This is a genomic window from Pseudomonas sp. IT-P253, from assembly GCF_949768125.1.
In the GTDB taxonomy this organism is placed as follows: domain Bacteria; phylum Pseudomonadota; class Gammaproteobacteria; order Pseudomonadales; family Pseudomonadaceae; genus Aquipseudomonas.
In genome coordinates this window covers 115,343-226,947 of sequence record NZ_CATKPT010000011.1, presented here as the reverse complement: position 1 = coordinate 226,947, position 111,605 = coordinate 115,343, and the positions used below count along the sequence as shown (strand labels likewise).

Below are 111,605 nucleotides of genomic sequence, written 5' to 3'. Positions count from 1 at the left end.
CTGGGCTGGTTGCCATGGCCGGTTTCGGCGTTGGCGCTGGTGTTGCTGGCGTGGCGTTCGGCGGGCCTGACGCTGGCGCTGACCAGTAGCGCAGCCTTGTTGTACATCGGCCTGTTCGGCTTTTGGGAGAGGACTATTGCCACGCTGGCGCTGGTCGGCTCGTCGGTATTGATTGCCCTGGCCATCGGTGTACCTGCCGGCATTCTGTTGGCGAAGCGCCCGCTCGTACGGCGCCTTATCACACCCTTGCTGGATGTCATGCAAACCCTGCCGACGTTCGTGTACCTGATTCCTGCGGTGGCGTTCTTCTCTGTCGGCAAGACTCCCGCGGTGATCGCGACCGTGATCTTCGCCCTGGCGCCGATGATTCGCCTGACGTCGCTGGGTATCCAGGAAGTCCCGAAGGATGCCGTCGAAGCGGCGGTCGCCCACGGGGCCAGCCCTTGGCAAACCCTGATCAAGGTGCAACTGCCCCTGGCTCGCCGCTCGCTGTTGCTGGGAATCAATCAAACCATCGTCATGAGCCTGTCGATGGTCGTCGTGGCCGCCCTGATCGGTGCTGGCGGCCTGGGTTATGACGTCATGACGGCGTTGCGCAACATCAAGGGGGGTGAGGGTGTTCTGGCCGGTGTGACGATCGTCCTGTGTGCGCTCATCCCTGATCGAATCATTCAATCGAGCTTGCGCAAGCAAGATCATCTGCACAACTGAACAGTGAGACTTATTGTGAAGACACACGTATTGCGCACCCTGGGCGCCGCCGCACTGCTGACCTCCCTGATCCTTCCCGCCACTGTCTGGGCCAAGGACAAAATAGTCATTGGCGAGCAGAACTGGACGGGGGCTATCGCCATCCAGCACATCCTCGGCGAAGTGATCAAAAGTCGCCTGGATGGCGATGTGTCGTATCTGGCAGGGGATGTCCCGGTACTGTTCAGTGCCGCGGCGAAAGGCGATGGCTCAGTAGATGTGCTGACCGACATCTGGTTGCCCAATCAATCGGCCGCTTGGGCCAAGTACGTCACTGGCGGCACCCGGTCATTGGTGCCGAACACGCATCCGTATGCGGGCGAACAAGGGTTTTACATCCCCGGCTATTTGCAGGACAAGTACGGGGTCAAATCCATCTATGACCTGAAAAAACCGGAAGTGGCCAAGCTCTTCGAACCTCTGGGCGGCGGCAAGGCTGAGTTGCTGGTGGGACCAGCGGGCTGGGAGTCGACTTACATCGGCCAGATCAAGGCCAAGGATTACGGGTTTGCCGATAAGTTCGAGTCGGTGTCCACGGAAGCCTCGGTGACCTACGCCAAACTGGCCTCGGCTTACAAGGCGCAACGTGGCGTGGTGTTCTATGCCTACACCCCGGACTGGATCTTCTCGGCCTTCGACTTGCGCCGCCTGGAAGAGCCGGCATTCGACGGCTACGCCCAGGACAACAAAAAGGATGACCCGCTGTATAAGGCCGATGGCTGCTGGAAATTCATCAGCCCGACGGTCGACCCGGACTGGCTGAACAAGAGCCAGATTACCTGCGCCTTCCCGGATGCCAAGGTTCATGTCCTGGCCTCCGCTGCCTTGCAGAAACGCGCACCGAAAATTGCCGAGTTCTTGCGCAATGTCGCTATCGATCCGGCGCAACTCAATGAGCTGATCCTGAAGATCGAAAAGGAAAAACAGCCGACGGACGTCGCGGCCAAAGCATGGGTACAGGCGAACAGCGCCACGGTTGATCAATGGCTGACAGCGTCGGCGCCAAAAGTGAGTTCGGCCCAATGAGTCAGGCTTCCTTGCGTTTGCTCGATGGCGGTATGGGGCGCGAGTTGCAGCGTATAGGCGCACCGTTTCGTCAGCCGGAATGGTCAGCGCTTGCGCTGATCGAGGCGCCTGAGTTTGTGCTTCAGGCGCATAAAGCGTTCGTTGCTGCTGGCGCGCGGATCGTCACGACCAACAGCTACGCGGTGGTGCCTTTTCACATTGGTGATGAGCGCTTTGCCAAACTGGGGCGAACGCTGGCCGAGCGCGCTGGGCGGCTCGCGCACCAGGCGGCGTCCGAGAGCACTGAGCCGGTCACGGTGGCGGGTTCTTTGCCTCCGGCTCTGGGGTCATATCGACCGGACCTGTTTGATCATCAACGCTCGGTGGCGATTCATCGGGAACTGATCGCCGGACTGCAGGCCCACGTCGATGTCTGGTTGGCGGAAACCCAGAGTTCCATCGCTGAAGTTCGGGCGGTAGCCGAGGCGCTGGGTGCACAACCCAAGCCGCTTTGGCTGTCGTTTACGCTTCTGGATGAAGTTGGGCAGGCGTCGCGATTGCGTTCATCCGAGCCCGTCGCCGATGCGGTGCGCGTGGCGGCGGAGTTGGGCGCGACAGTGGTGCTCTTCAATTGCAGCCAGCCGGAAGTGATGGCAGCGGCATTGGCCGAGGCCCGGGATGTTATCCAGAGCCTCGGCCAAGCCATTGAACTGGGGGTTTACGCCAACGCCTTCCCGCCCGTCAGCGCACAGGCCGAGGCCAATAGCACGTTGTTGGAGATTCGTCGCGATCTGGGCCCCGAGTCCTACCTTTACTGGTCGAGGTCGTGGGTTGCCGCCGGCGCCAGCATCGTCGGCGGATGTTGTGGCATCGGTCCTGAACATATTGCGCAGTTGCACCTGCATCTGCTGCCCTACAAAGAGGTTGTCAGCGCATGACTGATTTTCAGCGAGAAGCCCAGGTTGAGCAGGCAACGTTTGGCGCCGGCTGTTTTTGGGGCGCAGAAGCGTCATTCAGGGAGTTGCCGGGCGTACTCGACAGTAGGGTCGGTTTTGCACTGTCGGCCAGAGGGGAGGCGACACTGATCGAAGTGGTGCAGGTCGACTTCGATGCGCGGGTGATTACTTATAGCCGCCTGATCGAGCACTTCTGGACGCTGCATGATCCGACGTCCATCGACCGCCAGGGCGCGGATGTCGGGGAGAAATACCGTTCAGCATTGTTTTTCAGCTCCGCTCAACAGGCCCAGTTGGCGCTGGTCGCCAAACAGCGGCTGGACGCTTCCGGTCAGCTGAAAAGACCGGTGGCGACGGTCATTCTTCCCTTGGGTGAATTCCAAAGGGCGGATGAAACTCAGCAGCGATACCTTGAAAAGCACGGTGGCAGTGCCTGCTCTCTTTGAACAGGTAACAGCGTTTTCGGGTTGAACAATACAAGCGCCACTGACTCGATTCTGTGGCGTTTTTTTTCCGTCAGTTTTTTCGAACAAGGGGCTTTGCCCTCAGCGGTGATCCACCCCGTTTAATGACTTTATTTACAGGAACCACGATGTCCGATCCAAAACCTCTTTTGTTTGCCCTCTATGAGCAAGCCAGTGTGGGCTGTGGCGGTGCGCCAAGCCTTTGGACGCACCCGGCTGACGAACGACTGGCCATCAATTCTCTGGGCTATTGGTCAAATCTGGCGCGCATTGCCGACCAGGCTCATCTCGACATGCTTTTTTTTGGTGATGTCCTGGGTTTCTACGACGTATTTGGCGGCAGCGCCGATGCGGCGATGAAATGGGCCGTGGAAGCACCCGCCAATGATCCGCTTATGATCATTCCTGCATTGGCGGCCGTGACGGAAAACCTGGCCTTTGGCGTAACCGTGACCACCAGCTACGAACATCCTTTTACCCATGCCCGACGCTTCAGCACGCTGGATCACCTCACCAATGGCCGGGTGGGCTGGAATATCGTCACCTCATACCTGTCCAGTGCCGCCCGCAACTTCGGCCTGGAACAGATGATCAAGCACGATGATCGCTACGAGCGCGCTGAAGAGTTCCTCGATGTGGTCTACAAACTCTGGGAAGGCAGTTGGGCCGGCGACGCCGTGGTCGCGGACAAGGCTCGCCAGCTCTACGCGAGGGGTGATCGTGTGCGGCCAATCAACCACGTGGGTGAGCATTACCGGGTGGCCGGGCCGCACTTGACCTCACCGTCGCCCCAGCGCACACCTTTACTGATCCAGGCCGGCTGGTCAGGGCGTGGCCGGGAGTTCGCGGCCAAGCACGCTGAACTTATCTTCATCGCCAAATACAACCCACTGGAAATTCGTCAGGGGCTGGAAGAAATCTGGGCCCAGGCTCAGGCTCGTGGCCGTCAGCCCGAGGATGTGAAGTCTTTAACGGTGCTGCGTATCGTCACGGCCAAGACCGAGATCGAAGCTCAGCGCAAATATGATGAGCTGCAAAGCAACTACCACTTGCAGGCGCAATTGGTGAGCTACGCCGGCGACACCGGCATCGATATCAGCCGCTACGCCGACAGCGACGCGCTTTCAACCCACACGGAAGGCATGACTTCCTATGTGATGCGTCCCGATGGCAGTGGCAAACCGTTGACCGCGGGCGACGTCAAACAGCGCTTTGCCAACGTTACCCGAGGGAGCGATCTGATCCTTGTAGGTACACCGCAACAGGTGGCCGAGCGCATCGAAGAGCACGCACGCATTTCAGGCACCAGCGGCTACATGCTCAATCCGTTGATCAGCCCCGGCAGTCTTGAAGACTTCGTCGAGTTGGTCATCCCTGAACTGCAAAAACGTGGCCTATACCGCACCCAACCGCAAAGCGGTACCTTTCGCTCGCGGTTACGGGGTGACGGTTCGAGCCATTTGCCAGCGTCAGCTTATGGCGCGTCGTTCCGTTTCGACAGTGACCTCTAGGGCGGCAGAACTACGGCTTATGGGTCCGATGACCATCCAGTCGGGAAGGCATAATTGATCTCCGTGCACAAACGGTCGTTCTAACGGCCGCTTGTGGATTTGAACACACCGCTGAGGACGAAGGCGTAGCGTTCAGGTCGGATGAAAAACGTCGTGCGGTCACAGCATTGGCCGTCAGCGAAGTACGATGTGCGTTCCATGACCAACAGCGCCGCGCCGCGTTTGATGTGCAAGGCACTGGCCAGGCTTTTGTCCGCTTCTTGCGCGCGGATCGCCAGATCGGCACGGGTGACCGCCATGCCGGTGATCGACTCCAGAATGGAGTAGATCGGTTGGTGCTCGACATCAGTCCACACCACGCTGGCCAACTCCGCCGGCAAATAGCTGCGCCCGAGTGCGATGGGTTCGTCATCGACAAAGTGCAGTCGCTCCAGCAACAGGCAATCGTCCGCTGCTTCAAACAATCCACGCAAGGCTTCCGGGACTGGCTGCAGTGCATGGCTGATGACCCGCATGCTCGGTTTTAGCCCTTGCAGCAACAAGGCTTCGTGAAAGCTGCGCAATGCATCCAGGCCGTGGCGAACCTGCTTGGCCGCCACGAAGGTGCCTTTGCCTTGCTTGCGCTCCACCACGCCGTCATCGCTGAGCTTGCCCACCGCCAGGCGCACCGTGACGCGGCTTACCCCAAAGCGCTCGCCCAGTTCAGCTTCTGACGGCAGTTTGCCGGTGGGTTCAAAGTCGCCGCGCTGAATCTCTTCCAGCAATCGATGGGCAATCTGTTCGTAAAGCGAGGTGCTGCTGTCGCGAAGAATGGACGTGGACACGGTCGGTTTCCATGGTCCTTGGAGTGGGGCGGTGCGCCCTCACTTCTAAGGTTATAAAAATAGGTTATTGGGATAGCCTGTATTAATACGTATTATGTCAGGCATTCCCATTGTAAACGACCTGACGACACTTGCCATGCTCAAAACCACTGCCTACCTGCAGCAGCAAGCCGACGCGCTGACGGTCGATGACATCAGCTTCAGCTACCCCAACGGGCATCGGGTGTTTTCTGCTTTCAGCCTGAACGCCCGGCCTGGCGAATTCGTTGCGATTCTGGGGCCGTCGGGATGCGGGAAAACCACGTTGTTGAACTTGTTATCCGGTTTTCAGCAACCCCAGAGCGGTCAGATCAGCATCAACCAGACAGCGGTGAAGCCGGAGCGTTCTGAGCTGGGTTATGTGTTTCAGGCGCCGCAGTTGTTTCCCTGGTTGAGCGCGCTGGAAAACGTCCGCTTTGGTTTGCGGATGACGGCGCAACTCAGCGAATCGCAGCAGCGTGCCCAAGCGCTGCAGTACCTGCGCCTGGTCGGTCTGGAGGATGCGGCCCATCGATTGCCGCATCAGCTCTCGGGTGGAATGCTGCAACGCATTTCCCTGGCCAGGACTCTGGCCCTTGAGCCCAGCGTGCTGCTGATGGATGAACCCTTCGCCGCGCTGGATGCCATCAGCCGCAACAGCATGAATGAAGAAACCTTGCGTATCTGGGCCGAGCTGGGTCAGACGGTGTTGTTCATTACCCACGACATCGATGAAGCGGTGTTTCTGGCAGATAGGGTGATCGTGCTCAACATCGCTCCGGGCGGTATCCATAGTGAGCTGAAGATCAATCTGCCGCGCCCTCGCTCCAACCTGAACACCCGCCGCTTGCCGGCCTTTCTCGATTACCGCAATCAGCTGATGGAGCGCATTTCCCATGTCATGGAAGTGTCCGCAGCCACTCCCCATACCACCCGACAACCCGAGTTAACCGCATGATCAAACGTTCGCTGCTTGCCCTTTCATTGTCTGTTGCCGCACTGGCAAGCAGCCCGTTGGTCATGGCTATCGAGGAGAAACCCCTGCATGTGGGGTACGTGTTTGCCATGGCCAATGCCCCGGCGTTGATCGCCGACAAACAGGGTTATTACCGTGAGCAAGGCTTGAATGTCGATCTCAAGGCATTGGGCGATGGCCCGGTCATCCAGCAGGCGTTGGCTGCCGGTGAACTGGACGTGGCCTATGTCGGCACGCCGCCGGTGTACCAATGGTTTTCCCGAGGCCTGCAAAGCCGGATTCTGGCCAAGGTCAATTATGGACAAGCCGCGGTGATTGTCGACGCCAAGAGCCCGGTTACCAGCCTGGATCAACTAAAGGGCAAACGGCTGGCCGGGGTCAAGAAAGGCAGCGGCATGGATGTGCTGCTGCGCGGTTATGTGCTCAAAGAAAAGGCCGGGCTCAATCCGGACAAGGACCTGGACATCATCGACATGCCGCCCGGCAACATGAACGCGGCGCTGGAGCGCGGCATGGTCGATGCGGCGTTTTCCTGGGAGCCCTTTGTCAGCCAGTCGTTGCTGCGCGGGTCGAGCCGGATTCTGTTTGACGTCAACCAGGCATTGCCTCAATACCCTTGGTACGTGGTGATCGCGCTGCCCAAAACCTTGCAGGAACGCCCGGACGACGTGGTGAAGTTGCTGCGTGCACACCGAAAGGCCATTGCCTTTCTCAACGAACACCCCGACGAGTCGAATCGCATCATCGCCGAGGCGTTCAAGCTTGAAGCGGTGCAAGGCGCTGACGGCAAGACCATCGCGCCAGAAACCATCGTCGCCCAGGCGCGGACCCGACTGGGTTGGTCGGCGGACTTGCAGGCTACGGACATTCAATTCATCCAACGCTTGATGAATTACTCCCACGACCTCGGCTTTATCGACACCACGCTCAAGACCGAGCAGATCGTGGATACCTCCTACCTGGAAAAAGCCTCGCGCTGAGTCAGTCATGTCCTTGCCAAAACCGAATTGGGGATGGGCTTCGCTGCCATTTCTGTTGTTGATATGGATCGCCCTGGCCAGCCGCTTTCCCACTTACATCCTGCCGCAGCCATGGGATGTGGCGCGCGAAGCGCTGCGCTGGCTGGGCGATAGTTCGCTGTGGCAGCACCTCAGGGCCAGCATTTTTGAGGAGATAGGCGGTTTCTGTTCGGCGGTGATTGTCGCGATTGTGCTGGGCACGGCCGGTGGCCTGTCGTCGCGCTTTCGCGATTTCATCTCGCCGCTCAATAGTCTGTTCATGGCGATCCCGCCGATCGCCTGGGCGCCGCTGATCATGATCATTTTCGGCTTGGGCTACGTCTCGATTGTGCTGGTGATTTTCATCGCGGCGGTGTTCCCCATGACGGTGACGATCCAGGAGGGCGTGCAGAGCATTCGCGGTGGCGAAGTTCGCGCCGCACGAACCTTGGGCACCAATGTCTGGCAATTGCTGGCACATGTCTATTTGCCGGCGTCATTACCTTTCGTGACGGCGGCCTTACGCATCGGTTTCAGCCAGGGCTGGCGGGCATTGGTCGCGGCGGAAATGATCGGTGCGTCCCAAGGCATTGGCTGGATGGTGTCCACGGGCGGACAGATCGGTAACAGCAGTCAGGTGTTGCTCGGCATCGTGCTGATCGGCCTGATTGCGTGGCTGATGGAGAGTTTCGTGTTCCGGCGCATCGAGCGTCACTACCAGAAATGGCGCGTGCAGTAAGCATCGCCATGTGTCTTCAAACCTTCAGTGGACCACTGCACGAGGTGTCATGTGAGTAACGTTTTCGATCCCCGCGAAGCCGGGCATTACATTGCCCCGCAAGGCCTCTACGAACGCAACAAGAAACGACCGTTTCTGGGCAGCATCCACTGTGACCGTGACACGCTGATTGCCGGTCAGTGGGATGAAATCACGTTGGTCTACGAGGTGGGTGGAAGTGGTCTGGCCGACGGCGCCTGGTTGAAACTGGCCTTCAAGTTCTACTCTGACTGGGCCTTGTTCCAGACCTCGAACCCTGCCGGGCCCAACTACGTCAGCGCCGAATATCAGCCCGGCGAGCTGGTTCCCGGTCAGAGCCAGGCCACGGTGCAACACTTGAAAGTGCGCTTCGACCAGAAGGGCCATGAGCGGCCGTTTCAGAAAGCGATCATCATCGACATCGTCGATGGTTACCTGAATCCCGGGGACAAAATCACCATGCGCCTGGGCGATCGTCGTCAGGGCGGCGCGGGGACACGGGTACAGAGTTTCGTTGAGAAGGACTTCCGTTTCCGGATGTTCATCGACCCGTTGGGCAGCTCGAAATTTGCCGAAGTGCCGGGCGATCCCTTGCTGAACATCGTGCCGGGAGCGGCGCAGAGCGTGCAGTTGATTGTTCCTCGACTGGTCAGCGCCGGTGAGGCGTTCGACGTTCTGCTCAGGGTGGATGACGCCTGGGGCAACACCTGCCGCAACTTGCCGCTCAAGGGGGTCCTGACCCTCGTTGATCCTGAAGGGGGCGAGCGGCAACAACCCTTCACTTTGGCAGCTGAAGGTTGGGCCACAGCCCGGCTCGAAGGTTTTGATCTCGGTGCGGTAGGCGAGTGGCGATTGTCGGCGCAAGTGGAGGGGCCTTTCGTCCGTGGCGCCCAGGCTTTCGTCAGCGTCGACCCGACAGGAACGACATTGCGTCCGCTCTACGCGGACCTGCATGTGCACTCGGATGACACCGTGGGCACCAACGACACGTTGTACAACCTCAGCTACGGCCGCGATGTCGCCGGCCTCGATGTCCTCGGTTACACCGCCAATGATTTCAATATCATCGAGCAACGCTGGGATCAGGCGGTCAATCTGATTCACGAACTCAACGAGCCGGGCCGTTTTGTGTGTTATCCCGGCACCGAATGGTGCGGTAACTCCTGTGCCGGTGGCGACCGCAATGTGGTGTTCCTGCACGATCGAAAGCCCGAGTTTCCTTTCGACAATCAAGGGCGGCTGGTGCGCTCTTTTGAGTGGAATGAGTTCACCGCCGGCACCATCAAGCCAGGCGCCTGGCCGGTGGACGAGTTGTATGCCGCGTATGCCAAGGATCCCGAAGGCCACCTGATGATGCCCCATGTCGGTGGGCGCCGTTGCAACCTCGACTGGCATCACCCGGAGCTGGAACGGTTGATCGAAGTCGGCTCGGCCTGGGGGCAATTCCATTGGGTCTACGCCGAGGCGCTTCAGCGCGGTTATCGGGTCGGTGCCGCAGCCAACAGCGATGAGCATCAGGGCCGTTGCGGCGGCGGGGTGCCGGCCACGGCGGTGTTCGGCTCGCGCGGCGGACTGACCGGTGTGGTCGCTGAGGCGTTCGACCGCGCCAGTGTCGGCAAGGCACTTCGCGCCCGTCGCACCTTTGCCACCACCTGTGAACGTTCATTCGCCAGCCTGCGCCAGGGCCAGCACTTTATGGGGGAAGTCTTCAGCGCCGATTCGAATGCCGCGCTGGATTATCGACTGCTGGGGGAGGCGGGCTGGGAGCAGGTTGATCTGTTCGATGGCGACAAGCTGATCTGGTCGCGCAACCTGCACCAGGAATTAGGCTTTTCCGCTCAGCGCATTCGTCTGCGCCTCGGTGGCGCGCGGATCAAGGACCGCTATCGCGGCGCCTACTGGACCGGCGAAATTCGCGTGACCGGGGCGGTGATCAATGGCTTTCGCGCCTTGGGTCTGGATCACCCCGAGCAAACGGTCTGGCGCAAGGATGCAACGGTCCTGGCCTTTCGCACCGACACCAACGGCGACACCGACAGTATCGAAATCGACCTGTCGCAATTGGCCGGCGCGACATTGCAGATCCAAAGCCGTATCGACAATTACATCAAGGTTGGCGACCCGTCTGAACCGCAACCCTACGTACACGCGCCGACTGTGCTGATGGAGCTGTCTGGTGAAGAACTGCTGGCGCAATCCCAAGTGATCGAAGAGTTGCCGGGCGCTGAGCTGAAAGTCTCCCTGGAAAGGATCACCGCCGCACCGCTGCCTCGCGAGCTGCAAGGGAAGATCGAACTGGCGCAACTCAATCTGCAACCGGGTCGGGAGCATCCGTTGTTCATCTGTGCGCGCCAGCGGGATCAGTCACGTGTCTGGACGTCGGCGTTGTTCCTGACGCTTGCCTAAGCTCGTAGTCGAGGAAAATACCGTCGTTGGATGCTGCGGTGGCCGATATTCGTCGGTTGTGAGTTGACTGGTGAGTGGGGAGGTTGGGACGTTGGGACGTCTTTTCGCTGGGGACTCATCTTCTGTTGAGCCTGCGCAATTGCCACCGCCAGCTTGCTGATTGTTAGTTCGATTGGCTACGGGTAGAACCGGGTCGGACGCCAGATGCGATTTTCGTTTCCCGCTCCAAATATTGCTCTTATGGAGTTTGACTGAATTCCAGGAGGAACGAAAAAAAACCCGGGATGTTTTCGTCTACGCGGTGCCCCACTGTGTTCCAGTCGTATCATTGGAAGCCCAATGAGGGTACACATAGAGGTAGAGAAATTTTCGAACTTAAAAATTTCCTTTATTTTCAGCGACAAAGAGAATGGTTCGATTCCGGCTTCGGCACCATATATCTCAAAGGCTTACGCTTAGCGGCGTGGGCCTTTTTTGTTGGGTGGATGGTTTTCGTGTCTATACGGTGTCTGTTAGACACAAGGGCTTGCAGCTATGCAGGCCCTTGTCGTTTCGGGTCGGGCTACTCATGAGTTACCCCCCGTACCAATGGCCGCCGCACCCGTATCATTGAATGCAGGATTCAGTCCGGCCATTTCCGATCAGTCGGGACTTGTTGACTGATTGCTGAGAAGTGAGGTGTTACGCCAGGAACGGATGGTGTGAGTTGTGCCTGCTCAGTTCTCTGGAGCGGTATTCTTCACCGGGCAAATTCCCGAATCAGAAACTGCCCCGTCCGCGGATCGAACTGGCGCACAAAGTGAACGTGCCTGGAACCGAAGGGCTGATCGCTGACCCCGGGCCCTCTGATCACCTCGAAGCTGTTCATCCGGTGGATCGGTATGAAGTGCCGGTTATCAATTGGTGCGAAATGCCGGTTGTCCATCGGTACGAAATGCTGGTTGTTCATCGGTACGAAATGCTGGCTGTTCATTGGTACGAAATGCCGGTTGTTCATCGGTACGAAATGCCGGTTGTTCATTGACACGAAATGCCGGTTTTCCATATGAAGCGAGCCCCTGTGGAAATGGTGGGATTGCCCGCATTGCTGTGGCTGCCCACTGACCAGAACGGCCGGGTGAGGATTTTGACCGAAGCCGCCACTGCTGATTGCCTCAAGAGAGAGGCTGCTTGCCAGAAGCCCCGCGACCAGGAGCAGCTTGAAGATACGCATAGCGTCACCTCCGACGGTCCCCCTACACCAAATTATAGTACGCCATGGACCCCGGCCTGGTCTTGGCGCTGAAGGTTTGACAGGGCCAACAGCGGGGCGCGAAAACAGCTGATGGGGATTGGGCGAATTTCCGTATAACACGCAGACCTAAGCCGAGGTGCCAACTTCATGGGTCTGTCAACTTACCGCGCACTTGCAGTAAGTTATTCGGACTTTCCGAAGGCTTCATTCTGTCCTGCTAGTCACCGCAATGACCAATCCAGTAGACACTATTGCAAGTCCCAGCCATTGCAGCGCGGTCGGTATTTCGCCAACCAGGGGGATGCCGATGAGGATTGCGGCGGCAGGCGCCAACGCCGGGAAGATCGCTGATCTCGCGGCACCCAAAGTACGGACTGCGATTGAGTATGCGAACAGGGCTAGCACCCCGGACAACACACCCTGGACCACCACTTGCTCAATCAGCATGGCCGGGCTGACCTTGCCCATGAATGCCAGGCCCTGAGTCAGTAGATAGAACGGAGAATACAGCAGAGCCGATAGCACCGAAACGACGGCGGTTGCCGCGACCGGAGCAACATGCCAACGCCTTGCCAGCACCGAAAACAACGCCCACATCGATCCTGCCAAAATGAACAGCATATCTCCTATCGGTGCCTGGGATCCGCCTGTCAGAAGGTCGGGACCAGCGATCACCGATAACCCGGCGACCACAATGGCCAATCCAACCAGTTGGCGCCGCTTGCTGCGTTCGTTTAACAACCATGAAGCCAGTACAAAGCTCATCAATGTCAACGCGCCAGGCTGCAGAACGGCGCCGTGGGCGAGGGGCGCGAACGCATAACCGCTGGCACCAATCATCACAAAAGGTGGACCCGCCAATGCCGCGAGTATAAGTCCACGGCGCAGGCCGACACCGGCGAGGGTCAGGGGCGAATGACGCAAGTACCAAGGCAGCATTAGCAGGCCTGCTGTGGTGAAACGCAGAAAGGTCAAGTCGGTGGCCGTTAAGCCTGACGTGATACCGGCCCGGGAGACGGCCAGAAAGGCCCCCCAGACCAGCGCGGCGAACAAACCGCACATCAACCCAAACTTGTGCGTTGACGTGTTCGATGGAGTAAAACGGTCAACAATGGCAACGGACATGACTTGACGCCTCAATTGAAGTCAGTGCTGAGCGACAATGCCTCCCACTGCTGGATTTCCGCTAGATGAAGATCCAGCTTGGCGGTGACAAATCTGACTGCATCGCTACCGAGCAACAGATGGACGGGGGGCGTTGCCGAGTCGACGACGGCTATCATCGCGGCGGCGGCTTTGGCAGGGGCACCGATCTGCTGCCCACTGTGTTTGGCTCGTGTTTCACGTATTACGTCGAAGAGTTCGTTGTAGTCAGCAATGCTGCGTGGCGCGCGGACCATGGAGCGACCGGCCCAGTCGGTTCGAAAGGCGCCGGGTTCGATGGCGGTCACGAAGATGCCAAACGGTTTGACCTCCTTGCCCAGTGCTTCGGAAATACCTTCCAGGGCAAACTTGCTACCGTGGTAATAACCCAGTCCCGGGAACGTCGTGATACCGCCCATGGATGTGACGTTAAGAATGTTGCCGCTGCGGCGCTTGCGCATGAACGGCAGTACCGCCTTGATCACCGCAACGGCACCAAAGACGTTGACTTCAAACTGTTGGCGCAACTCCTCGAGGGACGACTCCTCGACAAGCCCTTCGTGCCCGTAGCCGGCGTTATTGACCAATACATCTATCGCTCCGACGCTGCGTTCAATGTCGGCAACGACGCCATCGATGGCTTCATAATCTGTTACATCCAACAGGCGGCCGAAGGAGTAGCCGGGCTTGAGCTGGTCAAATGCAGCGCGAGCTGTTTCGTTTCGCAGTGTGCCAACGACCCGTTGGCCTCCTTCGAGCAGGGCGTGCGCAAGAGCCTGGCCAAAGCCTGAGCTGACGCCAGTAATAAACCAGGTTTTCTGTGAGGACTGAGTCATTTTCTGCATCCGATAGTTAAGTGGCATCACTTCTACGCGTGGCGTAGCGGTACAAACAATCCCCATAATCCTTGCAAGGCTATGAAGCCCATCTTCATAAAGGTGAATGCTATAAAGAAGGCACTATTTATTGGGCAGCAGTGAAGGTGGGCGAGCGTCATGCGTCAGGATCAACTCGATGGCCTGGTCACCTTTGTCTACGTGGCCCAACTCTCTAGCTTTTCAGCGGCTGCGTCGCGCTTGGGCGTCAGCCCTTCGGCGGTGAGCCAGGTCATTCGCGGATTGGAGCAGCGGCTGGGGGTTGCGCTGTTCAATCGCACGACGCGCAGCGTGAGCCTGAGTGAAGCGGGCGCCCGGTATCTCGAGCGAGTCGAGCCCGCGGTACGTGAGCTGTTGACCGCCGCCGACGAGCTGAACGACAGCATCGGTGAACCTTCAGGGTTACTGCGGCTGAATGTTCCCCGGGCCGCTTACATGACAACGTTGCAACCCATTCTGGCGAATTTTCTCGACGCGTATCCGCAGATCGATCTGGAAATCACGCTGGAAAACGCCTTGGTCGACATTGTGCGACTGGGCTACGACGCCGGCATACGTTTCGGCGAGTTCGTCGAACACGACATGGTGGCGGTCAAGATTGGTCCTGAACTGTTTGTCAACGTCGTGGCATCTCCTGACTATCTCGCGCGGCACGGTACACCTACTCACCCCCGCGAGTTAATCGACCACAATTGCATTGGATTCAGGCATTCCAGTAGCGGGATCGTGGAGCGTTGGGAATTTGAGAGGAGTGACGAGCAAATCCAACTGGTGCTGGCGGGTCGACTGATTCTTAATGATTCAGCCGCGCTGGTGCAGTCGGCTCTCGACGGGCTCGGCATTGCCTATATGATCAACGGCTACATCGATCCATTCATAAACAATGGCAGCCTGGTCAGGCTGTTAGAGGATTGGAGTTTCGGATTGCCTGGGTACACCCTCTATTACCCGGATCGGCGACGTGTCACCCGCAAGTTACGAGCGCTGATCGATTTTCTGCGGTGTACCGACTGGTCGATCCCGTCGCAGAAGAGTGTGTTGTTCGTGGTCCCGCCGCCGAAGGTGTTATGACAGGCTCAATGTTGTTTTTATGTTAAGCGTTATTTGTTTTTTATGTCGTCCGCGCCAGCAATAATTGAGCTTCTCGTGTAGGTGCCGGGTCTGTATTGAACCAATGTATAGGTTGCTGGGCACCAAAGTGTTAAAGGCTGAGCACTGATGTATAGCTATTGAATTGCCGGGAAGCGTAGTAACTTAACTCAATCGCAATAATCTTGTTCCAGTTAGATAACCGTTTACTTACTCAAGGATTTCAGCATGTTTATCGTTAACTTGACCTACCTGAAACCACTTCCAGATGTTGAAAAACACATCGAAGCCCACCGTCAATTCCTGGATGAGCATTATGCAAGCAACGTGTTTTTGGCGTCAGGGCCCAAAACGCCTCGTGACGGTGGCCTGATCCTGGTGAGCGGTATTGTTACGCGGGGCGAGCTGGAGGTGCTGCTGACACAGGATCCGTTCTTCAAATATGAGATTGCCAGTTACAACGTAACGGAGTTTACACCTACCAAATTCCATCCGGCATTGACCGATATTAAGTGACGGCTGGGTTTTTGATTACCAACACAACATGGCGGCCGTCGTCAGCCTGATGGCCAAGGATAAAGGCACTCCAGCGATCAAATACCAAGTGCTGCTGTGGCCGGTGACCGATGTTACTTTCGATACTGGGTCCTACAGCCAGTTTGCCGAGGGTCATTTCCTCACCCGCAACATGATGCAGTGGTTCTGGGACAACTACACCACCGATCCGAAGCAACGCGCCGAGATCTATGCCTCTCCGCTGCGTGCATCACTGGATCAATTGAAGGGGCTGCCGCCCGCGCTGGTACAAACCACCAGTGCCGACGTACTGCGTGACGAAGGTGAAGCCTACGCTCGCAAGCTGGATCAGGCGGGTGTTCCGGTCACTGCGGTTCGCTACAACGGCATGATTCACGACTTTGGTCTGCTGAACGTAGTCAGCCAGGTACCTGAAGTGCGGTCTGCGATGTTGCAGGCTTCGCAAGAGCTCAAGGTACATTTGAAGTAACCACGATTTATTGCCAAGAGATGAACGTCATGAACTGGTAATTACAGACCACCGCCCATGAAAAGCCCGATCATTGAGTCGGGCTTTTTCGTAGTGCGCCAGGCCTGGCGCGTTGCGCGTAAGCGCCATCACGTGCCGACTCGTCGCCCGAATCAAACCAGATTGGGCCGCAACTCGTGCACCAGATCAATCAGTGCGCGCAATCGCGCCGGCACGAAGCGATGACCCGAGTAATAAAGCCTCAACCCGCCAAACGACGGGCACCACGGCATCAGCACCGGCACCAGGGCGCCGCTTGCCAGTTCTTCCTGGATGAACCACTCGGAAATGAAACCGATGCCAAGGCCCAACAACACGGCCTGTTTGATGGCCAGCAACTCGTTGAACGCGAAGCGTACCGGCAGATCCATCTGCAACTTCTGGCCGTCGCGCTCCAGTTCCCAATGGTAGAGGCCACCGTGGGCCATGCGCATGCCGATGCTCTGGTGGGTGAGCAGGTCTCGCGGGTGCTCGGGCACGCCATGGCGTTCGAGATACTCGGGCGTTGCCACCACGAGCATCCGGATGTCACCTGACAGCACCACGGCAATCATGTCTTGCGGTACGGACTCTGCCAGGCGAATCCCGGCGTCGAAGCCCCCGGCGACGATGTCGACCATGCTTGATTCGCTGACGATGTCGATGCACACCTCGGGATAGCGCTGAGCGTACAGCTTGAACAGCGGTTCCAGCAGCAGGTAGGCCGCGCCATGCGGTGCATTGATGCGCAGTGTGCCACTGGGTTCGTCGGGGCCGACGCGGGCCTCTTCGTCGGCACTTTTGATCTGCGCCAGTGCAGGGGCAATGCGCTCCACATAGTGTTGCCCGATGTCGGTAAGGGCAACGCTACGCGTGGAGCGATTGAACAGGCGCACCTTCAGGCGCGCTTCCAGGCCGGCCACCGCGCTGCTCACGGCGGTGGTGGACATGCCCAATTCCTGTGCCGCGCCACGAAAACTGCTGCGGCGCGCAACGGCCAGAACCACTTCCAGCTCGGTCATTCCTGTTCTGTGCATGGACTGTCCTGAAAATGCGGATGCTTCATACGCCAAAGGATAGCTTATCGGAACAATGAACCCTTCTTAGACTTCGCTTCACCGAGGCTCGATTCAGGCGAGTCATTTTGAACGAGGAGTTGCCATGCAGCGCATTGAACACATCTACATCAACGGCGAGTTCGTCATTCCACACGGTCAGGAATGGTTCGATCTTCATAACCCGAGCACCGAGGAAGTCATCGGTCAGGTTCGACTGGGCGATGCACTGGACGCACAGCGTGCCATCGCGGCCGCCAAGGCTGCGTTCCCGGCCTGGTCTCGTACCCGTCGGGAGGAGCGCATTGCGGCGCTGCAACGCATGCACCGGGCCGTGGCGGCAAGGGAGGAAGAGCTGCTGGAAGCCATCCTCGTGGAATACGGCGCGCCTGCGGTTCGCGGGCGCTGGATGGCGACTTATCCGGCGGATGTAATTGCGCAAGCGATCGACGCACTGGAGACGTTCGATTTCGAGGAGCAGGTCGGCATGGCCAGGGTCATTCTGACGCCCGTGGGCGTTACCGGTCTGATCACGCCCTGGAACAGCAATGCGGGCTTCATCTGCAACAAGTTGGCCACCGCGCTGGCGGCAGGCTGCACCGCCGTTATCAAACCCAGCGAGATGAGCGCGTTGCAGACGCAGGTCGTGATCAGGGCGTTGCACGAAGCGGGGCTGCCACCGGGTGTATTCAATATCGTCAACGGACGGGGCGATGTGGTTGGCGAGGAAATCGCCCGCCATCCCGACGTCGCCAAGATCTCGTTCACGGGTTCGTCCGCTGTCGGTCAGCACCTGGTAAGAACCGGTGCCGACACCATGAAGCGCGTGACGCTCGAACTCGGCGGCAAGTCGCCCACCGTGGTGCTCGACGATGCGGATTTCCAGGCGGTCATGCCGTTGGTGCTGCAAGCCGGATTTCTCAACAGCGGCCAGGCTTGCATCGCGGGCACTCGCATCCTTGTGCCGCGCAGACGGTTGGCAGAGTTCGAGAGGGTGGCGAAGGAGGGCGTCTCACAGATTCAATCGGGCGATCCGCGCAACGCCGATACCGACATCGGCCCGATGGTGAGCCAGAAACAATGGGAACGGGTGCAGCGCTACATCCGTATCGGCCAGGACGAAGGCGCGAGGTTGCTGGCAGGTGGCGAAGGTCGCCCGGAAGGCTTGCACGCCGGATGGTTCGTGAAGCCCACGATCTTCACTGATGCCAACAACCGGATGTGCATCGCGCGTGAGGAAATCTTCGGCCCCGTGCTGACGATCATCCCCTACGAGGATGACGCTGATGCGATCAGCATTGCCAACGATACGGACTATGGGCTGAGCGCCCTGGTGCTGGGAAAGAGCCCCGAACGTTGTGTGAATATCGCCCGTCAGATCGATTCGGGACGTGTGCTCATCAACACCCTGGCCCACGAACCGCGAGCCCCCTTCGGTGGATTCAAGCATTCAGGCCTTGGGCGCGAAATGGGCAGGTGGGGGATGAGCGCGTATCTGGAGCCGAAGACATTGGTCTCGTGTGACCCGTTTAAATGACCGGGTCGGGTGCCTGTCAGGGAGCACTGGATGGATGTCGCTGATTTAGGTAATTCGCGCTCCGCCCGCTGATTCCACAGGCAACCCTCGCCCCACCGTTCGTCCGCCAGGTTCGGTAACCCTTATTGACAGAAAAATGCATCAGGAGAATACTCGCCTCAATATTCATATATATGACTAAATAACAAGGTGAATAAAGTCGATGAATTCCCTGTCCAGTGATGCCCGGCTACCGCTTTATCAACGCCTGCGTGATCAGTTGGCTGAACAGATTGCTAACAATCGCTGGCGTCCGGGGGAGGCCATTCCCACTGAAGCTGCGTTATCAGCAGAGTACAATCTGTCCACTGGCACTGTGCGCAAAGCGGTCGACGCGCTGGTCAGTGAGGGCGTTCTGGAGCGTCAGCAAGGTCGAGGCACCTTCGTTCGTCGGCCCCGGTTTCAATCTTCGCTTTTCCGATTCTTCCGCTTCCAGACCGCTGCGGGAGAACGCCAGGTCCCGGAGAGTCGCATCCTGTCTATTGAACCGGTGGCCGCACCCTCAGCGGTGGCCCATGCATTAGGGCTGCCAATCGACGCGCCGGTTATTCGCATTGTCCGCGTTCGTCTTCTGGATGTTCAGCCGGTACTTGCCGAAGAAATATGGCTGCCTCGCAGCCGGTTTCAGCCGCTACTAGAGATCGACCTGAATCGAAAAGGGCCCTTGCTTTATCCGATTTACGAAGAGGTCTGCGGTCAGGTCGTCGCCTCTGCCCAAGAAACACTCACCGCCGAGTCTGTAAATGACGTGCATGCGCGTTTATTGAACGTACCGATCAACAGTCCAGTGGTGGTGATCGAGCGTCTGGCGCGTGACTACGCCGGTACGCCTCTGGAGTGGCGGCGCTCCCGTGGGCATGCCGAGCATTTCCGTTACAGCGTGGACATTCGCTAGCGCATTGCCTGAATAGCGGATCGCTCACCGACGAATCGATCGCTGACGAACTCATCGTTTTGTTTGCCATGACTGGCCTCGTAGCGGCGCGGTTCGCTCTCGGCTGCCTCATGTTCCACTTATAAGGATAAGAAATCATGTTCAGCTGGTATCGCCAAGTCACTCCTCGGGAGCGCAAAACGTTTTGGGCCTGCTTCGGTGGATGGTCGCTGGATGCACTGGAAGTACAAATGTTCGGCCTGGCAATTCCGGCATTAATTGCTGCCTTCGCCATGACCAAGGGCGATGCCGGGCTGATTAGCGGCGTCACACTAGTCACTTCGGCTATCGGCGGTTGGGTAGGGGGGACGTTGTCCGACCGCTACGGCCGGGTGCGTACGTTGCAGTGGATGATTTTGTGGTTCTCCTGCTTCACCTTTCTGTCCGCCTTCGTCACCGGGTTCCAGCAGTTGCTGATAGTCAAGGCGCTGCAAGGCTTCGGCATTGGCGGTGAGTGGGCCGCCGGCGCGGTACTGATGGCCGAAACCATCAACCCGAAATACCGCGGCAAAGTGATGGGCACCGTACAAAGTGCCTGGGCCGTAGGATGGGGCGTGGCGGTCGGGGTTTTTGCGTTGATTTATTCTTTCGTACCGCAAGACATGGCCTGGCGTGTGATGTTCATCGTTGGCTTGTTGCCGTCGCTCCTGATCATCTGGGTACGGCGCAATGTCGAGGAGCCCGACAGCTTTCAGCGTCTGCAAAAAGAACAAACCGTCCCGCAAAGTTTTTTCAAATCCTTGGCCGGTATTTTCCGTCCTGAACTGATCCGCGTGACACTGTTCGGCGGGCTGTTGGGCCTGGGCGCACACGGCGGGTACCACGCCGTGATGACGTGGTTGCCGACATTCCTCAAGACCGAACGCAACCTGTCGGTGCTGAACTCTGGCGGCTACCTTGCCGTGATCATCTTTGCCTTCTGGTGTGGCTGCGTCGTCAGCGGATTCTTGATCGACCGAATTGGCCGCCGCAAAAATATCGTGCTGTTCGCCCTGTGCTGCGTCGTTACCGTGCAGTGCTACGTGTTCCTGCCCCTGACCAATACCCAAATGCTATTCCTCGGTTTTCCGCTCGGCTTCTTCGCGGCGGGCATTCCCGCCAGCCTAGGCGCGCTGTTCAACGAGCTGTACCCGGCGGACGTGCGCGGCGCCGGCGTGGGGTTTTGCTACAACTTCGGCCGAGTGCTCTCAGCGGTATTCCCGTTTCTGGTCGGCCATATGAGTGATTCCATGTCACTGGGCTCGGCCATTGGCATCGACGCCGGGATCGCTTACGGCGTGGCAGTTATCGCCGCCCTTTGCCTGCCGGAAACACGTGGTCGTAGTCTCGAAGCTGCGATCCCATCCGTCTCGGTGCAAGGCAGCGAGAGCGCTCGAGCGTGATGATCATTACTTGCGATAGATAAAACCCATGCCTGATACCTGTTCAACATCGATCACTGGCATCGATTCCCACGCTCATGTCTTTAGTCGGGGGCTGAAGCTGGCCGCTACACGGCGCTACGCCCCTGACTACGATGCCACGCTTGCGGAGTATCTGAATCACCTGGGTGCCCATGGTTTGAGTCATGGCGTATTGGTGCAGCCGAGCTTTCTGGGCGTCGACAATAGTTACCTGCTGGCGGCACTGAGGCAAGTGCCGGAGCAGTTGCGAGGAGTGGTCGTGCTAGAGCCAGGCGTTAGTCGTGCCATGTTGAATGACATGGCTCACATCGGCGTGGTCGGCGTTCGCTTGAACCTGATGGGCAAGGCGTTACCTGATTTTCGCAATCGCGCCTGGAGAGGATTTTTCAGCCACATCGCTGATCTTGACTGGCATGTCGAATTGCATCGGGAGGTAAAGGATCTGCCGGCACTGATCCGCCAATTGACGCCGTTCGGTTTGAAGCTGGCTATTGACCACTTTGGGCGGCCGGATGCCCGTTTGGGAGTTGATCAGCCAGGGTTTTGCGAGCTACTGGAATTGGGATCGAGAGGGTCGATCTGGATGAAGGTATCGGGAATTTATCGATTGGGCGGTACGCCGCAACAAAACATCAATTTCGCCCGATCGGCATTACCGCTGTTGGAGCAAAGTTTCGGCCTTCACCAGCTTGTATGGGGCAGCGACTGGCCACACACGCAGCATGAGGAAAACATCGGTTTCGGCACAGTAATCGATCAGCGGCAAGCCCTGGAGTGTTCGATGCAGCTTAGCCATTCGCTGCTCGTGCAAGCACCTCGAAAGCTATTCGGTTTTGCAAAACGCGAATGCTGAAACTCACCCACGAGCGGCCTATTACAACTACAAGAGAGCGGTTTCCATGAACAAGCGATCCAATACTGAAATTGAAAAATCGACCATGCGCAAGTTAGGGATTCGCCTGATACCCTTTCTCGTACTCTGTTATTTCATCGCCTACATTGACCGAGTCAATATCGGCTTCGCTGCACTGACCATGAACCAGGACATCGGCCTGACGGCCAGCGCCTTCGGATTCGGTGCCACGCTGTTTTTCGTCGCTTATGTACTTTGCGAAATGCCCAGTAACATGGCCATGGAGCGTTTCGGTGCTCGCCGATGGATCGCGCGCATCATGATCACCTGGGGCATCGTCGGTTTCTGTTCGGCATTTGCGGTCGGGCCGATATCCTACTCGATTTCCCGATTTCTCTTGGGTGCCGCCGAAGCCGGCTTCTTTCCCGGAGTCATTCTTTACCTCACGCAATGCATCCCCAAAGCGTACATGGCCCGAATAGTTGCGCTATTCATGGTGGCGATACCACTCTCCAACTTTCTCGGCTCACCGGTGTCGGCACTGCTGTTGCAATTAGACGGTCTGGCAGGATTCAAGGGATGGCAGTGGTTGCTTATGCTTGAAGCAATTCCCGCCATCACTCTGGGATTGCTCGCGCTGAAAGTGTTGCCCAGTCGGCCAAGCGAAGCGAAATGGTTGACTCAGCAGGAACAGGATTGGCTAGGCGAGCAACTGACTAACGATAAGGCCGCGCGCGAAAGTGGTACTCCTCAGCACGCTCACAGCATAAGCGGCACCTTCAAGGCCGTGTTCACCAACAAATATGTATGGGTGCTTTCGATTATCTACATGGGCAGTTCGGCAACCAGCAACACGCTGTCGCTGTGGATGCCGCAGATCCTGAAGTCCTTCCATCTGACCAATATGCAAACGGGTCTGCTGAACATGATTCCGTTCGGCATGGCCGCAGCTTTCATGATTTTCTGGGGACTGCGTGCAGACAAGAGCGGGGAGCGGATCAAGAACACTGCTATACCGCTAGCCATTACTGCGGTGAGCTTCGCTGCCACGCTGTTCACGGACTCCCTGACCATTACGCTGGTACTGCTGACGCTCGTATTGATGGGTAACTATGCGATCAAGGGGCCGTTCTGGGCACTTTGCTCCGAATCCCTGCCGCTGGCGACTTTGGCCACAGGGATTGCAGCGATCAATACCTTTGCCCACTTGGGTACGGGCGCCATGAGTTCGGTGATCGGTGTGCTGCGTGATCAGACCGGGAGTTTTCCAATTGCACTGATGCCGCTCTGCGCATTGACCGCGATAGGTTCGCTATTGGTGTTTCTGATTGGCAAACAGAATGATCGTGAGAAGCAAATCGCTACGGTCAACAGCTGATCCATTCCTTCTGATGAGGCTCGAAATCGGCGAGCCTCCTCGTTGCACGCAAATTGCGCATCATCTGGAAAGGGTGGAGGAGCTTGCGCCTTTCTGGCGGGCAACAAAAAGCCCGCGCACGGCGGGCCCTCTGCATGGGGTCAAATCCTTTTGTCTGCTCAATTTGCGCTGCATTCTGTGAGAACTTCGTGAAAAGCATGTCATTGAAACGAAAAAGCATCCGGTCGAAGCCAATAAACTATTTTTGTTGATGCAGGTATTTCTGTATTGCATCAATTTCAAGTTTGCTTGGAATTGCACCGTTGTCAGATCTGAAACCGGTGCCAGCCCAATGCGGCATGGGCGCTTTCAAAGGCTTCCCATGATCGTCGATACCGCTAAGCACGGCTCGCTCAAATACTTTTGCTTTCCACTCACTGGCATCTCCGGCCAGCTTGGGTGCTGATCCTCCCATGCCTCGAGGCCCATGGCAGGCACTGCAATTATCTTGAAAAAGTGCTTCTCCATCGGGAGTTGATGCCATGGTCGATGAGCAAGAGAGTAGGGTCATGATTGCAAGAAATGCGCATTTCATTGTTGGCTCCTTGGCGCCCCGGCAGCGACGCGGGCTGCTTTGGCGAACGCTGCGTGAGTGAGAGCGTAGCAGCAGGCGCATGACGAGGGGGCGAGAGGACTGCAGATAATTAAAAGCCCGGCGCGGGGCCGGTCTTCTATGCCAAAAATCCTAATGAACGGCTTACCGGTGCAGATCATGGTTCACTTGACGCAGGAGTGTTCAGTAAGCCCGCTTTGAGGGGGCTCGGCGTTGAGCCGTTCACATTCTGCATTAGCCTCTATTCGGTTTGGATAGCAGCCTTGCAGCCTGCACTTATCGTCATTGTCATAAATGTTGAATTCGACAGAGTCGGTCGTGCAGTAGAGGCGTGATCCGTTGCGCGTTGAACCGGTTTCCTTCGGTACCGCGGGGACAACGACGAATCTCGAAATCATGTTTTTCCCCTCTAGCGATAATGCTTCAGTGAACTTAAGGGATAGCGGCTACTGGCCACTAGATCAAGTGAGTGCCTTGAAAATCCGATAAACAGTCCGCCGAGACCAAAACGCAATTCGTCTGCTGGGGGATCTCGTTACTCTTTATAGATCGTCGCTACCAGCGGCATAGCGGGAAACCAAAGCCAATCACCGTCCTGGACTGGAGCGTCAAAATGTCGGTTCACCTCGAACAAATGGTTACAGTCGGTCCCGTCCGGATAGGACAGCTCAATACTATGGATAGATTGCCAGCCTTCAAACCCTACCGTTTGCAGGCCAAGCCATCCGGCTCGCTGCACAATCCCGCCAGTGATATCGGCCCCCCTGTGAAGCGATCGTCCGCCCGGGCTGAAGTGAAATGGAACGCTGGGTAGTCGAACCACATCGCCATTCACTGCATAAGCCATGATTTCCGCTTTCTTGTATTTCATAGGCCTTACCCTGATTTCACTTGGCTCACCAATACCGGCAATCAGCCACTATTTCAATAGCTGCCAACGCGAGGCACCAAAATTTCAAGGATCCCCTATGGCGCTGACAGCAAAACAGCAGCTTGCCGACTATCTGCAGCCTCGAGGCTTGTTCGCTGTTCGGCGTAAAATAACGGCGCTACCTCATCAATAGGAGCCGCATATGCAATCCGACCAAGTGAGCACTCAGGCCGCTGAGAATAGAGCCGTCTGGGATCGATACTTTTGTGCTGCATTGATTGCGGAAAGCAATCTGACGGCACCGGTTATCGGAGGCCCAAATTCGAGTCACGAGGACAGGCAAAATCTGTTGGTCGAAAGGGCTACAGTACTCGCTGACAAGATGATGGAACATAGAAGATAAACAAAGCCCAGCCATCGCGCTGGGCTTTTCACATGTGGAGCCACATGGCCTCCTGCGACGAAATGGCCGTGATCGCCTGGAGATGATCACAGCGTTCGGCCAGCCCATGACCAGCGGTGCAATAACCGTCGGCGAGTACGACCCGGGCCGCGGTAGCGTAAAACCGTCTACTGAGTGTAACGGTTTTATATAGTTTGGATGGCTGCACGCTGAATCCCGCGGGCGCTATTGGTCTTATAGTAAAAAAATATATTGTTGGTTTTTGGATTTGCCCAGGATTAGAGCTAATGTTTCCTGTAGGGCTTTGCTATAAAAGGTGAAGGTGGTGAAATAAATTAATTACTCCAGTTGTTATTGTATTGTTCATGGCTGGTTGCTCTCTTCCGGCCACTAAGCTGCAACCGACGCCCACGCTGCTGCGCCGCCGCCAAGCCGCTGAGCGGCAGCGAAACAAGCTCGATGGTGATGGGGCGGAAGCTGGACTATTACCGATGATGTAATGTGTGTTGCGTATTAAAAGTACGATAAAAATGCAATAAAGTTTGCAGTGAAGGCGTTTCGATCTGGTGTGTGGGTAGTGTGAAAATTACAACTAATAACAAGTTTCTCTTAAGTAGTAACTGTTGGCGAGTTGTTGAGTGCTGGCTGTCTGACGCAGGCGAATAGCTCTATTTTGGTGCGCCAAAAATTTTTCGTCGATCTTGCTACCAAACTCCGGCGACGGCTTGGCAGACATAGGGTGCGCGAAACCAGTGCACCAACGCTGCTGCGCACCACCATTCGTCGCATATGAAATGGTGCGCCAAATATACGACTATTCATGGCTTGAGGATTGCAGAGGACGGCCTTGGCGGCGCCAGGTCGACGTAATTCTGACGCGGCAACAATCACACCAGGCTTAAGAATGCCAGCGATGCGCTGGGTCAGTTACCGGAGGATGCAACGTGTCAACTCTCAATGAAATCGCAGCGAATCACGCGAAAATGGCTAAAGCATCGGCAGGAGAGTCGACCGAATTATCCGAGCGACAAACCCAAAGGGTGGGTGGTTTTGAAGTTCCATCCATCGAGACGCAACAACACGTTCCACTGCATCTCATCGCCGGTGCTCAAGACAAACACCCAGCACCCGTAATCGGCTACTTGTAATGGCTGCGCGGGATCGGGTGAAGTAAATATTCCTTTGGTGGCGCCGATACTTGCGTATCCCTCTATCAACGGAGTAACAACGCTGCGCTGGCGTTCGGCTCTGGTGAATAAGGGTTGGCACGCGACGGCTGATGCAAACCCTTAATTCTTTCACTACGCCATTTTCGCGGGGCAGCGGCTATTGATCTGGATCAGCCCCGCGTCGATCTTTTCCGGAAGGGTTGCCGATATCGACAAGCCTTCTCTCTAGCAGGACATTTTGAAGCGCCTGCCGGGCTTCAGGGTCCAGTTGATGCTCCCTCTCCTTGAGCTCAAGCAAGATTGGGCTGGACCAAGCGCGATAGGTTTGTTCGGCAGTACGAATGGGTGCCATCGATCTCCTCCTGATTAGACGCCAGCCAACAAAGGCGCTGCTGTTATACGCGTTAGAAACCCTAGTCGATGAACCTGTTAGCCGCCATCAAATAACAGGCTTCTTCGCACCCGATTGAGCCACCGAAGCTCTCAGCTATACGAATGGTTGACCGGTAAATCCACGAGGCAATCTTTGCAGTCCGGGCATCGCCGTCAGCCGCTGCACCCAGGCTGCGCGCCAATCGTTGGCGGTGTGGGTGACTTTGGCTTTGCGTGCGGCTCGGCGTGCCGCGTTGCGGTCGTTGCGGCGTGCCTCTTTGAACGCGTCGGTGTTTCGGCAGCTTCTGCATTTGACGCGAGTCAGTTCGGTGGTTGAGGTGAGTTTGCTGCCTTTGTGACCGCAGGCCAGGTGGCCGCCAACTTTGTAATGAGTGACCATCAGATGTCTCCTTCATGACATGTGATCGTTTGACCTACGGGCGGCGACGTTCGTTGCGTGTGCAACAGGCAAAAAAAAAGCCCAGCGTGGAGCCGGGTTGGGTTGTTTCAGGAGACGATCAGGCAGGGAGGCACTCGGTGACGGGACGTCGCCGTTCATGCGTCCTGAATCAGGCCCTGTACTCGTGTTGCGTGTCCGGATCGAATCATCTGAACCTTGGCAGAGGCGGGTCTACAGGTTTGAGTGAAGACAGCGTATTGCGAATCAGTGGTGCGTCCTTCTCGATGTCGTTCAGGCGATCACGAATTCTCAGGGCAGTCGGGTGTCCACCTTGATGATCAACCCAGTCGGCGATTTCCTTGCACGCCGCTGCCAAGCGAGCCTGGCGAGAGTCAAGCAAGGTGAGCAGGGTGGTGATGGACTCTTTTTCGGACATGACAAACACCTCCGTTCAAGAAACCTGGCAAATTGCAACAAAAAGCCCGCTGGGAGCGAGCTTTCTGCCGATGGGGTCGCTGATCCTTCAGCTGTTTTCAGTATAGACCGGAAAAGACAGGTGATTTCTCAGCCTTGCCGGGCCTTCACGTTTGACCTTGCGTTCAGCCGTCGACATTCTATTTGGGCGTCTTCTTCAAGATCGAAGCCGTCACCGATAAAGCCGCAAGTGCGTGTATCGGCGATGCGGTACCAAACGGCGGCGTCAGGTGGCGGATGACTGGCGTCACCGGCTCGGCGGCCGTGGATGATGATCTTGTTGCAACGCTTCACGACAAAAATGTCTTCCATGGCTCACCGCAGCAGATTCGTTCAGATCAACTATAGAAGCCATTTGCAATCGTGCAAAAAACAGACAGGTCAGTTCGTCGGTTCAGCCCTTTCGAGCATCTTCTCCAGGTACATCGTGTAGTCCTTGGCCTGCAATCAGTGACTGTGACGTGCCAGCGGATTTACGCCAGCACCGCCACCCCCTTGATTTGCGCCCAGAGTTGCTGGCCGGGGTGCACGCCCATTTGGTCTCGGGAGTAGCGAGTGATCCGCGCCAGCAGCGGTGTGCCGTCAGCCTCCAGGCGAATCAGCACGTGAGCGTCGTTGTCCGCGCCCATTTCACTGATCACGGTGACTGGGAGGCGATTGAGGATGCTGCTGTGCTCGACGCTTTGCAGGCTCAGGCTGACATCCCGCGCTTGAACCTTGCAGCGCAGCGCCTGACCCGCAGTCATCGGTGAATGAGTGACGCGAATGTTCAGGTGCGTGCCGGGCAGTTGCAGGGTCAGCAATTGGTAGTCAGTGTCATAGGCACTGACGCGTCCCTCGATCACCACGCCGGCGTCGTCGCCCAGCGCCAAGGGCAGATCAAGGCGCGCCAGGGTTTCGCCAATCGGGCCGCTGGCCAGGGCCTTGCCATTGCTGAGCAGGACGAGGTGATCGGCCAGTCGCGCGACTTCATCCTGTGAGTGGCTGACGTACAGCACCGGGATGTCCAGCTCATCATGCAGTCGTTGCAGGTATGGCAGGATTTCGCTTTTGCGTTGGGCGTCCAATGCCGCCAGCGGTTCGTCCAACAGCAACAGTTTCGGGCTGGTGAGCAAGGCACGGGCGATGCCGACGCGTTGACGCTCACCGCCCGAAAGGTGTTGCGGATGGCGACCCAGCAAGTGGCCGATACCGAGCAATTGAGTCGCATGTGCCATATCGACGCGGCGCTGTTGTTTCGGGATTCGCTTGAGGCCGAACTCCAGGTTGGCCAGTACCGACAGATGAGGGAACAGGCTGGCTTCCTGGAAAACGTAACCCAGCGCGCGTTTGTGCGGCGGTATGAAAATCTTTTTGTCGCTGTCCTGCCAGACTTCATCGTTGATCTGGATGAAGCCCTGATCAGCCCTTTCCAGGCCGGCGATACAGCGCAGGCAGGTGGTCTTGCCCGAGCCCGAATGACCGTACAGTGCGGTGACGCCGCGGCCGGGCAGTTGCAGATCCACCTCCAGGGAGAATCCCGAATAACGCAGTTTCAGCTGTGTTCGAATCATTAATCAGCTCCAGCCTGCTTTGGTTTTACGGCTGGAGTAAAGCGCCAGCAATATCGCAAAGGAGAAAACAAGCATTGCCCCGGCCAGCCAGTGGGCCTGAGCGTATTCCATGGCTTCGACGTGATCGTAGATCTGCACCGAGACCACGCGGGTCTTGTCGGGGATATTGCCACCGATCATCAGCACCACGCCGAATTCACCGACAGTATGGGCGAAGCCGAGAATGGCCGCCGTGATAAAGCCCGGTCGGGCCAGCGGCAGGATCACGCTGAAAAACGTATCCCAAGGATTCGCGCGCAAGGTTGCGGCCACTTCCAGAGGGCGCGTGCCGATGGCGCAAAAGGCGTTTTGCAGCGGCTGGACTACGAACGGCATCGAGTAGAGCACCGAACCGATCACCAGACCGGCAAAACTGAACGTCAGGGTGCCGAGCCCCAGTGACTGGGTGAAGTAGCCGACAAAGCCGTTAGGGCCGAGCGCCAACAATAGATAAAAGCCAATCACGGTGGGTGGCAGCACCAGGGGCAGGGCGACGATCGCCCCGACCGGGCCGCGCAACCAGGATTGGGTGCGTGAGAGCCATAATGCAATCGGTGTGCCGATAATCAGCAGGATGACGGTCGTCAGGGACGCCAGTTTCAGGGTCAGCCAAATGGCGGGAAAATCGGCACTCGAGAGCGTCATTTAGAGTTGGTAGCCATAAGATTTGATGATCGCGGCCGCTTTTGGACCTTTGAGGTATTCGACCAGCGCCGTGGCGGCCGGATTGTCCTTGCCTTTGTTGAGGATCACCGCGTCTTGCTTGATGGGGTCGTGCATGGCCGCCGGAACAATCCATGCCGAACCGCCGGTGACTTTGCCGTCCTTGTAGATTTGCGACAAGGCTACAAAGCCGATTTCGGCGTTGCCGGTAGACACGAACTGGTAGGCCTGGGTGATGTTCTGGCCTTCAACAATCTTGTCCTTGAGTTTGTCCGTCAGGCCCAGTTTGGCCAACACCTGAGTTGCGGCCAGGCCATATGGCGCGGTTTTCGGGTTGGCGATGGACAGGTGCTGATACTGATTGTCGCTCAGCACTTTGCCCTTGGCATCGACGTAACCTTCCTTGGCCGACCAAAGTGCCAGGGTGCCGATGGCGTAGGTGAAGCGTGAACCTTTGAGGGTATCGCCTTCGCTTTCAAGTTTTTGCGGGGTGGTGTCGTCAGCCGAGAGGAACACTTCGAACGGCGCGCCATTCTTGATCTGGGTGTAGAACTGGCCGGTTGCGCCAAAGGACGTGATCAGTTTGTGCCCGGTGTCTTTCTCGAAGTCAGCAGCGATGGCCTGGATCGGGGCGCTGAAGTTGGCGGCAACTGCGACCTGAACTTCAGCTGCCCGGGCGGGCCCGAAGGCAAATACGGCGATCAGGCCCGCAAGACAAGTGGGGGCAAAACGTGAGGCACGAAGGGGCATGAAACGGCTCCAAGGTCAGGCAAGTGCTACGAGGGGTGAAAACGTTATATAGCAGAATATATAGCGAATTGCCTGCAAACGGAATGTGCTGGGGCACACTTGCCCTTGTTGGATGTAGGAGCGAGCTTGCTCGCGATGGACTTGAGAGCAACGCGTTTATTCAGGAAGAACGCGTTATCGTTAACGTCCATCGCGAGCAAGCTCGCTCCTACATTGAACAGCGGCAACAACGGGTTAATCAGGCATGGGTAAGCTTCGCCAACCCTTGCTCCGCCAGGCGCCGAGTCAGCTCGGCCGTGGTCATTTCGACGCCCAGGGTGAACGCCTGCCCGGCCCAGAGATTGCTGAAATCGGCTTCCCCCTTGGCCCGCAGCGGCATCAGCGCGCCACCGGCCAGCGGGAAGGCCGGGGCTTTGTCAGACATCGGCCCGAGTTCACGCATCACTCGATTGAGAATCCCGCGCGCCGGGCGTCCGGTGAAAATATTGGTGACAGCGGTCTCGCTTTCCTTAGCCGTACGCAGCGCCTTGTGATGAGACGCGCTGACCTTGGCCTCTGGCGTGAACAAATACGCGGTACCGACTTGCACTGCCGATGCACCCAACAGAAACGCGGCTGCAACACCGCGTGCATCAGCAATGCCGCCCGCCGCAATCACCGGCACTTTCACCGCGTCGACAATCTGCGGCACCAAGGCAAAAAGGCCCACCTGGCTGCTCAAGTCGTCGCTCAGGAACATCCCGCGATGACCGCCTGCTTCGTAGCCCATCGCGATGATTGCGTCACAGCCATGTTGCTCAAGCCAGATGGCTTCTTCCACTGTGGTGGCTGAGGACAGCACTTTTGCCCCGGCCGCCTTGACACGATCCAGCAAGGATTTTTCTGGCAGCCCGAAGTGAAAACTCACGACTTCGGGGCGAAACTCCTCGATCACCTCGCAGGTCGCGTTCTCGAACGGTGCGCGATTGGATACCGGCGTCGGCGCGTCGAAGTCGACACCCAATTCCCGGTAATACGGTTCCAGCAGATTTTTCCAGTCCCGGGCGCGTTGCTCATCGGCGGCGGGAGGCTGGTGGCAAAAGAAGTTGACGTTTATCGGGCGTTGGCTGTGTTGGCGAATCGTCCTCAACTCTTCACGCAACTGTTCGGTGCTCAACATGGCGGCCGGCATGGAACCCAACCCGCCCGCGTTGCTCGCGGCTATCACCATGGCCGAACCGGTGGCGCCGGCCATGGGCGCCTGGATGATCGGCAGTTCAATTCCGAGCAGGTCAAGAATGCGGGTGTCTGGCCATTGGTTCATTTGAAAGGTTCTCCGGCATGAAAACTGGGCAGGGACGGTAGAGCCGGTTTTGTATCATGACTGGCGCAAGGCCGGCCGAGTTTTCAGAGCCGCCGACGGGATAAAAGCCCGGTTTGGCTTAAAGTCGAGTACGGCAAAATGTTGCGTTGTGCTATTTCATCTACTCGACAAGCCAAGCGATTCCTTTTGGGAGGCAGCAATGTTCAAAGGTATTTTGATCGACAAAGACGACAGCGGTTACCGGGCCACACTGCAAGAGATCAATGACGATCAGCTTCCGGAGGGTGATGTGACGGTGCGCGTTGCGTACAGCACGTTGAACTTCAAGGATGCCCTGGCAATCACTGGCAGCAGCCCGGTGGTGCGAAAATTCCCGATGGTGCCGGGCATCGATCTGGCAGGTACTGTCGAAGTCAGTGGGCATCCGGACTACAAGGTCGGCGACCGGGTGCTGCTCAATGGCTGGGGCGTTGGCGAAGGGCATTGGGGTGGATTGGCACAGAAGGCCCGCCTGAACGGCGACTGGCTGATCCCGTTGCCGTCGCAATTCAGTGCCGCCCAGGCGATGGCTATTGGCACGGCCGGGTACACGGCGATGCTCAGTATCCTGGCGCTGGAACATAACGGCGTAACACCGGAACAGGGTGACATCCTGGTCACGGGCGCCAATGGCGGTGTAGGCAGTTTCGCCATCGCGCTGCTCAGCAGGCTCGGCTACCGGGTGGTCGCGTCCACTGGCCGCACCTCCGAACATGACTACCTCAAACAATTGGGCGCCAGCGAAATCATTGATCGCGCCACGCTATCCGAACCGGGTAAGCCCTTGGCCAAGGAGCGTTGGGCGGCGGTGATTGACTCGGTCGGCAGCCACACGCTGGCCAACGCCTGTGCCAGCACGAAGGCCAACGGCACTGTCGCTGCGTGTGGGCTGGCTCAGGGGATGGACTTTCCAGCCTCCGTTGCGCCCTTTATTTTGCGCGGCGTGACGCTCGCTGGCATTAACAGCGTGACCCAGCCGAAGGCCAGGCGAGTACTGGCCTGGAATCGACTGGCCAAGGATCTGGACTTTGCCTTGTTGCCGCTGATCAGTCACGAAATCGGTCTGAGCGAAGCGATCGATGCCGCACCTCGATTACTCGCGGGTCAGTTGCGGGGAAGGGTTGTTGTCGACGTCAATCGCTGACAAGGTAGGCGCCGCTGCGGCTCGTCAGGGCCGCAAATCTCAATAACAGGGAGTGGCGCAGCAATGGAATTCAAACAGGTCTATGTAGCACCGTTCAGCGTTTCGGGACTGAGGGTACGAACCCTCAACAGCGCGGAACAAAAGGCTGAAACGGCAAAGATTGGCCCTATGTGGGGGCGTTTCCATAGCGAAGGGTTGATTGAGCGGATTGCGCCGCAACAACCCGCTTCACCGGCCTATGGCGTGTACTCCGGGTACGAATCGGATGCATTGGGGGCGTTCGATGTGACGGCCGGGATTGCTGTTCAGGCACCGGCGCAAGGTTACGAGACAATCCGCATCGAAGACGGCCAATACCTGGTGTTCGAAGGCAAGGGGCCGATGCCGGGTGCCGTCATCGACGCCTGGCAACGAATTTGGGCCTATTTCGCAGCAAACCAGCAGATCAGGCGCCGGTTCGCGACCGACTTTGAAGCATATACAAGCCCGGATTCCGTGGCGGTGTACATCGGCATCGTCTAAGGCAGTGCTTCTCGCTCCAACAACAGGCGTTTGCGTTCCACGCCCCAGCGATAGCCGGAAAGATCGCCATTGCTGCGCACCACGCGATGGCACGGAATGGCCACCGCGAGGCTGTTCGCGCCGCAGGCCTGGGCCACGGCGCGGAAGGCTTTTGGCGCGCCGATGCGCTGGGCGATTTCGGCGTAGCTGGCCGTGCTACCGACGGGGATCTCTCGCAGCGCTTGCCAGACCCGTTCCTGAAACGCAGTTCCGCGAACATCCAGGGGCAGGTCCAGGCCAATGGCCGGCGCTTCGATAAAACCGACCACCTTGGCGATCAGTTGCTCGAATGAGTGATCGGCACCGATCAGGTTGGCCTGTCGAAACTTGTCCTGCAGATCGCACACCAATTGGTGTGGATCGTCCCCGAGCAGGATCGCGCAAACCCCGCGTTCACTTTGCGCGACCAGAATGGCGCCAAGGGAACACTGGCCCACGGCAAAGCGAATGTCGTTGTTCTGGCCTTCGGCGCGATAGTCGCCGGGTTTCATGCCCAACAGCTGATCCGCGGCCTCATAGAAGCGGCTGTTGGAGTTGAAGCCGGCGTCATACAGCGCATCGGTCACCGAGCCGCCGTTCGCCAACCGTTCACGTACTCTGCGCGAGCGATGGGCCGTGGCGTAACCCTTGGGGGTCAGGCCGGTGACGGCTTTGAACACCCGATGGAAGTGAAAGCTGCTGAGGCCTGCGGCATCAGCCAGTTCGTTCAGGGCCGGCAGATGTTCGGCGGTTTCAATCTGACGGCACGCGGCGGCCACGATCACCGCATGGTGTGCGGCGACGTCGCTCTGATCCTTTGTCGCCCGTTTGCTCGGGCGATAACCCGCCGCCTGGGCCTGCTCGGCGGTATCAAAAAATTCAACGTTCTGCGGTTTCGGCAAACGCGCCAGGCTGCTGGGGCGACAGTAGATGCCGGTGGTTTTCACTGCGTACACAAACTGTCCATCTGCCCGGGAATCACGCGCAACGACGGCGGCCCAGCGAGGATCGTTTTCGGTGGCGATTGTTGTCGTGTGGATTGTCATGGCTTCATCTCCGTTGACCCGTTTCATTCAGAGTAACCAGCCGGCAGGCTCTGAACACTCCGGGTCTTGCGGTCGAATTCGAGGGCTTCATCCCGCGTTGCGGAAGGTGAAGTTGATCCGTTGTTCGCCCATGCTGGGGTGTTGGCCTTCCTTGATGGGCAGCACGCCGTGATAGCGCAACCGATCCACCCCACCCCAGACCACGATGTCTCCATGTAACAGGGGCACGCGTTGGCTTTTTTCGCGGCGTTCAAAACCGCCGAACAGGAACATCGCCGGCAATCCGAGGGAGACGGACACAATCGGCGCCGCGTAGGACTTTTCGTCCTTGTCCTGATGCAATGACATCTTTGCGCCGGGGATATAACGATTGATCAGGCAGGAATCAGGCACGAAATCGGCAAACCCTGCTGCTCGTGCGGCCGCTTGCGCCAATTCGAAAAACACCTCGGGCATGGTGGGCCAGGGCTGGCCGGTCTGCGGGTCGTGGTGGGTGTAGCGATAACCGCAGCGGTCGGTGGTCCAGCCCAGCGTGCCGCAACTGCTCAAGGCCACCGACATGGTGAAACCACCCGGGGTGATCATCTGTCGAAACGGCGCCGCCGCCAGCACCGCTTGCAGTGCGGGCAGCAAACGTTCCAGCCACGGCAGGGCGAAGCCTCTCAATACGTAGGATTGTTCGCCTATCCGGTCGCGTCTGGGCCACTGCTCAAGTTCCGCATCGGCAAACAGATCCAGGGTGCTCGGGTTCATGGGGTCATAACGCATCGTGAAAGATGATTCCAAGGGTATGCCGTTTTCCGCTGTGCAGGCGACTGACGCCATGGCGCAGGGTGACGCGGTAATAGCCGCGAACGCCTTTGACCGGGCGCTGGTTGACGGCAAAGACCAGTGCGTCGCCTTTCTTCAGACTGATGACTTGAGGGCGTGACTGCATCCGGGGGCGTTGTTCGGTCAGGACGAATTCGCCACCGGTAAAATCCTCGTCCGGCTCCGACAGAAGAATCGCAACTTGCAGCGGGAAGACGTGTTCGCCGTACAGATCCTGATGCAAGCAGTTGTAGTCCTGCGGGCCGTATTGCAGCAACAACGGCGTCGGACGATCCTGACCGGCGGCATGACAGCGCTCTAAAAACGCCTCATGCGTCTCGGGGAATCGGGTCGCAAGGCCCATCTGTTCGTACCACCGATTGGCAATCGGCACCAGTCGAGGGTAGAGCGCGCTGCGTAAACGGGCTACCGGGGCGGGCAGTGGGTAGCTGAAGTATTTGTACTCGCCGCGACCAAAACCATGGCGGGCCATGATGACGTGAGAGCGGAAAGGCTCGCGCTGGCTGTAGAGGGCGCTGATGTCGTCGCACGTCTGGTGGCTTAAAAGCGACTTGATGGTCGCGCAGCCATCCTGATCGAGTTGTCGTTCCAGCGCGTCCCGGTCGCCTGCAACGAGTTGATGCTCGCTAAACACGGTCTGACTCCTTAACCCAACGTTGAGGTGGTCAGTCTAGGGGGCGCTGCTTTCGATATCACTCCGGTGCTTGCGGTCGAACTTCACCGCGTGGAGCAGACGTCCTTGTTGTCGCTCCGGATCGCTTTACAGCGCTTTGCTGACACTAATGTCGCTGATCACGTCTACGCTCTGGCCATGAATGGCGTCCAGCGCGGCCTTGGCCTCTGCTTCGGTGCCCTTTTCAAGCTGGGCAAATTCAAAGCGGCGCTCACCGTTGAGCTTGTACTTGATGACGTATTTGGTTGTTTGAGCCACGGTCATACCTGCCTGTTCTCTTGGTGGGGCGTCACTCAGCTCAGTTTCGAGCTGGAGCGGCGGATAATCTTGATCGAGTGAGTCAGGGTCGGTTTGCGGGTTACGCTAATTGCCTTGCGGCTGACCATGTCGATGGTTATGTTCCAGAATCCGGTACTCGGTGCAGTAATCCGGGCCGGGAAAGTGTCGAATGCACCGCCATGGTAAGTGTGCCGGCCGCCATTTTTGAAGCTGCGGAAATTGGCGTCGTTCATCAAGCGGATGTTGCAGGTTTGGGAGCACTGGATGACGACGATGTCGTCTTCGTTGAGGTGCTCGCGCTGGTGGATAAATTTCATGAGGCGCCTCCAGAAGGGCTTTTTCTACAAAATCAAAACGATAGCGTTGGGCGATTGGCGCAGTTTATCAGCCCGAACGGGTTATTATCCGACCGTCGAGGTCCGGTTTGACAATTAAAAACAGTTATTCGCAATTCTATGCGCGATAACAGCAGTGAGCCTCGGAGAAAAACGGCATTTGTGCTGTCGGAGAGGCTTTATCGGAGGATTTGTATGAAGTGGGGTGTAGTGTTACTGCCGTTGGCGTTGGCAATGACTGGTTGTGCGACAGTCTCGGAAATCAACGAGTCGCTGCCCACCATGAGCGTGATCTCAGGCAAGAAGCCCCTTGAGTACGCGCATTGCCTGAGCGAGAAGCTGGCCGATAGCCGAGGCGCTCTGCAAATCGAGCCACAGAAGGACGGTGTGCGAGTCATCGTTGCGCAGAAATATTCGTCGGGGCCGGCCGCTGTATTCGATATTGAAAACCGCGCCAGCGGCAGCAGCATCAAGTTGCATGAGCGCATCTCCAACGTGCCTATTCGCCCACATGATGTACGCAACGCCGCCACCGAGTGCATTTCCGGCTGATAGACTGTCGACTGTCAGCACCAATGCCGTCCAAGCGTCGCTTTGACGGCATTGTCATTTCTGGAGTCGAGCATGAAGCGAGAGCAGGTACGGGAGCGTCATGCAGAGGGTCATATCTCTGCCACTCACGTGATTCAGAACCCGGCAAATTCGGGAGAATGGATCGTATTTTTCAAGAAAAGCGCCGGGCGCAGTTATTTCCTGGTGGATGAAAACGATGAAGTCGAATCGTTCAGTCGCCTGGACGACTTGATCGAGACCGTGCGCGGGCTTGGGATCAAATTCGCCGAGATTCACATATAGGGCAGGGCGCCTTACTTGCAGACCACCACGACGGTACGGGTCTTATAGTTGCCGACGTCGACGCCAAGGGTCTTGTCGCTATCCTTGGTCGAAGGTGTTCCGTCGGTACCGACGATTCGATAGCCGGTGCCGGCGCAAGAGGCATCGGCTTTTTCGTAGCAAGTGCCCCACGAGTTGGCTTCTCCGGAGCAGTCGATGCTCAGGCCTTGTTCGCCGTTGTTCAGATACATCTTTTCGGAAGTCGCACAACCGCTCAGGGCCAGCAATGCAATCAGTGGCAGAAATCTAGTCATGTCATTGTCGTCGTCAGGATGATGGGGCTAAGCCTGTGACAGCGCCGGGATCAAAAGGTTATAGCGATGGCCATTTCGTTGCAGACCATCATAAAAAAGCCCTGCGCTGCGACAGGGCTCCAGTCGAGTCAGGCGCGTCTCAGGACTTGTCCTTGCCGCGTCGTTTCGGCGCTGCCGGTTGATCCTGCAACACCGATGCCACCTCAATCGCCAACGCTTCGGTAGGGAACGGCCCGGCGATATTCTCGCCGTCTACGCTGTCTACCCACCACTGGCCGTCTTTTGCCTGATTGATCAGGTACCCGTTGACACTCTTTGCTACCGACATCTATCTGCCTCGTTGACTGGTTCTATCGCGCAATGATACCGCCAAATGCACTCAACAGGTGCTGATGGGTGTAGGGTGGTGCGATTGTGTGGTCGTGCATACATGACGGTCTGTGCTATCAATAAAGGCGCCGAAGCGATCCGGGGAACTATCCGCGAGAATATTTCTCTATGATGGCATCGGTTAGCCAGCGCGGGGCATTGTAAGGTGCACGCCGCCTGATTAGACTGCGACCGAAACTCGTACACACAGCCCTATCAAGGACTTATATGATCAAGAAATGCTTGTTCCCAGCAGCCGGTTACGGTACTCGCTTCCTGCCAGCGACTAAAGCCATGCCCAAAGAAATGCTGCCGGTGGTAAACAAGCCACTGATCCAGTACGGCGTCGAAGAAGCACTGGACGCCGGGTTGACCGAAATCTCCATCGTGACCGGTCGTGGCAAGCGTGCCCTGGAAGACCACTTCGACATCAGCTACGAGCTGGAAAACCAGATCAAGGGCACCGACAAGGAAAAGTACCTGGTCGGCATCCGCAAGCTGCTCGACAACTGCTCGTTCTCCTACACCCGCCAGACCGAAATGAAAGGCCTGGGCCACGCGATCCTGACTGGCCGTCCGCTGATTGGCGACGAACCGTTCGCCGTGGTACTGGCGGATGACTTGTGCGTCAACCTCGAAGGCGACGGCGTCCTGACCCAGATGGTCAAGCTGTACAAACAGTACCGCTGCTCGATCATTGCGATCCAGGAAGTCGATCCGCTGGAAACCAACAAGTACGGCGTTATCGCCGGCGACCTGATCGGTGATGACCTCTATCGCGTTCGCAACATGGTCGAGAAACCAGCCCCGGAAGACGCACCGTCGAACCTGGCGATCATCGGTCGTTACATCCTGACACCGGACATCTTCGACCTGATCAAGCAAACCGAGCCTGGCAAGGGCGGCGAGATCCAGATCACCGACGCCTTGATGAAACAGGCGCAAAACGGTTGCGTGATTGCCTACAAATTCAAGGGCAAGCGTTTCGACTGCGGTGGCGCTGAAGGCTACATCGAAGCCACCAACTTCTGCTTCGAAAACTTCTACAAGACTGGCAAGGCCTACTGATAGGGTTTGACCTGCTTGTACTGAAAAGCCACCTTAGGGTGGCTTTTTCATTTTCCGCCCTCATATCGTCTGCAGCGCTTGCCCAACGGATGTCTGCAGGTATGCTGGTTGCCTGCCGAGGAGATTGAAGATGGCCTACGATTTTGACCTTTATGTGATTGGTGCCGGTTCTGGCGGTGTGCGGGCTGCGCGATTTGCTGCCGGGTTTGGTGCGAAAGTGGCTGTGGCCGAGAGTCGTTACCTGGGCGGTACGTGTGTGAACGTCGGTTGTGTGCCGAAAAAACTGCTGGTTTACGGTGCGCACTTCGCTGAAGACTTCGAGCAATCTTCCGGGTTTGGCTGGACACCGGGCGAGGCGACGTTCGACTGGGCGACGCTGATTGCCAACAAGGACCGCGAGATCAATCGCCTGAATGGTATTTATCGCAACCTGCTGGTCAACAGCGGTGTGACCTTGCATGAAGGCCACGCCAAAATCGTCGATCCGAATACCGTCGAGATCAATGGCGAGCGTCATACCGCCAAGAGCATCCTGATTGCGACCGGCGGCTGGCCGCAGATTCCGCAGATTCCGGGGCATGAGCACGCGATCAGTTCCAATCAGGCGTTCTTCCTGAAAGATCTGCCCAAGCGCGTTCTGGTGGTAGGTGGTGGGTACATCGCCGTCGAATTCGCCGGGATCTTCCACGGCCTGGGGGCCGCGACCACGTTGCTGTATCGCGGTGAGTTGTTCCTGCGCGGCTTCGACGGTGCCGTGCGTAAGCATTTGCAGGAAGAATTGACCAAGCGCGGTATGGACCTGCAATTCAACGCCGACATTGAGCGCATCGACAAACAGGCTGACGGCAGTTTGAAAGTCACGCTCAAAGACGGTCGCGAGCTGGAGGCGGATTGTGTGTTTTACGCCACTGGCCGGCGTCCGATGCTGGACAATCTCGGGCTGGAAAACACCCGCGTCAAACTCGACAAGAAAGGCTTTGTCGAGGTCGACGAGCTGTATCAAACCGCCGAGCCGTCGATTCTGGCCCTTGGCGACGTGATCGGTCGTGTGCAACTCACTCCGGTCGCGCTGGCCGAAGGCATGGCTGTTGCGCGGCGTTTGTTCAAACCTGAGCAATATCGTCCGGTGGACTACAAGATGATCCCGACGGCTGTATTCAGCCTGCCGAACATCGGTACCGTAGGCCTCACCGAAGAAGAGGCTCGCGATGCAGGTTATGAGGTGGTGATCTACGAAAGCCGTTTCCGCCCGATGAAGCTGACCCTGACCGAATGCCAGGAGCGCACGCTGATGAAGCTGGTGGTGGACGGCAAGACCGACAAGGTTCTTGGCTGCCACATGGTTGGGCCGGACGCCGGCGAGATCGTCCAGGGCCTGGCGATTGCCTTGAAGGCCGGCGCCACCAAGCGCGACTTCGACGAAACCATCGGTGTGCATCCGACGGCTGCCGAAGAGTTCGTCACCATGCGGACGCCGGTCGCGGGTTAATCGCCCTTCGTCGGCTCTGATGCGTCTGGCGCTGTCGCAATGACAGTCGCCCGACGCACGCACTCATCGAGGCTCGCCTGAGTCTTGAGGCATTCAATTTCCAGCGCTTTGTTGATCTGCGACTGCTCATCGACGCTCTGCTTCAGCGACTGGCTTTCCAGCAGAGCTGTGCGCAAGCGTTCCTGGAGGAGGGTGCGCTCGTTGTCGATACGATTGACCTGTTCAAGCAGCTGATCCTGGCGAGTGTGAGTCTGCTTGAGCTGTTCCTGCAACAGGCTCAACTCCCGCAGCGTGCCACGGTTTTCGGTCAGCAGACGCTCATTGTCGCGGTGCAGTTGGGTGATTTCATCCTGGCGCACTAAAGCGCTTTGCTGGGCCTGGCGCAACTCCATCTGAATCTGTTGCACCTGGCCTTCGTGGCGGCGTTGCTCCTGCTCACGCTGGTCTTTGACGGCGTTGCGATAGTGCTCCAGCGCATCGCGCGCATGCAGGTGTTTTTCTTCAAGTGAGCGAATCTGCTCGTCCTTGTCTTGCAAGCGTAACTCGAAATCAGCCAGTGCCTGGTTCAGTCCGGCGTTACGGGTTTGCTCGGTCTGCAAAATGGACAGCGTGTTGTGCAGGGTGTCGGATTCCTGCGTGAGCGCGAGGGTTTGAATCTCGTATTGCTGCTGCAGTTCAGTATTGGCCTCTTGCGCGACGGCCAGTTGGCGGTCCAGCTCTTTTCGTTGCTGATCGAACTGCGCGCGCGCCTGATCGATAGGTTCCTGCGCCTGTTCTTTGAGGCGCTGTGCGAGGCGCGAGACCAGCCCCGCCAGCTCGTCATCGATGGGTTCGCCGGCCGTATCGGCGGGCTCGACGCCGTCATCCAGCTCCTTCAAATACCGGTGAATGGTGGTTTTCGAGCCGGTATTGCCCATCTCGATCCGTACCGCGTCGATGCTTGGGTTTTCGCCGCGGGCGAGGATTGCCAGGCGTGCCGTTTGAACCACTGCTTTGTTGATGCCGCCACGGGCCATGAGCTCTCCTACGATTTCGTACTGTGGTATGTACGCACATAATACACGATGTGCTACACCAGTATAAAAGTTAAAATACAACAGGTATTCACACGGGATATACTGGTATTACCCCGTGTGATAGCAGTTCTGAAGTGTTTATCGCTCTATATCCGTACGCAATCCCCTTGTAGGAGCGAGCTCGCTCGCGAAAAACCCAAGAGCGCCACTGGGTATCTGGCTTTACGCATTATCGTTAACCACCATCGCGAGCAAGCTCGCTCCTACACAGGCAGAGTCATTCCCATGAGCGAGCTGGATCGCTACCTGCAAGCCGCCACGCGCGATAACACCCGTCGCAGCTACAGGGCGGCCATCGAGCATTTCGAAGTCAGTTGGGGCGGTTTTTTGCCGGCCACCGCCGACAGCGTCGCGCGCTATCTGGTGGCCTATGCGGGGGAGTTATCGATCAATACGCTGAAGTTGCGCTTGTCGGCATTGGCTCAGTGGCACAACAGCCAGGGGTTTGCCGATCCCACCAAGGCGCCGGTAGTGCGCAAGGTCTTCAAGGGCATTCGCGCACTGCACCCGATGCGGGAGAAGCAGGCCGAGCCATTGCAGCTACAGCATCTGGAGCAAGTCGTTGACTGGCTGGAGCAGGAAGCGTGCGCGGCAAAGGCTGAACATGACCGACCGACGCTGCTGCGGGCACGGCGCGACACCGCACTGATCCTGCTCGGCTTCTGGCGCGGCTTTCGTAGCGACGAGTTGTGCCGCGTACAGGTCGAGCACGTACAAGCGGTTGCCGGCTCTGGTATCAGTCTTTATCTGCCGCGCAGCAAGAGCGACCGCGAAAACCTTGGCAAAACCTACCAGACCCCGGCGTTACAGCGTCTCTGCCCGGTTCAGGCGTACATCGCCTGGATCACCGAAGCGGCACTGGTACGAGGGCCGGTTTTTCGTGGCATCGACCGTTGGGGTCATCTGAGCGAAGAGGGCCTGCACGCCAACAGCGTCATTCCTCTATTACGCCAGGCGCTGGAGCGCGCGGGCATCCCCGCCGAGCATTACACCAGCCACTCCTTGCGGCGCGGTTTTGCTACCTGGGCGCACCAAAGCGGTTGGGATTTGAAGTCGTTGATGAGTTACGTGGGCTGGAAAGATATGAAGTCCGCCATGCGCTATGTCGAAGCCAGCCCGTTTCTTGGCATGACGCTCCGCTCTGAAAAGGCCTTGGCGCCATAGCTCAGATGCAATGCAATCCGTAGCAGCTGGCGGAGCCTGCGTTCGGCCGCGCAGCGGTCGTAAATTCTAAATCCGCGGTGTATCAGGTAGACCTTGCAAGCCGGTTTACGACCGCTGCGCGGCCGAACGCAGGCTCCGCCAGCTGCTACACAAATCCTAGATACCGATTTCTTCTATTAATACTGCCGACTAATAGCCAAAACAAATCAGCAGCATGAGGTTTGCCAATGAGCCTTCCGTCCGTCGAGTGTTTAGAGTTCTCTCCATCAACTTCTTAACCCCTGACGGAGAGTCAACGATGCCTATCATCAACAGCCAAGTTAAACCGTTCAAAGCGACCGCCTACAAAAATGGCGACTTCGTACAAGTGTCGGACGCGGACCTGAAAGGCAAGTGGTCTGTCGTTTTCTTCTACCCAGCCGACTTCACCTTTGTTTGCCCGACCGAACTGGAAGACCTGGCTGACAACTACGACGCGTTCCAGAAACTGGGCGTCGAGGTCTACAGCGTTTCCACCGATACCCACTTTGCCCACGCTGCCTGGCACAACACTTCGCCAGCCATCGGCAAAATCCAGTACACCATGATCGGCGACCCGACTCACGCCATCTCCCGCAACTTCGACGTGCTGATCGAAGAAGCCGGTCTGGCTGACCGTGGCACCTTCGTGATCAACCCTGAAGGCCAGATCAAAATCGTCGAGCTGAACGACGGCGGTGTGGGGCGTGATGCTTCTGAATTGCTGCGCAAAATCAAGGCCGCTCAGTACGTAGCTGCTCACCCAGGCCAGGTTTGCCCAGCCAAGTGGAAAGAAGGCGAAGCCACTCTGGCCCCGTCCCTGGACCTGGTCGGCAAGATCTAAGTCTATGAGTCGTGCTGCATCAGGGCGCAACTGCGTACCTACTCAGTAAGCTGCACCGCCCTATAAAACGCCCGGGCGAGATTCGCTCGGGCGTTTTTTTATGTCTGCTCTCCATGAAACAGAAGAAAGGAAATCGCCCGTATGTTGGACGCCAATCTTAAAACCCAGTTGAAGTCATACCTGGAACGGGTCACCCAGCCGATCGAGATCGTTGCATCCCTCGACGACGGTGCGAAATCCCGGGAAATGCTCGACCTCCTGAAAGACGTTGCCAGTCTTTCCAGCCAAATTACCTTGCTCGACAACGGTGACGATGCGCGCAAACCATCGTTCTCGATCAATCGCCCGAGTGCCGATATCAGCCTGCGTTTCGCCGGCATCCCAATGGGCCACGAATTTACTTCGCTGGTGCTGGCCTTGCTGCAAGTCGGCGGTCACCCATCGAAAGCCAGTGTTGAAGTGATCGAACAAATCCGCTCGCTCAAAGGCGAGTTCAGCTTCGAGACGTACTTTTCGCTGTCTTGCCAGAACTGCCCGGACGTCGTCCAGGCGCTGAACCTGATGGCGGTGCTGAACCCGAACATCCGCCACGTCGCCATCGACGGCGCGTTGTTCCAGGCTGAAGTCGACCAGCGTCAGATCATGGCGGTGCCAAGTGTCTATCTGAACGGCGTTAACTTCGGTCAGGGCCGTATGGGCCTGGAAGAAATCCTCGCCAAAATCGACACCAGCGGCATCGAGCGTCAGGCCGAGAAGATCAGCGCCAAAGCAGCCTTTGACGTGCTGGTGGTCGGCGGTGGCCCGGCCGGTGCATCGGCAGCGATCTACGCGGCGCGTAAAGGCATTCGCACCGGCGTGGCCGCTGAACGTTTTGGTGGGCAGGTGCTGGATACCATGGCCATCGAGAACTTCATCTCCGTGCAGGAAACCGAAGGGCCGAAACTGGCCGTAGCACTGGAAGAACACGTCAAACAGTACGATGTCGACATCATGAACCTGCAACGCGCCGACAAACTGGTGCCGGGCAAGCAGGGTGAGCTGCACGAAGTTCACTTCGCCAGTGGTGCGAAGCTCAAAGCCAGGACCGTGATCCTGGCGACCGGTGCAAGATGGCGTGAAATGAACGTGCCGGGTGAGCAGCAATACCGCAACAAAGGCGTGGCGTATTGCCCGCACTGTGATGGTCCGCTGTTCAAAGGCAAGCGTGTGGCCGTGATCGGCGGCGGTAACTCCGGCGTGGAAGCGGCCATCGACCTGGCCGGTATCGTGTCCCACGTCACGCTGCTGGAGTTTGACGTACAGCTGCGCGCCGATGCGGTTCTGCAGCGCAAATTGCACAGCCTGCCGAATGTCACGGTGATCACCCATGCGCAAACCACTGAAGTGACCGGCGACGGGCAGAAGGTCAACGGCTTGCGTTACAAGGATCGTCAGTCGGACGAGTTGCGTCATGTCGAGCTGGAAGGGATCTTCGTGCAGATCGGTCTGCTTCCCAATACCGATTGGCTCAAAGGCACTGTCGAGCTGTCGCCTCGCGGCGAGATCATCGTCGATGCCCGCGGTGCAACGTCGCTGCCTGGTGTGTTCGCGGCCGGTGATGTGACCACCGTACCGTACAAGCAGATTGTGATTGCAGTGGGCGAGGGCGCCAAAGCGTCGCTGAGCGCATTCGATCACTTGATCCGGACGTCGGCCCCGGCATAAAACCCGGACGCTGAAAACACAAAACCCCATGCAGGGTCATGGGTTTTTTTGTGTGCTGCTCATTCCAGACTGTGGGACTGATTTTTGTGGGAGCGAGCTTGCTCGCGATAGCGGCGGTACATTCAATAATGAGGTGACTGACACTCCGCTATCGCGAGCAAGCTCGCTCCCACAGGGGATTTATGGTGGGGCTTACAGCGGGGCGGGCTGGATGATCTCGACCCAGTAGGCATCCGGGTCTTTGATGAAGGCCAGGCTCTTCATGCGCCCGTCATTCAGGCGTTTCTGGAAATCGCAGCCCAGCGCTTCAAAGCGCTCGCACGCGGCGACGATGTCCGGCACCGAAATGCAGATGTGGCCAAAACCGCGCGGCTCGGTGTTGCCGTTGTGGTAGGCGAAATCCGCGTCATTCTCGGTGCCATGGTTGTGGGTCAGTTCGAGAATGCCCGGGATCGACTTCATCCATTGCGTGCGCGTAGCGGCGTCGGCCGGGATCTGGTTTTTATCGACCAGTGCCAGGAAGTACAGGCTGAATTCGGCTTCCGGGAAGTCGCGTTTTTCCACCAGCGAGAAACCGAGGATGCGCGTGTAAAAGTCCAGGGACTTGGTGATGTCCTTGACCCGCAACATGGTGTGGTTGAAGACGAACTTCTGGGTGGCGGTGTCCGGTTGGGCGGTGACGCCCGGGAAGGTGTTCAAATCGTGCAGGCTCATGGGCCCTCCGGAGGTAATGGGGCTAACGAATGGCAACAATGATACGCAAGGGCTCTGACATCACCAAACCGAAAGCGACGGCTATTGCCTGACGGGCGGGCGAGGCTCAGACTTTACGGCTTAATCCGTGAGTGTTCATTGCAATGATTCGATTGTCCAAATCGCTGTTCGCCCTGATGTGCGTGCTGTCAGGTATCAACAGTGCTCACGCAGACGCGCCCATCGTGACATGGCCAGAGGGCTGGGTGGTCGAAGCGGTCGCGCCCGATGACGCCAAGCCAGAAGTATCCCGTCAACGCGCCGTGAAAACCGATCAGGGTGGTACGCCGGTAATGGTGATGGAGTTGACCATGACCCAGGTGGAGAGTGGACATCAAGTGAACCTGCAAGGCGTCTTGCTGGAGATGCGCAAGTCGGTGCAAAAGGGCTTTTTTCAAGGCGGCTATCAAAGTGTCTGTAACAAAATTCACGAGACTACCCTGAGCCGCTTATCGGCGCTGGAAACTACCTGCACGATCACTCAAAACGGAAGGCATGTGCTCTCGCAAACATTGGTCGCTGCGGTGGATGCCGATAAGGCCTATGTTCTTTCGTACGCGGGGCAGGCCGAGGTTTATAAGGCAAGTCAGGACGAAATTGAGGCAGCACGTAACAGCTTGAAACTTTAGTTAAAGATTTTTCGTGGTCGTGATTTTTCTGCGGGTTCTGTAGTTTTTAGATAGCCAAAAGGATTAAGTACAAAGTTAGCCAGCAAGTAGCGAGTTGATCGGCAATCTTCGTTGAATTTAGAGGGTTTCCATGAAAAAGCCCTGCATTGGCAGGGCTTTTTGGGGGGGCGCGATTGCTTAGCCACGCAGCCAGGAGTCAACGGTAGCTGCACCGTATTGTTCCTTCCAGGCTTTCAGGCCGCGATGGTTGCCACCTTTGGTTTCAATCAGTTCACCGGTGTGCGGGTTCTGATAAACCTTGACCACGCGAGCGCGTCGGGTTTTAGGCGCAGTAGCGTGTTGCAGACCGGATTTTGCCGGGTTCGGATCGAGAATGGCGATGATGTCGCGCAGGCTTTTGCCGTAGGTTTTCATCAGCCCCTGGAGCTTTTCTTCGAATTCGATTTCTTTCTTGAGCCCGGCGTCGTTCTTCAGCGATTCCAGCTGCTTGAGCTGTTCTTGAAGGGCCTTTTCAGCGGCACGAAATTCAGCGAGTCTGGACAATATCTTTACTCCAATAGTGTGTTTGGCTGATACCAACCGCAAACAAAGCTATAAGCCAAGAGCCTTGAAGCGACCCGGTGATAATGGCTCACCTGCCAATCTAGCGCAGGCATGAAAAATTGTAGTAGTTAATTGGAAAAGAGTAAATCCTGACCTTTTCTGCATGTAACGGTAGTAGTGTTTTGATTCAAATGGGTGCGCCGTTTCGTTGTCTTGTCGCTTAAGGCGCTAGTTAATGGTGGCTTAATGCTGTAATGAATTCTGCGCCACGCATTGGACGGCCAAAGAGATAACCTTGCAGGAAGTTCACCCCGTGAGCGGTCAGGTAATCACTCTGCTCTTGGGTTTCCACGCCCTCGGCGACAATACCCAGATCGAGTTTGGCGCAGAGTTCGATAATGGTGTCCAGAATGTGCCGGGAGAGGGCGTCGGCACCAATCATGGCGACAAAACTCTGATCGACTTTCAGATAATCCACGTTGAACTGACGCAGATAACCCAGGCTCGAGTGTCCCGTGCCGAAGTCATCGATGGCGATCATCACGCCGAGCTCATGCAGCTGCTCGAACAATTGGTGGCTGATAGCGGTGGGCACGATGAGTTCGCGTTCGGTCAACTCCAATACCAAGTGAATGGAGCCTGGTGCGAAGGCACTCAGGAACTCGCGGCAATCTTCGACCAGTTCAAGGTCTTTGCAGTGACTGGCGGTGATATTGATACCGATATGAAACGGCCCGTCGAACGACGTAGAGAGCGGCCCTAGCAAGGCTGCGGTTTGTCGCATCAATGAGCGGGTCATCGGCACGATCAGCCCCGAGTGTTCGGCAAACGGGATGAACAGGTCCGGGCGCACCAGGCCTTCCTTCGGGTGATTCCAGCGCATCAGGACTTCGGTCCCGGACCATTTTTTGCTGTCGCCATGGACCACCGGTTGAAAATACGGAACGAACTCGGCGGCTTCCAGCGCACGCATCAGTTCATGGCTCGGCGACGACGAGCGCTTCTGCAGAAAATGCCCGATAAAGCCGGAAATCACGCCGAAAAAAATCAGCAGGCTGAACAGCGGCGGGTACTCACTGCTCATGTAGCGCCAGGTTTCACCAGCGGGAAATCCTGCGGCCACGTTGAAGGCATAACGTGAGGATGTCCGTGAGCTTGGCGCCACCGGGAAGGCGGGCAGGGCGCCTTCGTGGAACGTTGTGTCGGCTGACAGCGAATGGGGGCCGACTTGCAGCACCAGCAATGTGTTGCGGCCAATGAGGCGCAGGACGTTACTCAGGTGATAACCGTCCAGCGTACTCAGCGCCGCCTGTTTTCCTTCACTGAGCCGGTACACCAGCAACGCGGTATCAGGCGTCACCAGGTTGCCCTTCATCAACAACAACCCGCCTTGGGTGTAGTCGCCGGCACTGATTTTTTCCTGGTAATCACCAAACAAAGAACTGCAGTAGATGGTGTTGTCCCACACCAGGCTGGTCGACCGCACAAACGGACGGCGGGTGACTTGTTCGCGCAACGCAAGCTGTACGTCGTTGCAGTTCTGGCCGGCCAGGGGCAGCAATTCGCGCGCAGCCTGGGCGTTGTTGTCGAGCATCAGTTCGAACTGGCGGATGGCGGCTTCGGCAGTCTGCTCGCTACTGTGTTGGAGCGTGCGTTCTGCTTGCAGGTAGAGAATGGCAAACCCCAGCAGCACCGGGAGCAATCCGCTCAACAGTGTCACCGCGCTCCTGATCCTGCGTTTGCGGCTGGTGTTGACGCTCAGTGGCATTGACGAAACCTGTCACGATGAAAGAGGGCTCTCAAATGCTGGCAGGGCGAGTCGCCTCCCAAAAGAGTTCAGGTACGGGCCATGATAGTTGGCCTTTGCTGCCTGTGTCGTTCAAACCCCTTGCGCGAGCAGGGAAAAAGGGGATTTGATACAGAAGACGGACAAATTCATTTACGCTGTGTAGAATCCGGTTACGCATACAATAATAAGTGACTTCTGGCAGCAGACGTCTCGCCCCCAAGGGCCTTGGATCGACAATGAAGAGTTTTGGGTTTCAATTGATCTACGGTGACTTCCTCGCCCGCAGCGTGAGGGGCATCTCCTGTGCGCCACCCGCCGGTCTCAGCATTGCTAGTAACTAACGTTCCGTTATTTCTAAAAAAGCATGATGAGGCGCCAACCATGGCAGATTTATACGAAAACCCAATGGGCCTGATGGGCTTTGAATTCATCGAATTCGCATCGCCGACCCCCAATACCCTGGAGCCGATCTTCGCGATCATGGGCTTCACCAAGGTCGCGACCCACCGCTCCAAAGACGTGCACCTGTATCGCCAGGGCCAAATCAACCTGATCCTCAACAACGAACCGCACAGCGTGGCTTCGTACTTCGCGGCCGAGCACGGCCCGTCGGTGTGCGGCATGGCGTTTCGGGTCAAGGACTCGCAAAAGGCCTACAAGCGTGCGCTGGAACTCGGCGCCCAGCCGATTCACATCGAAACCGGCCCGATGGAACTGCACCTGCCGGCGATCAAAGGCATCGGCGGTGCGCCGCTGTACCTGATCGACCGTTTCGGCGAAGGCAGCTCGATCTACGACATCGATTTCGTGTTCATCGAAGGCGTCGACCGCAATCCTGAAGGCGCGGGCCTGAAGATCATCGATCACCTGACCCACAACGTGTATCGCGGTCGCATGGCCTACTGGGCCAACTTCTACGAGAAGCTGTTCAACTTCCGCGAGATCCGTTACTTCGACATCAAGGGCGAATACACCGGCCTGACCTCCAAGGCCATGACCGCGCCGGATGGCATGATCCGCATCCCGTTGAACGAAGAATCGTCCAAGGGCGCCGGGCAGATCGAAGAATTCCTGATGCAGTTCAACGGCGAGGGCATCCAGCACGTGGCCTTCCTCACCGATAACCTGCTGGACACCTGGGATCGCCTGAAAAAAATCGGCATGCGCTTCATGACCGCGCCGCCGGACACCTATTACGAAATGCTCGAAGGCCGTTTGCCCAACCATGGCGAGCCGGTCGATCAGCTGCAAGCGCGCGGGATTCTGCTGGACGGTTCGTCCGAGTCGGGCGACAAGCGCCTGCTGTTGCAGATCTTCTCGGAAACCCTGATGGGCCCGGTGTTCTTCGAGTTCATCCAGCGTAAAGGCGATGATGGTTTCGGTGAAGGCAACTTCAAGGCACTGTTCGAATCCATCGAACGCGACCAGGTTCGTCGTGGCGTGCTCTCGACCGATTAAGCGCGTTCAATTTACGTAGGAGCGAGGCTTGCCCGCGAAGCTTTTAGCGTCATCAAAGGCCCCTTCGCGAGCAAGCTTCGCTCCTACATTGGTTTGCGGTGTTGCCGAACGAGATGCTTGAACCCCTCAAACATCAACACCAGCACTGCCATCCAGATCGGGATATAGGTCAGCCATTCACCGGACTTGATACTTTCCCCCAGCAACAGGGCGACGCCGAGCAAAAGCACTGGCTCGACATAACTCAACAGCCCGAACAGACTGAACGGCAACAGCCGGCTGGCGATGAGGTAGACCACCAACGCTGACGCACTGATCACGCCGAGCACCGGGATCAATAGCGACAACCACGGATGCTGGTTGAACACACCAAAACCTTGTTCGCCACTCTGAACGAACCAGAACGCCACGGGCAACATCATTGCCATGTCCAGCCACAACCCACCGAGGTTGTCCGTCGCCAGACGCTTGCGCAGGACGAAATAGGTCGGATAACCAACGCAGACAAGCAAGGTCGCCCAGGAAAAACCACCGACCTGATACACCTCGTTGATCACACCCAGGCAGGCGAACACCACGGCAACTTTTTGCAAATAGGAGAGGCGCTCGCCATAGGCGATCCGTCCGGTCAGGACCATGGTCAACGGCAGCAGGAAATAGCCGAGCGACACGTCGAGGCTATACCCGTTGAGCGGTGCCCACATGAACAGCCAGAGTTGCACGCCGAGCAGGGCCGAGGAGGCGATTATCCCGCCGATCAACGTCGGTTGGCCGCCGACCCGGCGCAGTAGATCGACCACACGCCTCCACTCCCCGGACACCACCATGAACACGGTCATGCAGGGCACGGTGAGCAGCATGCGCCAGCCGAAAATTTCCACGCCACTCAACGGCGTGAGCAACGAAGTGTAGTAATACATGACGGCAAACAGCACCGAGGCTGTGACCGATAAAGCGATTCCTTTAGACAAACTGCCCTCGCGAGGTTGAACGTAAAACGGGCGCAGAGGATACGTGGTTTTCGAGCTGAATATTGACCAACGTCTGCCAATTGTAGGGGGTAGGAGCGAGCTTGCTCGCGATGGTGGGTCAGCTACATAGTTGTCAACTGACACACCATCGCGAGCAAGCTCGCTCCTACAGTGGTTTTGTGTTTTTTCAGGTGTTGTGCGGTTTGCGGCCGGAGACAAAATGGCTCACGTCATTGAACCCCGGCGTCGACGCGTGCCCCGGCGTTACCAGCGAATCGATAAACGCCTCGTCCTCGGCCGTGATCGTCACCGCCTGAGCCTTAGTGTAGGCATCCCATTGGCTTTCGGTACGTGGCCCGACGATGGCTGAAGTCACCGCGCTATTGTTCAACACCCAGGCAATCGCGAATTCGACGATGCCCACACCACGGCCTTGGGTGTACTGCTGGACTTCCTGGGCAATACGCAACGATTCGACGCGCCATTCGGTTTCCAGAATGCGTTTGTCGGCACGTCCGGCGCGGCTGTCGGCGTCAGGCTTCACATCCGGCGCGTACTTGCCGCTGAGCACGCCGCGCGCCAGCGGACTGTAAGGCACCACACCGAGGCCGTAGTTTTGGGCGGCGGTGAGCTGTTCGGTTTCGGCCTGGCGGTTGACGATGTTGTACAGCGGCTGGCTGATCACCGGCCGGTCGACACCCAGCTGGTCGGCCACCCGAATGACTTCGGCGATGCGCCAGCCACGATAGTTCGACAGCCCCCAATAGCGGATTTTGCCTTGGCGAATCAAATCGCCAATCGCTGATACCGTGACCGCAAGCGGCGTGTTGTGGTCTTCGCGGTGCAGGTAATAGATGTCCAGGTAGTCGGTGCCCAGACGCGTCAGGCTGGCGTCGATGCCATTGAAAATATGCTTGCGGCTCAAACCGCTGCGGTTCGGCACGCCATCCACCGGCCCGAAACCGACCTTGGTGGCGAGCACCCATTCGTGACGATGACTGGCGATCGCTTCCCCGACGATTTCTTCGGAGCGGCCATTGGTGTAGACGTCGGCGGTGTCGATGAAGTTGATGCCCTGGTCCCAGGCCTTGTCGATGATCCGCAGGGAATCTTCGGTGCTGGTCTGTTCGCCGAACATCATGGTGCCCAGGGTCAGGGTGGACACCTGCAAACCCGATTGACCCAGCGTGCGGTAGCTCATGACGAAATCCTTTTGCCGGTTGGAAAGGCACAATCAAATACCAGAACGGCAGCGTGGGGCAACCCGAAATATCAAACACCCCGAATCAAAGTTGTGGGAGCGAGCCTGCTCGCGAAGGCGGACAGACAGTCAACGCCGATGCGGGACTTATCGTCGCTGTCTCGGGTTTTGTGAGAATGAACAATAATCCTCCGTGCCTCTTGTGAAACAGCCCGGCGTTATTGTTTATATCGGCTGGCAGCATGAACGCATTGGAACTGGAGAACTCGTATGAAAATCGTCATTGCCCCCGATTCGTTCAAAGACAGCCTCAGCGCTCAAGGCGTAGCGGACGCGATTGCGCGCGGTCTGGCTGAAGTCTGGCCCGATGCGCAGTTGATCAGATGCCCGATGGCCGACGGCGGTGAGGGGACCGTCGCGGCGGTGCTCGCGGCTTGCGGTGGCGAACGGCACCAGGCCGAGGTGTGCGGACCACTGTGCGAAACGGTCATTGCGACGTGGGGCTGGTTGCCCGACAGCCACACCGCAATCATCGAAATGGCCGAAGCCAGCGGGTTGCAATCGGTTCCGGTCGACCGCCGCGATGCCTGCATCAGCAGCACCTTCGGCACCGGTGAACTGATTCGTGCGGCACTCAATGCCGGAGCGCAGCGGGTGATTCTGGCGATTGGCGGCAGCGCCACTAACGACGGCGGCGCCGGGGCCATGCAAGCCTTGGGCGTGAGGCTTCTCGACGCGCAGGGCCAGGCACTGGAACCCGGCGGCCTGGCACTTGCGCAACTGGCCCGCATCGATCTCGACGGCATCGATCCGCGTCTGGCCACGGTGCGTTTCGACATCGCCGCCGACGTCGACAATCCACTGTGTGGCCCTCACGGCGCGTCGGCGATTTTCGGTCCGCAAAAAGGTGCAACGCCTGCGCAGGTCGAGCAACTGGATCGGGCCCTCGGGCACTTTGCCGATCATTGCGCGAAAGTGTTGAAAAAAGACGTGCGCGACGAACCGGGCAGTGGTGCGGCAGGCGGGTTGGGGTTTGCCGCCAAGGCGTTTCTAGGCGCGCAATTCCAGTCCGGGGTGGACGTGGTGGCGGAACTGGTGGGCTTGGCAGAGGAGATCGAAAATGCCGATCTGGTGATCACCGGTGAAGGCCGTTTCGACGCACAAACCTTGCGCGGAAAAACACCGTTTGGCGTCGCAAGGATTGCCAAACAACACGGTGTGCCGGTGATCGTCATCGCCGGTACCTTGGGTGAGGACTATCAACAACTGTATGCCCACGGCGTCGATGCCGCGTTTGCCCTGGTGAGCGGGCCGATGACACTGGAACAGGCCTGCGCCCAAGCGCCGCGCTTGTTGCAAGAACGGGCGACAGATATCGCCCGGGTCTGGCGGATGGCCGCCCGCACACTCTGACATCTACCGCTATCCCTGTAGCAGCTGCCGAAGGCTGCGTCCGGCTGCGTAGCAGCCGTTTAGACAGACCGTCAGGCGACCGCTTCGCGCTCGAACGCAGCCTGCGGCAGCTGCTACAGGGTTTGCGAAGCGCTCGTTACTCAGGCGGGTCGACTTGATCCAGCACCCGGTTCGCCGTGATCTCCGCCAGCATGATGCTGTTGGAAATGCCCAGCAGGGCGTTGCGCGAGCCACCGTCCAGCAGATCCACCAAGTGATGGACCATCACATCGACTGAGGCCAGGGTCTCGACCAGGTAAACCATCAAGGTTTCGGTCGTGGCCTCTGGGTCGACGGTAAACAATGTGCTGGGTGTTCGCGGCGTGGCTTTGATGTCGGCGGTCGAGGGGAAGTGAAAGTCGAGGGCGCGTTCGGCAGCGTCGTTGAGTTTGTTTGAATCGGGTTCGTACGGAGAGACCGGATCGGTGTCCGGCGGGTTGGGTGAAGGCTTTATCATATTTCGTGCTCCAAAAACGTGGAGCCGTCACCGAGTCGCTGCTAAACGAAGGGTGGCAGCTGTGCGCAGGTTAGCAGACCGGGGAGACACGAAACCGGCGCGCCCGAAGGCGCCCTGCGCACAGCTACCATGAAGTGCAGGCAACGAAATGACCTGACTGTCTGGAATGCAAATGCGCTTCGTATCACCATGGGCTGCTAAACCCGATCACTGACAATCAGTGACGCGAATCAAGTTACCGGGCGACCCCAAGGCGCACAAGCCGGCGGATTCTGGCGTAACCGTAGGCAATGACGCAAGGTCTTGTAGCTTTCATGAAGTAACCCTCAGCGCTTTTAAACAAACGCTCTCCGCCGATGTTTAAGGGCCGGGTTCACGCCGTCTCCACAACGCGAAAATCTGCAGGTACCTGTCAACTTTGACAGTTACGCAGTTGCGAAAAAAGCTGTCTACTTCTCCCCAGCGCAGAACGACGGGATGCGTTTGGGTAGTGCCCGGCAGTATTCGGTCTGCTTTTCGAACTGAAGCGCCATGGAAAGTCCTGGGCGCCGGTAGTGCATACGGAGAGCGACAACATGGCTGGTTCAGATAAAAAAGAGCGCAAGCTTGCTTCAGGCGAACCCACATTCGGCGGGACACAGCCGCTGGAGGTCCAGGACCCGGACGTTTCGCATTTTGTGATGCCCGGGAATCCACCGGGGCTGATTCCCAGGGCAGCACTTAACGCAGATCAAAAAACCACGATCACCGCATGGAACGGTGCGCTCCCACCCAATGGACGTACCGACACCGTCAGGCTTCAGATTACGCGCCGGGGCAGCAACGAATGGACGACGCTTCCCCCGGAACAATCCTTTACAGGTGGCGATACTTGGGTGCCTCTGGTATTTACCATCCTCAGCACGTTCTTTCTGAAGACCGAAAACGAAGGTGCCTTCGACCTCAGATACGAGCATGAAAACTATCTTGGTGTGACCGATTACTCGGGACGCGTACCCATCCATATCGACAAGGTCCCGCCCAATGGCGCGACACCTCCGACCAAAATGGTGTTTGCGGTCACCGCTCCCATCACCGATGCAACGTTTGGCACGAATGATTTTCTTGAGGCCACTATTCCGATGTGGACCGGCGACCTACTCGACGCTCAAGTCGCCTTCGGCTGGTTGAAAGGTGAGCTGCCCGAGGACCCTGGCGATATTGACCTGATCGGTCCGGAGTCAATTGCGCCTGGCGAAAAGGTAAGAATTCCTAAAGACAAATTCATCGCGGCAGGGGACGGCCTGTGCTGTGGTGGCTACGTCCTCATCGACAAGGCCGGCAACATCAGTGCGCTGTCTCTGTATGAACTTATGTCTGTGGCGCTCGGCCTCTTACCTCCCGCGCCATTGCGCAAACCCACGGCGGCGGACCCCACCGGCGGTGAGTTGCTTCGTGAAGACATTTTGAATGGCGGCGTTTTGGTCAATGTACCGCACGTCACTAATGGCAAGTCCACCGACACCCTTGTTATCAAGTGGAAAGATCAGGAGCTTAAACCCGGGACACCTGTCGGCGCTAACCCCGCCAACGGGATCGATATCTTTGTGCCATGGGACATGATTCTTTCCGCCTATGGCAGCGCGACGGGGGTTGTAGACATTCCGCTGAGCTACACGGTGCTGCGTGGTGTAGAGCCTTTTGCCTCGGACATCGAAACGGTGAAATGCAACCTTTCTGTCGCGGGGCCGGACAACCCGACCCCGCTACCCGGCAATTCGAAGCTGGAGAAGGTCACGATTGTGGGCAAGTCGGGGGTCGATGACGTATTGATCGACACTGATGAAGACGAGGACATTAACGCAAAAATAGAACTCGTCGCGCCGCTGAAAAACGGTGATTCCTATCAGGTCATGTGGAACGGAACACCTATTGGTGATCCCTATGTCATCGATGTCGCCGACGACACGGTGGGGGACACAATCGAGATTCCGCTCGACTGGGACGTGATCCGCGACGAGGGCCCCAGCGCGACCCTGCCGGTCTGGTATGTGCTGACCAACCCTGCCCACGTCAACCCGCAAGAGCCCGACCCGCGTACGTCGGTCAAGATCGATTTCCTGGTTTTCACCTTGCCGGAAGCTGTGCCTTTGCATACCAACTCGGCCGGGATCGTGACCTGTAATTCATTACGCTGGGATGCCGGAAAAACAACGTACGGCATTGAGTACAGAATTCCACCCAGCGGCCTGCTCAAGGGAGGCGACGAAGTCAACGTTGTGTGGAAGGCCTACACGGATTTTGATAACCCGACCGAGGTGACTTCAGCCGAGAAAAAACACACGTTCACCGACATCACCGACGCGCAGGCTAGAGACGGGATTGTCTGGCTCATCGAACCCTACGCCACGCACGTGCTGCCCACCTGGTCGAAAACATTGCCGTTAGGCAAGGGCGAAGTGACTTACACCATCACGGGTAAACCCGCCTCATCAGATCCCACCAACACCGAAGTCGGTTTGTCACAGGGCGAAGGGAGTTGCAACATTCCGCCTGCTCCAAACCCTTGAACACGCACATGTACAAATAACGCCAGCCAGTAAATGCGCGTCGCGCTGACGCGCGTTTACTGGCACCTGACTCTTATGTTTCCGAAGTGTCTGTCGGATAAGTCCTACATACGACAGGAGCAACGATCTATAGCCTGCGCCGCTTTCTATCCTCGCTCGCCAATGGTGTCTTTATGTCTAAAGGTCAATTGTTCAAGTTGCATCCACTGTCTCGTGCTTTAAAAATTTTTTCCGTCGCGCCGTTGTTGCTGTTTTGCGATTTGGGTTACGCCAGAGTTCTGGTGCCCGAAGAGGTCCTGGCGATTGACGCCAACACGAAGCAGGATAACTACGTGCTCAATGGAGCGTCGACCTTGAATGCCAATGGCGCCCTGACCCGTCAAATCATGGTCAATAATTCGACCTTGAACATGCAGGGCAGTACCGTACAGGCAACGGGTGCCACTGGCGTTCTGTTGAATGCGGGGCGAGCGGACATATCTGCGAACACCCATATCACCAGTGATCGGAACGGCCTGGCGGTCAGTCGTAATGCCACGGCCACTCAAGGCTCCACCGCAATAGTGAGCGACAGCTTTATCAATGGCGGGACATCCGGCGCCACAATCACTGGCTTAAGCAACTTGACACTGTTGCGCACGGAGGTCACCGGTGCCAAAGCGATGGGTTTGAATATATTCGGCGGAACGATCACGGCTACAGACAGCACAATCACGGGTAACGCCAGCGGGATCGAAATCAATGGCGATCCCTTGGTCAACGCGCCCGCGACGTTGACCTTGAATCACTCGAAGGTCGAAGGCCGCAATGGCCCGGCAATTCTCATCGATACCCTGGAGGTCGGTCCGGTCCAGGCCAATATCTCGGTGCTCAATGGCACAACCCTGACGGCCGGCAATGGCATCCTGATGGACGTGCGCAATGGTGCCGAAGGCAATTTGCGAGTCGGCAGCAGCACATTAGTGGGCGATATCGTTGCGGACGGAAACAGCACTGCCAATGTGCAGCTGGAGGACTCCGCCACCCTGACCGGTCGCCTGCAAAATGTGCAAAACCTGGGAATCAACAGCAATGCTCGTTGGGTCATGGTCGGTGATGGCGAGGTGCAAAACCTGATCATGAACGGCGGTGGTATCCAGTTCGGCAACCCGGGCGAATTCTTCAAGTTAAACGTGGAAACGCTGTCGGGCACTGGCGGTACGTTCTTCATGCACACCGACTTCCAGACCGGCCAGGTCGATACCCTGACCGTTGCCGGGGCGGCCACTGGCAATCACACTGTTGCGATTGACTCCAGCGGCTCGGAGCCTCGGGGTGCAGGGGCTATTCCGGTTGTCCACATCGGGTCCGGTGATGCGACGTTTTCGCTGGCCGGTGGCGCTGTGGATTTGGGCGCCTTTTCTTACGACCTGATCCAGCATGGCAGCAACGACTGGTATCTCGATACCGCCTCCCGTGTGATCAGCCCGGGAACCCAGTCGGTGATCGCGTTGTTAAATGCGGCGCCGACCGCCTGGTATGGCGAACTCAGCACCCTGCGCAGCCGTATGGGTGAAGTTCGCATGGACCACGGCAAAGCTGGTGGCTGGATTCGTGCCTACGGCAACAAATTCGACGTCAACGCCAGTTCGGGCGTCGCTTACCAGCAAGTCCAGCAAGGCCTGTCGTTCGGTGCCGATGCGCCGTTGCAGATGGGTGACGGGCAGTGGCTGGTCGGTGTGCTGGGGGGTTACAGCAAGTCCGACCTGGACTTGAGCCGTGGTACTAGCGGCACCATTGACAGCTATTCCCTGGGCGCCTACACCACCTGGCTGGATGAGCCGACCGGCTACTACTTCGATGGCGTGCTCAAGTTCAACCGTTTCCAGAACGAGTCCGATGTACAACTGAGCGACGGCAAGAAAACCAAGGGCAATTACGACAGCAATGGCGTCGGTGCCTCCCTGGAGTTTGGCCGTCATATCAAACTGGCCGATGACTATTTTGTTGAACCTTTTACCCAACTGTCGGGTGTGATTATTCAGGGCGAGGATTATGACCTGGATAACGGTTTGTCCGCCGAAGGCAGTCGCACCCATTCACTGTTGGCCAAGGCCGGGGCCACCGCCGGGCGTAACTTCAAGTGGGATGACAAGGTGGTGCAGCCCTATATTCGCGCCGCTTATGTGCACGAGTTCGCCAACAACAATGAAGTGAAGGTCAACGACAACACCTTCAACAACAACCTCTCGGGTTCCCGTGGGGAGTTGGGTGCCGGTGTGGCCATGACGCTGACTGACAAAGTTTCGATTCATGCCGATTTCGACTACAGCAATGGCGACAAGATCGAACAGCCGTGGGGTGCCAATGCCGGTGTGCGTTATAGCTGGTAAATGACAACCGTGGAAAATGTGCAGGCCATGACAATGGATACGAAGTGATTTCGTGATCATTCCCGCTACTATGCTTGAGTATTTTCGAAGGAGTCGAAACCATGGCAGCTGACTATTCGTTACCGGACGTTCTAGAAAGGATTTACCACAATCAGCTGGCCTTAGAGGCGGCATTGATGGAGCTGACGCTTTGGGTCGAGCAGCGGGGATCAGCGGAGGTAGGAGGGAATGTGCGAGGGGCGCTGGAGGCGATTGGTGAAAACGCCGGCCATATAAAGCAGGGCCTGGCCCGACTGAAGAATCTCAACATCGGCTGACGAAACTCCCATTGAACGCCCCCTTAGGTTTTTAGGTGGTGGTCGTGTGTGAGTTCGGGTGAGCTGAAAATCCGAATCTTTAACCCGAATCGGTCGAATGCGGCCCTTAGCGTTAAGCAACAGTCGGACCATTGTTTGTAGGAGATATCTCTGAATTTCTGTTGCCAAATCCGTTCGTCGATTTGAACGCGGGTGCTGGCACGTTGGGTGAATTGAGATAGGGTTGACTCAGGAACTCGCGCGACTGGAGAACTACATGCGCTATTCAGGCTTGACCCAACGCATCGCCGGTGAAGGCGCCGCGGCCTGGCAGATTCATAACCGCGCGCTGGAGATGCGCGAACAGGGCGTCGACGTACTGCTGCTATCGGTCGGCGACCCGGATTTCGATACACCCAAACCCATCGTTCAGGCGGCCATCAACAGTTTGCTGGCCGGCGACACCCACTACCCGGAGGTGCGGGGCAGTCGGGGCTTGCGCGACAGCATTGCTCGTCGTCATCGGCGTCGAAGTGGCCAGGTGGTGGATGCCGACCACGTGATCGTGATGCCCGGCGCGCAATGCGCGGTGTATTCGGTCGCGCAATGCCTGCTTGATCCGGGCGATGAAGTGATCGTCGCCGAGCCGATGTACGTGACCTATGAAGGCGTATTCGGCGCGTGTGGGGCGACAGTGGTGCCGGTGGCGGTGCGTCCGGAGAACGGCTTTCGGGTCGATCCTGCGGACGTGGCGGCGCGGATCACTCCGAGGACACGCGCGCTCTTGCTCAACAGCCCGAACAACCCTTCGGGCGCCAGTTTGTCGCGGATGATCTGGCAGGAACTGGCATTGCTGTGTGTTCGTCACGACCTGTGGCTGATCAGCGATGAGGTCTACAGCGATCTGCTGTATGAGGGCGAGCACATCAGCCCGGCGAGTCTGGCGGGCATGGCTGAGCGTACGGCGACCATCAACAGCTTGTCCAAATCTCACGCCATGAGCGGCTGGCGAGTGGGTTGGGTGATTGGCCCCAAGCCGTTGAATGACCATCTGGAACATCTGTCGTTGTCCATGCTGTTTGGCATTCCGGAGTTCGTTCAAAAGGCTGCGCAACTGGCGCTGGATGAGGACCTGCCGGAAGTGGCGCTGATGCGCGAAGAATATCGCCAGCGTCGCGACCTGGTGTGCGCGAGTTTGAACCAGTGTCCGGGTATCCGGGCGATTCGGCCGGATGGCGGGATGTTCGTGATGGTCGATGTGCGACAGATCGGGTTATCTGCCCAGCACTTTGCCGAGCGGCTGCTGGAGGGTTATGGTGTGTCGGTGCTGGCGGGTGATGCATTCGGGCCGAGTGCGGCGGGGCATATTCGGCTTGGATTGGTGGTTGATCAGCAGAAACTGGCGGAGGCCTGCCGGCGGATTGCGTTGTGTGTGGCGGATTTGTTGGAGGCGCGGTGGGCCTGATAATTTTGTGTTGTTTGTACTGGCCTCATCGCGAGCAAGCTCGCTCCCACATTGGATCTGTGGCGTTCACAAATTCCCTGTGGGAGCGAGCTTGCTCGCGAAGGCGGACTAGCAGGCGCCGCTTGTTTCAGACCTTCCACGCCTGTGTATTGACCAAATTAGCTGGCCGCTCACCCGCCAGCGCCACCAACAGGTTCTCCACCGCACAGCTGGCCATCGCCTCGCGTGTCTCATGGGTTGCCGAACCGATGTGCGGTGTCGCCACCACATTGCTCAGCTGCAACAACGGCGAATCATGGTTCAGCGGTTCGCGCTCGAACACGTCCAGGCCTGCCGCGCGAATCTGTCCTGTACGCAGTGCCTCGATCAGCGCCGCTTCGTCCACCACCTTGCCCCGTGAAATGTTGATGAAAATGCTGTCGGGGCGCATCAGCGCAAACTCCTCGGCGCCGATCAGGCCTTCAGTTTCAGCGGTCAACGGCAAGGTCAGGCAAATGAAATCCGCTTGCTGCAACAGCTCGGGCAGGCTGCGGTACTGGGCGTTGAATCGCTGTTCCACCGCCGGTTTCGGCGAGTGGCTGTGATAGATAACCGGCATGCCGAAACCGAAGTGCCCGCGTTGAGCCAAGGCTTCGCCGATGCGTCCCATGCCGATGATGCCCAGGGTTTTACCGTGCACATCGCTGCCAAAATGCGCAGGGCCGATGTTGCGGTTCCACTGCCCGGCGCGAACCATGTTCGCCAGTTCCACCACACGCCGCGCGGTCGCCAGGATGAGCGCAAAACCGGTATCGGCGGTGGTTTCGGTCAGCACGTCCGGGGTGTTGCTGAGCAAAATCCGGCGCTCGGTCAGGTAGTCAATGTCGTAGTTGTCGACGCCCACCGAGACGCTGGCAATGGCTTCGAGCCGGGGCGCCAGATCCAGTAACCCGGCATCCAGCTTCAGACTCGCACCGAGCAAACCGTGAGCGTGGGGCAGGGCGGCGCGCAGTTGCGCCAGGCCCTCGGCATTGAGGTTGTCGATCAGCGTCACCTCGGTCTGCTCGTGCAGTCGGGCCATCAACAGCGGTGACAGTTTCTTGTACAGAACAACCTGCTTTTTCATCGTCGTCATCTCAATCAGGAATGTGCAGCGCTGCGGCGGCTTAACGCCACCGTAGGCCGTTCCCGGTCACTGGCGCCGGGCTTGAGGAACATCGTCAGCACCACCGAAAGCATCAGCGCACCGCTCATCAACAGGTACGACGCGCCGGGCGAGCCGGTGGAACTGTTCAGGTAACCGACCAGATAAGAACCGCCGAACGAGCCCAGCGCGCCCATGCTGTTGATCAGCGCCATGGCGCCACCCGCCACGTTGGCCGGCAGGATTTCCGGGACGATGGCGAAAAACGGCCCGTAAGGCGCATACATGCAGGCGCCGGCAATCACCAGCAGGGTGTAGGACCACCAGAAATGTTCGGCGCCCAGCGCGTAGGAACCGTAGAAGGCAATCGAGGCGATCAACAGTGGCGGCCAGACAAAGCGTTTGCGCTTCTGCAATTTATCCGAGCCCCAGGACACCAGCAGCATCCCGATCACCGCCGCCAGATACGGCAGCGCCGAGAGCCAGCCGGCTTCGATCATGTCCATCTGTGCGCCCGCCTTGAGAATCGACGGCAGCCACAACACAAAACCGTAGACGCCAATGCTCCAGCAGAAAAACTGCAGGGCCAGGATGATCACCTTGGGCGAGCGGAAGGCTTCGGCGTAGTTTTTCACCGCTTTGATGCCGACCTGTTCGGCGGCCAGGGCGCTCTCCAGCTCCTGCTTTTGCGAGTCACTGAGCCACTTGGCCTGGGCCGGACGATCATCCGCCAGACGCCACCAGATAAACGCCCAGATCACCGCGGGCAAGCCTTCGACGATGAACATCCAGCGCCAGCTGAAATGCTGCACCAGATAACCCGACACCACCGACATCCACAGCATGGTTACCGGGTTGCCGAGGATCAAAAAGGTGTTGGCGCGTGAGCGTTCGGCGCGAGTGAACCAGTGACACAGGTACACCAGCATCGCCGGCATTACGGCGGCTTCGACCACGCCGAGCATGAACCGGATGACGACCAGCCAGTAGGCGTTGGAGACAATCCCGGTCAATGTGGCCAGGCCGCCCCAGAGAATCAGGCTGACGAAAATCAGTTTCTTCACGCTGTGCTTTTGCGCATAGATCGCGCCCGGCACCTGGAAGAAAAAGTAACCGAGGAAGAACAGCGCGCCGAGCATCGATGACAGGCCCGGGGTGATCATCAGGTCTGCCGCCATGCCAGAGGCAGCGGCGAACCCGTAGTTGGCGCGGTCCAGATACGCCAGGCTATAGGTGATGAACACGATGGGCATGATGTACCACCAGCGGCGGGCGGCAAGTGTTGCGGTTTTCATGAGGATGCTCCTGAGCTTGTTGTTTTTGTCGCAGCAGGTAACGGGTCTGGTTCAAATTTTTGCGGTGATAGTGATGGCCTCTTCGCGAGCAAGCTTCGCTCCTACAGAATCACGCAAGCCTTGTAGGAGCGAAGCTTGCTCGCGAACAACGGTTTCAAATTCGACGGCCATTTCGGCTCGGGTCGGCAGCCCCTCCATATCCCCTCGGCTCTGCACCGCCCGGCTGCCAATCCAGTTGGCGCGCTTCACGGCGTCGGCAAAGCTGTGGTTTTCCAGGAGGGCGCTGATCATGCCGACAGCAAAGCCATCGCCGGCACCCACGGTGTCGACCACCGTTTCCACCGGCACACCGGCGACGAAACCGGCATCCAGATGCGTGCGGTAATAAGCGCCATGCGGGCCCAGCTTGATCGCTACGGCCTCGGCACCCTGGTCCAGGTAAAACGCAGCAATATCCGCCGGGTCTTCGAAACCGGTCAGCAGACGTCCTTCACTCAGCCCCGGCAGCACCCAATGGGCGAGGGCGGCGAGGCGGTTGATCTCGCTGATCATCTGCTGCTCGCTGGCCCACAGGCTCGGGCGCAGGTTTGGATCGAACGAGACGCTGCGTCCGGCATCGCGCATGCGGGTCATCAATTCGAACGACATCTGCCGCGCCGTTGCAGAGAGCGCCGGGGGAATGCCGGTGGCGTGCAGGTGTCGGGCGTTGAGCAATTCGGGAACGATCGAGTGCGCCGACAGATGGCTGGCTGCCGAACCGCGCCGAAAGTATTCGACGACAGGGTCGCTGCCATCGTCGGTGCGGGACTTGAGCTGAAAACCGGTGGGGTGCGCGGTGTCGATGTCGACATGGCGGCAATCCAGGCCTTCCTTTTCCAGGGTGTCGATCACGAAACGACCCAACGAATCGGCGCCGACCCGGCTCAGCCACGCGACCTTGAACCCCAGCCGCGACAAGCCGATGGCGACGTTGCTGTCAGCCCCGGCAATGCGTTTGTGGAAAGCGCGGACGTCGGCCAGATGGCCGGTCTGCTCGGCGACGAACATCGCCATGGTTTCGCCGAACGACAGAATATCGATCTCAGACATGAGCACTCTCCAGTCGCGATTGGCCCAAGTGGGCGAGGGCAGTGACATGTTCGGTGGTCAGTTGCACCAGGTCGTCGCCCTGCAACGGATACTCCGCCGCCCGCATAACGCCTTGGGCCATGTGGCGCAGCAGCTGTTCCCACTGATGCAGGTCGCTGGCGGCCGGCGGAATCGCGACCAGTTTGCCATCGGCGCGGCGCGTCACCGCTTTGCAGTGCACGTAGCCGACGTGGCGGCCAAGCAATCGCGCCGCGCTGGCAGACGATTGGTCCTGCCAGTGCCAGTTGCCAATATCGAAGGTCATCTTGATCGGCAGATTGTGCTGCTCGACTTCATTGAAAAAGCGCTGGAAGGGTTCGATGCGGCCACCCTGCAGGGTCTGGTCGTTCTCTACCAACAACTGCACGGCGCTCTGCGCGAGTGTGCGGCTCAAGGCCAGCAGGTCACTGTTGTCGGTGAAGTAACCCAGCGACACTTTCAGCCATTTGGCGCCGAACGCCTGGGCGCGTTGCAGCGCGGTGATCAGGTCAGGATTGGGTTTCGACTGGCCGGCCAACCACAACTCGATTGGTGAGGAATACACGCTTTCAAGGCCCCGGGCCTGAGCGGCGTCAGCCAGTTGAGCGGGGTCTTCGACGGTCAGCAATTCTTCACGCCATTCAATGCGCGTGGCGCCGGCGGCGGCCAGTATCTCGATGAAACTGCCCTGGCCGCGCAGGCGCACAAGGTCGGCGCCGTAGCTGGACAGGCTGATGGAAACGGCGGGTTTGTTCATTGTTATTTACCTCTGAAACCGGTTTCATTTTTGTTCAAAAAAAATGGCTGTAATTGTTGTGGTGCTCTTGAGGGCCCCTTCGCGGGCAAGCCTCGCTCCTACAGAATTCACGTCATTTCAAAATGTGCGCATGACGTGTAGGAGCGAGGCTTGCCCGCGAAGGCGTCCTCACGCTGAAACACGCCGTGTTGTCGACCCCCGCACCACCAACCGCGCCGAAAAATCCAGCGTCCGCACCGGCCCGTCATCCCCGCGCAAACGCTTGAGCAAACACTCAAACGCGCTGGCGCCAATTTCGGTGGTCGGTTGGGCGAGGGCGGTGATGCCGCTGCCCACCAGCGGGTACCAATCGAGGTCATCGAGGGCGATCAGGCCGACATCCTCGAACAGGTTGCAGGTGAGTTCGCGCAATGAGTGAGTGCTGGCCAGCGCCGCGATGCCGTTCGCGCAAAACAGCGCTTTCGGGCCGGGGCCAGGTGTGACGAGGAAGTTTTTCAGATTCGCCGTCAGGTCGCTGCCGGTTTCAATGATTGCCCCGCGAAGCGACGGCCGCTGCTCGATCTGAGCCTTGAAACTGCTGACCCGTTCGATCCGCGAACTGGTGCCGTCAAACGGCTCGGTCACCAGCAACACATCGCGATAGCCGCGCTGTTCAAGGTGATTGAGGGCGATGTCGATGGCCTGCGGGTTGTTCAGTCCGACCATATCGCTTTCAAGGTGCTCGACCTTGCGGTCCACCAGCACCATGGGCATTTCACGGTGCAGTTCGCGCAATTCGTCGCGGTGATGGCCGAGGGTGTTCACGATCAGGCCTTCGATGTTGTACGAGCGCAGCAGGGCCAGGTGCTGGCGTTCCTGCTCGTCGTCGCGGTCGGTGTTGCACACCACCAGGCTGTAGCCGTGCTGACGGCAGGCGGTTTCCACCCCGTGCATCACGGCAATCGAATAAGGGTTGCGGATATCGGCCACCAGCATGCCGATCAGGCGAGTGCGCCCGCGTTTCAGGCCGCGGGCCATCTGGTTCGGGCGATAACCCAATTCGGCAATCGCCTGCTCGATGCGCTGGGCAATGGCATCGGAGAGCAACGCGCGGTCATCGCCGATGAATCGCGACACACTGGCCTTGGAGACCTTGGCGTGTTCGGCCACGTCGAGCATGGTCACGCGGCTGCGCTGGGCGGCGGAGAAGTCGTTCACGGTCTGAAACCTTCTTATTGGATTTATTAGGTCAAGTGCCTGGCACTGAAACCGGTTTCAGAAGACACCAAAAACCAATCCGCCGTCAAGTCCCTGTGATGATTCGGACCGACGGGTGGCGTTTAAGTCAGCAAGAACACTTTGTCCGGTGTGCTCTGATGCCGGGCTCGGCGACAGTTGAGTTGTGCTGCACCGCTTGCCAGTGCGGATCGTAAGCGTGGCTGCACCTGCGAGGCGGACTGCCGGATTATTTAACGCCCTTGGCGAGGGCGATGGCTAGAAGGTTTGTGCACGGGTCAGTTGAACAACCCCGCCGCAATGTTGATCGAAAACCCGAGGATCGCCGTGTTGAACAGAAAACCGATCAGCGACTGCGCCAACACGATCTTGCGCAAATTCCGAGTCGCCACACCGACATCGGACGTCTGCACCGCCACGCTGATGGTGAACGAGAAATACAGGAAGTCCCAGTAATTGGGGGTTGTGAGCCCTTCAGCAAAACGCAGGGCCTGGTCTTTGCCGTCCCAGGTGTAGAACAGGCGGGCGTAGTGCACGCTGAAAATGACTCCGATCAGCAGCCATGAACCGATGACCGTCAGTGCGGTGAATGCGTAATGCAGCAGTTTGCGAGAGGTTTCCAGGTCCTTGGTGCCGGCCAGTTCGAGGGTGATGGTTGCCAGGCTGGCAATCGCCGCGATGCACACCACGAACAGCACCAGTCCGGCGTTTTCATCTTCGATTTCGGCGATACGTTTCACGTCCGGTGCTTTGGACCGTGCAGTGAGCCAGAGCATCAATACCAGATACATCCAGACCCCGGTATTCCAGCCAATGAGGATTTTGCTGATGATTGAATCGGCCGGAGCCAGAATGCCCACCGCGACACCGAGGGTGGCGGCGGCGGACAGGCGAGGGTGGGTGCGGGCGAGGAAGGGCATGAAGGCTCGATGGGTCAGGGCTTTGCAAACACCTTAGCTCAAGGCCGGCCGAGCTGACCACAATGCTCAGGCCAACAGTAGTCTCAGGAGGCGTGCCACTTTGCGGAAGGCGGCGAGCATAAGCATAAAAACAGCGGTGCGCCACTAACAGTCCTGCTAGTGGTGCTGCAGACGCGAACACCCTTTAATGAAAAACCTGAAGGGCTTTAGAGGAAGGAGTTCGCGGATGAATGCTCATGAAAACCCATCGCGGCTGTCGATGAGTCAATCGTTCAGCGCCATTGAAGAAGTACTGGACTGTCGCAATCTGGCGACCGCTCCCATCATTCAAATGGCGCCTGACCCGAGATTAGTTGCCGGGAACGCCGTGTGGCTGACCTGCACGGGGACCGGGATGGATCAAGGTGAGTCAGCGCTGCAACTGCTGAGCGCGTTCATCCTGGGTGCCACAGAGCAATGCCAGGGGTTGCAGCAGGAACTCTCACTGGATTATTTGCAGGACCTGAAGCACGAGTCTGAGCTGACGGTCACCTTGTCGATCTCTGGAGAGGGAGGATCGTCCGTTATTGATCAGATGACGATTCAGGTTCTGACATCGCCTGGGGCTGGAATGGCACGCCCCTATCAACCGGGCGCTCTGAAAGTGACGGACGCTTCAGAGACGGGCATCCAGATCGCCTGGCTCAATAATCTTCCAGGACAGCCGACTGGAAATCGGGTGAAATGGGGGCTTGAGCTGAGCGAGCACACTACCATCGGCGTGAAAGACTTGCCGTTAGCTCAATCAAGAGTCTGGATCGAAGGGCTTGTTCCTGAGACTAAATATTACTTCTTCGTATACCACACCAACGCTGAGGGGGAATCAATTCCCGCGACGATCAGCTGGACGACCCACGCCGCCACTTCTCCCCCCGACAGCCCTACGAATCTGAACGCCGTACCAACCAAAAGTACGATGGCACTGACCTGGTCCGGTCCTGCCAATGCCACCGGTTACAAAATCGATTACGGCGTTGCGCCCAGCGGCGCAGCGACCCCTACCACCTCGCTCACTCCTGTCTGCACGATCAGTGGTCTGGTATCCAATACCAATTATTACTTCGACGTTCGCTCGTCTAACAGCAAGGGCGATTCGTCCCCCACACGCATCATTAAACAGACGTTGCAGGTTCCTGAGGCGCCTGCTGGTCTGTGCGCAACGCCCGCCGTTACCACGATGGATCTGACATGGTCGCGTCCCTCGGGGACTATCGAGCATTACATTCGCTATGGCGTCGAACCGAACGGCGCGATTCAGACTCTGAAGACACCAGACATCCGCCATACGCTGGAAGGTCTTACAAAAAACACGCTGTACTTTGTGGAGGTGACCGCTGCCAATTACAACGGCGAATCATTGCCGGCACGGATCACGCAAAAGACCCAAGACGGGCCGGCCATACCGTCCACGCCGGGGAGTGTGCGCGCCGATGTCACCTACGACACGGTTCGTCTCGTTTGGGTCGCTTCAGCGCAAAAAGCCAGCTATGAAATCACCTACGGCCTGCTCGATAAATACCCTGAAATTATTGGGCGGCAGACAACTGAGTATTTAACGGATGTCATCAGGTATCTAGCCCCTGATACCCGTTACTTCATCGATGTTCGCGCCTTCAACGTCAGTGGCCATTCATCTCCCTCACAGACCCAGGCCCTAATCGGTCCCGACATGACGCAACCTCGTGGTTTGCGCAATCCCGGCGCAACGTTCTGCGAGGCATTGCTGACCTGGGAAGCGCCAGTGGACGTCTCCTATCTGACTGGCTACGAAATCACCAGCCCGGGGCTGGCATCTGCACAAACCACTGCGCTCCAACACGTGGCCACTGGTCTGGTCCCCGAGAAGGACTATGTGTTCAAGATTCAGCCCCTCAGGCAGGCAGGCCCCGTCCCGGCGTTAACGGCATCGATAAATGTTGTGACCCACGATCGAGTGCGTCCAACCCGGCCGCAAGCGCTCAAGGTCACACCGTCAACGCCCGGCACTGCAACGCTGAGCTGGCGCGCCGCTGAAGACAATGTGGGCGTGATCGGTTATGAAGTCCGGCGCAATGCAGGGAGTTGGGCTGCGGTGAGCGGAACCAGCCTGGTTGTCACCGATTTGATAGAAGGCATCCGCGATACGTTCGAGGTGCGCGCTACCGATGCCGCAGGAAACCGTTCCTTGGTTGCCGTCGTCAAAGCGGGTGTAAGCGCCAGTGAGCCTCTTGACCTTCGGATTACGGCAAACTGGAATCGCACAGTCGCCATTGCCTGGGATGCACCCATTGGCCACATACCGCTCGGCTATAGCGTCCGGATTCTAGGGAAAACAACGGATATCCAACAAACGTCTCACACCGTGTTCAACATGATTGTCGGCCTGCCAGTACAAATCTGGGTTCAAACCAGGCTTTCTGTTGGAGACGTTTCGGAATGGGTTCACATTTGGGTTACGCCAAAAGTGTAGTGCTGAAAGCCATTGCAAGGGGCCCCAACAAGATCTTGCGCATGCGCCCATTGATGGCATGCGCAAGATCCGGCGCCTGTCAGGTATCTTTATGCCGCTTGCGCACCAGCTTCATCACCACTACAAAAAACACCGGCACAAACACCACAGCCAAAGTCGCCGTGATCATCCCGCCAATCACCCCCGTGCCGATCGCTTGCTGGCTCGCCGAACTGGCGCCGGTGGCAATGGCCAGCGGCACCACGCCGAGGATGAACGCCAGGGAAGTCATGACAATCGGCCGCAGTCGCAGGCGTGCGGCTTGCAGGGTGGCGTCGATCAGGTCATGGCCTTCGTCGTACAGGCTCTTGGCGAACTCGATGATCAGGATCGCGTTCTTCGCCGACAGGCCGATGATGGTGATCAGGCCGACCTTGAAGAACACATCGTTGGGCATCCCGCGCAAGGTCACTGCCAGCACCGCACCGAGCACCCCGAGCGGCACCACCAGCAGCACCGAGGTCGGGATCGACCAACTCTCGTACAGCGCCGCCAGGCACAGGAACACGATCAACAGCGACAAGCCGAGCAGGATCGGCGCCTGGCTGCCGGACAAACGTTCCTGCAACGACAGCCCGGTCCATTCCTGGCCCAGTCCCGCCGGGCCTTGCGCCACCAGCCGTTCGATTTCCGCCATGGCTTGGCCGGTGCTGTGGCCGGGCGTCGGTTCGCCGGAGATGCTGACCGCCGGGTAACCGTTGTAACGGGTCAATTGCGCCGGCCCCTGGGTCCATTTGGCCTGGACGAAGGCGGATAACGGCACCATTGCCCCGGCGCTGTTGCGCACGTGGATCTTCAGCAAATCGTCCACCTGACTGCGCTGATCACCTTCAGCCTGCACCACCACCCGTTGCATCCGGCCCTGATTGGGGAAGTCGTTGATGTAGGCCGAACCGACGGTGGTGGACAATACGTTGCCGATGTCGGCAAACGAAACGCCCAGCGCATTCGCCTGTTTGCGGTCCACGATCAATTGCACTTGCGGTGCTTCAGCGAGGGCGCTTTCGCGCACGTTCATCAGGATCGGGCTCTTCTCGGCGGCCGCCAACAATTGCTTGCGCGCCTGCATCAACGTGGCATGGCCGAGGCCGCCACGGTCCTGCAAGCGGAACTCGAAACCGCTGGACGTACCAAGACCGTCCACCGGCGGTGGCAGGACGGCAAAGGCTACGGCGTCCTTGATCTGGCTCAACGCAAGGTTGGCGCGGTCGGCAATCGAAGTCGCCGAGTCGTTGCTGCCACGGTCTGACCAGTCCTTCAACGTGGTAAACGCCAGCGCCGCATTCTGTCCGCTGCCGGAAAAACTGAAGCCGAGAATCACCGTGCTGTCACCTACGCCCGGTTCCGTTGCGTTGTGGGTTTCAATTTGCTCAACGACCTGCACCGTGCGGTTCTTGCTCGCGCCCGGCGGCAGTTGAATGTCGGTGATGGTGTAACCCTGGTCTTCAACCGGCAGGAACGAGGAGGGCAGGCGACTGAAGCACACGCCGAGGCCAATCAGCAGCACGCCGTAAATCAGCAGGTAACGACTGCTACGTTTCAGCGCATAGGCGACCCATCCCTGATAGCGCTCGGTCAGTTGCTCGAAACGCCGGTTGAACCAGCCGAAGAAACCGCCCTTGGCGTGATGTTCATCTTGGGCAATCGGCTTGAGCAAGGTCGCGCACAGCGCCGGGGTCAAGGTCAGGGCCAGGAACGCCGAGAACAGGATCGAGGTCGCCATCGACAACGAGAACTGCCGGTAAATGACCCCGACCGAGCCCTGCATGAACGCCATCGGGATAAACACCGCCACCAACACCAGCGTGATGCCGATGATCGCGCCGGTGATCTGCTTCATCGCCTTGCGGGTTGCCTCTTTGGGCGACAGGCCTTCGGTGACCATGATCCGCTCGACGTTCTCCACCACCACGATGGCGTCATCCACCAGGATGCCGATCGCCAGCACCATGCCGAACATGGTCAGCACGTTGATCGAGAACCCCAGCGCCAGCATGGTCGCAAAGGTGCCCATTAGCGCCACCGGTACCACCAGGGTCGGGATCAGTGTGTAGCGGATGTTTTGCAGGAACAGGAACATCACCGCAAACACCAGCAGCATCGCCTCGCCGAGGGTGTAAATCACTTTGGTGATCGAGACTTTGACGAAGGGCGAGGTGTCGTACGGGATCTTGTATTCAACGCCCGCCGGGAAATAGCGCGCCAGTTCGTCCATCTTCGCCCGCACCAACGTTGCGGTGCTCAGGGCATTGGCGCCCGGTGCCAGTTGCACACTGACGGCGGTCGACGGTTTGCCATTCAGGCGGGTGGAGAATTGATATTCCTGACTGCCGATCTCGACCCGCGCTACGTCGCTGATGCGCACAGTGGAACCGTCGGGATTGGCCTTCAGAACGATGTCGGCGAATTCTTCCGGCGTCGACAACTGGCCTTTTACCAGAATGGTCGCGGTGATTTCTTGGGTGGTACGGGTCGGCAAATCGCCGATGCTGCCGGCCGAAACCTGCGCGTTTTGCGCGACGATGGCCGCGTTGACGTCGGCCGGGGTCAGGTTGAAACCGATCAGCTTCTGTGGGTCGATCCAGATCCGCATCGCGCGTTCGGCGCCGTACAACTGGGCTTTGCCGACACCGTCCAGACGCTTGATCTCGTTCATCACGTTGCGCGCCAGGTAGTCGCTGAGCGCCACGTCGTCGAGCTTGCCGTCACTGGAGGTCAGGGTGATCAGCAGCAGGAAACCGGCAGAGACTTTCTCCACCTGCAAGCCTTGTTGCGTCACCGCCTGGGGCAGGCGTGACTCCACCACCTTGAGGCGGTTTTGCACGTCGACCTGAGCCATTTCCGGATCAGTGCCCGGCTGGAAGGTGGCGGTGATTGTTGCGCTGCCCAGGCTGCTCTGGGATTCGAAGTACAGCAGGTGGTCAGCGCCGTTGAGTTCTTCCTCGATCAGGCTGACCACGCTTTCATCCACGGTCTGGGCAGAAGCGCCTGGATACACGGCGTAGATTTCGACTTTCGGCGGCGCGACATTCGGGTACTGGGCCACCGGCAACTGCGGGATGGCCAGGGCGCCGGCCAGCAAAATGAACAGGGCAACCACCCAGGCGAATACCGGACGGTCGATAAAGAACTGCGGCATAAACAAGCGTCCTGCTTACTGACCAGAAACCTGGGCAAGTGGAAGAGGGGTGTCGTCGATTTGCACTTTTTCGCCGGGCCGGGCGTGTTGCAGGCCCTCGGTGACAATGCGGTCGCCGGGCTTGAGGCCATCGGTGACGATCCAGCGATCGTTTTGCACGGCACCCAGTTCTACCGGTTGCTGGCCGACCCGCTGTTCGGCATCGAGCAACAACACGTGGGCGATGCCGGCGCTGTCACGCAGGATCGCCCGTTGCGGCACGCTGATGCCTTGCGCAATCAGCGCTTGTTCCAGACGTACGCGAACGAAACTGCCCGGCAGCAAGTCGAGCTCCGGGTTGGGGAACTCGCTGCGCAGGATGACCTGGCCGGTGCCGGGGTCGACGGTGATGTCGGTGAACAGCAACTTGCCGGGCAGCGGATAGAGGCTGCCATCGTCCTGGATCAGCGTGGCTTTGGCCTGGCCCTGGCCGACTTGCTGCAACTGGCCGGAACGAAAGGCGCGGCGCAGCTCGTTGAGTTCGCGGGTCGACTGGGTGAGGTCGGCATGAATCGGGTTCAGCTGCTGAATCAATGCCAGCGGCGTGGTTTCGTTCTGCCCGACCAGTGCGCCTTCGGTGACCAGTGCGCGACCGATGCGCCCGGAAATCGGCGCGGTGACGGTGGCATAACCCAGGTTGAGTTTCGCTCGCTCGACCGCGGCTTTGTTGGCGGCGACGTCGGCTGCGGTTTGGCGGACGCTGGCCCGGGCGTTGTCGTAGTCCTGGCCGCTGATGGCGTTGCCTTCGATCAACTGGGCGTAACGCTGCGCTTGCAGGCGCGCCTGAAAGGCATTGGCTTCGGCCTTGCGCAGCGACGCCTCGGCGCTGTCCAGGTCAGCCTTGAACGGTGCCGGGTCGATCCGAAACAACACATCGCCTTTCTTTACGTCGCTGCCTTCACGAAAGGCCCGTTGCAATACCACACCGGCGACCCGGGCACGGACTTCGGCCATGCGCGGCGCGGCAATCCGCCCGCTCAGTTCGCTGCTGATCGACAGTGGCCGCGCTTCAATGGTCTCGATGCGAACCGTGGCAAGTGGTGCCTGTTCTTCGGCGTTCGTGGACTTGTCACAAGCGCTCAGCGTCAGCGCCAGTGCAAGCAGACTGAGTCTGGCCAGCAGATTCTTTGACATGAATTACCCCAGTAATGACCCCCAGCATCCTACGGGGCGTCGACGAGGGTAGGAGTGAAGCTTTGTAGGTGCTGTGTGAAATTGTGTAAGGGGTTTACTCAGGTGTGGGTGAGGGCGTATATCCTTGGCGATCGCTTCGCGCTCGTTCGCGGGCAAGCCTCGCTCCTACAAGTCAAGCAATCTTGAAACCGCAAGAATCCCGTAGGAGCGAGGCTTGCCCGCGAAGAGGCCCGAAAGGTCGCCACCGCACTTTCTGGAATACCCCATGCCCAACATCCTCCTGGTCGAAGACGACGCCGCGCTCTCCGAACTGATTGCCAGCTACCTGGAACGCAATGGCTACTCCGTCAGCGTGATCAGCCGTGGTGATCAAGTGCGCGAGCGTGCGCGGGTCAATCCACCGGACCTGGTGATTCTCGACCTGATGCTGCCGGGGCTCGACGGCCTGCAAGTCTGCCGCTTGCTGCGCGCCGACTCGGCGACCTTGCCGATCCTGATGCTCACCGCCCGCGACGACAGCCACGACCAGGTGTTGGGGCTGGAAATGGGTGCCGATGACTACGTCACCAAACCTTGCGAGCCCCGCGTTTTGCTGGCCCGGGTGCGGACGTTGCTGCGGCGCAGCAGCCTCAGCGAACCGCAAACCGCCAACGACCGCATCCTCATGGGCAATCTGTGCATCGACCTGTCCGAACGCACGGTGACCTGGCGCGATCAACTGGTCGAACTGTCCAGCGGCGAATACAACTTGCTGGTGGTGCTTGCCCGGCACGCTGGCGAAGTGCTGAGCCGCGACCAGATTCTGCAACGCCTGCGCGGCATTGAATTCAATGGCACCGACCGCTCGGTGGACGTGGCGATCTCCAAGCTGCGGCGAAAATTCGACGATCATGCGGGTGAGGCGCGCAAGATCAAAACCGTGTGGGGCAAGGGTTACCTGTTCAGCCGTTCCGAGTGGGAATGCTGAGCCCATGTTCAGAATTCTGTTTCGCCTGTACCTGGTGACCATCGTCTCGTTCAGCGCTGCGATTTATCTGGTGCCGGACCTGGTGATCAAGGTCTTCCATGAACGCTTCATCACCTACAACCTCGACTACTCCCGAGGGCTGCAAACCCTCATCGTCAAACAGTTTCACGCCGTTCCCCCCGCGCAGTGGCCAGGCTTGGCCGAGGAGATGGACAAGGAGTTCCAGCCGCTGCATATCGTCCTCACACGCAATGACGATGCCGATTTCACTCTGTATGAGCGCGAACGTTTGCAGCGCGGCGAGAATGTCGTGCGCATTGGCGACTGGGGCTGGCGCACCCTGGCGGTGGCGCCGTTGAACGAACAGACGGTGGTGCAAATGATCGTGCCTCCGGACCCGATGGACGTCAGCCTGTTGTACTGGAGCATCAACGTGCTGATCGGCGCGACAATGCTCGCTTGCCTGCTGTTGTGGCTGCGCCCGCACTGGCGTGACCTTGAACGACTCAAAGGTACCGCCGAACGCTTCGGCAAGGGGCACCTGGACGAGCGCACACAGATTTCTCCCAGTTCCAACATTGGCAGTCTGGCCAACGTTTTCGACACCATGGCCGGTGACATCGAAAAGCTGCTGAACCAGCAGCGCGACCTGCTCAACGCCGTGTCCCATGAATTGCGCACGCCGCTGACGCGACTGGATTTCGGCCTCGCACTGGCACTGTCCGACGACTTGCCGGCCGCCAGCCGCGAACGCTTGCAAGGGCTGGTCAATCACATTCGTGAACTCGACGAACTGGTGCTGGAACTGCTGTCCTACAGCCGCCTGCAAAACCCGGCGAAGTTGCCAGAGCAGGTCGAGGTGTTGCTGGATGAATTCATCGACAGCATCCTCGGCAGCATCGATGAAGAGCAGTCACCGGACATCGTCATCGATGTATTGCTCCACGGCCAACTCGAACGCTTCACCCTCGACCCGCGCCTGACCGCCCGCGCCCTGCAGAACCTGCTGCGCAACGCCATGCGCTACTGCGAAAAACGCATTCAAGTGGGTGTGCAGGTGTGTGCCAAAGGATGTGAGATTTGGGTCGACGATGACGGGATCGGCATTCCGGATGACGAGCGTGAGCGAGTATTCGAACCCTTCTATCGGCTGGACCGTAGCCGCGATCGGGCGACCGGCGGCTTTGGTCTGGGGCTGGCCATCAGTCGTCGGGCGCTGGAAGCGCAAGGCGGTACGCTCACCGTTGAACCTTCGCCACTGGGTGGGGCGCGGTTCAGGTTATGGTTGCCCACCACTGATCATTAAGCGGCACCTGTCAGATTTGACAGTAGTCACCCTCGCCAATTAGGCGTCTTATTGCCTCTTCGCAATCAGGCTTCGACGGCAAGTGCTGATGGCCAGGAGAGGAGAGATGGTTGAGCAAACAACAAAAAAAAACGGCATCGGGACGATTAACGCGATCAGGGAAGTCAGGGTAGAAGCAACGTCGACGAAGTTTGCCTTGGTGACACCTGATGATGGTTCTTTCAGGCTTGCGATCAGGATAGGGCCCAATATCACGCCCGAAGGTGACGTCTGTTTTTTCGTGGGCGACAAGGTGAAATATTCGCTGACTACCGGTGCGGCAGGGGCGCTCCCTGGCGCAATGGTAAGGACGTCCTGACATCAAACCCACATCGCTGGCGGACGTTTTTTGTAGCAGCTGCCGAGCCCGCGAGGCTGCGTCCGGCTGCGCAGCAGTCGTAAAATCAGACAGCAAGGTTTATCAGGCAAACCGCGTAGACAGAATTTGCGAGGACTACGGTCGAGCGCGACCCCGGCCCGAACGCAGCCTCGCAGGCTCGGCAGCTGCTACAGGTCTACGCGCTGAGGCGGCTGCGCAACTGTTTGGCCATGTCCTGCAGTTCCGCCATGGGGTTGTGCCCGATCAGCATCCACGCATGCTCCCTGTCTGCCCAGTAAACAATGTTCATCTCGTGCCGACGCTCCTGGGCAAAATCGCGCTGGCCGCTGTTGGAGCGGGTGACGCAGAGCGCCATTGGGCCGTGTATCGGGTCCAGGTAGGTAATCTGCGCAATCGCCACGCCGTCGTATTCGAGGATCTGCGCACGCTTGAATTCGGGGCGCGGCAAGGTCAGTTGGGCGGGCAGAAGGTTCAGCCCCAGACGCGCATCGATGGTGCGCAGTTGCACACGCTGGGCGGCTTCGTCGCTGGGCAGATGGTCGAGGGTTTGCGGCACGTAGAGGGACATGTACTCGGCGACTAAACCGCGCCAATTGTTTTTCTGCTGACTCATTTGCCAGCCGAGGAATAGTCGGTCTGCCAGCACACCGCTGACGACCAACCCGGCGGCGGCCGCGAGGAACCAGCGCCGGCTCAGCGCCGGACGTTCAGGCGAGGGCAACGTGTCGAGCATGGATTGCAAGCGATCCACCGGCGCCTGTCGAGCCAATTCATTGAAGGCATCTTTGAACGGCAGGTTGCTGCGAGCCAGCCATTGCAGGCGCAGGTTGAGCATCGAATCTTCAGCAATGGCCGCGTCGATGCGGGCGCGTTGTTCTGCGTCGAGCTGGTCGTCAAGGTAGGCCACCAGTTGCTCATCCGACGGTATCGCGTGATCGTTCATCGACGTTCTCCAGTGGATGGGTTCGGTACGGCCTGTAACGGCGGATACTCGGCCAGTTTCACGCGGGCGGCGGCGAGGCGGCTCATGACGGTGCCGATGGGCACTTGCAGCACCTCGGCCACTTCGCGGTAGGACAAGCCCTCGACATAGGCCAGATACACCGTTTCGCGCTGGGTTTCGGGCAGCGCGTCGACGCGCCGGATTACCTGAGCCGCCAGAACGTGAGTCTGGGCCACGTATTCACCGTCGAACGACAAGGCGTTGTCGGCATCCACCCAGCCGGCGCCATGGCGCACTCGACGCGCACGGACTTCATTGAGCCAGATCGAATGTAAAATGCTCAGCAGCCAACGGTCCATGCGCGTGCCCGGTTCAAACTGCCCGGCACGTTCGAGCGCGCGCACGCAGGTCGCCTGCACCAGGTCTTCGGCGACATGCCGTTGTCGGGACAACAGCAGGCCATAGCGCCATAAACGCGCCAGATGCTGGCCCAACTCTGCCCGTATTGCCTGATCGCTGGCGATGGCGACCTCCGTCTGCTCGGTGTCAGGTTTTCGATGAGTCGTTGATGGCTTCGGCCAGGTCCTGGTATTCCTCGCAGGTGTCGCCGCAGATCGATTTGATGCGCTGCAACTGATCTTGAGCGAGGTCCAGTCGGCCTTTGACCACATAGGCTTCGCCGAGGTACTCGCGGACTTGCGCATACTGCGGATCGAGCTTGACCGACTGCAAGTAGTAACCGATGCCTTCATCGGTGCGCCCCAGTTTACGCGTGGCGTAGCCCCGATAGTTCAAGGCTTTGGCGGTATTCGGAACTTTCAGGGTGTCGAGCAGCGCCAGGGCTTCTTCGTAACGCCCGTCCTTGGCCAGCTGATAGGCGTAGTCGGTGCGGTCGGCGTCCGGCACCAGACTGCTGGTTTGCTTGAGGCATTTCTGCGACCTGGTGTCCAGGACCTGGCCTTTGGGGCAGCTGGGTCTGGCAGGGGCGCTATCGCCGCCGCCATTGGCCAAGGCAAGCGGGCTGGATAACGCGACAGCCAGCAACAACGGAGTGGCAATAACAGCGAAACGGTTGTTCATGGGTGATGCTCCATCAGGTGCCTCATGGTTGATAAGCAGTGAACACCACAGCGTGAACAATTATTCATTTCTTTGTGAAGGTCTTCGTAAGGAAAGCTCAAATCGAGGCGCTATGCTCGACGGCATCGTTGTCGATCTGGAGAACCGCCATGAAAGATCATGTCCATCACGCTGCGGCCGCGGCGTTTGTGGCGGTGAAAGGCAGTTAGATCGGTGGCGAGGCCATTCGCGAGCAGGCTCGCACACATGGGGTTTGTGAACACATTACCCTGTGGGAGCGAGCCTGCTCGCGAATGAACGATGACGCAGTATCAGCCCAGCAGGCGAATGGGCTTGCCCGCGGACCAGGCCTGGATGTCCTCGATCATCTGTGAAAAGAACTGCTGGTAATTGCGTTGGCTGACATAGCCAACGTGAGGTGTCGCCAATACGTTTTCCAGCGTTCTGAACGGATGATGCGCGGGCAGCGGTTCCTGCTCGAACACATCCAGCGCCGCGCCTGCCAGTCGCCGTTTTTGCAGCGCCTTGATCAGCGCAGACTCGTCGACAATCGGCCCACGGGCGGTGTTGACCAGTAGTGCAGTGGGCTTCATCCAGTCCAGCGCCTGAGCGTCCACCAAGCCCCGGCTGCGATCACTGAGCACCAGATGGACCGACAGCACATCGGCCTGTTCGAACAGTTCCTGTTTGCTGACATAGGTCACGCCGACTTCGGCGGCGCGTTGAGCCGTGAGGTTTTCGCTCCAGGCGATGACCCGCATGCCGAACACCTGACCGAACTGGGCGACACGTTGACCGATGCTGCCTAGCCCGAGGATCGCCAGGGTTTTGCCGTGCAAATCGCCACCCAGGCCTTGTTGCCATTGGCCGGCGCGCAGGGCGTTGGCTTCGACCACCAGGTTGCGGGTCGCGGCCATGATCAGTGCCCAGGTCAGTTCCGGGGCGGCGTGTTTGTAGCTGTCGGTGCCGCTGACTTTTATGCCCAGCGCGGTGGCGGCTTTCAGGTCCAGGGCCGCGTTGCGCATGCCTCCAGTGACCAGCAGCTTGAGTTTCGGTAACCGTCGCAGCAGGTCTTCATCAAACCGGGTGCGCTCGCGCATCACGCAAATCACTTCAAACTCGCCCAGACGCGCTGCCATCGTCTCGTTGTCAGACGGATAGTCATGGATAAAACTCACCGACCCTATGGCGTCCAGTACCGACCAGTCCACCACGCCACGGGCCACGTCCTGCCAGTCATCAATTACCGCGATCTGCACAGCCATCAGCCTTACCTCATCAACGAACGGGGTTGGTTTTGTTTAGCCAGGCGAGCAGGGCCTGGTGGAATTCTGCAGGTTCTTCCATCTGCGGCGCGTGCCCCATGCCGGGGAACTCGACCAGCGTCGACTGCGGAATCAGTTTCGCCACTTGCTTGCCGAGGACGTCGTAATGACCGATTTTCGCCTTGACCTCGGGTGAGGCGATGTCGCTGCCGATAGCGGTGGTGTCGGACGTGCCGATCATCAACAACGTCGGCATCTTCAGGTCCTTGAACTCGTAGTACACCGGCTGGGTGAAGATCATGTCGTAGATCAGCGCCGAATTCCATGCCACTTGCGCATGCCCAGAGCCTTTGTTCAGGCCGGCGAGCATGTCCACCCAGCGGTCGAATTCCGGCTTCCAGCGGCCACCGTAATAGGTGTTGCGCTCATAGGTGCGGATGCCGTCGGCCGTGAGTTTCAGTTCGCGTTCGTACCATTGATCAACCGTGCGATAAGGCACGCCGAGCGCCTTCCAGTCTTCCAGTCCGATAGGGTTGACCAGCGCCAGTTGCTCGACTTGATCGGGGTATTGCAACGCATAGCGGGTGGCGAGCATGCCGCCGGTGGAGTGCCCGAGCACGCTGGTTTTCTGGATGCCGAGGGCTTTGAGCAACTGGTGGGTGTTGCTGGCCAGTTGCTGGAAACTGTATTGGTAGTGGTCCGGTTTGCTGGAGGTGCAGAAACCGATCTGGTCCGGGGCGATCACCCGGTAACCGGCCTCGCTCAGGGCTTTGATCGAACTGTCCCAGGTCGCGCCGCAGAAATTCTTGCCGTGCATCAACACAATGCTGCGACCGTTGGCCTTGCCATGCGCGGCGACGTCCATGTAGCCCATTTGCAGGGCTTTGCCCTGGGATTGGAAGGCGAAATGCTTGACCGTATAGGGATACTCGAAGCCTTGCAGTTCCGGCCCGTATTCCGGGCCTTCAGCATAAGCGATGACGGGCAGTGCGACGGTCAGCAGCAGGCCGGACAGCCAGCGGGTGAGGGCGAGGGGCATGGGGCTACTCCATAGACAATCGGCCGATGCTGGAACGGTACGATTAGGACGACATTAAACACAGGCAATCGCCGTGCATGATCGTTCAACCGATCCAGCCCAATGCCGCAGAACTTCAATGGGCAGGGTAGTCCGCCACCACCACGTCAGTGCCGTCCTTTTTAAGACCGATTACCTGGTACGCATCGCTCATGCCGTCCATTTCCATGCCGGGCGAACCCATGGGCATGCCGGGGGCGGCCACACCCAACAGATCATCGCGCTTGCTCAACGCCAGCACCTGATCGGCAGGCACATGGCCTTCGACGAATTTGCCGTTGATCAACGCCGTGTGGCAGGACGCCAGGCGTGGTGGCACACCGTGCTGTTGCTTGAATTCGCTCATGTTGGCTTCAACATGGTCTTCGACCTTGAAGCCGTTGGCTTGCAGATGGCTGATCCATTTTTTGCAGCAACCGCAATTGGAATCGCGGTGGACTTCGATCGGGATCAGGTCGGCAGCCTGGACGAGGGAAGAAATGAACAAGGCGCTCAGAGCAACCAGACGTAGGTGGTTTCGCATAAAATCTCGCGTCGAATGAAGGCCAAAAAAATGCATTCTGACCGGTTTTTTCGACAATGAGCGATGAGATTGTTTCGAACTAATACTGCAGACAATACCCTTGTAGGAGCGAGCCTGCTCGCGAAGGTGTGTCAGCTACATCGATGTCGACTGACACACCTTCGCGAGCAGGCTCGCTCCTACAGGGGCAGGGTTTGGTCAAAATAAGGGGTCAGCGGTCGAGCAATTTCATGACCTCTTCCGGATAACGCAAACCGGCCGTGGCATTCGCCGGGAATATCGTTTCCAGCGCGTGCAATTCCTCGCGACTCAACTTCACGTCCAGCGCGGCGACATTTTCTTCCAGGTATTTACGCTGTTTGGTTCCCGGAATCGGGATCAGGTAGTCGCCTTGGGCCAATACCCACGCCAGCGCCAGTTGGCCGGCGGTCACGCCTTTTTCTGCGGCCAGGGCCTGTACTTGCTGCACCAGCAACAGATTCTTCGCGAAGTTTTCTCCTTGGAAACGCGGGCTGAAGCGCCGGTAGTCGTCCGCAGCGAAATCATCCGGGCTTTTCAAGGCCCCGGTCAGAAAACCCCGGCCCAAGGGGCTGTAGGGGACAAAGGCAACACCCAGTCGCTGGCACGCCGCAAGGCAGCCGTTTTCCTCCTGATCGCGACTCCACAGCGAGTACTCGCTTTGCAGTGCGCTGATCGGGTGCACCTTGTGCGCCCGCTCCAGCGTCGCGGCCGAGGCTTCGCTCAAGCCCAGGTAACGTACCTTGCCGGCCTTTACCAGTTCGGCCATGGCGCCGACCGTTTCCTCGATGGCCACCTGTGGGTCGATTCGGTGTTGGTAGTACAAATCCAGCGTTTCAACACCGAGGCGTTCGAGGGTGCCGTCGATGGCTTGGCGAATGTATTCCGGTCGGCCATTCACGCCGCGTGCGCCGGGGTTGGCCGGGTCGCGGACGATGCCGAACTTGCTCGCCAGAAACACCTGGTCGCGCTTGCCGACAATCGCTTTGCCGATCAGCGTTTCGTTGGTGTGTGGCCCGTACATGTCGGCGGTGTCGAGCAGGTTGACGCCCAATTCCAGCGCGCGATGCAAGGTGGCCGTGGCTTCGCGGGTGTCGGTGCCTGTCGTATAGAAATCGGTCATGCCCATGCAGCCCAGGCCGATTGCTGACACTTGCGGACCGTTTTTACCCAATTGACGTGTTTGCATGAGATCAACTCCCTGTGAATGTGAGCCCCCATTGTTGACCTCGACAGAAACTAGATAAACCGGGTAAAACTGCTATCACTATTCGTAAAATCTAAACAATAAGTCGAGACATCCTACTAATGGACCGTTTCAACGCTATGCGCGTGTTCACCCGAATCGTCGAACTGGGCGGCTTTGCCAAGGCCGCCGACAGCCTGCAACTGCCCCGGGCCTCGGTGACCATTTTGATCAAGCAGCTCGAGGCGCACCTCGGCGTGCAGTTGCTGCAACGCACGACGCGGCAGATCAGTCTGACGCTCGACGGCGCGGCCTACTATCCCCGTTGCGTCAGGTTGCTGGCAGACCTGGAAGAAACCGAAGCGGTGTTCTCTGCTGCCCGCCATAACCCCAAGGGTTTGTTGCGGGTGGATATGCCGGCGGGGGTAGGGCGCTTGATCGTGATCCCGGCATTACCGCAATTCACGGCGCGGTATCCCTTGATCGAGCTGGAGATAGGACTGAATGACCGGCCTGTCGACCTGATTCGCGAGGGTGTCGATTGTGTGCTGCGTGGCGGCTCGTCACTGGACGATTCGCTGGTGGCGCGGCCGCTGGTCATGCTGGACCAGATCACATGCGCCAGCCCCGACTATGTGCAGCGTCACGGCACGCCGCTGTGTCTGGCGGATCTTCAGGGGCACCGCATGGTGGAGTACGTTTCCAGCAGCAGCGGCAAGCGCTTCGGGCTGGAGTTTGTCGTCGATGGCCAGGTGCAACCGGTCAACCTGCCCAAGCAGGTTTCGGTCAACAGTGCCGATGGTTATCTGGCGGCGTGTGAGGCCGGGTATGGATTGGTCCAGACCCCGTATTATCACGTGGCCCGGCAATTGAAGGAGGGACGTTTGATTGAGGTCTTGAGGAAGGTGCCGCCACCGGGCATGCCGTTGACGGCGCTCTATCCTCCTCACCGCCAGTTGTCACGGCGGGTCAGGGTGTTCGTGGACTGGATGGTGGAGCTTTGCACTCAGTCGGAAAATGATGTTTTCAGCAAGGCCTCAGGCCGCTGAAGGGAACGCTAGCGATGTTGGTAGTAACCCGGTCCGCCGTGGTCGTAATAGTGATCGTGGTGCCAGCCACCGTGGGGGAAAATAATGCAGCCGCTCAAGGATAATATGGCAAGCAGGGGAATCAGCAGTGTGATTCGACGGAACATTTGTAGATCCTCATGGTTATAGCCGCAATGAAGCTAAAACTCTTCATCGGCTGTAACATGAGACCCCGATTGCAGCGCCCCATTCCCGGAGAACGGTAGGGGCTTGGCATGCATTCGGATACAAAGCGGATACAATTTTCAGCTTCAAGCTCAGGTTCAGGCTTACGTTAAAGGAAAGTGGCAATGACTCAGTCGCAACGTTTGAAATACTCGATTCTGATCTCGCTGGTGGTGCTGGGGATCATGTTCGGCCTTTCGTATCTGCAGAACACCGGTGTCATCAGCGAAAAGCTGTTCCAGTACATCGCCATTGGGGTGGCCGTGATCGTGGTGGTGGTCAATGGCGTGATGCGCCGCAAGGTCAAGCCCTGAGCGACGCGTCGGGGGCGGGTTACTCGCCGTGGAGAACGGCGAGCGCCTTCGGGTGCAGGCTGTAGCTTTTGTCCGGGTTCAGGATAATCAAACCTTCACCGCACAAGCGTTTCAAGACTTCTCTCACACTCAAAAAGGACATGGGAACATCCAGGTCCAATAACTGAGTGTGCACGCCGCGCGCGCCCAGGCTGCGATCGCTGTCGGCGGCGATCAGCAAGGCGTCGATGACTTTCAGGCGAATCAGACTGGTCCGCAAGCCAAAGGTCTTGAGTACAAACCGGATCCGCTCATTGCCAGGGCGTTCGGTACGTCGCTCGAAAACGACGGTGCTCATGAAGTGCCCTTAGGTGCAGGGTTCCCGTCCGTTGGCGTTTGCGAGAGGTACATGCAAAAAACTCCTTTTCAGCGCCTGATCAGGAAAATGAGGGCTCTCGATCAATGAGAGGTATGAGCTTGGCAAATCATGAAGGCTCAAATGTAGAAATTTTGTCACCGACACGTCAGCAACCTGTGAGATGTCGCACAAACGCCTCCCAAGCTAATGCCAGTCAGTCAAGAAAATATCAGGCGAAACACGCTCCTGGTAGCCGCTGGCGAAGCTGCGTTCGGCGCCCTTTACCCGGTCAGTTTCTTCATGAAGTGTACTGCCCAGATCCTTCTGCTTATCTATGAGGTCAACAAACGGTCTGACAAGGTCGAGGCAAGCAATGTCCTCGTTTTTCGAGGCGGTCGAGACTTGACAGGATGCCGGTAAAACAGCGCTTAATCGGCAATTGCTTTTGGTTGCCCTGCAACCGCGTACCACCCTGTTGCCCGTACTCAATAATAAAATTGGAGCCTCAGATGACCGCTACACCCGAAATGGCCAAGTGCACCCTCGATTTCGAGGCTCTCGTTGTGTTGCTTGAACAGATTTTCCTGCGCCATGGCACGTCTGCCGATGTCGCCAGAACACTGGCCCTCAACTGCGCCGGCGCCGAACGTGATGGCGCCCACAGCCATGGGGTGTTCCGAATTCCCGGTTATGTGTCGACGTTGAACAGCGGCTGGGTCAATGGCCATGCCGTGCCGGTGGTCGAGGATGTGGCCTCGGGTTTTGTCCGGGTCGACGCTGGCAACGGTTTCGCTCAACCAGCCCTCGCGGCGGCACGCGCGTTGCTGGTGGAAAAGGCCCGCAGTGCCGGCATTGCGGTGCTGGCGATCCGTAACTCCCATCACTTCGCCGCCTTGTGGCCGGATGTCGAACCTTTTGCCGATGAAGGGTTGGTGGCGCTGAGTGTGGTCAACAGCATGACCTGCGTAGTGCCGCATGGTGCCGATCGCCCACTGTTCGGGACCAACCCGATTGCCTTCGCCGCGCCTCGGGCCGACGGTGAACCGATTGTCTTCGACCTGGCCACCAGCGCCATTGCCCATGGCGATGTGCAGATCGCGGCGCGCAAGGGCGAGCGTTTGCCGGCGGGCATGGGCGTGGACAGCCTCGGTCAGCCGACTCAGGACCCGAAAGCGATTCTGGAAGGGGGGGCGTTGCTACCGTTTGGTGGGCATAAAGGTTCGGCGCTGTCGATGATGGTGGAACTGTTGGCGGCGGCGTTGACCGGCGGCAATTTCTCCTTCGAGTTCGATTGGTCGAACCATCCGGGGGCCAAGACGCCCTGGACCGGCCAACTGCTGATCGTCATCGATCCGAGCAAGGCCGCCGGGCAGAATTTTGCCGAGCGCAGTCAGGAGCTGGTCCGGCAGATGCACGGCGTAGGGCTCAAGCGTTTGCCGGGTGATCGACGTCACCACCAACGGGCGAAGTCGAAGGCTGACGGCATCCCGCTCGACCCACAGACGCTGGCGAGCCTGCGGGAGCTGGCAGGGCTTACCGAGGAGTGACAAACCTCATCATGTAGGAGCGAGCTTGCTCCGGGCGGCGTTCCGACGATGGTGTGTCAGTCGACTTCAACGTTGCCTGACACACCATCGCGAGCAAGCTCGCTCCTACAAAAAAAAGCAGAGGCGATCAGCGTCGACCCAGCAACAATCCGACCACCAGGCCGAAGCCCGCGGAGATGGCCACGGTTTGCCACGGATGACCACCGATGTAGATTTCGGTCGCGTCGACGGCGGGTTGGGTCCGAGCACGCACATTGGCAACCGAATCCATTGCCTGTTGGAGTTTCTGGGCGATTTGCCCGCGCAGTGTCTCGGCTTCCTCACCCACGAGTGAGGCGCTGCTCTTGAGTAGTTTTTCCGACTCTTCGATCAGAGCCTGAAGTTCACTGAAGGCCTGATCCTTGATTTGGTCATCGGCGACTTGTGCGGCGGTTCTTCGGGCCATTGGGGTACTCCTTGCGGTGAATGGACAGTGAACAATGGAGTCTGGGGCGCCTGAAAAAGTTGCAGTAATTTTGCGTGGCAACGCCGTCCGGCAGCAAAATCCAGCGCAGGACATTTCCTTCTACAGTGTAAGATGTCGCCTATTTTACGCAGCAGGTAATCCCCATGAGCTTCAATCTGGCCGACAAACCCCTCGCCGAGCGCGCTGCGCTTGAAGATGAGAAATCCCGTCTGTTTGATCTTTGGCAAAGCAACCTGGGTAAATCCAAAGGCGAAGCCGCACGGTTGTTCGGTGAGCGCGCCAAACGCAAAGGCAAATGGGCCGAGTGGGTCCGCGCTGAACTCGATGGCATGTCGCCGCCGGAATTCGCCAACATGGTGCGCAGTGAAGTCAATCGCCTGATGGCTGCCAAGTAGTGTAGGAGTTCGCTCGCGAAGGACGTTAACGATAACGCGGTGTTCCTGAATAAACGCGTTGCTCTCGAGTACTTCGTCGGAACGCCGCCCGGAGCAAGCTCGCTCCTACAAGGGTGTCATGTTTTTTGTAGCGCATTGAGTCGGGTTTACCAGGTGCCGGCGGATGATGTAGGCAGGCTAAGTTTGCCACTGTCCACGAAACGCATCGTGCCAAACAAGCCGCCGGCCAGTTTGCCGTGCAGCACGTAAGGCAGGTTGTCCAGTGTTTGCGTCCTGCTCAGGCCTAATGTCTGACGCAGCACCGAGAACGCTGAAACGCTCACCGGCACGGTCAGTACGGTTTCGGAAAACCGTGCAATCGAGCCCGACTGATCGCTCACGCCAGAGGCGAGGGGCTGACCGTTAACCTCCAGATCCAGGGCGACGCCGTTGTAGTCGATGGGGGTGTCATTGGGATTCTGCACGCGAATTTTCACCGCGAAACGCACTTCCATGTCCTGGCTTTGCAGCGGTTCGATGCCGACCACGTTGATGTTCAGCGGATCGCGATTGGGGAACAGCGCACAGGCGCTCAGAGAGAGCAAAAGCAGGGAAAGAATGACGGCGTGGACACTGCGCATTGAGGTGCTCTCATCTAAAAAAGGGCTGAACCGACTTCGGCTCAACCCTTGAACACGGCTAGTGGTTCAACTGTGCGACAGCCACCGGCGTGGCGGGTTCACCTTTGGCCTGGACATCCGGGTTTTCCATGACCTGAAGGATTGAGGCTTCCGGGTCGAAATCGTCTTCTTCCAGCGCAATGAACTCCTCGGGCAGGAAGATGTTCAGCACGATAGCGCAGAACGCGCCGACGGTGATCGGCGATTCGAAGATGTTATGCAACGCCTTCGGCAGTTCACGCAACACTTGCGGCACGGCCGCCACACCCAGCCCCATGCCGAGGGAAATCGCCACAATCAGCATGTTGCGCCGGTGCAGACCGGCTTCGGCGAGGATCTTGATCCCGGCCACCGCGACGGTGCCGAACATCACCAGCTCGGCACCGCCAAGCACGGGTTTGGGCATCAATTGCAGCACCGCGCCGATCATCGGGAACAACCCCAGCACCACCAACAGGCCGGCAATAAAGAACGCCACGTAGCGGCTGGCGACGCCGGTGAGCTGAATCACGCCGTTATTCTGGGCGAAGGTCACCATCGGCATGCTGTTGAACACCGCCGCCATGGCCGAGTTGAGACCGTCGGCCAGCAAACCGGATTTGATTCGGCGGAGGTAGATCGGACCTTTGACCGGCTGCCCGGAAATCATCGAGTTGGCGGTCAGGTCGCCCGCCGCTTCCAGTGGCGACACCAGGAAAATCACCGCCACCGGCACGAAGGCCACCCAATCGAAATTGAAGCCGTACTTGAACGGCACCGGGACGCTCATCAATGGCACTGCGGGCAGGCTGCTGAAATCCACATGGCCCATGAACCAGGCGACGGCATAGCCGAGGGTCAGGCCGATGACGATCGCGCCAAGGCGCAGGAACGGCACATCCACCCGGTTAAGCACGACAATGGTCCCGAGCACCAGTGCCGCCAGCGCCAGGTGACTGGCGGCGCCGAGGTCCGTCGCACCGAAGCCGCCGGCGATGTCGGTCATGGCGACTTTGATCAGGGACAGGCCCATCAGGGTGATGATGGTCCCGGTCACCACCGGGGTGATCAGCATCCGCAGTTTGCCAATGAACTGGCTCAACACCACTTCGATGAAGGCGGCGAAAAAGCACACGCCGAAGATCGTCGAGAGGATTTCATCGGTGCCGCCGCCCCGGGCCTTGACCATGAAACCGGCACTGAGAATCACGCTGATGAACGAAAAACTGGTGCCTTGCAAACACAACAGACCGGACCCGACCGGGCCAAACCGCCGCGCCTGGACGAAGGTGCCCAGGCCTGAGACAAACAGCGCCATGCTGATCAGGTAGGGCACTTCGCTTTGCAGGCCCAGCGCGCCGCCCATGATCAGTGTCGGGGTAATGATGCCGACGAAACTGGCGAGTACGTGCTGCAGGGCGGCGAAGAGGGTGGCGGTCAGATGGGGGCGATCGTTGAGACCGTAAATCAGGTCGCTGTTGCGTGAAGCAGGGGCTTTTTCAGAGGCGGTCATGGATTTTGTGCGTGCCAGAAGGCGGGCCGGGTCAGAAAATGGAGGCGCAGGATGCCAGAAAGACTATTTTGTAGCGAGCGATGAGCCACCCACCCAGCTCGCGCAACCTCTGTGGGAGCGAGCTTGCTCGCGAAGGCGGTGTGTCAGGCAATGTAGGTTTCGACTGACACTCCCTCTTCGCGAGCAAGCTCGCTCCCACAGGATCGTCGCTGGCATCAGGCAAACGCCGCAAGTAAATCCTCTTCAAAGGCCTTCTGTGCATCCCCCGGGACCTGAGCGCGATGCCGGGCCAGATGAAACGCCACCTCAAAACTCATATCGCTGCAACGCACGGCCTTGAGCAGGCCTTTGTCTTCCCAGCTGCACGCAAAGTGGCTGGGCAAATAACCGACGTGTTTGCCGGACAGAATGAAGGCGAGGGTGCCTTCGACCTGCTCCGAGCGTGCCGAACACTGCTTGCCCTGGAATGGCTCGTCGCTGCGCAGGAAGCGGTAAGGGTGATCGACCCGGTCGCACGCCTGGAGCGCTTGATCGTCAGGTGCGTCATCGGTGAACAGCGGGTGACCGGGTGCGCAATACAAGTGCTGGGTCTCGCTGAACAGCTCGCGGTAGTCAAAGGCACTTTGCACCTGTGAGAAATATCCGATGGCCAGTTCCAGCCGTTGTTGCAGCAGCAGCCGTTCCATTTCACCGGGCATGGCGCTGATCAGCTCGATGCGCACCGACTCGTCCCGCTCCCGAAAGCGCCGGATCGCATCGGCGACCCGGAGCAGCACGGATTGATCCAGCGCTTCGGACAAGCCCAGGCGCACCTCACCGATCAAGCGCCCGGCCACGCCATTGGATTGATGGCGGAACGCTTCGATGGACTCGAACAGCGCGCGCGTCGCCGTGAGCAGTTGTTCGCCCTTCGGAGTGATCTTGAATCCGCCCTTGCCGCGACTGCACAGGCGATAGCCGAGTCGGGTTTCGAGCTTGGCCATTTGCTGGCTGATGCTCGACTGGCTCAGGCCCAGCTCACCCTGCGCCGCACTGAAGCCGCCGCACTCCACCACATTGACGAACAGGCGCAACAGGTGCAGGTCCAGGTCATGCAGTTGACTGAGCATCAAACATTACTCCGGGATAAAGTCAGGTTAACAAACTTGATATTTCCTCAATGTATCCGACGACGCATTCTGCAGCCACTTCCTCAGGTCAGGTGTTCGTCATGGCTCCTCTATTCAAGCTGTGTTTCCCCGCACTGTTCCTTGCCATGGCCGTGTCGGCGCAGGCCGAGGAAAAAGTCCTCAATCTTTACAGTTGGGCCGATTACGTCGCCCCCGAAACCTTGCAGCGTTTCGAGAAGGAAACCGGGATTCACGTACGCTACGACACCTTCGACGCGCCGGAAGTGCTCGAAACCAAACTGCTTACCGGTGGCAGCGGCTATGACGTGGTGGTGCCGTCGTCCAGTGTGCTGGCCCGTGGTTTGGCGGCTGGTGCGCTGAAACCTATTGATCACCAGGGTCTGAAGGGCTACGCCAATCTCGACCCGGATCTGTTGCAAAAAATGGCCGCGGTCGATCCCGGCAATCGCTACGGTGTCCCTTATACCTGGGGCACGCTGGGGCTTGGGATGAATGTCGAGGCGGTGCAGAAGCGCTTGCCGAACGTGCCACTCAACAGCCTGGACCTGCTGTTTAAACCGGAATACGCCAGCAAACTGAAGGACTGTGGAGTTGCGATCATTGATTCGCCGCAGGAGGTGATCGGCCTGGCGTTGCACTATCTGGGTAAAGATCCCTATAGCACTGGCAAAAGCGACCTCGACGCAGCGCAAGTGCTGTTAAACCAACTGCAGCCTTCGGTGCTGTACGTGGCCAGCGGGCGGCAGATCAACGACCTGGCCAATGGCGATATTTGTTTGGCGCTGGCTTACAACGGTGATGCGAGCGTGGCCGCCGAGCAGGCGCGCAAGAACAACAAACCCTATGAAATCGCCTACCGGATTCCCAGGGAAGGCACCCTCGTGTGGCAGGACAACCTGGCGATCCCCAAGGACGCGCCGCACCCTGAAGCCGCTCGCCAGTTCATTGAGTTCATGTTGCGCCCCGAATCCGTTGCTGCACTGACCAACACCTTGTTCTTTGCCAGCGCCAACCAGGCCGCGACTCCTCTGGTGGATGAGGCCGTGCGCACCGACCCGGACATTTACCCGCCCGCCGATGTTCGCGATCGGCTGTATGCCGACCGCAGCATGAGCCTCCAGGACATGCGTCAACGCACACGCCTGTGGACCACCTTCCGTAGCCACCAATAATAAGGAACCCGAAATGGATGCCCCGATGCAAAACGACCAGGCCATGACCCGCGACAGTCTCTATGGCACTGCCGCAGAAAGTACCTACGCCGGTATCACCAGTTTCATGCGTCGTCGCTACAGCCGCGACTTGCGCGGCGTCGACGTAGCGGTCAGCGGTGTCCCGTTCGACACCGCCACCAGCAACCGTCCCGGTGCGCGTTTCGGACCGAGAGGCATTCGGGCCGCTTCCACCGGCATTGCCTGGGAACGCCACTGGCCGTGGACGTTTGACCCGTTCGATCATCTGGCGGTGATTGATTATGGCGATTGTGACTTTGATTATGGTTCGCCGCAGTCGACGCCAGAACGCATCGAAGCCCACGCCGAGCACATTCTCAACGCCGGCAGCGCGATGCTGACGTTCGGCGGCGATCACTTCATCACCTATCCGCTGCTGAAGGCCCATGCGCGCAAGCACGGTCCGTTGTCGCTGATTCACTTCGACGCCCACAGCGATACCTGGCCGGATGAAGAGGGCAAGCGGGTCGATCACGGGACCATGTTCTGGCATGCGGCCAAGGAAGGTTTGGTGGACCCGTCACGTTCAGTACAGATCGGTTTACGCACCACCAACAACGATCATCAGGGCTTTCAGGTGTTGGACGCGCGGCAGGTGCATCGGCAAGGGTGTGAGGCGATTGTCGACGCCGTTCGGGCACGGGTCGGTGACAACCCGGTGTACTTGACGTTTGACATCGACTGCCTCGATCCGGCCTTCGCGCCGGGCACCGGAACGCCGGTGTGCGGTGGCTTGAGCACGGTGCAGGCGTTGGAGATTCTCGGCGGGTTGCGCGGGATCAACCTGGTGGGAATGGACGTGGTGGAAGTGGCTCCGGTCTACGACAGTGCGGACATCACTTCACTGGCGGCGGCGACGTTGGCGATGGAAATGTTGTGCCTCTATGCTGCGAAACATAAAGTCGATCGATAACACGCGGTCAAAAATGTGGGAGCGAGCTTGCTCGCGATGGGGTCTGACATTCAACATTTACGTTGACTGACAAAACCCCATCGCGAGCAAGCTCGCTCCCACATTTGGGTTTATGTCAGGCCACAATTGGTCGTCACCCAATTGCACTGCCAGCGCACCCAGGCCAGAGGTCGTGGCATACTGCCGCGCATGAATGTCGACTCCCCCCTCAGCGCCTGGCAGCATGCCATTGAACAAAAGGGCTTCGTCCAGGACGAAGCTCAGGAGCATGCCGTCTGGGCGCTCCAGAAATGCTACGAAGCCTTGCATGAAGGTCACACGCCGACGATGGGTGTGTACCTCTGGGGCCCGGTCGGACGCGGCAAGACCTGGTTGATGGACCAGTTCTACCAATCCTTGAAGGTCCCGGCCCGACGCCAACACTTTCACCACTTCATGGGCTGGGTGCATCAGCGTTCGTTCCAGCTGACCGGCACCGCCGACCCGTTGAAGGCACTGGCCCGGGAACTGAGCGAGGAAGTGCGGGTTTTGTGCTTCGACGAACTGTTCGTCAATGACATCGGCGATGCAATCATTCTCGGGCGCTTGTTCCAGGTCATGTTCGAGCAGGGCGTGGTGGTGGTCTGCACCTCCAATCAGCCGCCGGACCAGCTCTACGCGGACGGTTTCAATCGTGACCGGTTCATGCCCGCCATCGAGGCGATCAAACAGCACATGCAGGTGATTGCCGTGAATGGCGCTGAAGATCATCGCCTGCATCCGGGCGCTGGCTTGCAACGTTACTGGGTGGCCGTGCCCGGCCAGCCCTGCGCACTGAATGAGGTGTTCAAGGCCTTGACCACTGGCCAGTCTGTGTCTGGCGACCCGATCAAGGTCGGTTACCGTTCACTCGATGTGGTCCAAGCCAGTGAAACCGTGCTCTGGAGTCGTTACGCCGACCTCTGTGAACAGCCGTTTGCGGCGATGGATTTCATGGCCCTGTGCGACACCTTCAGCGCTATTCTGTTGAGTGATGTACCCAATCTCAGCGCGCAGAAACGTGAAGGACGCATCGCCCGCGGCACTGAAGACGGTGCCGAGCGAGTGGTGGCGGGGGATCGCGAGTTGCCGCAGTTATCGGTACATGACGACGGTGTACGGCGTTTCATTGCCCTGGTCGATGAGTGTTACGACCGCAAGGTGCCGCTGTACCTTGAAGCGCAGGTGCCCATGGCATCGCTTTACACCGAGGGCTACCTGCAATTCCCGTTTCGCCGCACCCTCAGCCGTTTACAGGAAATGCAGCTGCAACGTTTCGCCGACGCTTAAACCCAAGGAGTCGTGAACATGAATCAGCCCTTGTCCCATCATTTGCTGACCATGGCCTATCAAAACGCCTGGGCTAATCATCGACTTGCCAAGGCCTGGAGCCAGTTGAGTCGCGCCGAACTGGCGGCGCCCCGGGTCAGTTTTTTCCCCAGCCTCAGCGCTACCCTCAATCACATCCTGACCTGCGACTGGTTTTACATGGATGCGCTGGAGCGGGAGTTGCGCGGTGATGACCCGCATCCAGAGTGCGCGGCGTTTTTTAAAAAAGATGAGCCATTTACCCAAGCGACAGACCTCAAGCGTGAGCAAGCGCAGGTGGACCGTCGACTGATCGCCTATTGCGAGCAAATGCGCGACGCCGACCTCGGAAAAATCGTGACCATCGCCCGGGACACGCCGCAACATGACAGCCGCTTGCGCCTGCTCTCCCATTTGTTTGAACACCAGATCCATCATCGCGGGCAGGTTCACGCCATGCTCAGCGGCACCTCGGTCAAGCCGCCGCAGCTGGACGAGTTCTTCTGTGCCGGTGAGTCGAGTTTGAGGGCCGAGGATTTTGCCGAGCTTGGCTGGACCGAAGCGCTGATTTGGGGGCACTGAAGATCAAAAGATCACACCCAAAAAGGGTGTCCCATGGGACTTGATGTAGGAGCGAGCTCGCTCGCGATGGACTCGAGAGAGGCGCGTTTGTTCAGAAAGCACGCGTTATCGTTAACGTCCATCGTCGGAACGCCGCCCGGAGCGAGCTCCTACAGGGACCGTCATTTCGGCCTGTAGGATTCGGTCACTTGCGCGGTTTGATCGTCCGGCACCCAGATTTCTCCATTCTTGCTCGCCTTGGCCTTTTCCTGTTCCTGATGTTGGCCAACCGGGAAGTTCGCGTAGTAATACCGCATACGTTCAGCTCCCCCTTCAGCGAATGCGGTGGATGAGACGAACGTCATCAGGCCAGCGATGATCAAGGGGGAATATTTCATGGTGTGCCTTCCATTACGGATGTCGGGTGCCTTGAATCAATGTAGCAGGCACGTTATCTGCCGAATCAGTTAAAAGGGAATTAACCGGGGCTGAAGCTGAGGGAGTATGGAACAAGCATCGGCGCAAGCCAGAGGTGTGAGTTGCCGCAGAGGGCGAAGCGGGCAGCGTATCGGAAACAGCAGCGAGCTGTTTCCGGTTCAGGCGAGGGGATTAAGCGTGAGGGGCACGTTGTGTCACAGGCAAGGGCTGGGTTTGATGGCCCGTTAGCAAGCGCAGTTGCGCGAGTTCCTGCTTTAGCTGGTCGCGCTCGTCTTTCAACTGGCGCAATTCATCGCGACGGATCGTGACGTAAAGGGTTTGTGCTGGCCGTGCTGCTTGTACTGTGCCCATTGCTCACCTCGCAAATGGCGTGCCTCAACTGTAAGTCCGCCCCGAGATCGGGTGCTGACTGACTATCGGCGCTGATTTTGATTTCTTTTGCCCCTGAAGGGAACTTTTTTATTTTTCACGGTCGTTGTGTCTTCGGCGTGATTCGCGACGTTATCAATCGGGATCGGGCACAATGCCCGGAAACTATGTGCCTCCACGCTGGACTAACCCGGATGAGTCACGTTGGGCTATAACCTTTGACACACATTATTTGTAGTAGGGAGCATCAGCACATGCAACTCGGGATTATTGGACTGGGCCGCATGGGCGGCAATATTGCGCGGCGCCTGATGCTCAACGGGCACACCACCGTTGTGTACGACCGCAACACCGCCTTCGTCGATACCTTGAGTGAAGAGGGCGCCACAGGCGTCGCCGATTTGTCGGCGCTGGTCGCTGGCCTGGCCAAACCACGAGCGGTGTGGGTCATGCTGCCGGCAGGCGCACCGACCGAAGACACCATCGACACCCTGAGCACCTTGCTCGAAGCCGGCGATACCATCATCGACGGCGGCAACACCTTCTATAAAGATGACATCCGCCGGGCGAAAACCTTGTTGGAAAAAGGCCTGCACTACATCGACGTCGGTACCTCCGGCGGCGTCTGGGGACTGGAGCGTGGTTACTGCATGATGATCGGTGGTGAAGCCGACGTCGTGAAGCGCCTTGATCCCTTGTTCGAGAGCCTCGCTCCCGGCCTGGGTGACATCCCGCGGACCAAGGACCGCAAGTCCGAGGACGATCGTGCCGAACGCGGCTATATTCACGCCGGCCCACCTGGCGCCGGGCACTTCGTGAAGATGATCCACAACGGCATCGAATACGGAATGATGCAGGCCTTCGCCGAAGGCTTCGACATCCTCAAGACCAAATCCAGTGTCAACCTGCCGGAAGATCAGCGTTTCGACCTCAACGTCGCTGACATCGCCGAAGTCTGGCGCCGTGGCAGCGTGGTGTCCTCCTGGCTGCTCGACCTGACCGCCGACGCCTTGGCCAGCGACCCGAAACTCGACGGTTATTCTGGCTCGGTGGCTGACAGCGGTGAAGGTCGCTGGACCATCGAAGCCGCCATGGAACAATCGGTGCCCGTACCGGTGCTGTCGAACTCGCTGTTCTCCCGCTACCGTTCGCGCGGGCAAGGCACCTTTGGCGACAAGATTCTCTCGGCCCAGCGTTTCGGCTTCGGCGGCCACGTGGAGACTGCGAAAAAATGACCCGCTTGATCCGCAATAAATCCAAGGCAGAACCTGCACCACCGACCACGCTGTTTTTGTTCGGTGCCCATGGCGATCTGGTCAAGCGCCTATTGATGCCGGCGCTGTACAACCTGAGTCGCGACGGTCTGCTGGGCGATGGACTGCGGATCATCGGCGTTGACCACAACGCTATTACCGACGAAGCCTTTGCGCAAAAACTCGAAGATTTCATTCGAGCGGAAGTGGCCGTCAAGGTCGGCAAAGGCGACCAAAACCTTGATCCGGCGTTGTGGGCCAAGTTGGCCAAAGGCATCAGTTACGTCCAGGGCGATTTCCTGGACGACAGCACCTATCAAGCGCTGGCGGCGAAGATTGCCACCAGCGGCACTGGTAACGCGGTCTTCTACCTGGCCACCGCGCCACGTTTTTTCAGTGAAGTGGTGCGCCGTCTCGGTGCCGCCGGCTTGCTGCAAGAAACCCCCGAAGCCTTCAGAAGGGTGGTGATCGAGAAACCCTTCGGCTCCGACCTGCCCACCGCCGAAGCCTTGAACGCGTGTTTGCTCAAGGTTATGACGGAAAATCAGATCTACCGGATCGATCACTACCTGGGCAAGGAAACCGTGCAGAACATTCTGATCAGCCGGTTCTCCAACAGCCTGTTCGAAGCGTTCTGGAGCAATCATTACATCGACCACGTGCAAATCACTGCTGCCGAAACCGTCGGCGTGGAAACCCGTGGCAGTTTTTATGAGCACACCGGCGCCTTGCGGGACATGGTGCCCAATCACCTGTTCCAGTTGCTGGCGATGGTGGCCATGGAACCACCGGCTGCCTTTGGCGCCGATGCGGTTCGTGGCGAGAAAGCCAAGGTGGTCGGGGCCATTCGTCCCTGGTCCACCGAGGAGGCGCGTGCCAATTCGGTTCGCGGCCAATACGTGGCAGGCGAGCTCGACGGCAAGCCGTTGCCGGGATATCGCCAGGAAGCCAATGTCGCCCCCGAAAGCAACACCGAAACCTATGTCGCGCTGAAAGTCATGATCGACAATTGGCGTTGGGTCGGCGTGCCGTTCTACCTGCGTACCGGCAAGCGCATGAGCGTTCGCGACACCGAGATCGTGATCTGTTTCAAGCCGGCACCCTATGCTCAGTTTCGCGATACCGAGGTGGATGAGCTTCAGCCGACGTACCTGCGGATCCAGATTCAACCCAACGAAGGGATGTGGTTCGACCTGCTGGCCAAACGGCCCGGACCGGCGCTGAAGATGGCCAACATCGAACTGGGTTTTGCCTACAAGGATTTCTTTGAGATGCAGCCGTCCACCGGCTACGAAACCCTGATCTACGATTGCCTGACCGGCGACCAGACCCTGTTCCAGCGCGCCGACAACATCGAGAACGGCTGGCGCGCGGTGCAGCCGTTCCTCGATGCCTGGAAGCAGGATTCGACAGTGCAGAGCTATGCGGCGGGCGAGGACGGGCCTGAGTCTGCCGAAGCGTTGCTGACCCGCGATGGTCGTGTCTGGCACAGCCTCGGATGAGTGAGCCAACGCGACACCCCATCCGTTTTTTGCTCAGTGACATGGACGGCACGTTGCTGCTGCCCGATCACAGCCTCAGTCAGCGCACCGTTGATGCGGTGCGCTCCTTGCGCGAAGCCGGCGTGCTGTTCAGCCTGGCCACCGGCCGTCCACCGCGCGCGATGTTGCAGCAGATCGAGGCGTTGGGCGTTGATCTGCCGACGGCGGCGTTCAATGGCGGGACTATCGTCAATCCGGATGGCAGTGTGCTGGTTGCGCATTACTTGCCTGTAACGGTCGCGTTGATCACCTTGACCCTGTTTGCCGATGTGCCGGACATCGAAGTCTGGGTGTTCAGTGGCGGTGACTGGCTGGTGAAAGACCCGTCCGGCCCCATGGTGCCGCGTGAGCAGCATGGACTGGGCTATCCGCCGGTGATGGTAGAGAGTTTCGAGCCGTACCTGGAGCAGATCGACAAGATCGTCGCCACCAGTCACAACACTCAATTATTGATCGAGCTGGAAGCGCAATTGCTGCCCCAGGTCGAGGGTCAGGCGCAGGTCTCGCGTTCGCAGCCGGTGTACCTGGACGTGACTGCGATGCAGGCCAACAAAGGTCAGGCACTGGCGACACTGGCCGAGTTTGTCGGTGTACCGCTGGCGCAGACGGCAGCGCTGGGTGACGGCGGCAATGATCCGGCAATGTTTCATCGCGCCGGGTTTTCGATCGCCATGGGGCAGGCGGAGGAGGCGGTAAAGCGTCAGGCTGATGTCGTCACTGGGGCCAACACCGAAGACGGCGCGGCCCAGGCCATCGAGCGCTACATCCTTAATGCAGGTTAAACCGCGTCATCGTTCTTCGCGGGCAAGTCGAATCGTCGCACCGCTCGCTCCTACGGTTCATCGACATCTGTAGGAGCGAGGCTTGCCCGCGAAAGCGTCAGGCCTGCTGATTCAAAGCCAGAAACTCACGGCATACCAGCCAAGCACGCCCATCACCACCGTGTACGGCAACGCCATCCACACCATCCGCCCATACGAAAGACGAATCAGCGGTGCAATCGCCGAGGTCAGCAGAAACAGAAACGCGGCCTGACCATTGGGCGTCGCCACGCTTGGCAGGTTGGTGCCGGTATTGATCGCAATGGCCAGCGTCTCGAAGTGTTCACGGCTCATGTGCCCGGAGAGGAAGGCCCGTTTTACTTCGGTGATGTAAATGGTCGCGACGAACACATTGTCGCTGATGGCAGACAGTAAACCGTTGGCAATAAACAGCATGCCCGGTTGCTGGTCCGCCGGCAGGGCTAATACCCACTGGATCAGGGGGGTGAACAGCTGCTGGTCGTGGATCACCGCCACCACGGCGAAAAACACCACCAACAGGGCGGTGAACGGCATGGCGTCCTTGAACGCATTGCCGATACGGTGCTCGTCAGTGATGCCGGTAAACGCGGTGATCAGCACGATTACCATCAAACCGATCAGGCCGACTTCGGCAATGTGAAACGCCAGCCCGGCGATCAGAATCAGCGCCGCCAGCCCCTGTACGATCAATGCTGCGCGTTGACGCGGGGTGCGCTCGGCATTGTCTTCGGCCGCGTAATCGGCCAGCACGGTGCGTACCGTGTCCGGCAGCAACGTGCCGTAACCGAACCAGCGCATTTTTTCCAGCAGGACGCAGGTCACCAGACCCGCCGCCAGCACCGGCAACGAAACCGGGGCAACCTTCAGAAAAAATTCAGAGAAGTGCCACCCCATCTCGTGACCGATCAGCAGGTTCTGCGGCTCGCCAACCAGCGTGCAAACACCCCCCAATGCGGTGCCCACGGCGCCGTGCATCAGCAGGCTGCGCAGAAAGGCACGGAACTGTTGGAGGTCCTCGTGATGAAGCTTCGGCAGATATTGATCATCGCTGAATCCACTGTCTTGACGCGGATCGTTGCCCGAGGCTACGCGGTGATACACCGAGTAAAAACCGACGGCCGCACTGATGATCACGGCGGTCACGGTCAAGGCATCGAGAAACGCCGACAAAAACGCCGACAGAAAGCAGAACATCAACGCCAGCATGGCTTTGGAGCGAACACCCAGCAGCAGGCGCGAGAACAAGAACAGCAACAGGTCCTTCATGAAATAGATGCCAGCCACCATGAACATCAGCAGCAGGATCACCGGGAAGTTGTGCACCAGTTCGTCGTAGAGTGCCTGGGGCGTGGTCATCCTCAGCAACAACGCTTCGATCAGCAGCAGGCCACCGGGCATCAATGGATAACATTTGAGCGCCATGGCCAGGGTGAAGATAAATTCCAGCACCAGCAGCCAACCCGCCATCGCCGGGCCTACTGTCCACAGCACCAGGGCGTTGAGAATCAGGAAGCCGACAATGCTCGCCTTGTACCACCGGGGTGATTGCCCGAGAAAATTGTGCACGAACGCCTGGGCCATTGAGCCGGACATCGGCTGCTCCTTGTTTTAAGAAGCGCGCAAGTTGCCGTAAGTGGCAAGGAAGTTCAAGTGCGGGAAAAAACCATTGGCCTACCCCAGGTAACGTACGACGACTGCCCGATAGTCGCCATCCAGAGAGTAGCCGGCGACCACCACGTTTGCGTCGGCCTGCGCGACCAATGAAGTCGCGCAATCCACGCTGCGTCCGAGGCGGGTGCGCACCCAGCCGCCGTCGCCGAAGTCCCCATCGAGCAACCCGTCAGGCCGATGTCGGGCCACAATGAAGTCGGCTTCGACACCGCCAATCGTAGACCCCACTGTCAGTATGCTGCCGTCCGGCAGTGCGTGGGCCGCGGTCCACCGACAGCCACTGCGGCCGATTTCCAGCAGCCGGGGTTGGCCGCCGTTGCAACGATTGTCCGGGCGGCCGTTGCTGTGTACTTTCAGTGCCATGCAATGCATGGGGTCACGGCTGCTGCCAACACACTGCACATCGCCATTTTCGGTTTGAACGATTTGGCTGACCTGGGTGCCGCTTCCCCGCGCATTGAAGGTCATAAAGCCATCTACGGCGAAACTGTCGTCGAGCTTGCCGTCGGCGTGATAACGGGCCAGCAGGCCCTCTTCAGGAAAATTCATCGTTCCGCCGACCAGGATCCGGCCATCCTTTTGTACGAGCAGGCTGGTGATCCAGCTGTTCATCAGCAAGTGCCTGACAATCACGAAGCCGCGACCGTTGAAGGTGTTGTCCAGTGAGCCGTCGGCGTTGAGCCGAATCAGCAGGCCGACATGATCGGCCAGCTCGAAGTGATGATTGGCCAGCAGCAGGATTCGACCATCCTCCTGCACGCACACATCACAGGCCTCGACACCCGGTATCCCGGGTGGCAGCCAGGCGTCGCGCATGCTCTCGGAAAGATTGCCCGGCAGGCGAACCACGCAGTACCCGTTGTCGCCAAACTGTTGGATCGGGTGGCCTTGCTGATCAAACAACGCCAGGGCGGGGAGGGCCCGGTGCGCATTTTCGTACTGTAGACCGGTCACTAGAATGTGTCCGTCGGGCAGAAGCTGGACGTTGTCGGCCATGGCCTGGAAGCCGCGTTCGAATTGGCCAATCACGCTGCCTCGCTTGCCGAATGCCAGATCTGCCGAGCCATCCTCAAGCAGGCGAGCCAGGCCAAAACGGCTACCCTGCGGCGTTCCGACTTTAGCCGCCACCAGCAACCTGCCGCATGAATCAATCGCGATCCCGTTGGCCATGCTTGATGTGCTGTCAGCGAAATACACTTGGGTTTTGCCGTTGCCGGCAAAGGTGGCATCGAGTTCTCCGGCGGCACCTCGTGTGGCAGGTAAGGCAAACGCAGTCTGCATAGACATGCACGCATCTCCTTGCGAGTCGTCCTGATCCAGGAGTGGGGTGGCGACCGTATAACATTCAATGCCTGAATGATTGGATGCACAACTGTCGGAACCAATAGACGGAGGGTCGCTGTGTGCCAGAACGATGTCTTTTCGAACCACCGGCAAGCCTGCCCGGTAATGGAAGGCCTTGAAGTTCGAATAAACAGATGTCGTACGTGTAGATGGCGAGAAAGGCCGGCTAACTAACGACGAAGGGGGGGAGGCGGATTACCGCGAAGTAATCCGCAAAACACTTAGTGCGGCATCGACCACGACTCAAGTGTGTAACCTTCCTGGTTCAACTCGGCGCGGGCCTCTTCGAGCAGGCGTTCAAGTTGTTCAGGGTCGGTATAGGTGCTGCTCGGAATCTGTTTGCGACCAATATTGTTGTTGGTCCGGTCGATAACGGTCAGGCTGAGTTCGCCGTTACCGTCCTGTGGCGCCCAGGCCACACACTGGAAAGGCTGGAATGCGCGGTCGGCAATCAAAAGAGCTTCATTGATGCGGAGCGGGGCGTTCATGGGTTTTTCTCTCTGTATGCCCAATCAAGTGATGTGCCGACGGTTGGGCGTACCGATCGGCTGGTTACTTGTACTGATGTCCGCAACCCGGGTTCGGGTCACACACAATCAAAAGAAATTTCAACTTTCTTTCATATGCCCAGGCAAAGGGCAGGTGTTGAAAGCGCAATGAAAGACAGGGCTCGTTAGGAAACTAACAAAAACAGCTTCTTATAACTCGTTAGCTAATACCCCTATAGTCAAACGGTACAAGGGCGCGTCAAATTCTTGCTAACGTTACAGCCAGGACCACCAAATGATTGTTTTTAATAATATTACATAAAATTTGGCGTCAAGGATTAGTCATGAGCGAAGCGCCTGCCTTAAGACGTCTGTTAGTGGTAGATCCTTGCGACGACTGCCATCGTCTGTTACCCGGTTTACGCGATGTGGGTTGGGACGTTGATAGCTGTACGCTGGAAAATGCTGGCGACAAAACCTGCGATGTCGGCCTGTTGCGTTTGCACCCTTTTCATCTGGAACGCCCGGAGGCCGTCAAAGAGTTGATCAGTCGCAGCGGCACCGAATGGATCGCCGTGCTGAACCAGGAAGTCCTGCGGCTGCAGAATGTCGGGGACTTTGTTTGCGAATGGTTTTTCGATTTCCACACCTTGCCATTTGACGTGTCCAGGGTCCAGGTGACGCTGGGCCGAGCGTTTGGTATGGCCCGTCTACGTGGGCAGGGCACCGTTCACATTGATCAGCCTGAGCACGAGCTACTGGGCGACAGCAAGCCTATTCGTGAACTGCGCAAGCTGCTGAGCAAACTCGCTCCCACCGAATCCCCGGTGTTGATTCGGGGTGAAAGCGGCACGGGTAAAGAACTGGTGGCCCGGACACTGCACCGACAATCCCAGCGTCACAGCAAACCCTTTGTCGCGATCAATTGCGGCGCGATTCCCGAGCACTTGATCCAGTCGGAACTGTTTGGTCACGAAAAAGGCGCCTTTACCGGCGCCCATCAACGTAAGGTCGGACGGATCGAAGCGGCCAATGGCGGAACGTTGTTTCTCGACGAAATCGGTGACCTGCCGCTGGAACTGCAAGCCAATCTGCTGCGCTTCCTGCAGGAAAAACACATTGAACGCGTGGGCGGCAGTCAGCCGATTCCAGTGGATGTGCGGGTATTGGCGGCGACTCACGTGGACCTTGAGGCCGCGATTGAGAAGAAACTCTTTCGCGAAGATTTGTACTACCGCCTGAACGTACTGCAAGTCGTCACCGCACCGCTACGTGAGCGCCATGGTGATTTATCGATGCTGGCCAACCACTTTTCCCACTTCTACAGCCATGAAACCGGCCGCCGCCCGCGCAGCCTCAGTGACGACGCCTTGATTGCCATGGGCAAGCATGACTGGCCGGGCAATGTTCGCGAACTGGCCAACCGGGTACGTCGCGGGTTGGTATTGGCCGAAGGCCGACAAATCGAAGCGCGAGACCTGGGGCTGATCAGCCAGCAGGCCGTTGTCGCACCGATGGGCACGCTGGAAAACTACAAGTACCGGGCAGAGCGCCAGGCCTTGTGCGATGTACTGAACCGCCACAGCGATAATTTGAGTATCGCCGCCAAGGTGCTGGGGATATCCAGGCCTACCTTCTACCGTTTGTTGCACAAGCATCAGATTCGCTGAACGAAAGATCAAAAAGCCCCGCTGCGATTGAAGTCGCGGCGGGGCTTTTGTTGTGGATTAGAAGTAGTACGGGAATTTCAGGCTGAAGGAAAAGTCCGGCGCGTCTTCGGTCAGGCCCATGGCCAGGTTGGGAACAATCGTCAGGTTGGGGGATACGGCCAGGGTCATGCCGATGTTGAAGTTGGCCGAGTTGTAATCGCTGTTGGTAATCGATTGCCACTCGCCGCCGTCCGGCTTGATCTTGCTCTTGCGGGCGAACTGATCGGTGAACGAGAACGACATACTCATCTTCTCGTTCAAGGCGAATGCAATGCCGGCGCCGACCTGCCAGGAATCCCCCAGTTTCACGTCCCCGGGCACCTTGGAGTCGACCTGAGGGCTGATGTCGCTGAAAGAGTTTTCCATGTTGTAGGTGTAGGCCAGGCTGCCGAACAGCACGGCCGGGTCGAAGGTCTTGACCAGCGAGATACCCGGGGTGATCGACCAGACACCATTGCCGGTAGGCAAGCTCTGGGGGACCGAGAGGTTATCGTTGTTCGGGTCATTGACCAGCTTGATGCCGTAAGGATCCTGACCGGTCGGCGCCTTCACGCGAAATGTAAAGACCGCATCGGGCAGTTCGACTGACTCATCCAGAAATTTGTAAGCAACGCCAACGTTCACATCGCCGATGGTCGGGTCGCGGGTAACGGTTGCGTCCGACGTCACCGGGCCTGCGCCACCGGCGCCACCGGAGGAATACGTTGATTCGCGATAAATGATGGGGACGTTAATGTCGAACTGCCAACGTTGTGCCACGTTGTAGCGGGCGGTCAGGTCCAGTGTCCAGTTGTCGGCCTTGATGCGGTCGAGGTTGATGTTGCCGAGAAAAATCGAGTCCAGTGCCAGAAAGCCATTGAGCGCCAGCGCACGGGTATCGTAGTGCGTGTAGGTCAGGCCGGTTTCGACACTGAACTTGCCGCCGCCGAAAAAGCCGCTGGCTTCGTCATACAAATTGGAAACGCTTTGCGCCGGCTCCGAATCATCCTTGAGTGATTCCCCATAGGAACTGCCCTTGGTTCCGCTGGCAGCCACCGTTTGAGCGCCTTTTACCGGTTCGGCGGGGGAGCGGGTCAGGCGTTTAGGGGGCGGTGTTGCAGGTGCTTCTTCGACTTGTTTAACGCGCTGTTCGAGTACCATCAGCGCGTTCTGTTGTGCTTCGTAACGCTGTTTCAGCTCCATGAGTTCTTGTTTTAGGGCTTCTACCTGGGGGTCCGGTGCTGCTTGCAGCAAAGTGGCCGGAACCAGGGTACTTAAACAAACGACAGCTCTGAGCGTGAACGATCTGTGCATTGGTAAGCCGTCCCTTCTAACTACATTCGATGAGACTGAGCGTAGATCAATATCCGAGAGCGTGAATCCCTTTAAGCTGATCCAGATTGCCGTTCATCGAACCGGCTGATGGCAGGTTATCGCGCAGCACAACGTTGATCGACATCAGGTTGTTTACCTGGTTGCCCCCGCCGAGCAAGGTCGCGTTTTGCATCAGTCCGCCTTGGGCTAGGCGTTGCGCGGTGCTGCCCTGGTTGTTGTTGGCCACGATGTTGAGCAGCACGCCCGCGCTGTTAGCGGAAATGCTCAGCGCCCCGGCACCGTTGCTCCTGGTCATGGTTGTACCCGCGGCCAACGCTTGGCCCTGGGTATCCATTTGTGGTGCCTGGTTACCTTTTTGGACGTTGATTGCAACGTTGTTGTAAGCGCCGTTGTTGTCGCCGGCAGCGCGCACAACTTGAGTGACGCCCTCGGTCGTGTTCAGGCCGCTGCCGCCGCTGACGGTACCGGTGCCCTGAGAAACCGCCGAACCATCGCCTTTTCTGTCGATCATCGTTACGTAGAACTGCGGCTTGATAGTCGTTTGTTGAATTTGCATCGACGAGGTTGCCCCGATCACTTCACCGCTGGCATTTTGCCAAGTGCTGGTCATGGCAATCCCGAAGCTGATGATTCGTCCCGGCATGACATAGCGACCACGCAGGGCTGCCAATTCCTGATCCTTCAGTTCGATAGGCTTGAACGTTTGAGCCTGTGTCGGCAGGCTGGCGGCCAGGCAGATGATGGCCAGCCAATAGGGGGTCTTCATTGAATGCTCCCGGAGCTTCATGCTCCCTTGTCATTAGAAGAAGTCGCTCTGAATGAATCCGAAATCCAGCAACTCCGCGTCCGGCACCGGGTTGAAGGCGTTGATCTTGTTCCGGGCGGTCAAAGGCACAGGTGGGTCGAGCAGCGCATTGGTCTTGTCATAGCCCTGGCCGATGACGGCGAAAATAATGCCGTTCCAGCCTTTGATAAAATCGTCGAATTTGTAGCGTTTGTGACCCAGTACCGGATCACCGACATACACCCAGTCCTTGTCGGATTTCTGCATGACTACGAAGTGCTTGTAGCCACGGATGTCCATGAGTACCACGACCGGAATCCGCACATCTTTCAACGTCTCTGGCGCTACCCGGTAACCGCGGGCGCGCATGCCGATACTTTCCACGTAGTGCTTCATGTCGAGCATGGAAAAGCCCTGGACGCGGACAAGATTTTGATCGGAGTGTTCGAGCATGCCTTCGATGATTTGTTCTTCGTTCACGTCCAGCCAATAGGCCTGACGCAATATGGTTGCCAGCGCAGCTGCGCCGCAACTGAAGTCGGTTTTCTGTTGCACCAGGTCGGCAAATTTGCGCTCGCGTATGCTCTGGACCGGCTTATACACCAGCCCGCCGCCCGGCAGGACGGAAAGCGGCATTTGTGCAGCCTCGATTACGCTGGCCACGCAAAGCAAAAATGCCAAGGCGATAATGCGCATGGTGGGATGCCTTCTGGATGTGGTGAAAAAGGCCCCCAAAAGGGGGCCTCCAGAGACAGCATTAGAACGATTGATTGGCAATGGACAGCGAGTTGCTTTGTTGGTTACCCACACCAGCAGCCACGTTGACGCCCAGGTTGCCACTGCCGCCATTCACCGAACCGCTCAGGGTTGCAGTGTTGGTCACAGGGTTGGCCCAGCCAGTTGGAGTCAGCACTTGATAGGAGTAGGTGTTGCTCAAATCAAATGAACTGCTCTCACTGAAGCTCTTCGTTACGTCTTCCGAAGAGGCGGACGCATTCTTGCCAGACTTGGCGTACGAGGAGTCATACGCTGCTTTGAACGACGAGTCTGCCGACTTTGTGTACGAAGAATCAGACGATTTTGTGTACGAAGAGTCAGACGATTTTTGGTGCGTTGTGCTGGCAGATGCATCGAGCGATGCGTTCAGCGACGCGTCAAGCGATGCGCTGGCAGTCGAACTGCGGGTGTGAGCGCCACTGCCATTATTCCAGGTAACACTTCTGGAAGCATCGGCCGCTGCGGCCAAAGACGCGGCCAAAGTAGCACTCAAAGTAGCGCTGCTAGAAGAGCTCGAACTCTTGCTTTGGGAACCGCTCGCATCAAAGCTCCTGGAACCGCTCGCATCAAAGCTCCTGGAACCACTTGCATCAAAGCTATTTGAACCGCTCGCAGACCAGCTGCTGGAAGCGCTCTTATCAACGTCCAAAGTGGATGCCTTGCTGAAAGACTGGCTACCGCTGGCTGTATGGGTAACCGTCAGCGTATCCACACGGTACGTACGATCGGCGCCGTTATTCACTGTCAGGCCAGGACTGCTTTGGTCGGCAGAGGCAGTGGCTGTTGCGTTACCAAGCCGGGCATTGGAGTTGGCAATTGCCATGGTGTTTTTCTGTTGGTTAAGGTCACCACCAGCAATGTTGATACCCATGTTGCCGCTGCCGGCATTGCCCGATCCGCTCATCACACCAGAGTTTGTGGTGGAGTAGTTGTCGACCTTGTTATTGTTGCCGTATTGCGTGACCTTAGAGGTGGCATTGGCAGTCCCGAACACAAAGCTGTTATCGAGACTGGAGTTGGAGGCAGCGTTGGCGATGGCAGCCGCGTTGTCTTGTTGGTTGCCAGAGCCTGCAGCCACGTTGACGCCGACGTTGCCGCTGGAGCCTGAGGCAGAACTGCTCATCACGGCTGAGTTCTTAGTCCCTTCGTTGCCGACGTAGTTGCCAGTACTGGTCTGCTTATCGGATGCGTTTGCAGTCGCGTTGACAGGGATCCTGGTTGGAGGAGGGGTATGGTGGTGGTGGCGTCCATTGTTATCGCCCTGCCCAGCTTGTACAGCAACAGCCATGACCGCAGCGATTGCGAAAACCAGAGGCTTTATTGCCATTGAAGGTTTCATGCTTGTTCTCCGTACTCTTTTTAGGTAGTTAAGTGTTGTTATTACCTGTTTGGGTCAATCCGCGACCCGTACGCTCAGGGTGTTGGCCGTTCGGTTTCCCACCCCGGCGCTCTGATTCAACTGAATCACCCCACGGCTACCGGTGAAGGCCTGATCGCTGGTAGCGATCTGGCGATAGCCAGGTGCAGAGTCAGTTGGATCGGAGTTGGTGATCAGCGCCACGTTCTGTTGCATGAGGACGCTGTCGTCGATACTTTGCGGCTGTGCACTGATGCTTATCCGCAGGGCATTGGCTTGCTGGTTGCTGGCACCCGCACTCTGGTTGACGCCCAGTGCGCCGTTGCCATTGCTGAAGGAGTTGCCTTGAATGCTGGATCGGGCATCGATCCTGGGGTCGACCTGTGAACGCAGCCGTTGGCGAATCTGTGTGGTAGCACTGGCGTCGTTGCCAACGGCGAAAGCCCGGGCGTTGGCCTGTTGCTGCTGATCGCCCGCAGCCTGGTTGACCGAGAGGTTGCCCTGGTACTGCGTGCCCGAACCGTCGATTTCGGCGTTATTGATCGCGGGAGGTTGGGCAAAGGTCGATGCACTGCAAAACATGGCGATAATCAGCAGCGTACGATTCATGTTAACGGTCTCCCGTCATGACTTTCATAGCGCCCATGCCTTGCTGGATGCTTGAATTGACCATGTTGGCAATACCGTTGCCCGAATTTCCCGAGTGTCCCGCGGCGAGGTTGGAAAGCTGGGACTGGTTGGTGGCATTGCCGCCCAGGTTGTTGGTGTTTTGAGTGACCAGGCGCGAGATGCCTGCACCACTGGCGACACCGGCAAAGTCACCGTCGCTCAACTCGTTCGTTTGGCTGAGGATATGTTGGGACGGGTTGGCATTGACGGTCGTGGGGTTTGGGTCGGGCGCCAGCGGCGCACGCGTTGCCATGCGCGGTTGGACATCACGTTTGATAATAATGATGCCGTTGTCAGCCTGGACGGGCAGGCTGACACTTGTGCCCAGTGCGCATCCGATCAGCAGCAGGCTATAGATACTCTTATCAAGTTTCCCCACGGCGGCAATTCCTTCTGTAAGTGGAACGCTGGCCCTTATCAGCGTTGCGGGGAAGACAGCAGAAGGTGTGCCGGTTTTAGTTTTACTTTTTAAAACAGTCGGTTGGCTTTAATTGTCGAGGTGGTCAAAAAAATTTTGTAACGCCACCGAGACAGAGGTACGCAAAAGCGCCGTCCATGCTGGCGGCATTGCTCGTCAAGGGCGCCAAAGGCTGGTTGTATCAGTGGCTTGACATTTTTTTTACGGAACGCTCGGGCCGCTTTAGTTCGCGGGTTTGAGCAGGGATGGTTGTATCAGGAGTGGACATTTTCGGCAGGGCGGCGAACCCCACCTGTCAGGCCTTGAGCAAGCGCGTCACAGCCTCGAATGCCGCGTCTTTGCGCGATTCCCAATCACCTTGCAGTACCTGGCAAGGCTGGCGGTGCAGGTCAAGCCATTGGCGGCTGGCCTGGAAAAACGCCTGGCGTTCTGCCAGTTGCGGTTGGCAACGCTGTCCGTCGTCATGCCAGGCCACGGTTTCAGGGCTCAGCAACAAATGCAGATCGTAGTGCCGTGCCAACAATGCTTGCTCGATCCACGTCGGACAAGCGCCAAACAAAGTGCGACTCCAAAGAATATTACTTAGGAGATGCGTATCGAGAATCAACAGTGACGGTTGTGTGGCGCGTGCTTCATCTTCCCAAGTCAGCTGGCCATGTGCTATGGCTTTAATATCATCGTAGCGGGTTTCGCGGTTTTCGCTTTCGATAAAATACCGAACGTACTCACCGACCAATATGCCGCCAAAATTGGCGTAAATCTCGCCCGAAAGCCAGCTTTTGCCGCTGGATTCCGGCCCTGTCAGCACCAACACCTTCATGGGCACAGCAGCGGATCGCTGCGCCATGTGCGCCAGCCTTGAATGGCCAGCAGGGTGAACAGTCCATACAGGGCGGCAGTCAGGTACATCCCCTTGTACACGAACAGGCCGACGAAAATACAGTCCAGGACGATCCACAGCGGCCAGCACTGCACGCGCTTTTGCGCCATCCATAATTGCGCCACCAGGCTGAAGCCCGTCAGCGCAGCATCCAGCCAGGGTTGCGCGGCGTCGGTCCAATGGGCCATGGCGGCGCCCAGTAACAGACTACCCATTGCACCGACGGCCAGGCCGATTGCCACGGATCGAGCATCGAGCTGACTGACCCGCCGACCCTGTCGCGTATCACCCGCACGGGTCCACTGCCACCAGCCATACAGCTGCAGGGCGGCGTAGATCACTTGCAGCAGCATGTCCGAATACAGCTTCACGTCGAAAAAGATCCAGCTATAAAGCAGCACCATGACCAGACCGATCGGCCAGCACCAGGGGTTCTGTTTGACCGTCAACCGGACGGCAATGACACCGAGGGCGGCGGCAAACAGTTCAAGCCCGGACATGAGGTTCCTTGGGGAGAAGTCGAAGAGGGGGCGGATTGTAACGGCAGACGCTGCCAAGTAGAACCGCATCGCACGGTGTAGCAGCTGCCGAGCAGCGCGAGGCTGCGTTCGGCTGCGCAGCAGTCGTGAAACCAGGCGATGCGC

General features: G+C 58.3%; 112 protein-coding genes and 3 pseudogenes (1 of these 115 cut by a window edge). 51 read left to right on the top strand and 64 right to left on the bottom strand.

Annotated elements, in window-relative coordinates; all coding sequences use genetic code 11:
• The 5 genes from ACM6IR_RS06865 to ACM6IR_RS06845 all read left to right on the top strand — a co-directional run.
• On the top strand, positions 1-711 hold the end of the coding sequence (locus tag ACM6IR_RS06865; protein ID WP_414907298.1) for an ATP-binding cassette domain-containing protein. The gene continues 1,350 nt to the left of window position 1, outside the view; 711 of the gene's 2,061 nt are visible here — the last part of the coding sequence; its start codon lies off the left edge, out of view; the stop codon is at positions 709-711.
• Between the two features lie 15 nt (positions 712-726).
• A complete protein-coding gene (locus tag ACM6IR_RS06860; RefSeq protein WP_414906997.1) occupies positions 727-1,776 on the top strand; it encodes a glycine betaine ABC transporter substrate-binding protein in 1,050 nt (349 codons plus the stop codon).
• Positions 1,773-2,693 (top strand): homocysteine S-methyltransferase family protein, encoded by a 921-nt coding sequence (locus ACM6IR_RS06855; protein WP_414906996.1) that lies wholly within the window; start codon positions 1,773-1,775, stop codon positions 2,691-2,693. Before ACM6IR_RS06860 ends, ACM6IR_RS06855 begins: the two co-directional genes overlap by 4 nt.
• Complete coding sequence (gene msrA / locus ACM6IR_RS06850; RefSeq protein ID WP_414906995.1) at positions 2,690-3,157, top strand: peptide-methionine (S)-S-oxide reductase MsrA; 468 nt, start codon at positions 2,690-2,692, stop codon at positions 3,155-3,157. Before ACM6IR_RS06855 ends, msrA begins: the two co-directional genes overlap by 4 nt.
• Before the next feature lie 146 nt (positions 3,158-3,303).
• A complete protein-coding gene (locus ACM6IR_RS06845; RefSeq protein WP_414906994.1) occupies positions 3,304-4,686 on the top strand; it encodes an LLM class flavin-dependent oxidoreductase in 1,383 nt (460 codons plus the stop codon).
• A gap of 80 nt (positions 4,687-4,766) precedes the next feature.
• On the opposite strand, the gene ACM6IR_RS06840 is transcribed toward ACM6IR_RS06845, so the two are convergent.
• Entirely contained in the window at positions 4,767-5,510 is a 744-nt protein-coding gene (locus tag ACM6IR_RS06840; protein ID WP_414906993.1) for a GntR family transcriptional regulator, read from the bottom strand.
• Between the two features lie 136 nt (positions 5,511-5,646).
• Here ACM6IR_RS06840 and ACM6IR_RS06835 point away from each other — a divergent pair, with 136 nt between their 5' ends.
• From ACM6IR_RS06835 to ACM6IR_RS06820, 4 genes are read left to right on the top strand one after another with little or no spacing between them, the layout of a single operon-like run.
• Positions 5,647-6,486: an ABC transporter ATP-binding protein gene (locus ACM6IR_RS06835; protein ID WP_414906992.1), complete on the top strand. Its 840-nt coding sequence runs from the start codon at positions 5,647-5,649 to the stop codon at positions 6,484-6,486.
• Positions 6,483-7,484 carry an ABC transporter substrate-binding protein gene (locus tag ACM6IR_RS06830; RefSeq protein ID WP_414906991.1) on the top strand — a complete coding sequence of 334 codons (1,002 nt, stop codon included), beginning with the start codon at positions 6,483-6,485 and terminating at the stop codon, positions 7,482-7,484. The genes ACM6IR_RS06835 and ACM6IR_RS06830 overlap by 4 nt, the downstream gene beginning before the upstream one ends.
• Positions 7,485-7,491: 7 nt before the next feature.
• On the top strand, positions 7,492-8,241 hold the full coding sequence (locus ACM6IR_RS06825) for an ABC transporter permease (RefSeq protein ID WP_414906990.1): 750 nt from the start codon (positions 7,492-7,494) through the stop codon (positions 8,239-8,241).
• A 51-nt stretch (positions 8,242-8,292) separates the two neighbouring features.
• Complete coding sequence (locus ACM6IR_RS06820) at positions 8,293-10,665, top strand: hypothetical protein (protein WP_414906989.1); 2,373 nt, start codon at positions 8,293-8,295, stop codon at positions 10,663-10,665.
• A gap of 739 nt (positions 10,666-11,404) precedes the next feature.
• On the opposite strand, the gene ACM6IR_RS06815 is transcribed toward ACM6IR_RS06820, so the two are convergent.
• The 3 genes from ACM6IR_RS06815 to ACM6IR_RS06805 all read right to left on the bottom strand — a co-directional run bounded on the left by ACM6IR_RS06815 (position 11,405) and on the right by ACM6IR_RS06805 (position 13,878).
• Positions 11,405-11,878, bottom strand: coding sequence for a hypothetical protein (locus ACM6IR_RS06815; RefSeq protein WP_414906988.1), 474 nt, complete (start codon positions 11,876-11,878; stop codon positions 11,405-11,407).
• Between the two features lie 225 nt (positions 11,879-12,103).
• Positions 12,104-13,024: a DMT family transporter gene (locus ACM6IR_RS06810; RefSeq protein ID WP_414906987.1), complete on the bottom strand. Its 921-nt coding sequence runs from the start codon at positions 13,022-13,024 to the stop codon at positions 12,104-12,106.
• Between the two features lie 11 nt (positions 13,025-13,035).
• Positions 13,036-13,878, bottom strand: a complete 843-nt coding sequence (locus ACM6IR_RS06805; RefSeq protein WP_414906986.1) for an oxidoreductase — start codon at positions 13,876-13,878, stop codon at positions 13,036-13,038.
• Between the two features lie 159 nt (positions 13,879-14,037).
• Between ACM6IR_RS06805 and ACM6IR_RS06800 the strand changes: the two genes are divergently transcribed.
• From ACM6IR_RS06800 to ACM6IR_RS06790, 3 genes and pseudogenes are all read left to right on the top strand, one after another.
• Positions 14,038-14,988, top strand: a complete 951-nt coding sequence (locus tag ACM6IR_RS06800) for a LysR family transcriptional regulator (protein ID WP_414906985.1) — start codon at positions 14,038-14,040, stop codon at positions 14,986-14,988.
• Positions 14,989-15,234: 246 nt separating this feature from the next.
• A complete protein-coding gene (locus tag ACM6IR_RS06795; protein WP_414906984.1) occupies positions 15,235-15,522 on the top strand; it encodes a YciI family protein in 288 nt (95 codons plus the stop codon).
• A 25-nt stretch (positions 15,523-15,547) separates the two neighbouring features.
• Positions 15,548-16,012 (top strand): annotated as a pseudogene (locus ACM6IR_RS06790) (alpha/beta hydrolase); the annotation flags it as partial.
• A gap of 152 nt (positions 16,013-16,164) precedes the next feature.
• On the opposite strand, the gene ACM6IR_RS06785 reads toward ACM6IR_RS06790, so the two are convergent.
• On the bottom strand, positions 16,165-17,067 hold the full coding sequence (locus tag ACM6IR_RS06785) for a LysR family transcriptional regulator (protein WP_414906983.1): 903 nt from the start codon (positions 17,065-17,067) through the stop codon (positions 16,165-16,167).
• Positions 17,068-17,191: 124 nt separating this feature from the next.
• On the opposite strand from ACM6IR_RS06785, the gene ACM6IR_RS06780 reads away from it, so the two are divergent.
• From ACM6IR_RS06780 to ACM6IR_RS06760, 5 genes are all read left to right on the top strand, one after another.
• Positions 17,192-18,622, top strand: coding sequence for an aldehyde dehydrogenase family protein (locus tag ACM6IR_RS06780; RefSeq protein ID WP_414906982.1), 1,431 nt, complete (start codon positions 17,192-17,194; stop codon positions 18,620-18,622).
• A gap of 202 nt (positions 18,623-18,824) precedes the next feature.
• A complete protein-coding gene (locus ACM6IR_RS06775; RefSeq protein WP_414906981.1) occupies positions 18,825-19,556 on the top strand; it encodes a GntR family transcriptional regulator in 732 nt (243 codons plus the stop codon).
• Positions 19,557-19,693: 137 nt separating this feature from the next.
• Positions 19,694-20,977, top strand: coding sequence for an MFS transporter (locus tag ACM6IR_RS06770; protein ID WP_414906980.1), 1,284 nt, complete (start codon positions 19,694-19,696; stop codon positions 20,975-20,977).
• 28 nt (positions 20,978-21,005) lie between these two features.
• Positions 21,006-21,851: an amidohydrolase family protein gene (locus tag ACM6IR_RS06765; RefSeq protein WP_414906979.1), complete on the top strand. Its 846-nt coding sequence runs from the start codon at positions 21,006-21,008 to the stop codon at positions 21,849-21,851.
• Positions 21,852-21,897: 46 nt separating this feature from the next.
• The gene (locus tag ACM6IR_RS06760) at positions 21,898-23,229 is read left to right on the top strand and encodes an MFS transporter (RefSeq protein WP_414907297.1); all 1,332 of its coding nucleotides are present in this window, start codon (positions 21,898-21,900) and stop codon (positions 23,227-23,229) included.
• A 238-nt stretch (positions 23,230-23,467) separates the two neighbouring features.
• Here the strand turns inward: ACM6IR_RS06760 and ACM6IR_RS06755 are convergent, their stop codons facing one another.
• A complete protein-coding gene (locus ACM6IR_RS06755) occupies positions 23,468-23,803 on the bottom strand; it encodes a c-type cytochrome (RefSeq protein WP_414906978.1) in 336 nt (111 codons plus the stop codon).
• A gap of 553 nt (positions 23,804-24,356) precedes the next feature.
• Positions 24,357-24,692 (bottom strand): hypothetical protein, encoded by a 336-nt coding sequence (locus ACM6IR_RS06750; RefSeq protein WP_414906977.1) that lies wholly within the window; start codon positions 24,690-24,692, stop codon positions 24,357-24,359.
• Positions 24,693-24,894: 202 nt separating this feature from the next.
• Here ACM6IR_RS06750 and ACM6IR_RS06745 point away from each other — a divergent pair, with 202 nt between their 5' ends.
• The gene (locus tag ACM6IR_RS06745; protein ID WP_414906976.1) at positions 24,895-25,095 is read left to right on the top strand and encodes a hypothetical protein; all 201 of its coding nucleotides are present in this window, start codon (positions 24,895-24,897) and stop codon (positions 25,093-25,095) included.
• Between the two features lie 944 nt (positions 25,096-26,039).
• Positions 26,040-26,243 (top strand): hypothetical protein, encoded by a 204-nt coding sequence (locus ACM6IR_RS06740; RefSeq protein ID WP_414906975.1) that lies wholly within the window; start codon positions 26,040-26,042, stop codon positions 26,241-26,243.
• A gap of 178 nt (positions 26,244-26,421) precedes the next feature.
• Here the strand turns inward: ACM6IR_RS06740 and ACM6IR_RS06735 are convergent, their stop codons facing one another.
• From ACM6IR_RS06735 to ACM6IR_RS06700, 8 genes are all read right to left on the bottom strand, one after another.
• Complete coding sequence (locus ACM6IR_RS06735) at positions 26,422-26,616, bottom strand: hypothetical protein (protein ID WP_414906974.1); 195 nt, start codon at positions 26,614-26,616, stop codon at positions 26,422-26,424.
• Positions 26,617-26,751: 135 nt separating this feature from the next.
• The gene (locus ACM6IR_RS06730; protein WP_414906973.1) at positions 26,752-27,036 is read right to left on the bottom strand and encodes a hypothetical protein; all 285 of its coding nucleotides are present in this window, start codon (positions 27,034-27,036) and stop codon (positions 26,752-26,754) included.
• 205 nt (positions 27,037-27,241) lie between these two features.
• Complete coding sequence (locus ACM6IR_RS06725) at positions 27,242-27,472, bottom strand: hypothetical protein (protein ID WP_010460746.1); 231 nt, start codon at positions 27,470-27,472, stop codon at positions 27,242-27,244.
• A 128-nt stretch (positions 27,473-27,600) separates the two neighbouring features.
• Complete coding sequence (locus ACM6IR_RS06720; RefSeq protein WP_414906972.1) at positions 27,601-27,822, bottom strand: hypothetical protein; 222 nt, start codon at positions 27,820-27,822, stop codon at positions 27,601-27,603.
• A 161-nt stretch (positions 27,823-27,983) separates the two neighbouring features.
• Positions 27,984-29,063, bottom strand: coding sequence for a molybdenum ABC transporter ATP-binding protein (gene modC, locus ACM6IR_RS06715; RefSeq protein ID WP_414906971.1), 1,080 nt, complete (start codon positions 29,061-29,063; stop codon positions 27,984-27,986).
• 3 nt (positions 29,064-29,066) lie between these two features.
• On the bottom strand, positions 29,067-29,747 hold the full coding sequence (gene modB / locus ACM6IR_RS06710; RefSeq protein WP_414906970.1) for a molybdate ABC transporter permease subunit: 681 nt from the start codon (positions 29,745-29,747) through the stop codon (positions 29,067-29,069).
• Positions 29,748-30,515, bottom strand: a complete 768-nt coding sequence (gene modA / locus ACM6IR_RS06705) for a molybdate ABC transporter substrate-binding protein (protein WP_414906969.1) — start codon at positions 30,513-30,515, stop codon at positions 29,748-29,750.
• A gap of 238 nt (positions 30,516-30,753) precedes the next feature.
• Entirely contained in the window at positions 30,754-31,818 is a 1,065-nt protein-coding gene (locus ACM6IR_RS06700; protein WP_414906968.1) for an NAD(P)H-dependent flavin oxidoreductase, read from the bottom strand.
• Between the two features lie 199 nt (positions 31,819-32,017).
• Between ACM6IR_RS06700 and ACM6IR_RS06695 the strand changes: the two genes are divergently transcribed.
• Together ACM6IR_RS06695 and ACM6IR_RS06690 are read left to right on the top strand one after the other, a co-directional pair.
• Positions 32,018-33,001: an MDR family oxidoreductase gene (locus tag ACM6IR_RS06695; protein ID WP_414906967.1), complete on the top strand. Its 984-nt coding sequence runs from the start codon at positions 32,018-32,020 to the stop codon at positions 32,999-33,001.
• Between the two features lie 63 nt (positions 33,002-33,064).
• A complete protein-coding gene (locus tag ACM6IR_RS06690; protein WP_414906966.1) occupies positions 33,065-33,523 on the top strand; it encodes a GyrI-like domain-containing protein in 459 nt (152 codons plus the stop codon).
• On the opposite strand, the gene ada is transcribed toward ACM6IR_RS06690, so the two are convergent.
• The 5 genes from ada to ACM6IR_RS06665 all read right to left on the bottom strand — a co-directional run bounded on the left by ada (position 33,520) and on the right by ACM6IR_RS06665 (position 36,687).
• The gene (gene ada, locus ACM6IR_RS06685) at positions 33,520-34,587 is read right to left on the bottom strand and encodes a bifunctional DNA-binding transcriptional regulator/O6-methylguanine-DNA methyltransferase Ada (RefSeq protein WP_414906965.1); all 1,068 of its coding nucleotides are present in this window, start codon (positions 34,585-34,587) and stop codon (positions 33,520-33,522) included. The genes ACM6IR_RS06690 and ada overlap by 4 nt on opposite strands.
• A gap of 87 nt (positions 34,588-34,674) precedes the next feature.
• On the bottom strand, positions 34,675-35,355 hold the full coding sequence (alkB, locus tag ACM6IR_RS06680) for a DNA oxidative demethylase AlkB (protein WP_414906964.1): 681 nt from the start codon (positions 35,353-35,355) through the stop codon (positions 34,675-34,677).
• Positions 35,345-36,052, bottom strand: a complete 708-nt coding sequence (locus ACM6IR_RS06675) for a 2OG-Fe(II) oxygenase (RefSeq protein ID WP_414906963.1) — start codon at positions 36,050-36,052, stop codon at positions 35,345-35,347. Before ACM6IR_RS06675 ends, alkB begins: the two co-directional genes overlap by 11 nt.
• A 126-nt stretch (positions 36,053-36,178) precedes the next feature.
• Complete coding sequence (locus ACM6IR_RS06670) at positions 36,179-36,355, bottom strand: hypothetical protein (protein ID WP_414906962.1); 177 nt, start codon at positions 36,353-36,355, stop codon at positions 36,179-36,181.
• A 29-nt stretch (positions 36,356-36,384) separates the two neighbouring features.
• Positions 36,385-36,687, bottom strand: a complete 303-nt coding sequence (locus tag ACM6IR_RS06665) for a DUF1883 domain-containing protein (protein WP_201119803.1) — start codon at positions 36,685-36,687, stop codon at positions 36,385-36,387.
• A 213-nt stretch (positions 36,688-36,900) separates the two neighbouring features.
• On the opposite strand from ACM6IR_RS06665, the gene ACM6IR_RS06660 reads away from it, so the two are divergent.
• Both ACM6IR_RS06660 and ACM6IR_RS06655 read left to right on the top strand, forming a co-directional pair.
• A complete protein-coding gene (locus ACM6IR_RS06660; protein WP_414906961.1) occupies positions 36,901-37,257 on the top strand; it encodes a hypothetical protein in 357 nt (118 codons plus the stop codon).
• Positions 37,258-37,329: 72 nt separating this feature from the next.
• Positions 37,330-37,560, top strand: coding sequence for a hypothetical protein (locus ACM6IR_RS06655; RefSeq protein ID WP_414906960.1), 231 nt, complete (start codon positions 37,330-37,332; stop codon positions 37,558-37,560).
• An 11-nt stretch (positions 37,561-37,571) separates the two neighbouring features.
• Here ACM6IR_RS06655 and ACM6IR_RS06650 read toward each other — a convergent pair whose 3' ends face one another.
• On the bottom strand, positions 37,572-37,853 hold the full coding sequence (locus ACM6IR_RS06650; RefSeq protein ID WP_414906959.1) for a hypothetical protein: 282 nt from the start codon (positions 37,851-37,853) through the stop codon (positions 37,572-37,574).
• A 139-nt stretch (positions 37,854-37,992) separates the two neighbouring features.
• Positions 37,993-38,181: a hypothetical protein gene (locus tag ACM6IR_RS06645; RefSeq protein WP_414906958.1), complete on the bottom strand. Its 189-nt coding sequence runs from the start codon at positions 38,179-38,181 to the stop codon at positions 37,993-37,995.
• A 269-nt stretch (positions 38,182-38,450) separates the two neighbouring features.
• Here ACM6IR_RS06645 and galU point away from each other — a divergent pair, with 269 nt between their 5' ends.
• Both galU and gorA read left to right on the top strand, forming a co-directional pair.
• The gene (gene galU, locus ACM6IR_RS06640) at positions 38,451-39,290 is read left to right on the top strand and encodes a UTP--glucose-1-phosphate uridylyltransferase GalU (protein ID WP_414906957.1); all 840 of its coding nucleotides are present in this window, start codon (positions 38,451-38,453) and stop codon (positions 39,288-39,290) included.
• A gap of 130 nt (positions 39,291-39,420) precedes the next feature.
• Positions 39,421-40,779: a glutathione-disulfide reductase gene (gorA, locus tag ACM6IR_RS06635; protein WP_414906956.1), complete on the top strand. Its 1,359-nt coding sequence runs from the start codon at positions 39,421-39,423 to the stop codon at positions 40,777-40,779.
• Here the strand turns inward: gorA and ACM6IR_RS06630 are convergent.
• Positions 40,776-41,795, bottom strand: a complete 1,020-nt coding sequence (locus tag ACM6IR_RS06630; RefSeq protein WP_414906955.1) for a DNA-binding protein — start codon at positions 41,793-41,795, stop codon at positions 40,776-40,778. The two genes, gorA and ACM6IR_RS06630, sit on opposite strands and share 4 nt — an antisense overlap.
• A 285-nt stretch (positions 41,796-42,080) precedes the next feature.
• Here ACM6IR_RS06630 and ACM6IR_RS06625 point away from each other — a divergent pair, with 285 nt between their 5' ends.
• From ACM6IR_RS06625 to ahpF, 3 genes are all read left to right on the top strand, one after another.
• On the top strand, positions 42,081-43,019 hold the full coding sequence (locus ACM6IR_RS06625) for a site-specific integrase (RefSeq protein WP_414906954.1): 939 nt from the start codon (positions 42,081-42,083) through the stop codon (positions 43,017-43,019).
• 298 nt (positions 43,020-43,317) lie between these two features.
• Positions 43,318-43,881 (top strand): alkyl hydroperoxide reductase subunit C, encoded by a 564-nt coding sequence (gene ahpC / locus ACM6IR_RS06620; protein ID WP_414906953.1) that lies wholly within the window; start codon positions 43,318-43,320, stop codon positions 43,879-43,881.
• A gap of 141 nt (positions 43,882-44,022) precedes the next feature.
• Positions 44,023-45,585 carry an alkyl hydroperoxide reductase subunit F gene (gene ahpF, locus ACM6IR_RS06615; protein WP_414906952.1) on the top strand — a complete coding sequence of 521 codons (1,563 nt, stop codon included), beginning with the start codon at positions 44,023-44,025 and terminating at the stop codon, positions 45,583-45,585.
• Positions 45,586-45,777: 192 nt separating this feature from the next.
• Here ahpF and gloA read toward each other — a convergent pair whose 3' ends face one another.
• A complete protein-coding gene (gloA, locus tag ACM6IR_RS06610) occupies positions 45,778-46,299 on the bottom strand; it encodes a lactoylglutathione lyase (protein ID WP_414906951.1) in 522 nt (173 codons plus the stop codon).
• Positions 46,300-46,442: 143 nt separating this feature from the next.
• Between gloA and ACM6IR_RS06605 the strand changes: the two genes are divergently transcribed.
• Entirely contained in the window at positions 46,443-46,967 is a 525-nt protein-coding gene (locus ACM6IR_RS06605) for a DUF4946 domain-containing protein (RefSeq protein ID WP_414906950.1), read from the top strand.
• Between the two features lie 177 nt (positions 46,968-47,144).
• Here ACM6IR_RS06605 and ACM6IR_RS06600 read toward each other — a convergent pair whose 3' ends face one another.
• Together ACM6IR_RS06600 and ACM6IR_RS06595 are read right to left on the bottom strand one after the other, a co-directional pair.
• Complete coding sequence (locus ACM6IR_RS06600) at positions 47,145-47,510, bottom strand: histone-like nucleoid-structuring protein, MvaT/MvaU family (protein ID WP_201119813.1); 366 nt, start codon at positions 47,508-47,510, stop codon at positions 47,145-47,147.
• Between the two features lie 232 nt (positions 47,511-47,742).
• The gene (locus ACM6IR_RS06595; protein WP_414906949.1) at positions 47,743-49,278 is read right to left on the bottom strand and encodes an EAL domain-containing protein; all 1,536 of its coding nucleotides are present in this window, start codon (positions 49,276-49,278) and stop codon (positions 47,743-47,745) included.
• Positions 49,279-49,680: 402 nt separating this feature from the next.
• Between ACM6IR_RS06595 and hppD the strand changes: the two genes are divergently transcribed.
• The gene (gene hppD / locus ACM6IR_RS06590) at positions 49,681-50,757 is read left to right on the top strand and encodes a 4-hydroxyphenylpyruvate dioxygenase (RefSeq protein WP_414906948.1); all 1,077 of its coding nucleotides are present in this window, start codon (positions 49,681-49,683) and stop codon (positions 50,755-50,757) included.
• A gap of 83 nt (positions 50,758-50,840) precedes the next feature.
• Here the strand turns inward: hppD and rarD are convergent, their stop codons facing one another.
• Positions 50,841-51,728, bottom strand: a complete 888-nt coding sequence (rarD, locus tag ACM6IR_RS06585; RefSeq protein WP_414906947.1) for an EamA family transporter RarD — start codon at positions 51,726-51,728, stop codon at positions 50,841-50,843.
• Between the two features lie 187 nt (positions 51,729-51,915).
• Positions 51,916-52,929 (bottom strand): aldo/keto reductase, encoded by a 1,014-nt coding sequence (locus ACM6IR_RS06580; RefSeq protein ID WP_414906946.1) that lies wholly within the window; start codon positions 52,927-52,929, stop codon positions 51,916-51,918.
• A 270-nt stretch (positions 52,930-53,199) separates the two neighbouring features.
• On the opposite strand from ACM6IR_RS06580, the gene ACM6IR_RS06575 reads away from it, so the two are divergent.
• Positions 53,200-54,342: a glycerate kinase gene (locus ACM6IR_RS06575; RefSeq protein ID WP_414906945.1), complete on the top strand. Its 1,143-nt coding sequence runs from the start codon at positions 53,200-53,202 to the stop codon at positions 54,340-54,342.
• A gap of 136 nt (positions 54,343-54,478) precedes the next feature.
• On the opposite strand, the gene ACM6IR_RS06570 is transcribed toward ACM6IR_RS06575, so the two are convergent.
• Positions 54,479-54,838, bottom strand: a complete 360-nt coding sequence (locus ACM6IR_RS06570) for a DUF6124 family protein (protein ID WP_414906944.1) — start codon at positions 54,836-54,838, stop codon at positions 54,479-54,481.
• Positions 54,839-55,413: 575 nt separating this feature from the next.
• Between ACM6IR_RS06570 and ACM6IR_RS06565 the strand changes: the two genes are divergently transcribed.
• The 4 genes from ACM6IR_RS06565 to ACM6IR_RS06550 all read left to right on the top strand — a co-directional run bounded on the left by ACM6IR_RS06565 (position 55,414) and on the right by ACM6IR_RS06550 (position 61,520).
• The gene (locus ACM6IR_RS06565; RefSeq protein WP_414906943.1) at positions 55,414-57,387 is read left to right on the top strand and encodes a hypothetical protein; all 1,974 of its coding nucleotides are present in this window, start codon (positions 55,414-55,416) and stop codon (positions 57,385-57,387) included.
• Between the two features lie 173 nt (positions 57,388-57,560).
• Positions 57,561-59,759, top strand: coding sequence for an autotransporter outer membrane beta-barrel domain-containing protein (locus ACM6IR_RS06560; protein ID WP_414906942.1), 2,199 nt, complete (start codon positions 57,561-57,563; stop codon positions 59,757-59,759).
• A gap of 101 nt (positions 59,760-59,860) precedes the next feature.
• Complete coding sequence (locus tag ACM6IR_RS06555; RefSeq protein ID WP_414906941.1) at positions 59,861-60,076, top strand: hypothetical protein; 216 nt, start codon at positions 59,861-59,863, stop codon at positions 60,074-60,076.
• A gap of 256 nt (positions 60,077-60,332) precedes the next feature.
• Positions 60,333-61,520, top strand: coding sequence for a pyridoxal phosphate-dependent aminotransferase (locus ACM6IR_RS06550; RefSeq protein WP_414906940.1), 1,188 nt, complete (start codon positions 60,333-60,335; stop codon positions 61,518-61,520).
• Positions 61,521-61,647: 127 nt separating this feature from the next.
• Here ACM6IR_RS06550 and ACM6IR_RS06545 read toward each other — a convergent pair whose 3' ends face one another.
• The 7 genes and pseudogenes from ACM6IR_RS06545 to ACM6IR_RS06515 form a co-directional block, all read right to left on the bottom strand.
• A complete protein-coding gene (locus ACM6IR_RS06545; RefSeq protein ID WP_414906939.1) occupies positions 61,648-62,625 on the bottom strand; it encodes a 2-hydroxyacid dehydrogenase in 978 nt (325 codons plus the stop codon).
• A gap of 14 nt (positions 62,626-62,639) precedes the next feature.
• Entirely contained in the window at positions 62,640-63,938 is a 1,299-nt protein-coding gene (locus ACM6IR_RS06540; protein ID WP_414906938.1) for an MFS transporter, read from the bottom strand.
• Positions 63,939-63,989: 51 nt separating this feature from the next.
• Positions 63,990-65,027 (bottom strand): sugar kinase, encoded by a 1,038-nt coding sequence (locus tag ACM6IR_RS06535; RefSeq protein WP_414906937.1) that lies wholly within the window; start codon positions 65,025-65,027, stop codon positions 63,990-63,992.
• A complete protein-coding gene (locus ACM6IR_RS06530) occupies positions 65,020-65,802 on the bottom strand; it encodes a sugar phosphate isomerase/epimerase family protein (protein WP_414906936.1) in 783 nt (260 codons plus the stop codon). Before ACM6IR_RS06530 ends, ACM6IR_RS06535 begins: the two co-directional genes overlap by 8 nt.
• 168 nt (positions 65,803-65,970) lie before the next feature.
• Complete coding sequence (locus tag ACM6IR_RS06525) at positions 65,971-66,999, bottom strand: LacI family DNA-binding transcriptional regulator (protein ID WP_414906935.1); 1,029 nt, start codon at positions 66,997-66,999, stop codon at positions 65,971-65,973.
• A gap of 128 nt (positions 67,000-67,127) precedes the next feature.
• A pseudogene (locus ACM6IR_RS06520) lies at positions 67,128-67,219 on the bottom strand (AraC family transcriptional regulator); the annotation flags it as partial.
• A 76-nt stretch (positions 67,220-67,295) separates the two neighbouring features.
• Entirely contained in the window at positions 67,296-67,937 is a 642-nt protein-coding gene (locus ACM6IR_RS06515) for a DUF1345 domain-containing protein (protein ID WP_248687098.1), read from the bottom strand.
• A 226-nt stretch (positions 67,938-68,163) separates the two neighbouring features.
• Between ACM6IR_RS06515 and ACM6IR_RS06510 the strand changes: the two genes are divergently transcribed.
• Positions 68,164-70,425: a fibronectin type III domain-containing protein gene (locus ACM6IR_RS06510; RefSeq protein ID WP_414906934.1), complete on the top strand. Its 2,262-nt coding sequence runs from the start codon at positions 68,164-68,166 to the stop codon at positions 70,423-70,425.
• Between the two features lie 79 nt (positions 70,426-70,504).
• Here the strand turns inward: ACM6IR_RS06510 and ACM6IR_RS06505 are convergent, their stop codons facing one another.
• Both ACM6IR_RS06505 and ACM6IR_RS06500 read right to left on the bottom strand, forming a co-directional pair.
• Positions 70,505-73,603: a multidrug efflux RND transporter permease subunit gene (locus ACM6IR_RS06505; protein ID WP_414906933.1), complete on the bottom strand. Its 3,099-nt coding sequence runs from the start codon at positions 73,601-73,603 to the stop codon at positions 70,505-70,507.
• 15 nt (positions 73,604-73,618) lie between these two features.
• The gene (locus tag ACM6IR_RS06500) at positions 73,619-74,776 is read right to left on the bottom strand and encodes an efflux RND transporter periplasmic adaptor subunit (protein ID WP_414906932.1); all 1,158 of its coding nucleotides are present in this window, start codon (positions 74,774-74,776) and stop codon (positions 73,619-73,621) included.
• 265 nt (positions 74,777-75,041) lie between these two features.
• Here ACM6IR_RS06500 and ACM6IR_RS06495 point away from each other — a divergent pair, with 265 nt between their 5' ends.
• From ACM6IR_RS06495 to ACM6IR_RS06485, 3 genes are all read left to right on the top strand, one after another.
• Positions 75,042-75,743 carry a response regulator gene (locus tag ACM6IR_RS06495; RefSeq protein ID WP_414906931.1) on the top strand — a complete coding sequence of 234 codons (702 nt, stop codon included), beginning with the start codon at positions 75,042-75,044 and terminating at the stop codon, positions 75,741-75,743.
• Positions 75,744-75,747: 4 nt separating this feature from the next.
• The gene (locus ACM6IR_RS06490; RefSeq protein WP_414906930.1) at positions 75,748-77,049 is read left to right on the top strand and encodes an ATP-binding protein; all 1,302 of its coding nucleotides are present in this window, start codon (positions 75,748-75,750) and stop codon (positions 77,047-77,049) included.
• A gap of 106 nt (positions 77,050-77,155) precedes the next feature.
• Entirely contained in the window at positions 77,156-77,407 is a 252-nt protein-coding gene (locus ACM6IR_RS06485) for a hypothetical protein (protein ID WP_414906929.1), read from the top strand.
• A gap of 196 nt (positions 77,408-77,603) precedes the next feature.
• Here ACM6IR_RS06485 and ACM6IR_RS06480 read toward each other — a convergent pair whose 3' ends face one another.
• From ACM6IR_RS06480 to ACM6IR_RS06450, 7 genes are all read right to left on the bottom strand, one after another.
• Positions 77,604-78,371, bottom strand: coding sequence for an anti-sigma factor family protein (locus tag ACM6IR_RS06480; protein WP_414906928.1), 768 nt, complete (start codon positions 78,369-78,371; stop codon positions 77,604-77,606).
• Complete coding sequence (locus ACM6IR_RS06475; protein WP_414906927.1) at positions 78,368-78,865, bottom strand: RNA polymerase sigma factor; 498 nt, start codon at positions 78,863-78,865, stop codon at positions 78,368-78,370. Before ACM6IR_RS06475 ends, ACM6IR_RS06480 begins: the two co-directional genes overlap by 4 nt.
• Positions 78,866-78,917: 52 nt before the next feature.
• Positions 78,918-79,451, bottom strand: a complete 534-nt coding sequence (locus ACM6IR_RS06470) for a tetratricopeptide repeat protein (RefSeq protein WP_414906926.1) — start codon at positions 79,449-79,451, stop codon at positions 78,918-78,920.
• A gap of 311 nt (positions 79,452-79,762) precedes the next feature.
• Complete coding sequence (locus ACM6IR_RS06465) at positions 79,763-80,716, bottom strand: D-2-hydroxyacid dehydrogenase family protein (protein ID WP_414906925.1); 954 nt, start codon at positions 80,714-80,716, stop codon at positions 79,763-79,765.
• 13 nt (positions 80,717-80,729) lie between these two features.
• Positions 80,730-81,755 (bottom strand): alpha/beta fold hydrolase, encoded by a 1,026-nt coding sequence (locus ACM6IR_RS06460; RefSeq protein WP_414906924.1) that lies wholly within the window; start codon positions 81,753-81,755, stop codon positions 80,730-80,732.
• Positions 81,756-81,870: 115 nt separating this feature from the next.
• Positions 81,871-82,317: a DUF411 domain-containing protein gene (locus tag ACM6IR_RS06455; protein ID WP_414906923.1), complete on the bottom strand. Its 447-nt coding sequence runs from the start codon at positions 82,315-82,317 to the stop codon at positions 81,871-81,873.
• A gap of 211 nt (positions 82,318-82,528) precedes the next feature.
• On the bottom strand, positions 82,529-83,524 hold the full coding sequence (locus ACM6IR_RS06450; protein WP_414906922.1) for an aldo/keto reductase: 996 nt from the start codon (positions 83,522-83,524) through the stop codon (positions 82,529-82,531).
• Positions 83,525-83,643: 119 nt separating this feature from the next.
• Here ACM6IR_RS06450 and ACM6IR_RS06445 point away from each other — a divergent pair, with 119 nt between their 5' ends.
• Positions 83,644-84,570, top strand: coding sequence for a LysR family transcriptional regulator (locus ACM6IR_RS06445; protein ID WP_414906921.1), 927 nt, complete (start codon positions 83,644-83,646; stop codon positions 84,568-84,570).
• An 8-nt stretch (positions 84,571-84,578) separates the two neighbouring features.
• On the opposite strand, the gene ACM6IR_RS06440 is transcribed toward ACM6IR_RS06445, so the two are convergent.
• On the bottom strand, positions 84,579-84,716 hold the full coding sequence (locus tag ACM6IR_RS06440) for a hypothetical protein (RefSeq protein ID WP_414906920.1): 138 nt from the start codon (positions 84,714-84,716) through the stop codon (positions 84,579-84,581).
• A 183-nt stretch (positions 84,717-84,899) separates the two neighbouring features.
• Between ACM6IR_RS06440 and ACM6IR_RS06435 the strand changes: the two genes are divergently transcribed.
• A complete protein-coding gene (locus ACM6IR_RS06435; protein ID WP_059405111.1) occupies positions 84,900-85,088 on the top strand; it encodes a hypothetical protein in 189 nt (62 codons plus the stop codon).
• Between the two features lie 19 nt (positions 85,089-85,107).
• Here the strand turns inward: ACM6IR_RS06435 and ACM6IR_RS06430 are convergent.
• Positions 85,108-85,478, bottom strand: a pseudogene (locus ACM6IR_RS06430) (fe2+ zn2+ uptake regulation protein).
• Between the two features lie 456 nt (positions 85,479-85,934).
• On the opposite strand from ACM6IR_RS06430, the gene ACM6IR_RS06425 reads away from it, so the two are divergent.
• On the top strand, positions 85,935-86,972 hold the full coding sequence (locus ACM6IR_RS06425; RefSeq protein ID WP_414906919.1) for an Ldh family oxidoreductase: 1,038 nt from the start codon (positions 85,935-85,937) through the stop codon (positions 86,970-86,972).
• Between the two features lie 127 nt (positions 86,973-87,099).
• Here the strand turns inward: ACM6IR_RS06425 and ACM6IR_RS06420 are convergent, their stop codons facing one another.
• A complete protein-coding gene (locus ACM6IR_RS06420) occupies positions 87,100-87,417 on the bottom strand; it encodes a DUF883 family protein (protein WP_414906918.1) in 318 nt (105 codons plus the stop codon).
• A 164-nt stretch (positions 87,418-87,581) separates the two neighbouring features.
• On the opposite strand from ACM6IR_RS06420, the gene ACM6IR_RS06415 reads away from it, so the two are divergent.
• On the top strand, positions 87,582-87,833 hold the full coding sequence (locus ACM6IR_RS06415) for a hypothetical protein (RefSeq protein WP_008155229.1): 252 nt from the start codon (positions 87,582-87,584) through the stop codon (positions 87,831-87,833).
• Between the two features lie 146 nt (positions 87,834-87,979).
• On the opposite strand, the gene ACM6IR_RS06410 is transcribed toward ACM6IR_RS06415, so the two are convergent.
• The 3 genes from ACM6IR_RS06410 to ACM6IR_RS06400 form a co-directional block, all read right to left on the bottom strand.
• The gene (locus ACM6IR_RS06410) at positions 87,980-88,453 is read right to left on the bottom strand and encodes an LEA type 2 family protein (RefSeq protein WP_414906917.1); all 474 of its coding nucleotides are present in this window, start codon (positions 88,451-88,453) and stop codon (positions 87,980-87,982) included.
• A 58-nt stretch (positions 88,454-88,511) separates the two neighbouring features.
• Positions 88,512-89,984: a nucleobase:cation symporter-2 family protein gene (locus ACM6IR_RS06405; protein ID WP_414906916.1), complete on the bottom strand. Its 1,473-nt coding sequence runs from the start codon at positions 89,982-89,984 to the stop codon at positions 88,512-88,514.
• Positions 89,985-90,199: 215 nt separating this feature from the next.
• The gene (locus ACM6IR_RS06400; protein ID WP_414906915.1) at positions 90,200-91,093 is read right to left on the bottom strand and encodes a LysR family transcriptional regulator; all 894 of its coding nucleotides are present in this window, start codon (positions 91,091-91,093) and stop codon (positions 90,200-90,202) included.
• A 101-nt stretch (positions 91,094-91,194) separates the two neighbouring features.
• Here ACM6IR_RS06400 and ACM6IR_RS06395 point away from each other — a divergent pair, with 101 nt between their 5' ends.
• The 4 genes from ACM6IR_RS06395 (at position 91,195) to ACM6IR_RS06380 (ending at position 95,167) form a co-directional block, all read left to right on the top strand.
• Complete coding sequence (locus ACM6IR_RS06395; protein WP_414906914.1) at positions 91,195-92,286, top strand: polyamine ABC transporter substrate-binding protein; 1,092 nt, start codon at positions 91,195-91,197, stop codon at positions 92,284-92,286.
• 13 nt (positions 92,287-92,299) lie between these two features.
• Positions 92,300-93,259: an agmatinase gene (gene speB, locus ACM6IR_RS06390; RefSeq protein ID WP_414906913.1), complete on the top strand. Its 960-nt coding sequence runs from the start codon at positions 92,300-92,302 to the stop codon at positions 93,257-93,259.
• 189 nt (positions 93,260-93,448) lie between these two features.
• Entirely contained in the window at positions 93,449-94,567 is a 1,119-nt protein-coding gene (gene zapE / locus ACM6IR_RS06385; protein ID WP_414906912.1) for a cell division protein ZapE, read from the top strand.
• Positions 94,568-94,585: 18 nt separating this feature from the next.
• A complete protein-coding gene (locus ACM6IR_RS06380) occupies positions 94,586-95,167 on the top strand; it encodes a DinB family protein (protein ID WP_414906911.1) in 582 nt (193 codons plus the stop codon).
• A 161-nt stretch (positions 95,168-95,328) separates the two neighbouring features.
• On the opposite strand, the gene ACM6IR_RS06375 is transcribed toward ACM6IR_RS06380, so the two are convergent.
• Together ACM6IR_RS06375 and ACM6IR_RS06370 are read right to left on the bottom strand one after the other, a co-directional pair.
• Positions 95,329-95,544 carry a hypothetical protein gene (locus tag ACM6IR_RS06375; protein WP_414906910.1) on the bottom strand — a complete coding sequence of 72 codons (216 nt, stop codon included), beginning with the start codon at positions 95,542-95,544 and terminating at the stop codon, positions 95,329-95,331.
• Positions 95,545-95,755: 211 nt separating this feature from the next.
• On the bottom strand, positions 95,756-95,935 hold the full coding sequence (locus tag ACM6IR_RS06370; protein WP_414906909.1) for a DUF6026 family protein: 180 nt from the start codon (positions 95,933-95,935) through the stop codon (positions 95,756-95,758).
• Between the two features lie 248 nt (positions 95,936-96,183).
• On the opposite strand from ACM6IR_RS06370, the gene gnd reads away from it, so the two are divergent.
• From gnd to ACM6IR_RS06355, 3 genes are read left to right on the top strand one after another with little or no spacing between them, the layout of a single operon-like run.
• On the top strand, positions 96,184-97,188 hold the full coding sequence (gene gnd, locus ACM6IR_RS06365; protein ID WP_414907296.1) for a phosphogluconate dehydrogenase (NAD(+)-dependent, decarboxylating): 1,005 nt from the start codon (positions 96,184-96,186) through the stop codon (positions 97,186-97,188).
• A complete protein-coding gene (gene zwf, locus ACM6IR_RS06360) occupies positions 97,185-98,708 on the top strand; it encodes a glucose-6-phosphate dehydrogenase (RefSeq protein WP_414906908.1) in 1,524 nt (507 codons plus the stop codon). The genes gnd and zwf overlap by 4 nt, the downstream gene beginning before the upstream one ends.
• Positions 98,705-99,529 (top strand): HAD family hydrolase, encoded by an 825-nt coding sequence (locus ACM6IR_RS06355; protein ID WP_414906907.1) that lies wholly within the window; start codon positions 98,705-98,707, stop codon positions 99,527-99,529. The genes zwf and ACM6IR_RS06355 overlap by 4 nt, the downstream gene beginning before the upstream one ends.
• A gap of 111 nt (positions 99,530-99,640) precedes the next feature.
• Here ACM6IR_RS06355 and nhaB read toward each other — a convergent pair whose 3' ends face one another.
• The 3 genes from nhaB to ACM6IR_RS06340 all read right to left on the bottom strand — a co-directional run bounded on the left by nhaB (position 99,641) and on the right by ACM6IR_RS06340 (position 103,053).
• Complete coding sequence (nhaB, locus tag ACM6IR_RS06350) at positions 99,641-101,143, bottom strand: sodium/proton antiporter NhaB (protein WP_414906906.1); 1,503 nt, start codon at positions 101,141-101,143, stop codon at positions 99,641-99,643.
• Positions 101,144-101,221: 78 nt separating this feature from the next.
• Complete coding sequence (locus tag ACM6IR_RS06345) at positions 101,222-102,508, bottom strand: hypothetical protein (RefSeq protein WP_414906905.1); 1,287 nt, start codon at positions 102,506-102,508, stop codon at positions 101,222-101,224.
• Between the two features lie 278 nt (positions 102,509-102,786).
• On the bottom strand, positions 102,787-103,053 hold the full coding sequence (locus ACM6IR_RS06340) for a hypothetical protein (protein WP_201119983.1): 267 nt from the start codon (positions 103,051-103,053) through the stop codon (positions 102,787-102,789).
• A 344-nt stretch (positions 103,054-103,397) separates the two neighbouring features.
• Between ACM6IR_RS06340 and ACM6IR_RS06335 the strand changes: the two genes are divergently transcribed.
• Positions 103,398-104,723 carry a sigma 54-interacting transcriptional regulator gene (locus tag ACM6IR_RS06335; RefSeq protein WP_414906904.1) on the top strand — a complete coding sequence of 442 codons (1,326 nt, stop codon included), beginning with the start codon at positions 103,398-103,400 and terminating at the stop codon, positions 104,721-104,723.
• A gap of 57 nt (positions 104,724-104,780) precedes the next feature.
• Here ACM6IR_RS06335 and ACM6IR_RS06330 read toward each other — a convergent pair whose 3' ends face one another.
• The 8 genes from ACM6IR_RS06330 to pnuC form a co-directional block, all read right to left on the bottom strand.
• A complete protein-coding gene (locus ACM6IR_RS06330; protein ID WP_414906903.1) occupies positions 104,781-106,055 on the bottom strand; it encodes a transporter in 1,275 nt (424 codons plus the stop codon).
• 46 nt (positions 106,056-106,101) lie between these two features.
• Positions 106,102-106,842, bottom strand: a complete 741-nt coding sequence (locus ACM6IR_RS06325) for a hypothetical protein (RefSeq protein ID WP_414906902.1) — start codon at positions 106,840-106,842, stop codon at positions 106,102-106,104.
• Positions 106,843-106,875: 33 nt separating this feature from the next.
• Entirely contained in the window at positions 106,876-107,556 is a 681-nt protein-coding gene (locus tag ACM6IR_RS06320) for a C39 family peptidase (RefSeq protein WP_414906901.1), read from the bottom strand.
• Between the two features lie 61 nt (positions 107,557-107,617).
• Positions 107,618-108,976 carry a heme utilization protein gene (locus tag ACM6IR_RS06315; protein WP_414906900.1) on the bottom strand — a complete coding sequence of 453 codons (1,359 nt, stop codon included), beginning with the start codon at positions 108,974-108,976 and terminating at the stop codon, positions 107,618-107,620.
• A gap of 54 nt (positions 108,977-109,030) precedes the next feature.
• A complete protein-coding gene (locus ACM6IR_RS06310; protein WP_414906899.1) occupies positions 109,031-109,603 on the bottom strand; it encodes an adhesin in 573 nt (190 codons plus the stop codon).
• Between the two features lies 1 nt (position 109,604).
• The gene (locus ACM6IR_RS06305) at positions 109,605-110,042 is read right to left on the bottom strand and encodes a hypothetical protein (protein ID WP_414906898.1); all 438 of its coding nucleotides are present in this window, start codon (positions 110,040-110,042) and stop codon (positions 109,605-109,607) included.
• A 334-nt stretch (positions 110,043-110,376) separates the two neighbouring features.
• The gene (locus tag ACM6IR_RS06300) at positions 110,377-110,901 is read right to left on the bottom strand and encodes an AAA family ATPase (RefSeq protein WP_414907295.1); all 525 of its coding nucleotides are present in this window, start codon (positions 110,899-110,901) and stop codon (positions 110,377-110,379) included.
• Positions 110,898-111,461: a nicotinamide riboside transporter PnuC gene (pnuC, locus tag ACM6IR_RS06295; protein ID WP_414906897.1), complete on the bottom strand. Its 564-nt coding sequence runs from the start codon at positions 111,459-111,461 to the stop codon at positions 110,898-110,900. Before pnuC ends, ACM6IR_RS06300 begins: the two co-directional genes overlap by 4 nt.
• Between the last annotated feature and the right edge of the window lie 144 nt (positions 111,462-111,605).

Coding starts and splice junctions, on each gene's coding strand:
- ACM6IR_RS06855 (WP_414906996.1), top strand. CDS start 1,773: ATGAGTCAGGCTTCCTTGCGTTTGCTCGATGGCGGTATGGGGCGCGAG.
- msrA (WP_414906995.1), top strand. CDS start 2,690: ATGACTGATTTTCAGCGAGAAGCCCAGGTTGAGCAGGCAACGTTTGGC.
- ACM6IR_RS06845 (WP_414906994.1), top strand. CDS start 3,304: ATGTCCGATCCAAAACCTCTTTTGTTTGCCCTCTATGAGCAAGCCAGT.
- ACM6IR_RS06835 (WP_414906992.1), top strand. CDS start 5,647: ATGCTCAAAACCACTGCCTACCTGCAGCAGCAAGCCGACGCGCTGACG.
- ACM6IR_RS06830 (WP_414906991.1), top strand. CDS start 6,483: ATGATCAAACGTTCGCTGCTTGCCCTTTCATTGTCTGTTGCCGCACTG.
- ACM6IR_RS06825 (WP_414906990.1), top strand. CDS start 7,492: ATGTCCTTGCCAAAACCGAATTGGGGATGGGCTTCGCTGCCATTTCTG.
- ACM6IR_RS06815 (WP_414906988.1), bottom strand. CDS start 11,878: ATGCGTATCTTCAAGCTGCTCCTGGTCGCGGGGCTTCTGGCAAGCAGC.
- ACM6IR_RS06810 (WP_414906987.1), bottom strand. CDS start 13,024: ATGTCCGTTGCCATTGTTGACCGTTTTACTCCATCGAACACGTCAACG.
- ACM6IR_RS06805 (WP_414906986.1), bottom strand. CDS start 13,878: ATGACTCAGTCCTCACAGAAAACCTGGTTTATTACTGGCGTCAGCTCA.
- ACM6IR_RS06800 (WP_414906985.1), top strand. CDS start 14,038: ATGCGTCAGGATCAACTCGATGGCCTGGTCACCTTTGTCTACGTGGCC.
- ACM6IR_RS06795 (WP_414906984.1), top strand. CDS start 15,235: ATGTTTATCGTTAACTTGACCTACCTGAAACCACTTCCAGATGTTGAA.
- ACM6IR_RS06785 (WP_414906983.1), bottom strand. CDS start 17,067: ATGCACAGAACAGGAATGACCGAGCTGGAAGTGGTTCTGGCCGTTGCG.
- ACM6IR_RS06780 (WP_414906982.1), top strand. CDS start 17,192: ATGCAGCGCATTGAACACATCTACATCAACGGCGAGTTCGTCATTCCA.
- ACM6IR_RS06775 (WP_414906981.1), top strand. CDS start 18,825: ATGAATTCCCTGTCCAGTGATGCCCGGCTACCGCTTTATCAACGCCTG.
- ACM6IR_RS06770 (WP_414906980.1), top strand. CDS start 19,694: ATGTTCAGCTGGTATCGCCAAGTCACTCCTCGGGAGCGCAAAACGTTT.
- ACM6IR_RS06765 (WP_414906979.1), top strand. CDS start 21,006: ATGCCTGATACCTGTTCAACATCGATCACTGGCATCGATTCCCACGCT.
- ACM6IR_RS06760 (WP_414907297.1), top strand. CDS start 21,898: ATGAACAAGCGATCCAATACTGAAATTGAAAAATCGACCATGCGCAAG.
- ACM6IR_RS06755 (WP_414906978.1), bottom strand. CDS start 23,803: ATGAAATGCGCATTTCTTGCAATCATGACCCTACTCTCTTGCTCATCG.
- ACM6IR_RS06750 (WP_414906977.1), bottom strand. CDS start 24,692: ATGAAATACAAGAAAGCGGAAATCATGGCTTATGCAGTGAATGGCGAT.
- ACM6IR_RS06745 (WP_414906976.1), top strand. CDS start 24,895: ATGCAATCCGACCAAGTGAGCACTCAGGCCGCTGAGAATAGAGCCGTC.
- ACM6IR_RS06735 (WP_414906974.1), bottom strand. CDS start 26,616: ATGGCACCCATTCGTACTGCCGAACAAACCTATCGCGCTTGGTCCAGC.
- ACM6IR_RS06730 (WP_414906973.1), bottom strand. CDS start 27,036: ATGGTCACTCATTACAAAGTTGGCGGCCACCTGGCCTGCGGTCACAAA.
- ACM6IR_RS06725 (WP_010460746.1), bottom strand. CDS start 27,472: ATGTCCGAAAAAGAGTCCATCACCACCCTGCTCACCTTGCTTGACTCT.
- ACM6IR_RS06720 (WP_414906972.1), bottom strand. CDS start 27,822: ATGGAAGACATTTTTGTCGTGAAGCGTTGCAACAAGATCATCATCCAC.
- modC (WP_414906971.1), bottom strand. CDS start 29,063: ATGATTCGAACACAGCTGAAACTGCGTTATTCGGGATTCTCCCTGGAG.
- modB (WP_414906970.1), bottom strand. CDS start 29,747: ATGACGCTCTCGAGTGCCGATTTTCCCGCCATTTGGCTGACCCTGAAA.
- modA (WP_414906969.1), bottom strand. CDS start 30,515: ATGCCCCTTCGTGCCTCACGTTTTGCCCCCACTTGTCTTGCGGGCCTG.
- ACM6IR_RS06700 (WP_414906968.1), bottom strand. CDS start 31,818: ATGAACCAATGGCCAGACACCCGCATTCTTGACCTGCTCGGAATTGAA.
- ACM6IR_RS06695 (WP_414906967.1), top strand. CDS start 32,018: ATGTTCAAAGGTATTTTGATCGACAAAGACGACAGCGGTTACCGGGCC.
- ACM6IR_RS06690 (WP_414906966.1), top strand. CDS start 33,065: ATGGAATTCAAACAGGTCTATGTAGCACCGTTCAGCGTTTCGGGACTG.
- ada (WP_414906965.1), bottom strand. CDS start 34,587: ATGACAATCCACACGACAACAATCGCCACCGAAAACGATCCTCGCTGG.
- alkB (WP_414906964.1), bottom strand. CDS start 35,355: ATGCGTTATGACCCCATGAACCCGAGCACCCTGGATCTGTTTGCCGAT.
- ACM6IR_RS06670 (WP_414906962.1), bottom strand. CDS start 36,355: ATGACCGTGGCTCAAACAACCAAATACGTCATCAAGTACAAGCTCAAC.
- ACM6IR_RS06665 (WP_201119803.1), bottom strand. CDS start 36,687: ATGAAATTTATCCACCAGCGCGAGCACCTCAACGAAGACGACATCGTC.
- ACM6IR_RS06660 (WP_414906961.1), top strand. CDS start 36,901: ATGAAGTGGGGTGTAGTGTTACTGCCGTTGGCGTTGGCAATGACTGGT.
- ACM6IR_RS06655 (WP_414906960.1), top strand. CDS start 37,330: ATGAAGCGAGAGCAGGTACGGGAGCGTCATGCAGAGGGTCATATCTCT.
- ACM6IR_RS06650 (WP_414906959.1), bottom strand. CDS start 37,853: ATGACTAGATTTCTGCCACTGATTGCATTGCTGGCCCTGAGCGGTTGT.
- ACM6IR_RS06645 (WP_414906958.1), bottom strand. CDS start 38,181: ATGTCGGTAGCAAAGAGTGTCAACGGGTACCTGATCAATCAGGCAAAA.
- galU (WP_414906957.1), top strand. CDS start 38,451: ATGATCAAGAAATGCTTGTTCCCAGCAGCCGGTTACGGTACTCGCTTC.
- gorA (WP_414906956.1), top strand. CDS start 39,421: ATGGCCTACGATTTTGACCTTTATGTGATTGGTGCCGGTTCTGGCGGT.
- ACM6IR_RS06630 (WP_414906955.1), bottom strand. CDS start 41,795: ATGGCCCGTGGCGGCATCAACAAAGCAGTGGTTCAAACGGCACGCCTG.
- ACM6IR_RS06625 (WP_414906954.1), top strand. CDS start 42,081: ATGAGCGAGCTGGATCGCTACCTGCAAGCCGCCACGCGCGATAACACC.
- ahpC (WP_414906953.1), top strand. CDS start 43,318: ATGCCTATCATCAACAGCCAAGTTAAACCGTTCAAAGCGACCGCCTAC.
- ahpF (WP_414906952.1), top strand. CDS start 44,023: ATGTTGGACGCCAATCTTAAAACCCAGTTGAAGTCATACCTGGAACGG.
- gloA (WP_414906951.1), bottom strand. CDS start 46,299: ATGAGCCTGCACGATTTGAACACCTTCCCGGGCGTCACCGCCCAACCG.
- ACM6IR_RS06605 (WP_414906950.1), top strand. CDS start 46,443: ATGATTCGATTGTCCAAATCGCTGTTCGCCCTGATGTGCGTGCTGTCA.
- ACM6IR_RS06595 (WP_414906949.1), bottom strand. CDS start 49,278: ATGCCACTGAGCGTCAACACCAGCCGCAAACGCAGGATCAGGAGCGCG.
- hppD (WP_414906948.1), top strand. CDS start 49,681: ATGGCAGATTTATACGAAAACCCAATGGGCCTGATGGGCTTTGAATTC.
- ACM6IR_RS06580 (WP_414906946.1), bottom strand. CDS start 52,929: ATGAGCTACCGCACGCTGGGTCAATCGGGTTTGCAGGTGTCCACCCTG.
- ACM6IR_RS06575 (WP_414906945.1), top strand. CDS start 53,200: ATGAAAATCGTCATTGCCCCCGATTCGTTCAAAGACAGCCTCAGCGCT.
- ACM6IR_RS06570 (WP_414906944.1), bottom strand. CDS start 54,838: ATGATAAAGCCTTCACCCAACCCGCCGGACACCGATCCGGTCTCTCCG.
- ACM6IR_RS06565 (WP_414906943.1), top strand. CDS start 55,414: ATGGCTGGTTCAGATAAAAAAGAGCGCAAGCTTGCTTCAGGCGAACCC.
- ACM6IR_RS06560 (WP_414906942.1), top strand. CDS start 57,561: ATGTCTAAAGGTCAATTGTTCAAGTTGCATCCACTGTCTCGTGCTTTA.
- ACM6IR_RS06555 (WP_414906941.1), top strand. CDS start 59,861: ATGGCAGCTGACTATTCGTTACCGGACGTTCTAGAAAGGATTTACCAC.
- ACM6IR_RS06550 (WP_414906940.1), top strand. CDS start 60,333: ATGCGCTATTCAGGCTTGACCCAACGCATCGCCGGTGAAGGCGCCGCG.
- ACM6IR_RS06545 (WP_414906939.1), bottom strand. CDS start 62,625: ATGAAAAAGCAGGTTGTTCTGTACAAGAAACTGTCACCGCTGTTGATG.
- ACM6IR_RS06540 (WP_414906938.1), bottom strand. CDS start 63,938: ATGAAAACCGCAACACTTGCCGCCCGCCGCTGGTGGTACATCATGCCC.
- ACM6IR_RS06535 (WP_414906937.1), bottom strand. CDS start 65,027: ATGTCTGAGATCGATATTCTGTCGTTCGGCGAAACCATGGCGATGTTC.
- ACM6IR_RS06530 (WP_414906936.1), bottom strand. CDS start 65,802: ATGAACAAACCCGCCGTTTCCATCAGCCTGTCCAGCTACGGCGCCGAC.
- ACM6IR_RS06515 (WP_248687098.1), bottom strand. CDS start 67,937: ATGCCCTTCCTCGCCCGCACCCACCCTCGCCTGTCCGCCGCCGCCACC.
- ACM6IR_RS06510 (WP_414906934.1), top strand. CDS start 68,164: ATGAATGCTCATGAAAACCCATCGCGGCTGTCGATGAGTCAATCGTTC.
- ACM6IR_RS06505 (WP_414906933.1), bottom strand. CDS start 73,603: ATGCCGCAGTTCTTTATCGACCGTCCGGTATTCGCCTGGGTGGTTGCC.
- ACM6IR_RS06500 (WP_414906932.1), bottom strand. CDS start 74,776: ATGTCAAAGAATCTGCTGGCCAGACTCAGTCTGCTTGCACTGGCGCTG.
- ACM6IR_RS06495 (WP_414906931.1), top strand. CDS start 75,042: ATGCCCAACATCCTCCTGGTCGAAGACGACGCCGCGCTCTCCGAACTG.
- ACM6IR_RS06490 (WP_414906930.1), top strand. CDS start 75,748: ATGTTCAGAATTCTGTTTCGCCTGTACCTGGTGACCATCGTCTCGTTC.
- ACM6IR_RS06485 (WP_414906929.1), top strand. CDS start 77,156: ATGGTTGAGCAAACAACAAAAAAAAACGGCATCGGGACGATTAACGCG.
- ACM6IR_RS06480 (WP_414906928.1), bottom strand. CDS start 78,371: ATGAACGATCACGCGATACCGTCGGATGAGCAACTGGTGGCCTACCTT.
- ACM6IR_RS06470 (WP_414906926.1), bottom strand. CDS start 79,451: ATGAACAACCGTTTCGCTGTTATTGCCACTCCGTTGTTGCTGGCTGTC.
- ACM6IR_RS06465 (WP_414906925.1), bottom strand. CDS start 80,716: ATGGCTGTGCAGATCGCGGTAATTGATGACTGGCAGGACGTGGCCCGT.
- ACM6IR_RS06460 (WP_414906924.1), bottom strand. CDS start 81,755: ATGCCCCTCGCCCTCACCCGCTGGCTGTCCGGCCTGCTGCTGACCGTC.
- ACM6IR_RS06455 (WP_414906923.1), bottom strand. CDS start 82,317: ATGCGAAACCACCTACGTCTGGTTGCTCTGAGCGCCTTGTTCATTTCT.
- ACM6IR_RS06450 (WP_414906922.1), bottom strand. CDS start 83,524: ATGCAAACACGTCAATTGGGTAAAAACGGTCCGCAAGTGTCAGCAATC.
- ACM6IR_RS06445 (WP_414906921.1), top strand. CDS start 83,644: ATGGACCGTTTCAACGCTATGCGCGTGTTCACCCGAATCGTCGAACTG.
- ACM6IR_RS06440 (WP_414906920.1), bottom strand. CDS start 84,716: ATGTTCCGTCGAATCACACTGCTGATTCCCCTGCTTGCCATATTATCC.
- ACM6IR_RS06435 (WP_059405111.1), top strand. CDS start 84,900: ATGACTCAGTCGCAACGTTTGAAATACTCGATTCTGATCTCGCTGGTG.
- ACM6IR_RS06425 (WP_414906919.1), top strand. CDS start 85,935: ATGACCGCTACACCCGAAATGGCCAAGTGCACCCTCGATTTCGAGGCT.
- ACM6IR_RS06420 (WP_414906918.1), bottom strand. CDS start 87,417: ATGGCCCGAAGAACCGCCGCACAAGTCGCCGATGACCAAATCAAGGAT.
- ACM6IR_RS06415 (WP_008155229.1), top strand. CDS start 87,582: ATGAGCTTCAATCTGGCCGACAAACCCCTCGCCGAGCGCGCTGCGCTT.
- ACM6IR_RS06410 (WP_414906917.1), bottom strand. CDS start 88,453: ATGCGCAGTGTCCACGCCGTCATTCTTTCCCTGCTTTTGCTCTCTCTG.
- ACM6IR_RS06405 (WP_414906916.1), bottom strand. CDS start 89,984: ATGACCGCCTCTGAAAAAGCCCCTGCTTCACGCAACAGCGACCTGATT.
- ACM6IR_RS06400 (WP_414906915.1), bottom strand. CDS start 91,093: ATGCTCAGTCAACTGCATGACCTGGACCTGCACCTGTTGCGCCTGTTC.
- ACM6IR_RS06395 (WP_414906914.1), top strand. CDS start 91,195: ATGGCTCCTCTATTCAAGCTGTGTTTCCCCGCACTGTTCCTTGCCATG.
- speB (WP_414906913.1), top strand. CDS start 92,300: ATGGATGCCCCGATGCAAAACGACCAGGCCATGACCCGCGACAGTCTC.
- zapE (WP_414906912.1), top strand. CDS start 93,449: ATGAATGTCGACTCCCCCCTCAGCGCCTGGCAGCATGCCATTGAACAA.
- ACM6IR_RS06380 (WP_414906911.1), top strand. CDS start 94,586: ATGAATCAGCCCTTGTCCCATCATTTGCTGACCATGGCCTATCAAAAC.
- ACM6IR_RS06375 (WP_414906910.1), bottom strand. CDS start 95,544: ATGAAATATTCCCCCTTGATCATCGCTGGCCTGATGACGTTCGTCTCA.
- ACM6IR_RS06370 (WP_414906909.1), bottom strand. CDS start 95,935: ATGGGCACAGTACAAGCAGCACGGCCAGCACAAACCCTTTACGTCACG.
- zwf (WP_414906908.1), top strand. CDS start 97,185: ATGACCCGCTTGATCCGCAATAAATCCAAGGCAGAACCTGCACCACCG.
- ACM6IR_RS06355 (WP_414906907.1), top strand. CDS start 98,705: ATGAGTGAGCCAACGCGACACCCCATCCGTTTTTTGCTCAGTGACATG.
- nhaB (WP_414906906.1), bottom strand. CDS start 101,143: ATGTCCGGCTCAATGGCCCAGGCGTTCGTGCACAATTTTCTCGGGCAA.
- ACM6IR_RS06345 (WP_414906905.1), bottom strand. CDS start 102,508: ATGTCTATGCAGACTGCGTTTGCCTTACCTGCCACACGAGGTGCCGCC.
- ACM6IR_RS06340 (WP_201119983.1), bottom strand. CDS start 103,053: ATGAACGCCCCGCTCCGCATCAATGAAGCTCTTTTGATTGCCGACCGC.
- ACM6IR_RS06335 (WP_414906904.1), top strand. CDS start 103,398: ATGAGCGAAGCGCCTGCCTTAAGACGTCTGTTAGTGGTAGATCCTTGC.
- ACM6IR_RS06330 (WP_414906903.1), bottom strand. CDS start 106,055: ATGCACAGATCGTTCACGCTCAGAGCTGTCGTTTGTTTAAGTACCCTG.
- ACM6IR_RS06325 (WP_414906902.1), bottom strand. CDS start 106,842: ATGAAGACCCCCTATTGGCTGGCCATCATCTGCCTGGCCGCCAGCCTG.
- ACM6IR_RS06320 (WP_414906901.1), bottom strand. CDS start 107,556: ATGCGCATTATCGCCTTGGCATTTTTGCTTTGCGTGGCCAGCGTAATC.
- ACM6IR_RS06315 (WP_414906900.1), bottom strand. CDS start 108,976: ATGAAACCTTCAATGGCAATAAAGCCTCTGGTTTTCGCAATCGCTGCG.
- ACM6IR_RS06310 (WP_414906899.1), bottom strand. CDS start 109,603: ATGAATCGTACGCTGCTGATTATCGCCATGTTTTGCAGTGCATCGACC.
- ACM6IR_RS06300 (WP_414907295.1), bottom strand. CDS start 110,901: ATGAAGGTGTTGGTGCTGACAGGGCCGGAATCCAGCGGCAAAAGCTGG.
- pnuC (WP_414906897.1), bottom strand. CDS start 111,461: ATGTCCGGGCTTGAACTGTTTGCCGCCGCCCTCGGTGTCATTGCCGTC.